General features: G+C 41.9%; 77 protein-coding genes and 3 tRNA genes (1 of these 80 running past the window's edge). 43 read left to right on the top strand and 37 right to left on the bottom strand.

Annotation, left to right across the window (positions count from 1 at the left end):
* Positions 1 to 157: the final stretch of an ABC transporter substrate-binding protein gene (locus tag DBR32_RS13820; protein ID WP_233559748.1), read on the top strand. The gene continues 1,466 nt to the left of window position 1, outside the view; only the last 157 of its 1,623 coding nucleotides appear in the window; its start codon lies off the left edge, out of view; its stop codon occupies positions 155 to 157.
* 54 nt (positions 158 to 211) lie between these two features.
* Here DBR32_RS13820 and DBR32_RS13815 read toward each other — a convergent pair whose 3' ends face one another.
* Together DBR32_RS13815 and DBR32_RS13810 are read right to left on the bottom strand one after the other, a co-directional pair.
* On the bottom strand, positions 212 to 940 hold the full coding sequence (locus DBR32_RS13815; protein ID WP_124636950.1) for a class I SAM-dependent methyltransferase: 729 nt from the start codon (positions 938 to 940) through the stop codon (positions 212 to 214).
* A 195-nt stretch (positions 941 to 1,135) separates the two neighbouring features.
* Complete coding sequence (locus DBR32_RS13810; protein WP_233559747.1) at positions 1,136 to 2,152, bottom strand: dipeptide epimerase; 1,017 nt, start codon at positions 2,150 to 2,152, stop codon at positions 1,136 to 1,138.
* 98 nt (positions 2,153 to 2,250) lie between these two features.
* Here DBR32_RS13810 and DBR32_RS13805 point away from each other — a divergent pair, with 98 nt between their 5' ends.
* The 3 genes from DBR32_RS13805 to DBR32_RS13795 all read left to right on the top strand — a co-directional run bounded on the left by DBR32_RS13805 (position 2,251) and on the right by DBR32_RS13795 (position 4,616).
* Positions 2,251 to 2,964, top strand: coding sequence for an outer membrane beta-barrel protein (locus DBR32_RS13805; RefSeq protein ID WP_124636949.1), 714 nt, complete (start codon positions 2,251 to 2,253; stop codon positions 2,962 to 2,964).
* An 80-nt stretch (positions 2,965 to 3,044) separates the two neighbouring features.
* Positions 3,045 to 4,304, top strand: a complete 1,260-nt coding sequence (gene chrA, locus DBR32_RS13800) for a chromate efflux transporter (protein WP_124636948.1) — start codon at positions 3,045 to 3,047, stop codon at positions 4,302 to 4,304.
* 105 nt (positions 4,305 to 4,409) lie between these two features.
* Positions 4,410 to 4,616: a hypothetical protein gene (locus DBR32_RS13795; protein ID WP_124636947.1), complete on the top strand. Its 207-nt coding sequence runs from the start codon at positions 4,410 to 4,412 to the stop codon at positions 4,614 to 4,616.
* Positions 4,617 to 4,723: 107 nt separating this feature from the next.
* On the opposite strand, the gene DBR32_RS13790 is transcribed toward DBR32_RS13795, so the two are convergent.
* Entirely contained in the window at positions 4,724 to 5,893 is a 1,170-nt protein-coding gene (locus tag DBR32_RS13790; RefSeq protein ID WP_199724510.1) for a GNAT family N-acetyltransferase, read from the bottom strand.
* Between the two features lie 574 nt (positions 5,894 to 6,467).
* Between DBR32_RS13790 and DBR32_RS13785 the strand changes: the two genes are divergently transcribed.
* On the top strand, positions 6,468 to 7,811 hold the full coding sequence (locus DBR32_RS13785; RefSeq protein ID WP_124636946.1) for an MFS transporter: 1,344 nt from the start codon (positions 6,468 to 6,470) through the stop codon (positions 7,809 to 7,811).
* A 118-nt stretch (positions 7,812 to 7,929) separates the two neighbouring features.
* Complete coding sequence (locus DBR32_RS13780) at positions 7,930 to 8,898, top strand: MoxR family ATPase (RefSeq protein ID WP_124636945.1); 969 nt, start codon at positions 7,930 to 7,932, stop codon at positions 8,896 to 8,898.
* A gap of 37 nt (positions 8,899 to 8,935) precedes the next feature.
* Here DBR32_RS13780 and DBR32_RS13775 read toward each other — a convergent pair whose 3' ends face one another.
* Positions 8,936 to 10,597, bottom strand: a complete 1,662-nt coding sequence (locus DBR32_RS13775; RefSeq protein ID WP_124636944.1) for a DNA polymerase/3'-5' exonuclease PolX — start codon at positions 10,595 to 10,597, stop codon at positions 8,936 to 8,938.
* Positions 10,598 to 10,823: 226 nt separating this feature from the next.
* On the opposite strand from DBR32_RS13775, the gene DBR32_RS13770 reads away from it, so the two are divergent.
* The 4 genes from DBR32_RS13770 (at position 10,824) to gltX (ending at position 15,555) form a co-directional block, all read left to right on the top strand.
* The gene (locus DBR32_RS13770) at positions 10,824 to 12,068 is read left to right on the top strand and encodes a PQQ-dependent sugar dehydrogenase (RefSeq protein WP_124636943.1); all 1,245 of its coding nucleotides are present in this window, start codon (positions 10,824 to 10,826) and stop codon (positions 12,066 to 12,068) included.
* A 562-nt stretch (positions 12,069 to 12,630) separates the two neighbouring features.
* Positions 12,631 to 13,164: a GNAT family N-acetyltransferase gene (locus DBR32_RS13765; RefSeq protein ID WP_124636942.1), complete on the top strand. Its 534-nt coding sequence runs from the start codon at positions 12,631 to 12,633 to the stop codon at positions 13,162 to 13,164.
* A 51-nt stretch (positions 13,165 to 13,215) separates the two neighbouring features.
* Positions 13,216 to 13,839 (top strand): bifunctional 2-polyprenyl-6-hydroxyphenol methylase/3-demethylubiquinol 3-O-methyltransferase UbiG, encoded by a 624-nt coding sequence (locus DBR32_RS13760; protein WP_124636941.1) that lies wholly within the window; start codon positions 13,216 to 13,218, stop codon positions 13,837 to 13,839.
* Between the two features lie 192 nt (positions 13,840 to 14,031).
* Positions 14,032 to 15,555 carry a glutamate--tRNA ligase gene (gene gltX, locus DBR32_RS13755; protein ID WP_124636940.1) on the top strand — a complete coding sequence of 508 codons (1,524 nt, stop codon included), beginning with the start codon at positions 14,032 to 14,034 and terminating at the stop codon, positions 15,553 to 15,555.
* Positions 15,556 to 15,607: 52 nt separating this feature from the next.
* Here gltX and DBR32_RS13750 read toward each other — a convergent pair whose 3' ends face one another.
* Positions 15,608 to 16,441, bottom strand: coding sequence for a hypothetical protein (locus DBR32_RS13750; RefSeq protein WP_124636939.1), 834 nt, complete (start codon positions 16,439 to 16,441; stop codon positions 15,608 to 15,610).
* Between the two features lie 100 nt (positions 16,442 to 16,541).
* Positions 16,542 to 18,338: an OmpA family protein gene (locus tag DBR32_RS13745; RefSeq protein ID WP_124636938.1), complete on the bottom strand. Its 1,797-nt coding sequence runs from the start codon at positions 18,336 to 18,338 to the stop codon at positions 16,542 to 16,544.
* A 187-nt stretch (positions 18,339 to 18,525) separates the two neighbouring features.
* Here DBR32_RS13745 and ppk1 point away from each other — a divergent pair, with 187 nt between their 5' ends.
* From ppk1 to DBR32_RS13730, 3 genes are all read left to right on the top strand, one after another.
* On the top strand, positions 18,526 to 20,613 hold the full coding sequence (gene ppk1, locus DBR32_RS13740) for a polyphosphate kinase 1 (protein WP_124636937.1): 2,088 nt from the start codon (positions 18,526 to 18,528) through the stop codon (positions 20,611 to 20,613).
* A 37-nt stretch (positions 20,614 to 20,650) separates the two neighbouring features.
* Complete coding sequence (locus DBR32_RS13735; RefSeq protein WP_124636936.1) at positions 20,651 to 21,538, top strand: exopolyphosphatase; 888 nt, start codon at positions 20,651 to 20,653, stop codon at positions 21,536 to 21,538.
* A 97-nt stretch (positions 21,539 to 21,635) separates the two neighbouring features.
* On the top strand, positions 21,636 to 22,343 hold the full coding sequence (locus DBR32_RS13730) for a cell division ATP-binding protein FtsE (RefSeq protein WP_124636935.1): 708 nt from the start codon (positions 21,636 to 21,638) through the stop codon (positions 22,341 to 22,343).
* Between the two features lie 50 nt (positions 22,344 to 22,393).
* Here DBR32_RS13730 and prmA read toward each other — a convergent pair whose 3' ends face one another.
* The 5 genes from prmA to nadA form a co-directional block, all read right to left on the bottom strand.
* Positions 22,394 to 23,218, bottom strand: coding sequence for a 50S ribosomal protein L11 methyltransferase (gene prmA, locus DBR32_RS13725; RefSeq protein WP_124636934.1), 825 nt, complete (start codon positions 23,216 to 23,218; stop codon positions 22,394 to 22,396).
* An 80-nt stretch (positions 23,219 to 23,298) separates the two neighbouring features.
* Positions 23,299 to 25,506, bottom strand: coding sequence for an OmpA family protein (locus DBR32_RS13720; protein WP_124636933.1), 2,208 nt, complete (start codon positions 25,504 to 25,506; stop codon positions 23,299 to 23,301).
* Between the two features lie 74 nt (positions 25,507 to 25,580).
* Positions 25,581 to 26,636, bottom strand: coding sequence for a PorP/SprF family type IX secretion system membrane protein (locus DBR32_RS13715; RefSeq protein ID WP_124636932.1), 1,056 nt, complete (start codon positions 26,634 to 26,636; stop codon positions 25,581 to 25,583).
* 196 nt (positions 26,637 to 26,832) lie between these two features.
* On the bottom strand, positions 26,833 to 29,313 hold the full coding sequence (locus DBR32_RS13710) for a choice-of-anchor L domain-containing protein (RefSeq protein ID WP_124636931.1): 2,481 nt from the start codon (positions 29,311 to 29,313) through the stop codon (positions 26,833 to 26,835).
* A gap of 157 nt (positions 29,314 to 29,470) precedes the next feature.
* Positions 29,471 to 30,496, bottom strand: coding sequence for a quinolinate synthase NadA (gene nadA / locus DBR32_RS13705; protein WP_233559745.1), 1,026 nt, complete (start codon positions 30,494 to 30,496; stop codon positions 29,471 to 29,473).
* Between the two features lie 277 nt (positions 30,497 to 30,773).
* Here nadA and DBR32_RS13700 point away from each other — a divergent pair, with 277 nt between their 5' ends.
* The 4 genes from DBR32_RS13700 to DBR32_RS13685 all read left to right on the top strand — a co-directional run bounded on the left by DBR32_RS13700 (position 30,774) and on the right by DBR32_RS13685 (position 37,912).
* Positions 30,774 to 32,777 (top strand): S9 family peptidase, encoded by a 2,004-nt coding sequence (locus DBR32_RS13700; protein WP_124636930.1) that lies wholly within the window; start codon positions 30,774 to 30,776, stop codon positions 32,775 to 32,777.
* A gap of 37 nt (positions 32,778 to 32,814) precedes the next feature.
* Positions 32,815 to 33,654 (top strand): MBL fold metallo-hydrolase, encoded by an 840-nt coding sequence (locus DBR32_RS13695; protein ID WP_124636929.1) that lies wholly within the window; start codon positions 32,815 to 32,817, stop codon positions 33,652 to 33,654.
* Positions 33,655 to 33,841: 187 nt separating this feature from the next.
* Complete coding sequence (locus DBR32_RS13690; RefSeq protein ID WP_124636928.1) at positions 33,842 to 37,423, top strand: gliding motility-associated C-terminal domain-containing protein; 3,582 nt, start codon at positions 33,842 to 33,844, stop codon at positions 37,421 to 37,423.
* Positions 37,424 to 37,582: 159 nt separating this feature from the next.
* A complete protein-coding gene (locus tag DBR32_RS13685; RefSeq protein ID WP_124636927.1) occupies positions 37,583 to 37,912 on the top strand; it encodes a multidrug efflux SMR transporter in 330 nt (109 codons plus the stop codon).
* Positions 37,913 to 38,084: 172 nt separating this feature from the next.
* Here the strand turns inward: DBR32_RS13685 and hemA are convergent, their stop codons facing one another.
* Positions 38,085 to 39,320 carry a glutamyl-tRNA reductase gene (gene hemA / locus DBR32_RS13680; RefSeq protein WP_124636926.1) on the bottom strand — a complete coding sequence of 412 codons (1,236 nt, stop codon included), beginning with the start codon at positions 39,318 to 39,320 and terminating at the stop codon, positions 38,085 to 38,087.
* Between the two features lie 171 nt (positions 39,321 to 39,491).
* On the opposite strand from hemA, the gene hemH reads away from it, so the two are divergent.
* From hemH to DBR32_RS13655, 5 genes are all read left to right on the top strand, one after another.
* Entirely contained in the window at positions 39,492 to 40,517 is a 1,026-nt protein-coding gene (gene hemH / locus DBR32_RS13675) for a ferrochelatase (RefSeq protein WP_124636925.1), read from the top strand.
* A gap of 147 nt (positions 40,518 to 40,664) precedes the next feature.
* Positions 40,665 to 43,448 carry a TonB-dependent receptor gene (locus tag DBR32_RS13670; protein ID WP_124636924.1) on the top strand — a complete coding sequence of 928 codons (2,784 nt, stop codon included), beginning with the start codon at positions 40,665 to 40,667 and terminating at the stop codon, positions 43,446 to 43,448.
* 127 nt (positions 43,449 to 43,575) lie between these two features.
* A complete protein-coding gene (gene recG, locus DBR32_RS13665) occupies positions 43,576 to 45,693 on the top strand; it encodes an ATP-dependent DNA helicase RecG (protein WP_370453705.1) in 2,118 nt (705 codons plus the stop codon).
* Between the two features lie 71 nt (positions 45,694 to 45,764).
* Positions 45,765 to 46,430 carry a peptidylprolyl isomerase gene (locus DBR32_RS13660; protein WP_199724508.1) on the top strand — a complete coding sequence of 222 codons (666 nt, stop codon included), beginning with the start codon at positions 45,765 to 45,767 and terminating at the stop codon, positions 46,428 to 46,430.
* A 5-nt stretch (positions 46,431 to 46,435) separates the two neighbouring features.
* The gene (locus DBR32_RS13655; RefSeq protein WP_124636922.1) at positions 46,436 to 47,212 is read left to right on the top strand and encodes a TIGR02757 family protein; all 777 of its coding nucleotides are present in this window, start codon (positions 46,436 to 46,438) and stop codon (positions 47,210 to 47,212) included.
* Here the strand turns inward: DBR32_RS13655 and DBR32_RS13650 are convergent, their stop codons facing one another.
* Both DBR32_RS13650 and DBR32_RS13645 read right to left on the bottom strand, forming a co-directional pair.
* On the bottom strand, positions 47,213 to 48,184 hold the full coding sequence (locus tag DBR32_RS13650; protein ID WP_124636921.1) for a hypothetical protein: 972 nt from the start codon (positions 48,182 to 48,184) through the stop codon (positions 47,213 to 47,215). It lies immediately after the preceding gene.
* A 10-nt stretch (positions 48,185 to 48,194) separates the two neighbouring features.
* A complete protein-coding gene (locus tag DBR32_RS13645; protein WP_124636920.1) occupies positions 48,195 to 49,595 on the bottom strand; it encodes an MBL fold metallo-hydrolase RNA specificity domain-containing protein in 1,401 nt (466 codons plus the stop codon).
* Positions 49,596 to 49,718: 123 nt separating this feature from the next.
* Between DBR32_RS13645 and DBR32_RS13640 the strand changes: the two genes are divergently transcribed.
* Positions 49,719 to 51,848, top strand: a complete 2,130-nt coding sequence (locus tag DBR32_RS13640; protein ID WP_124636919.1) for a prolyl oligopeptidase family protein — start codon at positions 49,719 to 49,721, stop codon at positions 51,846 to 51,848.
* 46 nt (positions 51,849 to 51,894) lie between these two features.
* The gene (nadB, locus tag DBR32_RS13635; protein ID WP_124636918.1) at positions 51,895 to 53,490 is read left to right on the top strand and encodes an L-aspartate oxidase; all 1,596 of its coding nucleotides are present in this window, start codon (positions 51,895 to 51,897) and stop codon (positions 53,488 to 53,490) included.
* 24 nt (positions 53,491 to 53,514) lie between these two features.
* On the opposite strand, the gene DBR32_RS13630 is transcribed toward nadB, so the two are convergent.
* From DBR32_RS13630 to DBR32_RS13620, 3 genes are all read right to left on the bottom strand, one after another.
* Positions 53,515 to 53,718: a hypothetical protein gene (locus tag DBR32_RS13630; protein ID WP_124636917.1), complete on the bottom strand. Its 204-nt coding sequence runs from the start codon at positions 53,716 to 53,718 to the stop codon at positions 53,515 to 53,517.
* An 87-nt stretch (positions 53,719 to 53,805) separates the two neighbouring features.
* Positions 53,806 to 54,072 (bottom strand): DUF3098 domain-containing protein, encoded by a 267-nt coding sequence (locus DBR32_RS13625; protein WP_124636916.1) that lies wholly within the window; start codon positions 54,070 to 54,072, stop codon positions 53,806 to 53,808.
* A gap of 39 nt (positions 54,073 to 54,111) precedes the next feature.
* Complete coding sequence (locus DBR32_RS13620) at positions 54,112 to 54,960, bottom strand: ABC transporter permease (RefSeq protein ID WP_124636915.1); 849 nt, start codon at positions 54,958 to 54,960, stop codon at positions 54,112 to 54,114.
* 164 nt (positions 54,961 to 55,124) lie between these two features.
* On the opposite strand from DBR32_RS13620, the gene DBR32_RS13615 reads away from it, so the two are divergent.
* Entirely contained in the window at positions 55,125 to 56,663 is a 1,539-nt protein-coding gene (locus tag DBR32_RS13615; RefSeq protein WP_124636914.1) for an acyl-CoA carboxylase subunit beta, read from the top strand.
* 66 nt (positions 56,664 to 56,729) lie between these two features.
* Here DBR32_RS13615 and DBR32_RS13610 read toward each other — a convergent pair whose 3' ends face one another.
* Positions 56,730 to 57,443 carry a hypothetical protein gene (locus DBR32_RS13610; protein ID WP_124636913.1) on the bottom strand — a complete coding sequence of 238 codons (714 nt, stop codon included), beginning with the start codon at positions 57,441 to 57,443 and terminating at the stop codon, positions 56,730 to 56,732.
* A gap of 38 nt (positions 57,444 to 57,481) precedes the next feature.
* On the opposite strand from DBR32_RS13610, the gene DBR32_RS13605 reads away from it, so the two are divergent.
* On the top strand, positions 57,482 to 58,330 hold the full coding sequence (locus DBR32_RS13605) for a hypothetical protein (protein ID WP_124636912.1): 849 nt from the start codon (positions 57,482 to 57,484) through the stop codon (positions 58,328 to 58,330).
* Between the two features lie 14 nt (positions 58,331 to 58,344).
* Here DBR32_RS13605 and DBR32_RS13600 read toward each other — a convergent pair whose 3' ends face one another.
* From DBR32_RS13600 to DBR32_RS13590, 3 genes are all read right to left on the bottom strand, one after another.
* Positions 58,345 to 59,430 carry a DUF2891 domain-containing protein gene (locus tag DBR32_RS13600; protein WP_199724506.1) on the bottom strand — a complete coding sequence of 362 codons (1,086 nt, stop codon included), beginning with the start codon at positions 59,428 to 59,430 and terminating at the stop codon, positions 58,345 to 58,347.
* Positions 59,431 to 59,449: 19 nt separating this feature from the next.
* Positions 59,450 to 60,043 (bottom strand): Zn-dependent protease, encoded by a 594-nt coding sequence (locus tag DBR32_RS13595; RefSeq protein ID WP_124636911.1) that lies wholly within the window; start codon positions 60,041 to 60,043, stop codon positions 59,450 to 59,452.
* 127 nt (positions 60,044 to 60,170) lie between these two features.
* Entirely contained in the window at positions 60,171 to 61,526 is a 1,356-nt protein-coding gene (locus DBR32_RS13590) for a hypothetical protein (RefSeq protein WP_124636910.1), read from the bottom strand.
* Between the two features lie 342 nt (positions 61,527 to 61,868).
* Here DBR32_RS13590 and DBR32_RS13585 point away from each other — a divergent pair, with 342 nt between their 5' ends.
* The 5 genes from DBR32_RS13585 to DBR32_RS13565 are packed head-to-tail and all read left to right on the top strand — an operon-like array spanning position 61,869 to position 65,037.
* The gene (locus DBR32_RS13585; RefSeq protein ID WP_124636909.1) at positions 61,869 to 62,405 is read left to right on the top strand and encodes a hypothetical protein; all 537 of its coding nucleotides are present in this window, start codon (positions 61,869 to 61,871) and stop codon (positions 62,403 to 62,405) included.
* 43 nt (positions 62,406 to 62,448) lie between these two features.
* Positions 62,449 to 62,979: a hypothetical protein gene (locus DBR32_RS13580; RefSeq protein ID WP_124636908.1), complete on the top strand. Its 531-nt coding sequence runs from the start codon at positions 62,449 to 62,451 to the stop codon at positions 62,977 to 62,979.
* Between the two features lie 6 nt (positions 62,980 to 62,985).
* Positions 62,986 to 63,627 carry a hypothetical protein gene (locus DBR32_RS13575; protein ID WP_124636907.1) on the top strand — a complete coding sequence of 214 codons (642 nt, stop codon included), beginning with the start codon at positions 62,986 to 62,988 and terminating at the stop codon, positions 63,625 to 63,627.
* Complete coding sequence (locus tag DBR32_RS13570) at positions 63,597 to 64,385, top strand: sensor histidine kinase (protein WP_124636906.1); 789 nt, start codon at positions 63,597 to 63,599, stop codon at positions 64,383 to 64,385. The genes DBR32_RS13575 and DBR32_RS13570 overlap by 31 nt, the downstream gene beginning before the upstream one ends.
* Positions 64,375 to 65,037, top strand: coding sequence for a response regulator transcription factor (locus tag DBR32_RS13565; protein ID WP_124636905.1), 663 nt, complete (start codon positions 64,375 to 64,377; stop codon positions 65,035 to 65,037). The genes DBR32_RS13570 and DBR32_RS13565 overlap by 11 nt, the downstream gene beginning before the upstream one ends.
* 360 nt (positions 65,038 to 65,397) lie before the next feature.
* On the opposite strand, the gene DBR32_RS13560 is transcribed toward DBR32_RS13565, so the two are convergent.
* Entirely contained in the window at positions 65,398 to 67,659 is a 2,262-nt protein-coding gene (locus tag DBR32_RS13560; RefSeq protein WP_158606000.1) for a T9SS type A sorting domain-containing protein, read from the bottom strand.
* Positions 67,660 to 67,900: 241 nt separating this feature from the next.
* On the opposite strand from DBR32_RS13560, the gene DBR32_RS13555 reads away from it, so the two are divergent.
* Together DBR32_RS13555 and DBR32_RS13550 are read left to right on the top strand one after the other, a co-directional pair.
* Entirely contained in the window at positions 67,901 to 70,744 is a 2,844-nt protein-coding gene (locus DBR32_RS13555; protein WP_124636903.1) for a histidine kinase, read from the top strand.
* On the top strand, positions 70,744 to 71,481 hold the full coding sequence (locus DBR32_RS13550; RefSeq protein WP_124636902.1) for a LytTR family DNA-binding domain-containing protein: 738 nt from the start codon (positions 70,744 to 70,746) through the stop codon (positions 71,479 to 71,481). Before DBR32_RS13555 ends, DBR32_RS13550 begins: the two co-directional genes overlap by 1 nt.
* 36 nt (positions 71,482 to 71,517) lie before the next feature.
* On the opposite strand, the gene DBR32_RS13545 is transcribed toward DBR32_RS13550, so the two are convergent.
* Both DBR32_RS13545 and DBR32_RS13540 read right to left on the bottom strand, forming a co-directional pair.
* Positions 71,518 to 73,884 carry a gliding motility-associated C-terminal domain-containing protein gene (locus DBR32_RS13545; protein WP_124636901.1) on the bottom strand — a complete coding sequence of 789 codons (2,367 nt, stop codon included), beginning with the start codon at positions 73,882 to 73,884 and terminating at the stop codon, positions 71,518 to 71,520.
* 154 nt (positions 73,885 to 74,038) lie between these two features.
* On the bottom strand, positions 74,039 to 75,949 hold the full coding sequence (locus DBR32_RS13540) for a gliding motility-associated C-terminal domain-containing protein (protein ID WP_158605999.1): 1,911 nt from the start codon (positions 75,947 to 75,949) through the stop codon (positions 74,039 to 74,041).
* 641 nt (positions 75,950 to 76,590) lie between these two features.
* On the opposite strand from DBR32_RS13540, the gene DBR32_RS13535 reads away from it, so the two are divergent.
* Positions 76,591 to 77,793: a T9SS type A sorting domain-containing protein gene (locus DBR32_RS13535; RefSeq protein WP_124636899.1), complete on the top strand. Its 1,203-nt coding sequence runs from the start codon at positions 76,591 to 76,593 to the stop codon at positions 77,791 to 77,793.
* Between the two features lie 130 nt (positions 77,794 to 77,923).
* On the opposite strand, the gene DBR32_RS13530 is transcribed toward DBR32_RS13535, so the two are convergent.
* Entirely contained in the window at positions 77,924 to 78,292 is a 369-nt protein-coding gene (locus DBR32_RS13530) for a hypothetical protein (RefSeq protein WP_124636898.1), read from the bottom strand.
* 281 nt (positions 78,293 to 78,573) lie between these two features.
* Between DBR32_RS13530 and DBR32_RS13525 the strand changes: the two genes are divergently transcribed.
* Positions 78,574 to 78,957 (top strand): hypothetical protein, encoded by a 384-nt coding sequence (locus DBR32_RS13525; RefSeq protein WP_124636896.1) that lies wholly within the window; start codon positions 78,574 to 78,576, stop codon positions 78,955 to 78,957.
* Positions 78,958 to 79,656: 699 nt separating this feature from the next.
* Here the strand turns inward: DBR32_RS13525 and DBR32_RS13520 are convergent.
* The 9 genes from DBR32_RS13520 to DBR32_RS13480 form a co-directional block, all read right to left on the bottom strand.
* A tRNA-Arg gene (locus DBR32_RS13520) sits at positions 79,657 to 79,730 on the bottom strand.
* 113 nt (positions 79,731 to 79,843) lie between these two features.
* The gene (locus DBR32_RS13515; protein WP_124636894.1) at positions 79,844 to 81,238 is read right to left on the bottom strand and encodes a hypothetical protein; all 1,395 of its coding nucleotides are present in this window, start codon (positions 81,236 to 81,238) and stop codon (positions 79,844 to 79,846) included.
* 162 nt (positions 81,239 to 81,400) lie between these two features.
* On the bottom strand, positions 81,401 to 82,702 hold the full coding sequence (gene gldE, locus DBR32_RS13510; RefSeq protein WP_124636893.1) for a gliding motility-associated protein GldE: 1,302 nt from the start codon (positions 82,700 to 82,702) through the stop codon (positions 81,401 to 81,403).
* A gap of 98 nt (positions 82,703 to 82,800) precedes the next feature.
* Complete coding sequence (locus DBR32_RS13505) at positions 82,801 to 83,235, bottom strand: single-stranded DNA-binding protein (RefSeq protein ID WP_124636891.1); 435 nt, start codon at positions 83,233 to 83,235, stop codon at positions 82,801 to 82,803.
* A 48-nt stretch (positions 83,236 to 83,283) separates the two neighbouring features.
* The gene (gene mutY / locus DBR32_RS13500; protein WP_233559742.1) at positions 83,284 to 84,384 is read right to left on the bottom strand and encodes an A/G-specific adenine glycosylase; all 1,101 of its coding nucleotides are present in this window, start codon (positions 84,382 to 84,384) and stop codon (positions 83,284 to 83,286) included.
* 25 nt (positions 84,385 to 84,409) lie between these two features.
* Positions 84,410 to 87,820 carry a GEVED domain-containing protein gene (locus DBR32_RS13495; RefSeq protein ID WP_124636889.1) on the bottom strand — a complete coding sequence of 1,137 codons (3,411 nt, stop codon included), beginning with the start codon at positions 87,818 to 87,820 and terminating at the stop codon, positions 84,410 to 84,412.
* A 271-nt stretch (positions 87,821 to 88,091) separates the two neighbouring features.
* Positions 88,092 to 92,861 (bottom strand): GEVED domain-containing protein, encoded by a 4,770-nt coding sequence (locus DBR32_RS13490; protein WP_124636888.1) that lies wholly within the window; start codon positions 92,859 to 92,861, stop codon positions 88,092 to 88,094.
* 224 nt (positions 92,862 to 93,085) lie between these two features.
* Positions 93,086 to 97,735: a GEVED domain-containing protein gene (locus DBR32_RS13485; RefSeq protein ID WP_124636887.1), complete on the bottom strand. Its 4,650-nt coding sequence runs from the start codon at positions 97,733 to 97,735 to the stop codon at positions 93,086 to 93,088.
* Positions 97,736 to 97,910: 175 nt separating this feature from the next.
* A complete protein-coding gene (locus DBR32_RS13480) occupies positions 97,911 to 98,219 on the bottom strand; it encodes a hypothetical protein (RefSeq protein ID WP_124636885.1) in 309 nt (102 codons plus the stop codon).
* A gap of 225 nt (positions 98,220 to 98,444) precedes the next feature.
* On the opposite strand from DBR32_RS13480, the gene DBR32_RS13475 reads away from it, so the two are divergent.
* The 3 genes from DBR32_RS13475 to DBR32_RS13465 all read left to right on the top strand — a co-directional run bounded on the left by DBR32_RS13475 (position 98,445) and on the right by DBR32_RS13465 (position 103,687).
* On the top strand, positions 98,445 to 100,871 hold the full coding sequence (locus DBR32_RS13475) for a YfhO family protein (RefSeq protein WP_158605998.1): 2,427 nt from the start codon (positions 98,445 to 98,447) through the stop codon (positions 100,869 to 100,871).
* A 314-nt stretch (positions 100,872 to 101,185) separates the two neighbouring features.
* Complete coding sequence (locus DBR32_RS13470; protein ID WP_158605997.1) at positions 101,186 to 102,883, top strand: gliding motility-associated C-terminal domain-containing protein; 1,698 nt, start codon at positions 101,186 to 101,188, stop codon at positions 102,881 to 102,883.
* 447 nt (positions 102,884 to 103,330) lie between these two features.
* The gene (locus tag DBR32_RS13465) at positions 103,331 to 103,687 is read left to right on the top strand and encodes a hypothetical protein (protein ID WP_124636881.1); all 357 of its coding nucleotides are present in this window, start codon (positions 103,331 to 103,333) and stop codon (positions 103,685 to 103,687) included.
* A 263-nt stretch (positions 103,688 to 103,950) separates the two neighbouring features.
* On the opposite strand, the gene DBR32_RS13460 is transcribed toward DBR32_RS13465, so the two are convergent.
* From DBR32_RS13460 to purB, 3 genes are all read right to left on the bottom strand, one after another.
* Positions 103,951 to 104,036: transfer RNA gene (locus DBR32_RS13460), tRNA-Leu, on the bottom strand.
* A 60-nt stretch (positions 104,037 to 104,096) separates the two neighbouring features.
* A tRNA-Gly gene (locus tag DBR32_RS13455) sits at positions 104,097 to 104,172 on the bottom strand.
* A 122-nt stretch (positions 104,173 to 104,294) separates the two neighbouring features.
* The gene (purB, locus tag DBR32_RS13450; protein ID WP_124636879.1) at positions 104,295 to 105,650 is read right to left on the bottom strand and encodes an adenylosuccinate lyase; all 1,356 of its coding nucleotides are present in this window, start codon (positions 105,648 to 105,650) and stop codon (positions 104,295 to 104,297) included.
* A 182-nt stretch (positions 105,651 to 105,832) separates the two neighbouring features.
* Between purB and DBR32_RS13445 the strand changes: the two genes are divergently transcribed.
* The 5 genes from DBR32_RS13445 to DBR32_RS13425 all read left to right on the top strand — a co-directional run.
* Positions 105,833 to 108,340, top strand: a complete 2,508-nt coding sequence (locus tag DBR32_RS13445) for a DUF5686 and carboxypeptidase regulatory-like domain-containing protein (protein WP_124636877.1) — start codon at positions 105,833 to 105,835, stop codon at positions 108,338 to 108,340.
* Positions 108,341 to 108,430: 90 nt separating this feature from the next.
* Positions 108,431 to 110,581: a peptidylprolyl isomerase gene (locus DBR32_RS13440; RefSeq protein WP_124636876.1), complete on the top strand. Its 2,151-nt coding sequence runs from the start codon at positions 108,431 to 108,433 to the stop codon at positions 110,579 to 110,581.
* 116 nt (positions 110,582 to 110,697) lie between these two features.
* Entirely contained in the window at positions 110,698 to 111,810 is a 1,113-nt protein-coding gene (locus DBR32_RS13435; protein WP_233559741.1) for a glycosyltransferase, read from the top strand.
* Positions 111,807 to 112,565: a glycosyltransferase family A protein gene (locus tag DBR32_RS13430; RefSeq protein WP_124636875.1), complete on the top strand. Its 759-nt coding sequence runs from the start codon at positions 111,807 to 111,809 to the stop codon at positions 112,563 to 112,565. The genes DBR32_RS13435 and DBR32_RS13430 overlap by 4 nt, the downstream gene beginning before the upstream one ends.
* A gap of 517 nt (positions 112,566 to 113,082) precedes the next feature.
* Positions 113,083 to 115,343 (top strand): SdrD B-like domain-containing protein (locus DBR32_RS13425; RefSeq protein ID WP_199724504.1); only part of this gene is annotated, 2,261 nt, incomplete at its 3' end.

Below are 115,343 nucleotides of genomic sequence, written 5' to 3'. Positions count from 1 at the left end.
TATCTATGCACAGATGGATAGCCTGATCAGCAGCCAGGCACCAGTCGTGCCTTTATTCTATGATGAAATGCTGCATTTTACCCAAAATAATATCAGCGGCTTCTCCGAAAACCCACTCAATATTATAGATCTGAGAAGGGTAAAAATCGGGAAATAACCTGGGATTAAATATGCTTATTTGAATTAATATTTAGTCGATGTATCCTGTATTTTACAGGAGTACCTGTCCTTTGGTCTTTACCCCACTGATCCCGGTGGCACAGCCAAATAAATATTGGTCATAATTAACCTCCAGGCCTTGTCGTGTAAAGATTTCCTTAACTTGTTTACTGTTCTCAAACTGCCGGGTATAAATCCATAGCATTTTGTAATCATCTGGATTGCCTAAAAACAGTTTCCCGATTACGGGGATCATCTTCCCCAAATAAAATCGATACCCTGCCTGTAATAGAGACGGAGTGGGTTTAGATACTTCGATGAAACAGAATTTTCCACCTGGTTTCAGCAGCCGGTTTATTTGCCCGGCGAGTATGTGCAACTGTTCGGGGTTAAATGTCTTTAGTCCGAAAGCACAGGAAATGATATCAAAATGAGCATCGGGCAGTTCGTTGTACAATACATCTTCACAGTAATGGTTCAGGTTTCCCTTAAATACTTTTTGTGCTTTTCGCTGTGCACGCGCCATCATTCCTTCAGAAAAATCCAGCGCAAAAAAGTGTGCATTGGGGAAATGTTGCTTCAGATACACCCAGTTTTCACCCAATCCGGAGAGCAGATCGAGCACTTTTAGGGGCTGATCGGACTGCCCCAGTTTTTGAAGCATTTGCTTTCGCCACCTTATAGAATAACCAAAGGAGGTAACATAGTTCATTCGTTCATAGGAGCCCGACATCTGATCGAACAACTTTTTCACATAGTCCGGTTCATATATATTATTCATTATAGAAGGGTTTAACAGGTTGACACCCGCAGTCATTGTTGCTCCTTAAGGTGATTCTTAGAAGCAATGAATACCTCAAACTGCGCTACCATAAGTGGGTCGTAAATCATAGAACAGTGTTCAGATCATCTAAAGATAATTTCTTCTTAAATGAATCCTTTCCATACCACACATCAAAAGCCCGGAGGGTAATACTTATGCCGGCTTTAAGCCAAATCCCGTGCCCTGAGGTTGCAGGATATGGCCATTTTCATAACGAATCCCGGTCATACCCGTTGTATCTTCAGACAGCAAAGGGCCATCAATATCGGCATAATCGGCCAAGGGCAGTAAATGACTTAATGCAGAAGCCCCCACAATCCCTTCATTCATACTGCCCAGCATGATTTTCAATCCGGATGCTTTTGCCTTTTTGATTAGTTCCAAAGCCGGTGTAATCCCCGAACATTTAGACAATTTGATATTGATCCCATCATAAAGGTCGGCACAGATCACCAGGTCTTTTTCGCCCTGACAGGCCTCGTCGGCAATAATAGGGATATGGGTGAGCTCTTTTAAAACCTTCATGCCTTCCAGATCGGCCTTATCCAAGGGCTGTTCGATCAGTTCCACACCAATCTGCTGTAATTCCGGGAGCAATGCTTTAGCATCCTCTACATTCCAGCCTTCATTGGCGTCAATACGAATAACCGCATCTGTCGCTGCCCTTACGGCTCTGATTACTTCCATATCCTGTCGTGAACCCAACTTCAATTTATAAACCGGCCAGGGATGGGCCTTGATCCGATCCGCAGCTTCGGCCGGAGTCGTTATCCCGATTGTATAATCAGTTAGGGGAACATTTTGCCACGCCAATCCTAAAAGTTTATAAACCGGCATCCGGCGCATCTGCCCATACAAATCCCAGGCAGCCATATCCAAAGCCGAGGTTAAGAAGTGTTCGCCGGGGATAAGGTGGTGTAAAAAGTGCCAGAAGCGATCGGGTGTCGTCAGTGTATATTGCGCAATCATCATGCGCTTGGCCTCCAGCAAAGCAACCATGCCTTCAACCGTCACCCCGTGGTAGGTAATCGCAGTCGCTTCTCCATAGCCTTTGAGTGCCGCAATACCCAAGGTGATCGTGAGGCTCTCCTGATGGGTTTTTATTCCTTTTGATATTTGAAACGGATACTGAAAAGGGAAACTATGACGTTGATAGGTTAGTTGCAGCATATATGGGCTTTAAAGTCTAAAAAATTAAATAATAGGCAAAAATAGCAAAGTTAATCACCTATCTTTGTACACTTTTAAAATAAAAATATAAAATAGCTATGAAGAAAATCTTCGGCATTGTAATGTTGGGTATATTGGGCTTGGGAACAGCATCGGCACAGGATAAAGAAGCGGATGGTACCGCTAAGAAGGTTGTCAGCAAACCTTCCAGAGATCATGTTATGATCCAATTATCTCATGACCGCTGGGCAGGCGCTCCGGATTCCGTAAATACCGGAGGTGTAGGCAGAGGGATCAGTGCTTATTTATGCTATGATTTTCCAATCAAAAAATCCAATTTTAGTTTTGGTGCCGGTTTGGGCTTTACTGCTAATAATATTTATTTCCAAAACCAGCGTGCAGTATTAAACGGCCGTACGGGTGGGGTAACCTTTACCAATACCGATAAAACTATCTTTAAGGGGCAAAAATTCAATACCACTTATGTGGAAGCACCTTTAGAGTTGCGTTATTTCGCGAATAAGCACAATAGAAATACCGGTTTTAAATTTGCCATTGGTGCCAAAATAGGCTTTAACGGTATCGGCGGTGCGCACTACAAAGAGCGCGAATCTATCGAAGGAAAGTTTGTAACCGAAAAAACAAATACCAAACGTTATTTGCAAACCTGGCGCCTTACACCGACCGTAAGAATCGGTTATGGTAATTTCAGCTTGTTTGCCCAATATACCGTAACACCTTTATTTAATACAGGTGCCGGTCCCGAAGACATCAGGCCTATGTCATTTGGCTTATGTATTAGCGGACTGTAGAAAACAAATTTCAAAAATTACCCTGCGAAACTTTTTCTAAGTTTCGCTTTTTTTATATTTTGCCCTTCTATATCTCTTTTTTGTCAAAACTTTACCGACATATCGACTTTTTAAAGGCTGTATTGTTATATACGATTGCTGCATTTGGTGGCCCTCAGGGACACTTAGGCATGATGTTGCGCATCTTTGTAGAGCGTAGAAAAGACATTACAGAAGAGGAGCTACTGGAGCTTAATGCCTTCAGTCAAATGCTTCCGGGTCCCTCCTCTACCCAAACCATCATGCTGATCGGCTACAAAAGGGGTGGCCCTACCTTAGCGATCATGACCTTATTGATATGGGTGCTTCCGGCTGCCATCCTGATGGGTGCATTTTCGTTTCTGATTACGTATCTGAATATACAATCGATCAAGACCACCGTATTTCATTATATACATCCCATGACAATTGGCTTTGTGGTGTATGCAGCGCTGAAAATGATGGAGAAATCGGTGACGAATCTGGCAACCTGGATCATCATGATCGTTTGTGCCCTCTTAACGCTTACCTTTCACAATCCCTGGATTATTCCGATCATGTTTGTGCTTTCCGGGCTGATTACTAATTTAAGTAATAAGCGTATTCCGGAAAAAACAGAGCCTCGTAAAAAGCTGAAATGGATCAATATCAGGATTTATATTGCCGTATTTATTTTAGTCGGAGCGCTTAGTGAGGTAGCCCGGCTCAGTAATTGGGAATTCCGCAGAATCTTTAACCTATCGGAAAACTTCTATCGTTTCGGAAGCCTGGTATATGGGGGCGGACAAGCCTTACTACCCATGATGTTCTTCCAGTTTGTAACAAGACCCTTGTCTATCGGAAAAACGCCATTCCTGAGCTCCTCCGAGCTGATTACCGGTTTTGGTATGGTACAGGCCATACCGGGACCAGTATTTGCCGTATGTGCTTATGTAGGTGGGATGTCTATGAATAATTTTGGAGCGGGCTGGCAAATATTAGGCGGACTGATCTCGATAACTGCTGTTTTTCTACCCAGCACTTTGTTATTACTATTCTTCTACCCTATTTACCAGAACTTAAAACAACATGCCATTATCTACCGGGCACTCGAAGGAATCAACGCGATGATCGTAGGTATCGTCTGGGCATCAGGTATTTTATTTTCTATGGATATCTTACATATCAGCAAAAACAATCTTTTCCGTTTTTCCTGGATACATAACATAGATCTGTTGAGTATACTGGTTTTAGCAGGTACTTATTGTGCGCTGCGATATACCAAACTCCCTCCCCCGGTCTTAGTAGCGGCAGCCCTGATCTTAGGGTATTTTTGGGGTTAGTTCAAAAATTTTGTTAAGTGCCTGTGTTTTGCCTTGATTTGTAGCATTGTATATGAAAATAGGTTACATTTGCCTTGAATTAATTAATATAAAAAACAAACCAGTATGGATACTTCAAAATTCATTACAGCTTATTGCTTAAAAACTAAAGAGAAAAACGTACCAATGCACAACGCAGTAGTTTCTAAAACTTCAAGAGGCGGTTATATTGCTAAAGGTGATGATGGTAAAGGAAATAAAATGAGTGCTATCTTAGGTGAAGCGAAAGCTTTACAGGCGATTAAAGATAAAGTAGCCAAACAAGATTTCTAATTTTCCGTAAAAGATATAAAAGAATAGGCTCCNNGGAGCCTATTCTTTTATATCTTCGCGCGAAATCTGGCATATAAACATTTCCAAAAGGCAGACCAGCAGCATTCTTACTGCATCTGTAGCGCTGCTACAGACGCCGCTTCTTTAAACGGATTACGTTCTTTCCAGTCCACCTCCGGCTCGAGATAATCAAAAAAGCAATGCATATTCTTCTGCAACAAGGCATTCCGATGAGTGAGCAACCCATACATCTTTACCGGTTTGGCCCCTACTGAACTTTTTATCTCCAAAGCAGTACGGCCAAAAATCAGTTCCTTAAATTCGTGTTTGATGGCATAAGCAAGCATGTCATACAACATATTAAGGTACAGCATCTGCTCCTTTTGAAATGCCTCATCATAGCCCAGAAAATAGGTGTCTATCGCATCGCCGTTTTGAATCATCGTACTGAATCCGATCAACTGATCCTTAAAAAAATAGCCATAAAGCAAGAATTTGTCCTGCAGCATTTCTTTAAGTACCCGAAAATGATTTTTAGCTAACAAAAAGGTATTAAAAGGAGCATTTTTAGCCACCTGAAAGTATAACGCATAGATTCGCTCCTCAAAATGAATAATCTCAGCCAAAGACAATTCACGGCTTTCCAGTCCGGCCGCCTTTTTACGGGCACGCTTATATTGATCCCTGTATTTTTTAGATAAAGCATCCAGATAATGCTGCTCCTCTTTCCAGGATTCCTCTATGCTAAGTACCATATTGGGTTGCACCGAAAATTGATAGGATTTTCTGAACTCCTGCGCCAAGGGTTTAATTGTCGATTTCGAGAAGTCTTTCAATACCGTAATATGAATTTTCTTCCCCTGCGCTTTAAATTCTTTTTGCAGGTCTTTTAAAACCTCCTTAAGACTTTCGGCAACCTTATCCATATCGGCTTTTTCCGATAGGGCAAATGCATTTTGTCCGGTCAGCATATTATTGCCGATTAGCAAAACACGTGCCGATAATTTTTTAAATAAAAATTTTCTAATTTCAGTTTTAAAACATTGATCACGCTCACCAAAAGAGGTTAATTGATGTGCATCTAGGAATTGAGCCAAAGCAATACCGATCAGTTGCCCCTGGTCGAATAGACCAATAAACCGACAGGCCATATTAAGGGGCGCCGATTGCTCTAAAACCGACAGATAGTTTCGGGATAGAAAAATATTGCCGGCTAAAAGATCCCATTCTTCCGGAAGCTCGGCTACTGTTTTGTAAAGGGTATAAGTGTAACTCAAGGATATAGATATTTTTACGCTTCGGCCGTATTGTAGAAAAAATAAGGCCGGTATCATTTTCTGAAAACCCAAAGGTAGCGGAATTGCAGGGTGCCATACTGAGAAATCTACGTTAAAACAGCCGTTTCAGCGGGAGTCGTACATACCGGAGTGGAAATACTTAGGATGAATATTATTTTTATGAAATCCATATATGAGCAACACTTTTGTTCGTCCTTTTGTTTCCATAAACATACGAGAACCAAAAATGCCTGTTTTCATCCTTACAGAACAGATCGCTTAGGATAGGCCTTATAAATCCGGCGTTAAGGAAATCATTGGCTCGGTCGATAAGTCGTAAACCATTGTCTGAGCGCAGCGAGTTTGGTTTGCGACCGACAGATTGATTTTTAGCCATGGTTTTATTATAGCCTTGATTTTTTGACGGTACCTTTTGCATCAAGGCAAAAGGTAACAATCGCTATAAATTAGAAACTAAAACAATAAAGAAAGTCCTTGTTCCTAAAAGAGGATACTCAATATTATTTTTATCTGTCCTTATGGTTTCTCCATACGGACTTTGTACTTTAGTCGCATGATACACAAATCATTACCCAATAAAAAGAAAATACACCGTGCCTGGGCAATGTATGACTGGGCCAATTCGGCTTATAACCTGGTCATCACTTCCACTATTTTCCCTATCTATTATGTTGCTATTACCCGAAATATACAGACAGAAGACCATGTGTCTTTTTTCGGGATTAACGTACTGAATAGTGCCCTGCTCAACTATGCGCTGGCATTTGCGTATTTGGTCATCGCTTTTTTATCTCCGATTCTGTCTTCTATGGCCGACTCGAAAGGAAATAAGAAACGCTATATGCAATTCTTTACCATACTCGGTGCTATGGCCTGTATAGGGTTATATTTTTTCACCAAAACAAAAATAGAACTGGGCATTTGCCTCTCTATCCTTGCAGCCATTGGTTATTGCGGCAGCTTGGTTTTCTACAATGCTTACCTGCCGGAAATCGCAACGAAAGAGGAGCAGGATAAACTGAGTGCCAAAGGTTTCGCTTATGGCTATATCGGCTGCGTCTTACTACAGCTCATTTGCCTGATTTTCGTTTTCAAATATGAAGATTGGTTTGGCCAGACAGAAGACTGGGGGCCTCGTGTCTCTTTCCTTTTAGTAGGCCTTTGGTGGTTAGGCTGGTCGCTGATTCCATTTAAAGTATTACCCAATAATACCGTAGTGCCTTCTTTAAACAGCAAGGCTAAAAGTGTGGTGAGGGGTAGTTTTAGTGCCCTTAAAAAAGTATGGAAACAAGTGCAGACCATGCCCAAATTAAAAATTTACCTGGCGGCGTTCTTCTTTTACAGTATGGGGGTACAAACGGTGATGCTGGCAGCAGCGCTCTTTGGCAGCAAAGAGGTAAAAAAATTAGTAGATGGCGAATGGGTGAATATGGGTGCACAAGACCTGATACCGGCCATACTCATCATACAGCTCGTCGCCATACTGGGTGCGATGCTGATGGCCAGGCTCTCCGAAAAACTGGGTAATTTTAAAGTATTAATGCTAAATATTTTTATTTGGATTATCATCTGCTGCCTGGCATATTACACCCGTACTAATTATGAGTTTTACGGAATTGCCACCTTGGTGGGCATTGTTATGGGCGGTATACAATCCTTAAGCCGCTCAACCTATGCCAAGCTCATTCCCCAGGAAACCCATGACAATACCTCTTACTTCAGTTTTTATGATGTGATGGAAAAGCTTTCTATTGTTTTGGGTATGTTCAGCTTCGGCTTTATCGAGCAGATCACCGGCAATATGCGCAATGCCATTTTAGCGTTGATTTCCTTTTTTATTATTGGTTTTCTGCTCCTGATTTTCGCATCCAAAGCAAAACTGCAAAGGAGTCGCTAAGCATCCATCAGGGAAAGGCTTTTTTGAGCCATGAATAACAAAGGCCTATAGTATAGATCGCCATAGAAGCCTGCAAATAATATTTGTTTTTGGCCTTTAATCCATTTATTTTTGAAATATGATACAGACATTTTCTTCGGATGTAGAAGCAGTACACTTTTTACAGCAGAAATATGAGACTTTAAAATCGGCAATTGGCAATGTAGTAGTAGGACAAGCTGAAGTAATAGAGCAATTAGTCATCGCTATTTTATGTAACGGACATAGTTTGCTGGTTGGTGTACCGGGATTAGCGAAAACTTTATTGGTTAAAACCCTGGCCGATGCAATGGACTTAAGTTTTAAACGTGTACAGTTCACTCCTGACCTGATGCCCAGCGACATTACCGGTTCTGAAATCCTAGATGAAAATCGTCATTTCAAATTTATCAAAGGACCCATCTTTGCCAATATTATCCTGGCCGATGAGATCAACCGTACCCCGCCCAAAACGCAGGCGGCCTTGCTGGAAGCCATGCAGGAGCGCAATGTAACCATATCGGGTATAGAATATAATTTACCAAAACCCTTCTTTGTACTGGCCACGCAAAACCCGATTGAGCAGGAAGGAACTTATCCCTTACCGGAAGCACAATTGGATCGTTTTATGTTTTTGATTAAGGTAGATTACCCTTCTTTTGAAGAGGAATTACAAATTGTAAAGCAGACAACCGGCAATATCAATGCAGTAGTACCCAAGGTACTTACCGGCGAAGAGATCATTTACTTCCAGTCGCTGATCCGCAAGGTGCCGGTACCGGATAATGTATTGTCTTATGCCGTACAAATGGTGCAGCGCACCCGTCCGACGATTGCCGGCAATGAACTTGCCGCGAAATACCTGGCCTGGGGTGCCGGTCCGCGTGCGTCCCAAAACCTGATCCTGGCCGCAAAATGCCATGCAGTATTACACGGTAAGTTTTCTCCTGATATTGAAGATGTAAAAGCGATTGCGACAGCCGTACTTCGCCACAGAATTGTATTGAATTACAAGGCTGCGACGGAGGACGTGACGATCGAAAGTTTTATCGAAAAGATCAGCGGATAAACAATTGGGGACTCGCAAAAGCCCCCATTCAGATTACTTATTTATAGTTTTTAAGAAATTGTTCCATCATCGGAAGATCGAAAGAACTCAGGTTTTGCCTTGCGGCCAATCCACCTTTCTGCGCTGCCAATACGCCATATTTGACAAGGTCCATACCATCGATACTATGCGCATCCGGATTAATGGAAAGTAAGACATTCTGCGAAAGCGCATATTCAATCCAGGTCCAGTCTAAATCCAAGCGACGGGGATGCGCATTGATCTCGATCACTACTTTATGCGCCGCACAGGCATCAATCAGCGTTTTATGATCGAGGGGATATCCGGCACGTGATAGTAGTAAACGACCTGTAGGATGCCCTAAAATACGGGTAGCGGGATGCTGCACTGCCGTTAAGATCCGTTGCATCGCCTTCTCTTCACTCATTTTCAGATTACTGTGTACCGAAGCAATCACTAAATCGAACGTAGACAGGATTTCATCTGTATAATCCAATTGTCCGTCATTAAGGATATCAGCCTCTATACTTTTAAATATTTTGAAGGGCGCCAATTTCTGATTCAGCAGGTCAATTTCCTCATGCTGTTGTTTAATGCGCTCCGGAGACAAACCATTGGCATAAAAAGCCGCCTGCGAGTGATCACTGATCACCAGATAAGCATAACCTTTATCTTTCGCGGCCTGGGCCATCTGGGCCAGTGTATGCTGTCCATCGCTGTACGTCGAGTGACTGTGAATGATTCCTTTAATATCGCCCGGCATAATGAGTTCCGGTAAGGCATGCTCTTGTGCCACTTGTAATATGGCTTCGCTTTCTCTCAATGCCGGATGTACATAGGCCAGGCCATTTTTAGTAAAAATTTCCTGCTCACTCTTAAGATCTTCCGGTAGTACAAACCGATTTGCAAATCCTTCCAAAAACGCCGCACTGCCACTCGTGTTAAACAAATGTGTGTAAAATTGTGCATCATTGCTCACCAGCGTAAATACCAAAGCCGGCAAACCCGCTACTGTAATTGAAAAATGACGTTCATCTATCACCTCTTGTTCATAGACGGATTCCTGAAATGCCGCACAGATATTTTCTACAGATAAATTGGTGACCAGGTCGATTTGCGACAAGGTACTGTGTTGTTGACGGAATGCCGCTGTCGGACTAATCAAAGCTTCGGGGAAATGAACCCGATAATAATCCATTATTGTAGACAGCAATGCATCTGCTTCCGCATATAAACAAAAGCCCGAATTGGACTTGATAAAAGCGATGCTATCCAATATAGATTGCTGCGTCTTAGCGCCAAAACCCTTAACGGTAACTAAACGGTTTTCCTGACAGGCATATTCCAGCTCACCGATACTTTCTAGTCCCAGCTCCTTCCATAATAAACTGATTTTCTTAGGACCAATGCCCTTAATAGACAACATATCCACTACACCCGGCGGTGTCTTTTGTAGATAATCATCCAACAGTTTAAAATGGCCCGTTGTATTCAGTTCATGGATCTTTGCCGCCAGAGAGGCTCCTATAGCCGGTAGTGCTTTCAATGCCTCCACAGACAATTCCGACAAGGGTTCCGGAACTTTTTCTATACGAAAAGCAGCACTGGCATACGATTTAGCTTTAAAACTATCCTCGTTGTGGATATCCATCAACTTAGCTAATAACTCAAAATGATCGGCAATATCATGGTTTGTCATAGCGCAAATATATTGCTAAATCAGAAATTATCTTTGTGAATCCTTTTGTATCTTATATAAGTTCTTAAGCAATTATTCCCTTACGCTCACAACAAGCATCTTTACAAAACATTGGGAGAATGCTCCCTCAGATAACGGGTCTATTTGGTTATATTTGGGTATGCTTTAACGAAGCGAAAACATTAAGAGATAAAATTTCTTTCACAGGTATAAATGATTTAAGACTATGAAAACAAAATTTTTATTGCTCATGATTGCGATCGCAATATTCAGCACACAATGCAAAAAAGGAAATGGAACCGGCAACAATGGCGGCGGCAACGATAATGATACAATTACCAAACTGGACCCGGTAGAAACCGATGCAGCCAATACCAATTATCCTCCGGCTTTTTCCGGGCAGACCCGAACCTTCGGGATTAAAACCTATACCCCTTTAAAAGTAGACATTCTGAACAGTACGCTCAGCAACCCTTGGGGTATAGCCATTTTACCCGACGGACGCTTGCTGATTACGCAAAAAGCAGGCACTATGGTGATCTTAAGCAGTAGTGGCGTGCCGGAGCATACTATTTCGGGACTTCCGGCGGTGAATGCCGGCGGACAGGGTGGCTTGCTGGATGTAGCCCTCGATCCGGACTTTAGTAATAATCGTATGATCTACTGGACCTTCGCTCAAAATGTAAGCGGCGGCACGCTCACTGCTGTGGCCAAAGGCAGACTGGCCAATAGTGAAACGAGTATAGAATCGGCTACGGTCATTTATCAGGCCATGCCTGCTTACAACGGTACCCTGCATTACGGCGGACGACTACTTTTTGACAACCAGGGATATCTGCTCGTGAGTACGGGAGAACGATCTGATCTCGCAACCAGACCGCTGGCGCAGGCCTTAAACAATGCTTTGGGAAAAATACTACGGATTACTAAAGATGGACAGCCCGCACCCGGAAACCCGTTTCAAAATACAACCGGTGCTTTACCCGAGATCTATTCATACGGACATCGCAATGTGCAAGGTATGGCCTTGGACAAGCTACGTAATGTATTATGGGAAACAGAATTTGGCCCTTTAGGCGGTGATGAGGTCAACATGATTCAACCGAATAAAAATTACGGTTGGCCGGTGATTACCTATGGACTGGAATACAGCGGTGCCACCATCGGTGGGGGCATTACCCAAAAAGCAGGTATGGAACAACCCGTTTACTATTGGGATCCTGTGGTCTCCCCCAGCGGGATGATTTTCTACCATTCCGATTATATTCCGGAATGGAAAGACAATCTGCTTATTGCGGCACTAAGCGGTTCGCATATTGTACGGCTAAGGATTGTCAACAATAAAATAGCTGGCGAAGAACGCCTGTTAACCGGGCAAGGACAACGATTCAGGGCGATCGCTCAAAGCACCAATGGTATGGTTTATATTGTTACCGATCAGGGCAGGCTCTACAGAATAACAAAACAATAATGCTCTGATACAGATTGATGGCCTGTTATGTTTTCAAAAAATATCATAATTATGATTATCCACATATAGGCTCCCATTTTTTCGTCCTTTTGTGGCAAAACAATAAGCGATCCCAACAGAACAGGTCACTTAGAATCGGCCTTATAAATCCGGCGTTAAGAAAATCATTGGCTCGGTCGATAAAGACGTAAACCACTGTCTGAGCGCAGCGAGTTTGGTTTGCGACCGACCGACACATTGATTTTTAGCCAGGGATTTATATAGCCTTGATTTTTTGGCGCTACCTTTTGCATCAAGGCAAAAGGTAGCAGTTGCTGTAAATGGAAACCAAAAGAATAAAGAAAGTCCTTGTTTCCTAAAAGAGGATACTCAATTACTATATAATGCCCCAAATGCTCACCTTGCAAGGGATTTGGGGCATTAGTATTTCCAATAAATATTCATCCCATCCTGTACGGCTATCGTCAACCTATCATACGCGCATAAACCATTAGCACTTTTCTGTAATTTTGACGAATAAATGAGGTCTTCCTTTCTACAAAACTAAAGAAACGCTACCGCTATGCATGATATCATTATCCGTGAGCTAACCGAAGCAGAAATCGACCTAATCAAACAAATTGACCGGGCGGAAGAAATATGGGAATACTATGAATATATTGATGGGAAATTAATCCTGCATGCACTGCGGGAAACAGTGACTAGCTTTGAACCCGATGAGCTGACACATATCCTGAGCAGGCAAAGAACGCTAAAAGAAGAAGGTGGTAAAATAATAGGCGCCTTTCAGGAACATACGCTGGTAGGAGTAGCCTCTGTCGAAAATAAAAGAAGGGGCATAAAATTGAATTATGGCAAGATGGATATTCTTTATGTCAGCAAGGGTGTCCGAGGTCGGGGTGTCGGACAAAGACTGCTTGAGGCATGTAAAGCAGCTGCGCAAGCATTCGGTATGGATAAACTGTACATTTCTGCCACACCAACCAAAAATACGGTCGACTTTTACTTGGGCCATGGCGCTGTACCGGCGACAGAAATAGATACTGCACTGTTTGCCCTTGAACCAAAGGACATTCATTTATCTTTAAATCTTTAACATTACACTTCGGGAATACTCACATTAAGACAACAATAAAACACGAAACAGATGATAGATACCTGGACAAAAAAATGGGATGAACGCTATGCGGATAAGGAATTTGCTTATGGAGAACAGGCAAACAATTTCTTAAAAGAGCAGCTGGAACAATTAATCCCCGGAACGATCCTTTTCCCGGCAGAAGGAGAAGGACGTAATGCCGTATTTGCGGCGCAACAGGGCTGGAGCGTTGCGGCATTTGATATTAGTATAGAGGGACAGAAAAAAGCGCTGCAACTGGCCGATAAAAATAAGGTGCAGATTGATTACCAGGTAGGCTCCTTAGAAACCCTGAATTATACAGAGGGCCAATTCGATGCGATCGCCTTAATCTACGCACATTTTCCGGCAAACATTAAATCGCAGATACATCAAACGCTGGATAAATATTTACGTAAAGGCGGAATCGTAATCTTTGAAGCATTCAGTAAAAACCATATTCATTATTTGGAGCAGGATGAAAAGGTGGGCGGCCCGAAAGACCTTGCATCACTATTTTCTCTTGAGGAAATCAAAACCGATTTCCATAATTATGAGTTTATCACCTTAGCAGAAAAAATTATTTCTCTCAACGAAGGGCTGTACCATAAGGGAGAGGGTTCTGTAATCCGGTTTGTCGGAAAGAAGCGATAAGTGGCAGTCTATAAGCCTCCTCTTATTATAAAAGAATACAGCCATGCACGATGCACCCCGCTGCGGTCGGAATCGTGTATTGAAAAAAATGGAACCACACATAGGGGCATCCTAAAGGCCGAATATCTCTTTTTACATACATTTTATAGGGCATTTATTTTCGGGCTCACACAAAAACAATAACTTCGCAGCATGGAAAATCAAGTAAGGGTTCGTTTCGCACCCAGCCCCACAGGAGGGCTGCATTTGGGTGGTGTACGTACGGTTTTATTCAACTATTTATTTGCAAAAAAACATAAAGGTACTTTTGTGCTTCGCGTAGAAGATACAGACCAGACAAGGTTTGTAGAAGGTGCGGAAGATTATATTTTTGATTGCCTGGACTGGGCCGGGTTACCCGCCGACGAAAGCCCGCGCAAACCGGGTGACTTTGCCCCTTATCGTCAAAGTGAACGTAAACCCATGTATCGTCAGTATGCAGAGCAACTGATTGCACAAGGTAATGCTTATTATGCTTTTGATACTCCGGAGGAATTGGAAAAAATGAGGGAATCCTTAAAAACTACGGAAAACCCATCTCCCCAATATGATCATCGTACCCGCAGCCAAATGCGCAATTCGCTGAACTTATCTACAGAGGAAGTCAAAGCATTGCTTGATGCAGGTGTGCCTTATGTGGTGCGTATTAAAATGCCGGAAAATGAAACAGTACACTTCACCGATTTAATTCGTGGAGATATCAGCCATGAAACGAATGTGGTCGATGATAAAGTTTTACTGAAAAGTGACGGTATGCCTACTTATCACCTGGCAGTGGTGGTTGATGATTACTTAATGAAAATAACCCATGCATTTCGCGGAGAAGAATGGTTGCCCAGCGCGCCTATCCATATCATGTTGTGGAAGTATTTAGGATGGGAAGCCGAAATGCCGAAATGGGCGCACTTACCCCTTATCTTAAAACCGGATGGTAATGGAAAACTCAGTAAACGGGACGGAGAGCGGCTCGGGTTTCCGGTATTCGCTATGGAATGGAAGGATCCTAAATCAGGAGAATTGATCGATGGTTTTAAGGAAAAAGGATTTTTACCGGAGGCCTTTGTGAATCTGCTGGTGATGCTGGGCTGGAACCCGGGTACCGAGCAGGAAATTTTCACTTTGGAAGAACTTTCTGAGTTATTTTCTTTAGAGCGGGTACATAAAGGCGGCGCGAAATTTGACTATGAAAAAGCAAAATGGTATAACCAACAACATATACAACGTGCGGACAATGACCGTTTAGCCGGTTTAGTGAAACCTTATTTTGAAGCGAAAGGCATCAGTATTACAGATGATCAAAAACTGACCGAAGCAGTAGCGATGGTTAAGGAACGTTGTCATTTACTGACTGACTTTACGGAGCAGGCCTCTTTCCTGTTTCAGGCACCGGATCATTTAGACCTGGATGCGGTAAAACCAAAATGGACGACTGAGAAAACGGCCTTTTTTACGGAATGGAGCGAGACTTTACAAGATACGGCAAATGCTGCCGATCTGGAAGCTGCCTTTACGGAATGCGCTGCGAAACATGGTATCAAGAAGGGAGAATTGATGATGCCTTTGCGTATTATGCTTGTCGGTGGCAAATTCGGCCCGGGTGTTTTTGATATTATTACCTTTATTGGTGCGGCAGAAACGAAAAAAAGAGTGGCAAGCGCCCTACTTTTACTGGCCTAATCAAAAAGAATAATAAAATCCCCGGAAGGTCTCTTCCGGGGATTTTATTATTTTAAAACGTATAGTGTATACCTACATTGAAATTTAAAGACTGAATTGGAACAGAAGATTTTGCGGTGCCCTCCGTATCAAAATACAAATCAACATCACTTACATTTTTACTATTAACAGTAATCCCATTCGGCTCAAGGCTTTTTTTCTGCGCATATACAACTTCACCGATTCTGCCCGTTCCTTCTGTAATACTCAAGTATTCTGCACGAAAACCAATACCAATTTTGGGGGTAATCTTATACTGTACATTCAAACCGAAATTACTCATCAGGGAAATTGGCGGCGAATCATAATTGAGGGCCGTATAAGGTATCTTTACTATTACATACTTTTGCGTAGTAGCATTATAGGCATAAAGTGTCTGGTAAAAGTCAGGGTTATGCTGGTTCACAAAGCCTATTTTGGCATAAACACTTGCATTCCAACGAGCGGAGGCATATACTTTGTAAACCGGGCCTAAAAACAATCCAAACTGACGGTACGTCGCCTTCTGATCCTGATAAAAGGTAGAGTAACCATTCGTAAACGTAAAGTTATAGGCACCATTCGTTTTTATACTATCCTTCCCATGTGTTTGATACAGCAATCCAAAACTTAAACCCAATCTGTTATTCAATAAAAAATAATAGTCAAAATTCAGTCCTGCACTAAATCCGCTACGCGCCGAGCCCACAGTCCCCGCATATGCGCCCAAAGGCATACTTAGGCCTCCGTAAAGGTTCAGATCATATGCCCCCTTTTCTCTCAGGGGCCGTATGCCATTCGTTTGTTGTGCGAGGGCATAGTTTACGATAAAGGCAAGGCCAAGGCCTAATAGTATTTTTTTGTACATATATTCATTTTACGCCTTCAAAGATAGTTATTTGCTGGGATACAGAAAAGCCGCTTCGGTGCATAGAATCATGTACCGAAGCGGCTTTCATTTAGCTGATTTAGTATTTCAATATCTTAATCTCGGTGCGCCTGTTTTGCTCGTGTTCTTGTTCGGTACAGGAAACACCATCTTTACAACCGTTGACCAATCTAGCTTCCCCATAACCTTTTGCAACAAGCCTTTTACGGGCAATACCTTTTGAAACCAGGTAATTTACCGCAGATTCGGCTCTTTGCTGAGACAGGGTATTGTTATAGTTTTTGTCCCCGCGGCTATCGGTGTGGGAAGACAATTCTATGGTCATTTTAGGATTATTTTTCATCACCATCACAATATTATTGAGTACCAAAGCCGCATCAGGCCTGATATTGGCCGCATCAAAATCGTAAAAAATATTCTTCACGACAAATGCTTCTCCTTCCTTCAGATCACATACGCCCAGCTTTAAGGTTACAAATACGGTTTTACTCCGATCCAATCCTTTGGTGGTCACCAGTTCTGTTTGAGAAAACTTACCATCCTCATTTGCTACCAGATTATAGTCTGCGCCCGCGTCAAGTTGGAACGCAAATTTCCCATTCTGATCCGAGATCTGGCTTAGGGTACTGCCTTTACCCGTTTGTGTAAGCATGGCATTTATTCCTGATATTTTACGACCGGTTTTACAATCAACCGTTTCGCCTACTAAGGTAAACCGCTCATCATCATGTAGCAGCTCTTTATACACATTGTTATTCTGAAAGTCTGCTTTGGCAATATTATTGGATGTGGTCGCCACACCGTTTTTATCTCCGGTAATGGTATAATCATTGCTCGCAAGTTTAGTATTGATCATACCATTCGCATCGGTAAGGCCGACATAGGTTGTTCCTTTATCTCCTTTAATTTCAACCTTAACACCGCCTAGAGCCATGCCTGTCTTCTTATCCTTCACCACCACAATGGTTTCTTTTCCTTCTTTATTGGATCCGCGATTGCCTTTACGGCCACCCGATTCATTTCCAAATTTCAGCCGCAGCCCCAAACTCAGATTGAGATTGGTAATCAGGGTGGATTTAGTCACGACCTTATCGCTGTAATAATCTCCCAGATTGTTGGTGTAGGTTCCGGGATTTTCCGGATCCTCCCGAAATTTAATAGAACCACCCTCTGCAAGATTATTGATCTTTTCGTGCTCGGAGGTTTTGAATTTGCCATTTTCTCCCAAACTACTTAAGTAATCGGCTTGCAATACAAGGGCAAAGTTGGGACTGATATTATAGACCACGCTTGCCCCGGCCAAGCCCATTAAAGATACCGGCTTGGAAGAAGCATTATCGGTATAGAAAGGATCTATTAAATGAACAGTTTGGTTATTTAAAGGGTTCAGCGCACTGATGCTTTGCCGGTACTCCGGATATTGTTGCATTAAGGCTCCTATCCGTGCAAACACATTAAAGTCAAAAGTGCCGGCACTCGTACGGTAGATTGGCCCCAGGCTAATACCTATATGTGAAAAGGAGGTTCTATCAGACTGAATGAATTGTGAGGTACCGTCTAAAAAGGTAAAATTATAGCTCCCCGCAGCATTCAGATCAGTAATAAACGGTTTCATCTTATGTTGCTGGTACCGGGCATCTATACCCAGACCCCAATGCTTAGTAAAGAAATAATCGCCGCTCAGTCCAAGATTCAAGCCATTTTGCGCTCTTCCGGGCAGATCACGATAGGTACCGGTAGGTATACTGAGCCCTCCAAACAGGGTTACCTGCAAGGGCATCTGCTGCACGGCAGTTTTTACGGGAGCAGCCTCTTGACTCCATGCGGGCGACAAAGAACCTGCAAGCAGGAGACACGATAATACAACTTGCTTCATAAATTCTATTTTTAGTTAAGTCAAAGAGGACACAATTTAAGCAAAGATGCGCAAAAGGCAGCCTGCCTGGCCTTCGTTAACATTAGGTCTGTTAAAGCAAAAGAGGATTCAATTTTTAATCATAAGATAATGTTATCCTAACATTTTTGGGTTTAAATTTGCTAGATATACAGAGTTAAGTACCTATATGAGTCGAAAAAAACCAAGCAGTATAATCAGAGATATAAGTTGGATGTCCTTTAACGCCCGGGTCATGCAAGAAGCAAAAGATCCCAGCGTTTCCCTTTTTGACCGGCTTAAATTCTTAGGCATTTTTTCCAATAATCTAGATGAGTTTTTCAGGGTACGTGTGGCTTCTATACGCAGGATGGCTTTGTTAAGTAAAGTGGCCAAGGCTAATCTGGAAGAAGATCCGGCGAAAACACTGGACAAAATCATGAGCGTGGTTTGGGAACAGAATAAAGACTTTGATAAGGCTTTTGCAGTTATTATTTCGGAACTGGAAAAAAATAATATTTTCCTGAAAACAGAAAAACAACTGACTAAAGATCAATTGCAGTTTGTACGGAATTATTACAATGATCATGTGCGCACACAGATTGTGCCTTTGATGATTGAAAGTATTCCGCAGATGCCGCTCCTGAGAGATAAATCGATTTATCTGGCCTGTATGCTTGGGAGCACCCAAAACCCCATGATGCACCGCTACTCTCTCATTGAGTTGCCGTCCGAATTGCCGCGGTTTGTAGTATTGCCTTCCCGAAAAGAACAAAAAGACATTATTCTGCTGGAAGATATTATTCGGGCCAATCTGCAACAACTCTTCTCTGCATTCGGTTTTGATCAGTTTGTCGGGTATATTGTTAAGGTTACCCGGGATGCAGAATTCGATTTTGATGTAGATGAAAATACGGATCTGATCACCAACCTGGAGAAAGGAATCAAGGGACGTAAAAAAGGAAAAGCAACCCGCTTTGTCTATGACAAATCGATTGATAAAATCTTACTGGAATACCTGGTAAAAAGGCTGCACCTAAAGAAAGATAACCTCGTGCCGGGTGGGCGTATTCATAATTTCAAGGACTTTATGAATTTCCCTTCTTCGGTATTCTCCAATTTACCGCCTAAACAGGAACCGCTATTACATCCGGAATTAATACAGCCCACCAGAATTATGGAGGTCTTGAATAAAAAGGATGTCATGCTGAGCTTTCCATATCATTCTTTTGACCCCTTGATCGACTTATTGCGCGAGGCGGCCATTGATCCGAATGTAGAAAGCATAAAAATGACTTGTTACCGGCTGGCCAAAAAATCGCAAATCGCAAATGCTTTAGTAAATGCGGCCCGAAATGGCAAAAAAGTAACGGCTGTTTTAGAATTAAGAGCCCGCTTTGATGAAGAGGCCAATCTAAAATGGAAAGAGAAGCTGGAGGAAGAAGGCGTTACGGTTATTCTCGGTATTCCGAATATGAAAGTACATGCCAAACTCTGCCTGATCCGAAAAAAAGAGTTTAGCAAAACCAAGCAATATGGCTTTATCAGCACCGGAAATTTCAACGAGGTCACATCCAATTTCTATGGTGATCATTGCCTGCTGACCTCCAACAGAATGATCCTGGCCGATGTAGGGCGGGTCTTCAATTACCTGGAGCAACCACAAAAACTGGCTTTTTTAAAATCCTGTAAAACCTTACCGGTATCTCCGCTCACCATGCGGTCTACCTTTTTGGACCTTATTGATAAAGAGATCAGAAATCATAAAGCGAAGAAGCCTTCGGGCATTACGATTAAGCTCAATAGCCTGGTCGATAAACTATTGATGGAGCACCTTACCCTGGCCGCTCAGGCAGGCGTAAAAGTGCAAATAATCATCAGAGGCATCTGCTGTCTGCTGACCGAAGATAAGAGTTTTAAAACGCCGATTAAAGCCATCAGTATTGTAGATGAGTACCTCGAACATGCAAGGGTCTTTATCTTTGAACATGCCGGCGATCCGAAGGTCTTTATTTCCTCTGCCGACTGGATGGTGCGCAACCTGGATCATCGTGTAGAAGTCGCCTGCCCTATTTTAGACAAGGAGATCAGGCAAGACCTGATCAATGTGATGCACCTGCAACTGGCAGAAAATGACAAGGCCCGCATTTTGGATAATCATCAAAAGAATGAATATGTGCCCCGCAAGGCTACAGAAAAACTCATTCGCTCACAGCATGAAATTTACAACTATTGGAAGGATAAAGCATCGGCACTACTAGAACAGAAAGAAAAATAATGTGTACTTTCGTGATACATTTTAAAATGTCTTTATATTGATATTAGCTGCTATTGATATTGGATCTAACGCCGCGAGGTTATTGATCAGTGATGTAATGCCATACAAAGATGGCACGGTAGATTACACTAAATTAAACTTGCTGAGGATTCCTTTACGCCTCGGATTTGATGTATTCGAAACAGGTATTATTACGGCCGAGAAAACCAAAATGGTGATTGACACTATGAAGGTATACCGGCTGATGATGGATATCTATAAGGTAGAACATTTTAAAGCCTGTGCTACTTCTGCGATGCGGGATGCCCAAAATGGAGCAGAGATTATTCGTATGGTGCAGGAGGAAACGGGCATTGATATCGAGATTATTTCGGGCTCTGAGGAGGCCAATATCATATACGAAACCCATATTGCCGAAAACATTGACAGCCAAGAGGCCTTTTTATACATTGATGTTGGCGGCGGGAGTACAGAACTGACGATGTTTCATAAAGGGAATATTATCTTTAAAGAATCCTTTAATATCGGTACCATCAGGCTATTAAATAATCTGGTAACCGATGCACAGCTGGATCACTTCAAATGGTTTGTAAAGAATCATACGAAAGACATCAATAATATTAAAGCAATCGGAAGCGGCGGTAATATCAATAAAGTATTCTCCCTCTCTAAAACGAAGGAAGACCGGCCGCTGAAACTGGAGTTGCTGAAAGATTATCATAAAGAACTTGCTGCGGCTTCTATAGAAGAGCGGATGCATTTATATAATATTCGCAGGGACCGGGCCGATGTGATTGTACCGGCTTTGCAAATCTATACTTCTGTCATGCGTTGGGCGGGTGCTCAGGAAATATATGTTCCCAAAATCGGCCTGGCCGATGGATTGGTGCGTATGTTATACAGTAAGTACACCAAAGATTCATAACATTTTTACCGATATTTCATCGCATAGCACCTTAATATTTAGAAAGACTTTTACATATTAATGTGCTATTTTTGTCTTCACTAATCTCCATATTTCGATGCCGGAAAGTACGATATTAAATCTTGTAAATGCGGATATATACCAGGGTAAAAGTCAGATTCTGAACAATGTAAACCTGAAAATAGACAAAGGTGAATTTGTATACCTGATCGGTAAAACAGGCTCGGGAAAATCCAGTTTATTAAAGACGCTCTATGGAGAACTTCCTTTAAAAGAAGGTGAGGGTACAGTCGTGGGTTTTGATCTGCGGAAGATGGACTGGAAAAAGATCCCTTTCTTGCGTCGTAAAATGGGTATCGTATTCCAGGATTTTAAACTACTGACCGATAGAAATGTATACGAAAATCTGGAATTTGTACTCAAAGCAACCGGATGGGACGATAGTAAAAAAATAAAAGCAAGAATAGAAGAAGTGCTGGACCTGGTGCACCTGCCGGCCAAGAGTTATAAAAAAACATACGAAATGAGTGGAGGAGAGCAACAGCGTGTAGACATTGCGCGTGCTTTACTTAACAATCCGGAATTGATCCTTGCAGATGAACCTACCGGTAACTTAGATCCGGAAACCACCGATATGATCATGCAATTACTCATCAGTATTTCTAAAGATATGAATACCTCTATCCTTATGGCTACCCATGATTATCGCCTTTTGCAACAATATCCCTCAAGAATTGTGCGTGTAGAAGATAATTCTGTAAGTGACAATGCGGTTATTCCACAGCAGCATACAACAACAATATAGATTTTGACATAAAAGAAGCAAGGCTCACTATATAGTGAGCCTTGCTTCTTTTATTTTGTAAAGGAAATGGCTGCCCATCCCCTGTCATCCATAAACTGAAGCGGTTTTAAGCCGGCCTGCGCCGCGCTTTCCAAAATTATATCAGTATCCTGCTCCTTTAAGATGCCGCTTAAAATAAGCGTTCCATCCTCATTTAAGGCCGTACTCAAGGTGGCCATGGAATCAAGCAAAATATGACGGTTAATATTGGCTAGTATCACATCGTATTGCTTCCCCGCAATCAGGCTGATATCGCCCAACTGCACTTCGATATGGCTACAATTATTATGTGCGCAGTTTTCTTTCGCATTCTCATAAGACCATTCATCAATATCGATGGCATCGATGGAAGTGGAACCCAACATCTCGGCTAAAATAGCGAGAATACCCGTTCCTGTACCATAATCCAAAACCGTCTTGTTAGCGAGCGGCATTTCTTTCATGTGCAGCATCATCAATTTTGTTGTTGCATGATGGCCTGTACCAAAAGACATCTTTGGGGTAATCAAAATTTCATAAGGAATACCTGGAACAGGGTCATGAAAAAAGGCCCTTACACTACAAAAACCGGGCAATAATACGGGTTCAAAATTGGACTCCCATGTCGCGTTCCAATTCTGTTCTTTCTCTTCAGATACTTCATAGCCTACATTGGCTAAAGCGGCTATCTCCTGCAGTACGGTTTCTGACAATGCCGCCTCGGTCGCATAAGCAATCAACTGGCCGTCGTCGGTCTCTTCAAAACCGGTAAAAGCATCGATAGTACTCATGTGGGCAATCAACAATTCCCTTTCGGTTTCACTCGTCGTATTGTAGCGTATTCTGGTATAATTCATTGGATATAATTTGTGTAATAAAGTAAAAAATAGGTTTGCCCTTGGGACAAACCTATTTAAAGTATAATCAGTTTTGTAACTTATCTGTTTACGCGGCTTCCCGGTTTACTTAAACTGGATTTCTCCTCTACTTCTTCCGGAACATTTTCATTGTCTACTTGTAGATTTTTTTCCTGGCTACCAATTGTACCTGGTTTAGCACTATCAAAAATCAAGCGTTTTGCAGGATCTTCATTGATAATTTTAAATTCAGTACGACGATTTAACTGTTGTCCTACCGGATCTGGTTTACCATCTTTTTCATTAGGAGCGGCCGGTGTGCTTTCGCCATAACCTTCTGCTTCTAATCGGGATCTTTCAATACCGCCTTTGTTAACCAAATAATCAACTACAGACTGAGCACGGTTTTGAGATAATACTTTGTTTGATGCATCAGAACCTCTGCTATCTGTATGAGAAGCGATTTTCACGCTTAAAGATGGATTATCTCTCATCAGGCTTACCAGTTTTTCCAAATCGGTAGTAGACTCCGGACGTAAAGTATATTTGTTATCATCATAGAACACGTTATCCATACGGAACCAGCTCAAATCAATCTCATTCATATACACTACGATCTCAACAGTGTTATCTGCATCAATGCGTTTTACACCTTCTGTATTTACATTAGCATGAGAAGAAGTAAATTTAGCTTTATCACCGGTAAAGGTGTAAGAGTGACCTCTTGGCGTATTAAACTCAAAATTACCGTCTGTAGAATTGAAAGTCGTTAAAGTACCATTCTCATCGGTCATTTTAACTACTACCTCATCTACCGGTTTTTGTGTTTTGGCATTAATCACCTTACCGATTGCTTTCAGCTTAGGTTCAAACTGAACTCTGAAGATATCATCACAACAAGTAGGGTTTTTCAATGCTATTGAACCTACACGGTTAGAAACAACATAACCATCAGGCTTACCATAACCGTCCAATATGAAGTATAAATCATCTGCAGAAGTATTTACAGGATAACCCATATTCTTCATAGAAGTATAACGGGAAGGACTGTTTCCGGCCATTGTTGCTTCAAATACATCGTAACCACCCATTGTTTCCCATCCGTTAGAAGAGAAGTATAATTTATTGGTACGGTTATCGAAATATGGTGTGGCTTCATCACCTTTGGTGTTGATTTGCTTACCTACGTTTTGCGGACGACGATATGATTTCAAACGGGCATCATATACAGAATACCAGATATCGAAACCACCACGGCTTTGCAGTTTACGGTCAGAAGTAAAGAACAAGATTTCTTTCTTACCAATCTTCACGATACATGGATGTGTACTGGAAGAACCGTTTTCGTTGATTCCGTTACCTAACTCTTCCGGATTACCCCAACGGTCATTTTTAAATTCAGATACAAAAATACGACACAGTGAACCGGTATCCCCTTTTTGATCTAAACACTTCGTAAAATAAAAACGGTCTCCACCTTCTGCAAGGTAACCATTACCAACATGATATTTAGGATCGTTAAAGCGACCGTCCAAGAAAGGCAGTGCCCAGGTAAACGTATCCTTTACATCAGTAAATTTGTTTTTCTGAGAAACCATAAAGCGCGATACATAATCAGAACGCTTTTCTTTTACTTTATCAATAACAACATTCGAATTCATGGTAGCGAATAACAATGCGCTATCACCCAATGGGAATGGAGATAATTCTGTATTGGCAGAGTTAATGTTTGGGCCTAATTTGGCTACTGTCGCCGCTTCAGGATTAGCGATAGACTTCATCCCTAAATGACAACCCTTTATTTCTGTCTCTGTTTGTTTTATTAAGAGTTTAATCTCTTTTGTCGGTTTTGGATTATCCTTTTTGAATTGTTCAAATGCTACGATCGCTTCAGGATAGCTACCATACATTTTCAACATCATTGCTTGTTTAAATTTAGCTTCAGGATAAATTGCCTTTGCTAAATCATACGCATAACCATAGCTCGCTGCCGCATTGCCATAATCCCTCATTCTCCATTCACTTTCGGCTATTTGATAAGCCAGGTATGGGTTACGGGGTTGCTCCATTTGCAACTGTTTGTAATACTCTTCAGCATTAAAAAAGCTACCATCTTTGAATAAACCATCTGCCCAGCGCAATTTCTTCTCGTATCCTAGCTTCGCAACAGGGTCGTCCGATCGTTTACCATATTTATCTTTTTCTCTTTGTTGTGCTAACAGATCATTGGATTGTACACTAGTAAATGCTAATGCAGCCGCTAATAATAGTATTGGTTTGCGTTTCATATTTTATGCAACGTTGAATGTGAAATTTTTTGAAAATTCAAAAATGACGAATGAAATATTTTGTTCTGTTTAACTTAGAATCGACCACAAGGGTATAATAACTTACGGGCAGATTCTATCGGGCTTGCAGCAATGTAACGTAACATCACTTCAAAACCACCATTACCTCCGGTGCTGGACTTTAAAGCTGAGGTATTGAAGTCATATCCGGCACCGATTCTGAATCCTTTAAACTCAACGCCTAAAGTCATCATAGCGGCATCCTGATAGCGATACCATCCACCTGCATAGATAGCAGGCGCACCCGGGAACATATATTCATCTCCTAATTTGTAATGTACTTCCGCACCGCCAACTAATTCAGTTGCAGCAGCTTGAGACTGATACAAAAATGCCGGTCTGATACTGAAACGCTCGCTGACACCGATCACAGCACCTGCTTGCGCCGTATAACGAATACCTAAGCCTACATCTTTAGTCGCTCTTTGCTTTTGGAAAGATTCTAATGGTTGTGTCAGGTTATTGGCACCAACTCCCAGCGTATAGGAAAATTTATCAGAAGCGGCATGTGACCAGGCAAGGCCCGCATTCACTACCCAACTGCCTACTCTGTTGTTCAGGTTGCCCCAGGTTGGATCAATTCCTTGATTCCAGCCACCCTCATTGAAGTCTCCTGCAAAATATAACTTACTTAAGTCTAAATTCTTGCTGGAATAGCCTCCTTGTAAGCCGACTGTTAAAGCCATTTTACCTTCATTGCCTAAAAATTTATGATAGGCTATGGAAGCCAAACCTGAAAAATTATTCAGATTGCCGTCTCCGGCTCTGTCATTGTAAAGTTGTAAGCCTCCGGCCAAATAATCATCTACAGAGATGTCTCTGATCAGTGGCATATCTACAGATACGGCATAAGTCTTAAACGCTGCAGTACCCAAAGCACTGCGCCATTGATCACGATATACAGCAGATACTCTGTACTCTCCTTGGAACGCACCTGTAAACGCAGGATTAATGGTAAGCGGTGATGCGTTGAATTGGGTAAAGTGCACATCCTGCGCATTTGCATTTCCTACAGATAAGATAGACGTTGCAAACAATAAAGCACCGGCGATAGTATTTCTACACTTCATATTTTATAAATTGTTAGACTGATTAACAAATATTTTTAAATTGAGACGAAAACCAAAAAAGGCTTTAAGGCATTAAAAGTCCAAAAAAAAATTTGATTTTCCTTACTTTTTCTTAATTTTTTTTTAATTATTTATTTTTTTCAGAAAAAACCCTTAAATCAGCACGCCAATTTGCATTGGCTTAGACTTCAGGTTCTTATCTGACCATGGTAACATTACCTGTTTTATTGATCGTTTTTCCACTACGGCTGTCTCTTAAACGGATGTTGTAAATGTACACGCCCATAGGTTGTACGGCACCATTTAAGGTACCATCCCAACCGCTATTGATTGAGGTAGAACTAAAGACTTTTTGTCCCCAGCGATTGTATATTTCAAAAGCTTCCAATTCAAAATTACCTCTGTAATTTGGCTTAAACGTAGTTTTATTCGGGTTAAATGCATTCGGCATATCAGCAACCCCATCCTGTTTTACGATAAAGTCAATAGAGTCGACCACAGTACAACCTTCGTCTGTACTAGCTGTATAGAAGTAACGGGTATTCACCAGAGGGCTGAATATCGGATTGGACAAAGAAGCATTACTAATACCCGATACCGGGAACCATGAAAAATGGGATGCATTGGTCGAAGGTTCCAATTGATAGGTTTCTCCCAACCACATCACTACCGAATCCGGTAAACTTACCGCAGCATTTGGATGTACGGTGATGTTGACAAAAGAAGTATCAATACAACCGTATTTACTCTTAGCCAGTAATCGGAACTGCGTGCTGGTTAAGGGGCTGAATAAAGGCGTTAATGCAGATGGATTGCTCACCCAGGTACTCGGTGTCCAGGTATATACATTATCATTATCAATAGGCTGGTTCTCAATAGTACTATACGCAGTTATCGGAACGGATTTTGTCGGGCATATCGCGGTATCGCCGGGCAAGACATTTAAAAATTCTCCCGGGTAGACCGTCACCCTCATCGTATCGGACCCGATACAACCCGCAGGGGTTGTGGCCACTGCTACAATATCGGTACTCGCATTATTGCTAAATACGGGCGCTACGGAATACGGATTATTAAATAAGTTTTCGGGTAACCACTTATAAGTATAAGTACCGGTATCCTGCGGACTGACCTCGGCAAATAAATGCAGCATATCGTAAGAACAGATCGCTGTATCCCGACCGATATTCACATGTATTTTTTGCACATCGACTGTAAAGCGGGCATTAGATACACGACAATTGGTATCCAGAGAAGGAATATTTACATAGAGGTTATACGTATGTATTCCGGGGCCAGGGAAATTGATACTGGCAAAATTTATGGTAGGTGCGGTAACGCCTATATTAGGATTCCAGGTATAATTTAAAGGCCCGAAAATAGTATCCGTTACAACATTGACATCCAACAACTGTCCAAAACACATTGCCGTATCACCCACATCGATGGTCACGTGAATAGAATCCTGGATCACTACAATTGCAGAATCCAATACAATAGGATTGCCTCCACAACTATAAGGCGATAAGAATTTGATCCATACCGTTTTGTCGGCTCCGGTCGTAGGCACCGGCAAAGCCTTAACAAAAACATGGCCGGTAGTCGCATTAGCCGGTATGGTAACGACCCCATTCAAAAGTTCATAATCCACTCCGTTAACCGCGGTACCGGAAAGGCTATAAGGTACATTCAATGGCGTGGGAGAAGCGGCAGCTCTGGTAATCGTTACATCTGCTTTAGGACATCCTCTTACGATAAAGGCGGTATCACTCACAGTTACATTCATCCCGCTGGCACCGGCATTGAGAGCGATAGAGCTCAGACTACCTGCTTTCAAAAATACACCGGAATTCAGGCTACCATCAATAACATCGGCAACCGCCAATTTCAATCTGTAGGTATCACAAGGAGTTACGCTTTGTATGGCTGTAAGTACGGTAGTCATCCCGTCAAAAACGATATTCGGATTCACGACCGGCGTAAGGTTATTTACATAATAGGCCGTAAAAGGAGAACCCGGTCCTAGCTGGTTACAGGTATTAATATTACCATTGACCCCTGCACCACCATTTACCGTATTAATGGCAATCGGCAGATTCGTTCCGGGTACTAAGGCAATATTTCTTTTACCTGCAATAGGCGTATTCGAAACGATCCCGGGACCGGATATTAAGAAAGCAAATACATCATTATACTGAGAACAGGCATATTCCGGATACTCTTCTGAACCGAAAACATACTGGAATTTAACCGTATCCCCTGCCGGTATAAAGTCAAATTGCAAGATACAGGCATTATTGGTTGTTGCATTACCAACTAATTGAGACAATTCTGCATCTCCCGCCCCACCTGCTCCAAGAGACAGCATGTCCTGTGTGGCCATCGCATCTATCCCGGTCGTAAAAGTAGCGACATTGGTCTTCGCAGCACCGGTTGTCAATACAATTCCGCTATCAATGCCTAAATTACTGGTACCGGAAAAAGAGGCACTCGCCCCGGTACGACAGGAAAGGGATGGATTCAGGGTTGTAACGCCTACGCCCACCAATTTATTAACCAGTTGTGCTGCAGTTACATTGTCTACAATAACCAACTGTGCCTGTGCCTTTTGGCTAACAAACAGATGACTTATACACAATAAAAGAATGCAACTGATTTTGGTAATACTCAATTTCATAATGATTTTTTAATATGGTGAAATCAGGGGATTTTTGTATTAAAAATAACAAAAATTGCTTAAAGATAGTTAAAAGAAAGTAAATTTCAACTAACATACAAAAAAAGTTGACTATGATAATTCATAGCCAACTTTCAAATTTCTCCTTATAAATTATTTATTTTCCCTGTATTAATCCGAATTGAGCGCTGAGTTCCATCATTTTATCCATCGGTTTCTTAGCGGCTAAACGCAAGCTTTCTTCCATCAGAATTTCCGGTGTTTCATACTTAAGACATAAATAAAGTTTTTCTAAAGTATTTAGCTTCATATACGGACAGTCATTACAGGCACAATTATTTTCGGGTGGTGCAGCAATCAGGGTTTTAAGCGGTGCATTTTTCTGCATCTGATGCAAAATGCCCGATTCCGTAGCGACAATAAAGGTACTGGCAGGATCTTTTTCAACAAATGCCAACAGCTGGGAAGTTGAGCCTACAAAATCTGATATTTTCAGTAATGGTTCTTCACATTCCGGATGCGCGATCAGCTTGGCATCAGGGTGCTGCTCCTTCAACCTTGTTATTTTTTCCAAAGAAAAAATCTCATGTACCATACAGGCGCCATCCCATAATAACATATCTCTACCCGTAACCCGGTTAATGTATCCTCCTAAGTTCTTATCCGGGGCAAATATAATTTTCTGGTCTTCGGGCAGGCTATCTACAATCGCCTTGGCGTTGGAAGAGGTACAAATAATATCGCTTAAGGCCTTCATACCCGCGCTACAGTTGATGTAGGTGATCACAATATGGTCAGGGTGCTGCGCTTTGAATGCCGCAAATTTTTCCGGAGGGCAACTATCACTCAGTGAACAGCCGGCATTGAGATCCGGTAAGAGAACCTTTTTATTCGGATTAAGGATTTTTGCCGTTTCTGCCATAAAGTGAACACCGGCAAATACGATGATATCTGCCTCCGTTTTAGCGGCGGCTTCTGCCAAAGCCAGGCTATCTCCGATAAAATCTGCTATATCCTGTATTTCAGATTCCTGATAGTAATGCGCCAGCAGCACCGCATTTTTTTCTTTCTTTAAACGTTTTATTTCCTCAAACAAATCTAATCTCGGATCGATAGGTACATCCAAATAACCTTTGGATGGTACTTGTGCCATAAGTGCGGGGAAATTATCAGTATGTTCCATTTTATTATCCTTCTTTTTGTAATTGTAATTTATGACAATTAGCCGACAAATAACGGCTAAATTTTAATTATCATCTTGTTAATTTCTGAATACGGCCGGCCGGTGAAACAGCAGGCTGCCCAAAGACCCGATTATGTGTTCTGGTTGCCCCCGAATAAGCACCGCATATCTGCTGCAAAAATACAGCTCCTCCGGAAAATAGCCGCTAATAGACAGAATCGTTTTGTTTTTTGTAGATTTGTCAGATATTCTTAATTGAAAAATTATTTTATCTGACATGAAAAAATTGTCTTTACTATTCTTCTCTTTTGCTTCTATAATGGCTCAAGCACAACAACAATTATTAACTCCGGAAACCTTATGGAAACTGGGCCGGGTAAGTGCTCAGGCACCTTTACCGGATGGCAATACCCTCTTATACACTATTTCCAATACGGATCTTGTTACGGAAAAAAGCAATAAAACGCAATATCTGCTCAATGTGTCTACGGGAGAGAGTAAGCCTACGACTATTTTGCAAGGCAAACAATTTGTACAATGGGACAAAAACGGCCTGTATGCCCTGAATGACGGGTCTTTATTTGTCAGCAAAGACAATGGTGTTACCTGGACCAGGATCCATTCGGGTTTGAAGGAAGCCACGAATGTGCGTATTGCAGCCGATGGCAAAACAATTGCCTTCAGCATGCCTGTTGCCCTTGGTAAGGTAAAAGGCAATGCGAAATACAATGATGTACCCAATAGTACTGCCTATATATTTGAAGATTTGGATATCCGCCACTGGGATTACTGGAATGATGGCAGCTACTCACATATCTTTCTGACCTCGGTCAACAGCAGCGAGCAGAAAGACATCATGAAGGACGAACCGTATTATGCACCACAAGTGCCCTTTGGCGGAGCAGAAGATTTTGTTTTCAGCAATGATGGCAAAACCCTGATTTATGTGTGTAAAAAGGCCAAAGGAAAAGCTTATGCGCAAAGCACCAATACCGATTTATATGCCTATGATCTTAATGAGGGAACTACCACCAACTGGAGTAAGGGCATGATGGGTTATGACACCAAACCCTTATTTAGCCCCGATGGCAATTATATTGCGTGGACCAGTATGGCAAGGGATGGCTTCGAAGCCGACAAAACAGATTTGATCATCATGGATCTGGCCACAAAAAAGAAAACAAACCTGACCGCAGCATGGAATGAAACGGTTGATGGTGACTTTATCTGGAGCAATGATGCCAAAACCATTTATTTTAATGCTGCATACAGAGGCACACAACAATTGTTCTCGGTAAATATAACCACCCCGGGCAGGGTTAAGCAGATTACAGATGGTCAATTTGACATTACCGGCGTAGTCGCACAAAATAAAAAAGAAATTATCGTAAGCCGCACAGATATGAATCATAGTGCGGAACTCTATAAAGTAAGCCTTGCCAATGGTAGTATGAAGCAAATGTCTCATGCCAATGATGACGTGTATGCTCAAACAGCGATGTGTAGTTCTGAATTAAAGATGGTAACGACTTCGGATGGCAAACAAATGGGCGTTTGGGTGGTCTATCCTCCAAATTTTGATAAAACAAAGAAATACCCAACCTTATTATACTGTCAGGGAGGGCCACAATCGGCTTTAACCCAATTCTATAGTGTACGCTGGAACTTTGCCCTGATGGCTGCAAATGGCTATATCGTTGTGGCACCCAATCGTCGTGGCATGCCGGGATGGGGTACCCAATGGAATGAAGCCATCAGTAAAGACTGGGGCGGACAGCCCATGCGCGACTACCTGGCCGCAATCGATGCGGTTTCCAAAGAAACTTATGTAGATAAGAACCGTTTAGGTTGTGTCGGTGCGAGCTATGGTGGATACAGTGTATTTATGCTGGCCGGTATTCATCAAAACAGGTTTAAAACCTTTATTGCCCATGATGGCCTATTTGATATGAAGAGCTGGTACGGCACTACAGAAGAGTTATGGTTTGCCAACTTTGACCTTGGTGGCAATTACTGGCAAAAGAACATTCCGGACGCTTATACTAAATTCAATCCAAGTAATTATATCGACCAATGGAATACCCCGATTATGGTCATTCAAGGGGGTATTGACTTCAGGGTGCCCATTGAGCAGGGGCTGCAGGCGTTCCAGGCCGCTCAACTCAAAGGTATCAAAAGCAAACTCTTGTATTTACCTAATGAAAACCACTGGGTATTACACCCGCATAATGGTTTGGTATGGCAGCGCGAGTTCTTTGGCTGGCTGAAAGAAACCTTATAATAAACGTATCAACAACGATTAGCTTAAAATCATAAAAATGCAATTACATACAATAAATACAGGCTTATTTAAACTGGACGGTGGCGCAATGCATGGCGTTGTACCTAAGGCTTTATGGAATAAACTGAACCCTTCAGACGACAATAATATGTGCTCTTGGGCCATGCGCTGCCTTTTGGTAGAAACCGATGGCCGTTTAATCCTGGTGGATACCGGTATCGGGGACAAACAGGATGAAAAATTCTTTGGGCATTATTACCTGCATGGTAATGATCGCTTAATCCAGTCTATACAAAATGCCGGCTACAGCCCCGATGATATAACGGATGTGTTCCTGACCCATTTACATTTCGACCATGTGGGCGGCGCGGTAAAAAGAGCAGGGGAAAAACTGGTACCTACTTTTAAAAATGCCACTTATTGGAGTAATGCAAACCATTGGGACTGGGCCATCAATCCAAACGACCGTGAGAAAGCCTCTTTTTTAAAGGAGAATATCCTGCCGATACAAGAAAGCGGGCAGTTGCAATTTTTTGAGGGTAAGGACGGTGACACTTTTGCTTCCGGTTTTAAAGTAAGGTTAGTAAACGGGCATACAGAGTCTATGATGCTGCCGCAGCTGGAATACAACAACCAGACAATTTTATATTGTGCCGATTTGCTCCCCAGTATGCACCACCTTCCCATGCCTTGGGTAATGGCTTATGATACCCGGCCTTTAGAAACGATGAAGGAGAAGAAACTTTTATTGGAGGAAGCCGTCGCGCAAAACTGGCTTTTATACTTTGAGCATGACGCCGTAAATGAGTTATGTAGCCTCCAGCAAACAGATCGAGGCATCAGATATAAAGATATATTGGCGGTCAGTCAGTTGTAAAAAAATAAGAATAAGGAGCAATATGATACATATTGCTCCTTATTTTATCTAAAAAACCTTATATTGTAGTCAACTTTCATTAAAATATTATTAACAAGTTCACCAACCAATTGTTTAAAGCGCTGGTCTACATAATAATACGATAATAAAGTCTTTTCAATTTCAAGTAAAAAATTACATCTGTACTATGGGTAAACTTTTATTAATCACGAGTATCTTAGGATTAGCCGTAACAACGAGTTGGGCTAACCCTAAAGCACACGACCATTCTGCCAACGACGGCCACAATCATGAGGCTGAGGCAAAGCAATCGATTGCTTTTATTGAAAACAAAGGGCAATGGGTATCGGAAGCTAAATACAAAGTTAATGTAGGAGAGGGCGCTATGTTCCTTACTGACAAAGGCTTTGTTTACAATTTCTTAAGCGGCGAGGATATGCAAAAATATCACAAGGCTGCCGATGAAGGAAAACAAATTGAAGACAAACTCAGAGGCCATGCCTATAAAGTAAACTTTGTAGGAGCCAACAGTACTTCTTCTTATACGACTTCCGGAAAACTACCGACCTACCAAAACTACTTTATCAACAATGATCAGACAAAGTGGGCCAGTAATGTCGGTTTGTACGAAACGGTTACACAACATGATGTGTATAACGGAGTAGACCTAAAAGTATATGCAGGTGCTAACAACAATGTAAAGTATGACTTTATTGTAAAGCAAGGTGCGAATCCTCATGTCATTAAGTTCTCTTTTGACGGGGTAAGTCCCAAATTGCAGCAAGACGGTTCTCTTTTGGTGCCTACAAGCATTAATAAAGTAGTGGAAAAAGCACCGTATACGTATCAGGTTATCGATGGTAAACAAGTTCCGGTTGCTTCCAAATACAAGTTCGAGAAAGGAATGCTTTCTTTTGACTTTCCGAATGGCTATAACAAAAACTATGACCTGGTTATTGACCCGGACTTAATATTTGCAACTTTTAGTGGTGGTGTTGGTAGCTCAAACTACTTCTATGCACACTCTACTACTTTTGACAAATTAGGCTGTACCTATACTGCTGCCATGGCGACCAATACAGGATGGCCTACAACAACAGGTGCTTACCAAACAACCTTCTCGGGTACGAATACTCCTTCTATTAATAAGTACTCTGCCAACGGATCAACTTTAATTTATTCTACTTATTTCGGTGGAATAAGTGGTTCTTTAATGCCTAATACCTTAAGGGTAAATGACAGTAACCAACTGGTAATGGCAGGTAATGTAAGCACACCAAACATGCCGGTTACTGCCGGTGCGTATCAATCAACACTCAATGGTGCGTCTGACATATTTGTTGTAAAATTCGCTACAAATGGTAATGCCATCCTGGCCAGTACTTATTTGGGTGGATCGGGTATGGAATCGTTACAGATCGGATCAACATTTGCCTACACTTCTTTAGGTGGATCGAATGGTAACCCTGCCGACATTGCATTTGATGTACAAGGTAATATATGGGTTGTCTCCAATTCCGGATCTACGGATTTCCCGGTAACAGCAACGGCTGCTCATGCGACCAATACGGGTGGTTATGATGCCGTAATTTCAAAACTGAATCCCAATCTGACCAGCTTGACTTATTCTACCTATTTAGGTGGTAGCGGTTGGGATGGTGCGATAGGCATCGAATACAATAAGACGACCAACGAAGTAGTGGTTGCCGGTTATACAGAATCTGCTAACTTCCCAACCAGCTCGGGTGCTTATCAAACCGCATCTGGTGGTGGTACAGACGGATTTGTAACCAGAATCAGCAACAATACACCAACGATTCTGTCTACTACTTACTTAGGTACAAGTGGAACAGATGTTGCAATGAGGGTTGCATTTGACTGTGGTAATAACATCTTCATTGCCGGAAAAACCAATGGTAACTATCCGGTAACGAATACTGTAGCTCAAGGTCTTGTGGCTAACGGAGGTGTATTTCTTCATAAATTAAACCCAACCTTATCAAGCAGCGTTGCTTCTACAAGAACCGGTGCCGCAAGTACGGGTATTACCCCAACCGCAATGATGGTTGATATTTGTGGAAACATTTTAATCTCAACAGTATTAGGATCGAATCAAACCGGTATGCCTTTAACACCGGATGCATTTGACGTGTCTCCTAAATCCTTCTATTTCGCCGCATTTGAAGCCAATTTCTCTGACTTATTATTCGGTAGTTATTATGGTAGCCCAAGTGGTGATCACTTCCATACCGGTATTTGTAGAATGGATCCAAACGGAGTGGTATATCAATCTGTTTGTGGTACTAACGGTAACTTCCCAACGACTTCAGGATCTTATGCTCCTATAAAATTGAATGGCGGTGCTAATGACAACATCACGTTTAAATTTGACTTTGATGTGATCAGCATTGGTATGGAAACACAATCAGGCCAAGGGGGTAATCAGAATCTGAAACACACGGTTAGAGGTTGTAACTCCGCTAAAATTACGTTTACCAGAGGTGGAGACACTACGGTACCGATGATTTTACATATCAACAAATTAGGTGATGCAACGAATGGCACCGATTACCAATATTTAGCAGATACCGTATATTTCGGTGCGATGACGACCAGCAGAACAATTGAGGTAAAACCTTTATTGGTTCCGAATATGCCTACCGGCCAGAAAATGGTGGTTATTGAAGCCTTAAACCCTTGTGGTTGTGACAATGGTGTACAAAATGTAATTAAAAGAGATACAGTATACATATTAGATTCTCTTTATGTAGGTATTTCTACGCCTTTACCGGCTTATTGTCCGGGCACTCAAATTTCCATTACAGGCGCAACGGATCCTACTTTGAATTTCAATTGGACACCGGTACAATATGACCTGGGTAGTTTAACGATCAACCCTATCTTATTAACCACACGTGATTATACCATTACCGTAAGACAACCTAATGCTCCGGCTACCTGTCCTCCAAACAGCAAAACCTTCCATGCATTGGTAGAGCAATACCCTTTAATCAGTATGGCTTCCGATACGATGGTTTGCGGACAAGACAGTATTCCTATTCCCGTTTTGGTATCTCCGGATTCTGTAAATTACATTTACAACTGGTCTCCAGGTACCGGTTTAAGAGCTACGAATGTTGCCACGAACTTCTTGTACAGACCAACCGGCGTATATAACTACCATTTCATTGCAACCACGCCTTTAGCGAAATGTTCTGCCACACATGACATTATCGTTCGCGTAAGACCAGCATTCCAGTTATCTAATGTTTTACCTCTTAGCGGTACAATGGTTGATTACGGTAAAGAAGTAGATATGTCTGCATCAGGTGCCCTATTCTACTCTTGGTTCCCGACTAATATGTTCTATGATCCAGATTCAAAAAATGCACGTACTTTCCCTGTATTAGAACCAAAAACATACAGTGTAGTCGGTGTGGATGAATACGGTTGTAAAGACACTGCTGACATTAAGCTAGAAGTGAAATATCCTGGAGATCCGATCATGCCAAATGCATTTACACCGAACGGTGACGGCAAAAATGATGTATTCGGATTGACCAATGCGAAATTCCAGAAATTGTTACAATTTGAAATCTATAACCGTTGGGGACAACAAGTGTTTACCACAAGTAACCCTATGACCGGTTGGGATGGAACTTTAAGCGGAGACCAATGTGCTCAAGGCGTTTATAGCTACATCATCAGAGTAGAACTTCCAAACAAAACAATCAAAACATACAAAGGCGATGTAACCTTATACAGATAAGGCAGCCCGCTCTAAAAAGCCCCGGATGAGATTTCATCCGGGGCTTTTTGTTTTTGGCCATGCTATATGTTGCCGTAAGGAGTTTATATATATTTGAGGGTGCTTGTTCCCCTTGCGATGATTAAATTGTTTATTTGTATATACTAAAGGTAATAAAAGATGAAGTATTTGTTTTTGGCGCTAGCCATCATTTTTGAGGTGGTCGGCAGTAGCTTTTTAGCTGCATCTAATGGCTTTACGAAATGGATTCCATCGACGATAACAATCGTGTCCTACTTAGCTTGTTTTGTCTTTTTATCCCAGGCGCTTAAAGGTATCCCTTTAGGTGTGGCATATGCTATTTGGGGAGGCTTAGGGATTGTTTTAACAGCCATAATCTCAGTAGTTGTGTTCAAACAAAGATTAGACCTGCCCGCAATTATCGGAATAATATTAATCGTTACCGGAGTTATTGTCATGAATTTCTTTTCCAAATCCGTTGCTCATTAATCAGGGCCACATATCCTAAAAGGCCGCTACCTTACCATGCCCCAAAAGTCAGGTGCTGTCGCCGCATTTTGTTTAACAGTTGCCTTCTACCCGCTTTACATTGCCAATCGACCACAAAAAAATGCGTTACTCCTTTAAGAATAACGCATCTATTGCTCTTTAATAATTTATATTATTTTGCTTTAGCAGCAGGATCGGCACATTTAATATAATCGTTGATCGCCTCAATATAGCTGCAACCGGGGCGGTTATGCTCACTTTTCAGTTTTACCGCCATGTTATTTAAAACCCTTTGTACGGTATGCGAAAATTCTTTATGTTCAATGGCATCGGCCAATTCTCCATTCAATTCCTTTATTTTTTCTTTGGCTACTTTCAACACCGGAACGTTTTGGCGCATCAGGTACCATTCTGCAAACTCATGTATATAAAAAGAGATCAGTGCCTTTGCTTTGGGCACTTCTTCTTCACGGCGTTGCAGGGTCGCATCATTTATCTTAGACAGATCATCTACATTAGCCAATTTAATGTGTGGATAATCGCGTAGATTGGCTGCTACATTATTAGGAATCGACAGATCAATAATCGTTTTCACATCATTTGCATCAAGATGAGCCGTCGTCACAATAGGTTTGCTTGCATTAGTAGCCACAATAATCACATCAAATTCTTTGATGGCCTGGTTGAGGTCTGCAAAAGCTACTTTTTGAATCCCCAGCTCTGCCGCAAAAACAGCCGCTTTCTCTTCTGTGCGGTTTACCACGGCAATATGCTTTAGCCCGACTTCCTGTATCAAATTTTTACAGGTATTCCGGCCAATATCCCCTACTCCGATAACCAGCACTTTTTGTGCGGCCAGGTCCGTAATGTGTTCTTTTAAAAATTGAACGGCCGCATAAGCAACCGATACCGTACCGCTACTCAAATCCGTTTGGCTTCTGATCGCGCGCGAAGACTGTAACACCGTATTAAACAGACGGTCTATAAACGCATTGGTACTACCTTGCTCCCTAGCAAAATGATAGGCCGTTTTCAACTGGCCTACAATCTCATAATCGCCCAGGATCTGAGAATCAATGCCCGCAGCTACGCTAAACAAATGTTGTATCGCTGCAGTGCGTTCCTTAATATAAGCGTATTGTTTAAATTCTCTTATATCTCCTTCTGTATATTGGCATATCAAAGCCATAAGCAATTCCGCATCTTTGGCAATCCCATAGACTTCGGTGCGATTGCAAGTGGAAATAACAAATAATGCACCAACGCCATAAGTAGCCGCATTGGCCAATATCCCAGCATAGGCTTCATTACTAATAGCAAAACGGCTACGAATCTCTGTATTTGTACCTTGATGACTAATACCAATACACCAAAAGTCTTGTAAATTGTTCTTTTCTGCTAAAATCATTGTCGTCGTCAGGGCAATTTATGTAATATGTCCTAACAAAGGTACGCCTTCCTTTCAAAGTTGGATTTATCAGACTGTCATACAATTGTCATAAAAGCAAAAACACAATGATTTCTACAGAATTCTTACAAATGATTATTTAGCACTACTTTTGCAAAAAGCACATCCATTATGGCAAAAAAGGGGTTGATATTAATGAATTTAGGATCACCGGACAGCACTTCGGTGAAGGATTTAAGAAAGTACCTTAGCGAGTTTTTAATGGATGAGCGTGTAATCGATAAGCCCTATTTATTAAGATACTTATTAGTAAAGGGTATTATTGTTCCCTTTCGGGCACCAAAATCGGCAGAGGCTTATCAGCAAATCTGGTGGAAAGAAGGCTCACCTCTGGTCGTCCTTACCCAACAATTAAAAGAAAAGGTAGCCGCAAAAACAGATATGCCGGTGGCCATCTCTATGCGCTACGGCAATCCCAGCCCACAGGCGGCATATGAGGAATTACTAGCACAATGTCCCGATTTGGAGGAGGTTATACTCTTTCCTTTATATCCACATTATGCCATGAGCAGCTATGAAACGGCCGTAGAACATATGGTGCAAGCCAAAAAAGAACTTAAATATAAGTTTAAACTGAGTGTTGTACCTCCTTTTTACAATCACCCGGCCTATATTGAGGCCTTGGCCAATAGTATGCGCCCTCATGTAGCCGACACCACAACATACGACCAACTCTTATTTAGCTATCATGGTATACCGGAGCGTCATGTAATCAAAACAGACCCGACACAACAACATTGTATGAAGGTCGAAAACTGTTGTACAACGCCAAGCACAAGCCATAAGACCTGCTACCGGCATCAGGTAAGTATAACCAGTGAATTAGTGGCACAAAAGCTGGGCCTTCCTAAAGATAAATGGCAGCAAAGCTACCAAAGCCGATTGGGCCGTGACCCCTGGTTATTGCCAAGTACCCAAACGGTGATCCCGGAAATGCCTGCTCTGGGCATAAAAAAGCTTAAAGTTGTCTGTCCTTCGTTTGTCAGCGACTGCTTAGAAACCCTGGAAGAAATAGAAATGAGGGGTAAAGAAGATTTTGTACATAACGGCGGTGAACAGTATGATTACATTCCCTGTATGAATACTGCTGACGATTGGGTCGCTGCAGTAATTACCTTAGCAGGTACTGCTGTATAATATATATAATGACCTGCATGCTAAAAAGGGGCTTCCGGAACGATCCGGCAGCCCCTTTTTAATAACTTAATAATTTCGTAACAATAATTTCAAACTGTAGTAACACTAAGTTTAAACCTTTGCGCGCAAATTACATAACCTAAAAGCATGCGTACAATTATTACTACAGTTGCCATGGCCACTATTGCCACAACCGCTTTCGCTCAGAATGCCCCTTCAATAAAGGGAAACATTAAAGATGGCGCTTCCAGCGAAGGCCTACCAGGGGTAACCGTTAGTGTTTTCGAAATAGGAAAAACCACAAGTACTTTAACGGCACTGACCGATATTGATGGTAACTTCGACTTTAACCTAAAGCCCGGCAATTACAAGATTGTGATTGAAAGTATGGGCTATCAGAGCAAAGAGATTACCGATATCGCCGTTCTGGAAGGAAAGCCGGCACCGGCAGTGAATGTAGTGATGAGTGAATCTAAATCTACAGAACTAAATGAAGTAGTCGTTAGCAGTTCTCTGAAAAAAGAGACGGTAAATGCTTTGTTTACCATGCAAAAAAATGCCGCTTCGGTTTCCGACGGTATTTCTGCAGAAGCCATTAAACGTTCTCCAGACAGAAATACAGCCGATGTTTTAAAGCGTGTAAGTGGTACCACTATTCAGGATAATAAATTTGTAATCATTCGCGGTTTAAGTGACCGTTATAATACCGCCTTGGTAGATGATGCCGTACTGCCTAGTACCGAACCGAACCGTAAAGCCTTCTCTTTTGACATCATTCCCTCTGCAGTAATTGATAATATTGTGATTACGAAAGCGGGTACGCCCGATTTACCTGCCGATTTTGCCGGTGGGGTAATCAATGTACTGACCAAAGAAGTACCGGAAGAGAACTTTAATAATGTGAGCATCGGTACCGCTTATAATACCGTCTCTACTTTTAAAGATTTTAAAACAGGATATAAAAGCAGCACCGACTTTTTAGGATTTGATAATGGCAGACAACTGCCTAAAACATTCCCTACAGTTGCACAAGCCCAAAAGAACCCAAGCGCCAGTCAAAGCGCCAGCTACCTGGGTATGCTGAATAATGATTACAATGTCACCACACGTTCTGCCCTACCGGCCATCAATCTGCAAGCCGGAATGGGACGGGTTTACCGTTTAGATAAGGGTAGAAAATTTGGTTTCTTCGCGGCCCTGAACTATAGCCACAGCGAAAATATTAAACCTAATATTGTACGCCAGTACGATGACTTTAACTATACGGATAATGTCTATAACTATTCTACCAGCATTGGTGGTGTAGTCAATATGGGTTATTATTATGGTAAGAGTAAAATCGGCCTTAAAACGTTATTTAACCGCAATTTTGATGACAATTTCCTGTATCGTGAAGGTTTGAATATCGGTCGTTCTAATGACATCCGTTATTATGCCTTTGACCTCGTACAGAAATCTCTGTTCAAAACAACTTTAAGTGGAGAACATCAGGTGGGCAGTGGCCAAAGCAAGGTCAACTGGTTGGTTTCTTATAACTACATCAGCAACAACCAACCTGATCAGAAAAAGCTTTCTTACTTCTACAGCGATCAGCAACAAGCTTATTTGGCTGATCTGGGTACTTTAGGAAAATCCAACAACAGAATGTTCAGCAAACTGGGCGAGTCAATTATTAATGCCAATCTGAACTATAGCAAGCCTTTAAGCTGGTTTGATAAAACCACTTTAAAAACCGGTTTATTTGCACAATACCGTTACAGAGATTTCAATAACCGATACATTGGTGCTACCGTCATTCCGGGTAATGATGCGGTATTAAAAAATCCAATACAAGATATCTTCACTCCTGCCAATATCCAGAATCAATTATTTGATTTCAGAGACCAAACAGGTGTAGCCGATGCGTACACTGCCTCTTCTTCTACTTCAGGCGCTTATGCGATGCTGGACAATAAATTTACCAACAAACTAAGATTGGTTTGGGGTGCTCGTTTTGAGGCCTACAAAGTTGACTTGAGCACGGTAGATCAGAAATTCGTAGATGAATTATGGTTGGATGTATTACCTTCTGCCAACCTGACCTATGCGCTGAATGAGAAAACCAATTTACGTGCTTCTTATTTCAGAAGCTTAGCCCGTCCGGAGTTCAGAGAATTGGCTTTGGTGAGTTATTATGACTATGAATTGAGTGCCAACATTAACGGTAACCCCAATTTAAAAAGAACCAGCATCAATAACTTTGACGTAAAATATGAATACTTTATGGCCCCTGGAGAGATCATTTCGGGATCAGTATTCTACAAAAGTTTCAAAAACCCTATTGAGAATCAATTATTCGGTGCCAATAGTGCTTATGATATTACCACACAAAACTTCGCAGATGCCCGTAATATCGGTATCGAAATGGAGATTCGTAAAAAACTGGGCTTCTTGGGTGGTGACTTCATGGATAACTTTACCTTATATGCCAATGTTGCCTATATCAATTCAAAAATGACCCTTGATCCGGTGAGATACATTAATGGCATCTCTTCCAGCTCCCGTCCATTAGCCGGTCAATCTCCTTATATGATCAATACCAGCTTAAGCTACCATACTCCGGATAATAAACTGAACTTAACGGCTATGTACAACGTAATCGGACAAAGAATATATTTGGTGGGTGATCAACGCTTTGGTGATGTATATGAGTCTCCGCGTAACCTCTTAGACTTCCAGATAGCGTATAACCTGTCTAAGAAAAGTGAGTTGAAATTGAATGTAAAAGACATCCTGAGCAGTCCTTATCAATTCTACTTCGATCAGGATACTGACGGTAAGTTTACCGGAACCGCTTTCAAAGATGGTACCATGCAAGCAAAAAAAGACTGGATCTTACAACAATACAGACCAGGTACTACTTTTTCACTGACCTATTCTTACAAATTCTAGGATAGACCGAAAGATAAAATTATCCTTTTTACTCTTTTTATGCAGCAGCGGTTGCCTTCGGGTAACCGCTGCTGTCTTTACGGTAATTATTATTTATTTTTGTGCGTCCTTCTAAAATGATCATCTTATCAATTACAGCGGCGAACCCATATTACACACTTCAATTGAATTCTTAAAAGGCGTCGGTTCTTTTAAGGCAGAGTTGTTGCGTAAAGAACTGAACATCGCGTCCTATTCTGATTTATTGCATCATTTTCCCTATCGCTACATTGATAGCACGCAAGTGCAACATATCAAATCCTTACAACCCGATCAGGAATGGGTACAGTTGCGCGGGATTATCATGAACCTGCAGGAGCATGGTGCAGGTTTCAAAAAGAGGCTGACGGCAACGCTGTATGACCAAACCGGGCAATTAGAACTAGTTTGGTTTCAGGGCATCAGTTTTGTTGCTAAAAATATACAATCCAATACGGCTTACAGTGTATTTGGAAAGCTGAGTTTTTTCAATGGCTTTCCAACCATTACCCATCCCGAACTGGAATTGGTTAAACCGGGAGCGCAAACCACTACCCCTACCATGCTGCCGGCATATAGTGTAACAGAAAAACTAAGGGCCAAGGGTGTCAATAACCGTTCCTTTGCTAAGTTGACGCAGGCTTTACTGGAAAAAATAAATCCTTCGGATATTTATGAAACCTTACCTCCGGAACTGCTGCAACAATATAATCTCTGTGGCCGCTATGAGGCACTGAGCCAAATTCATTTCCCTCAAAATGCCCGGAGCCTTGAACAAGCCAGCCATCGCCTTAAATGGGAAGAACTGTTTATTGCACAGCTAAAAATTACTAAGGCTAACCTGCGGAACCATCAGCAACCGGGCTACGTGTTTGGCGCTGTAGGCAATTATTTTAATGACTTTTATAGCAATCACCTGCCTTTTGAATTGACCAATGCCCAGAAAAGGGTGATTAAGGAAATCAGGATGGATACGCTCCAGGGCAAGCAGATGAATCGTTTGGTACAGGGTGATGTGGGCAGCGGTAAGACCATGGTGGCCCTGCTCAGTATGCTGATCGCGATTGACAATGGTTACCAGAGTTGCATGATGGCCCCTACAGAGATTCTGGCACAACAGCACTTTCAGGGTATCAGCGAGCTGCTGAAAGACATGCCGGTAAAAGTAGCGATACTCACCGGTTCTGTCAAGACAAAGGAACGCAGAAAGATTCTGGAAGACTTAAAAGAAGGCCGTATTGCCATTATTATAGGTACTCATGCTTTAGTGGAAGATACCGTCGTTTTTTACAACCTCGGACTTGCCGTTATTGATGAGCAGCACCGTTTCGGCGTTTCCCAAAGAGCCAAATTATGGCAGAAAAACACTTTGGCACCTCATGTATTGGTGATGACCGCAACCCCGATTCCCCGTACCCTCGCCATGACACTCTACGGAGATCTTGACGTATCGGTGATTGACGAATTGCCTCCGGGCAGGAAACCCATACACACCATCCACCGGTTTGACAGCAACCGTTTTAAAGTGATGGAGTTCATCAAATACGAAATCGGAAAAGGAAGACAGATTTATATTGTCTATCCCCTGATCGATGAAAGCGACAAGCTGGAATATGAAAGCCTGCTTAAAAACTATGAACAGGTAAAAACACATTTTCCTGATCCTAAATACAATGTGGCTATGGTACATGGCAAGCAGGCAGCCGATGAAAAGGAACGCAATATGCAGCGCTTTGTTTCGGGAGAGGCGCATATCCTGGTCTCCACTACTGTTATCGAAGTGGGTGTAAATGTACCCAATGCTTCGGTTATGCTGATCGAAAGCGCAGAGCGTTTTGGCCTCTCTCAACTGCATCAATTGCGTGGTCGTGTAGGTCGGGGCAGCGAGAAGTCTTATTGTATTTTGCTCACCTCGACCGAAATCTCTAAAGAGAGCCGCCAGCGCATGAGCATCATGACCCAAACCAACGACGGCTTTTTGATTGCAGAAGAAGACCTTAAAATGCGGGGACCCGGCGATATATACGGGACGCGGCAAAGCGGCGCACTCGATTTTAAAATTGCCGACATTATCCAGGATGTTGCCCTTGTAGAAGAAACCAAAAATGCGGCGGCAGCAATGCTTCATGCCGATCCGGAACTCTCTCATCCCAATCACAGGATGCTATATAATGCACTACATACCAAAAAGAGCAGCGATGCCCCGCACTGGAATAAGATCAGCTAAACAAAATCAGCTATGTGCTGTCATTTTTTCTCATTAAATTTGTAATTATTTTTTTCAAAAAACATATACAGATGAAACGTATTTTATTGTTAAGCGCCTTTATAGGATTGTCCTCTATAGCCGCTATTGCCCAAAAATATAAAGCGATTATCAAAACGGATGCTGGTACTATAGAAGCCATTCTATATAAAAATACCCCTTTACATACCAAAAATTTCGTAAAACTGGCTAAGTCCGACTTTTTTGAGGGTGTATTGTTTCACCGTGTGATTCCTGATTTCATGATACAAGCCGGTGATCCGAAATCAAAAACGGCCAAACCCGGAGAAATGTTAGGCGATGGCGACGTGGGATATAAGATCCCTGCAGAGTTGCGTTATGAATATTATCACAAAAAAGGTGCTTTAGCCGCAGCTAGAGACAACAATCCGGAGAAAGCCTCTTCAGGTTGTCAGTTTTATATTGTGGACGGAAAGAAATATACTGATGAAGAATTGACGCAGATAGAGAAAAGAAATGACAAAAAGATTCCGGACGTACAAAAAGAGATGTACAAAAAAGTAGGTGGTACGCCATTTCTGGATGGTAACTATACTGTGTTTGGAGAAGTAACGAAGGGCATGGATGTGGTAGAGAAAATAGTGAACCAACCGAGAAACCAGGCTGATCGTCCCAATAAAGACCAGCACATTAAATCGGTAAAAATCCGTAAGAAATTCTTAGGTATCTGGTGGTAAGTAATATGGATAAAAAACATTTTGAAGGGGTAAAAAAACTCCTGGACAATAAGTTTGAGACCTATCACCAGGCATCTTTTATCACCAAAGATCCGGTATCGGTTCCGCACCGTTTTTCCAAACAGCAAGACATTGAAATTGCGGCATTCTTTGCCGCAATTTTAGCTTGGGGCAACCGCACGATGATCATCAATAATTGCAACCGCATCCTGCAGATGATGGATCATGCCCCTCACGATTTTATCCTTCATCATGAAGAACAGGATTTGAAGCCTTTATACGCTTTTGCACACCGTACTTTTAACGGAACGGATTTGCTGCACTGCATTGCTTTTTTCAAACAACATTTTACAACCGCGCAGAGTCTGGAAACTGCGTTTATGCCGCAGGGCAAGCCGCCGGCAGATGTGGCTACTGCACTCATTCATTTTCACCATTCCTTTTTTGACATAGCAGATGCCCCGGAACGTACGCGCAAGCATATTGCAAGCCCCGCCAAAAAATCGGCCTGCAAACGCCTGAATATGTTTTTGAGGTGGATGATCCGAAAGGACAGTCCTGTGGATTTCGGACTTTGGCATTTTCTAAGCCCGGCACAACTGATCTGTCCTCTAGATACACATGTAAGTGATGTTTCCCGCAGGCTGGGCCTGATACATCGCAAACAAAATGACTGGCAGACTGCCTTGGAACTCACGTATGCGCTGCAACAATTTGACCCGCTCGATCCGGTTAAATATGATTATGCCTTATTCGCATTGGGAGTAGAAGAGCGTTTTTAATTAATGGTCCTCGCAAGTAAAATTAAAGATCGGCTGTTGTAATAATTTAATCGCCACCGGTAGCTTTTGTTCTGTCCAGTGCAGCTTTTTATAGGGATAAAGTAATAAGCTGTTATTATAGTCTTCTAAAGCTTCGTCGGACTCCCCTTCTTTATAATTCAGAAAATTGACAAACGCATTCTTGGCTACATCAAATGTATAGTTCAATGTATCGACGAGTTCCATATCATACTGGTTAAAGCGGTTATTAATCAATATGGTATCCGGTAATTCATTAGACGAATGTTTCGTAAGCTCCTTTAGAAAGGATAGATTTTCTTCACTTTCATCTTTTAAGGCATGTTTCACATCAAACTGATTCTGATAGCGCTCAAACATAAGCTTTCCGTCCTTATATTGTCCGGTAAAGGGCCTTTTTTCTGACTTTTTACTGATGTAGAAAACCGCAAAGCTATTATATAATCTTTCGTTATTAAAGGTATACAGCGGCGGGTTAACAAGGCCTTCTTTCCCCACCAGTTGCAAATAGCGTGACACTCCTTTTTGCATCAAAACATTCGGATAAGCTACACAATTATTATCGGTATTAAAGATTAGTTTCAAGTCTGTTTTAGCCGTATCATCACTATAGCCAAAATAATTTTCGCCTTCCTGACATTGACTGAAATAGAAAGAAGTACTGTCTTTGAGTTCGGGATTGTGCCAGGCCCATACGGCAAAAGAATGTGGGTACTGATTAGGCACAAAACGGATTTTCCCATTGGATTCTTCATGCCATTTGCCCACCACTACACCCCCAAAATAGGGGATCGCAAAATGATTGTCGGCCGTAATGTACAATCTTGCATTCCCTTCAGGATTTCCTCTTTGAGAAGAAGAATAAGCTCCTTCAATTTTTTTCCCTATCTGGCCATAACTATTACCCACGCTAAGCCCTAAGCCAAGCGCAAGCCATAAGCATAATTGCTTCATAAAAGATTGCTTATATATCAAATGATTGATGTCGTTCCGGAATATTTACGCTTTTAAATCCTTTATCAAGGAGTCTTTCCCGGAATTCCTGTTGTACCTCATATTCGCCATGTACCAAAAACAGCTGCGCCACCTTATCCGGATTCTGGCAGGAAAGCCATTGCGTAAGGTCATTATAATCGCCATGAGCACTCATGCTTTCGATCACTTTAACCGTAGCATTCACCTCATGTACTTTACTGAAGATGGATACCTCTTTCTGCCCGGCCTTTAATCGGCCGCCCAAAGAATGCGGTTCGCAATAACCCACAATCATAATGGTATTGCGGGAATTTTCAATATTGTTGGCAATATGATGTTTGATACGTCCTGCTTCCGCCATACCCGAAGAAGAAATAATCACACAAGGGTCATTGTGCAGGTTTAATGCCTTTGAAGCATTCACATCTTTAATCATGTTGAGTCCAGGAAAGCCAAATGGGTCGTCATCTCTTTTCAGGACTTCCTGAACCGATGTATTAAACAATTCAGGGAAACGTTTGGTCATTTCTGTCGCTTCCACCGACAAAGGGCTATCTACATAATAAGCCACAGGAGGAAGCCTTTTTTGCAAAGACAAGGTATTTAAAGCATAGAGTAATTCCTGTGTGCGGCCTACACTAAAAGAAGGAATGATCAGTTTGCCTTTTTTGACCAGGCAGGTGGCCACAATCATCTCCAGGAAATGCTCCAGATAAGGTTGCGTCTTGTTATGGATCTTATTACCATAAGTACTTTCCATCAGGATGACATCGGCCTGAGGAAATACAGACGGCGCATCCAGGATCGCATCGTCATACCGGCCTACATCTCCGCTAAAAGTAATATTTTTCGTGATGCCCTCTTCCGTAATCTGCAGGTTGATGCAGGTACTGCCGATGATATGTCCCGCTTCCGTATGCATTACTTTAATATGCTCATCGATTTGGTACCAATCTTCTAAAGGCATCCGCTGCATCAGCACAATTGCTTTATCTACATCATCTTCGGTATATAAGGGCACAACCAAAGGCCTTCCCTGACGTTTACGTCGCTTATTAATATAACCCGCCTCGTTTTCCTGTATACGGGCAGAATCGGCTAAGAGTAATTCGGCTAAGGCTGCGGTGGCTTTTGTACAAAATATCTTACCGCGAAATCCTTCGATAACCAGTTTGGGTAGCAAGCCTACATGATCGATATGGGCATGAGAAAGGATAACATAGTCTACTTCGGCAGGGTTAAATCCAAAATGGCTGTTCAACTCCAGGGTCTCTGAACCCATGCCCTGAAACATCCCACAGTCCAGCAGGATTTTGGTACCGTTATTTAATGTGATGAGGTGTTTGGAGCCGGTTACGGTGCGTGCCGCACCATGAAAAGTAATCTGCATATAAGCGCGTCTAAAGGAGTAAAAGGATCAATGCAAAGCATTGTTAAATACAATTTGAAGATACAGATTAAAGTGTTACAATGGTTCTAAATTCCTTATTTTTGAACAGCACAAATAAAAAATATGATCAAATTTATTTTTCCGCTTGCCTCTTTATTCATGATGGCGGCCGATTCCAATGCGCAAAAAATGACTTATCCTCAAACAAAAAAAGGGACACAAACCGACAATTATTTTGGCACGGCTATCGCCGATCCTTACCGCTGGTTAGAAAACGATACGGCTAAAGATACCGAAGCATGGGTGAAGGAACAGAATGAGACGACCAATGCTTATCTTTCCAAAATTCCTTATCGTGGTACGATTCAAAAGCGCTTAACTGAATTATGGAATTATGAAAAATATTCTGCTCCATTTAAAAATGGCAAATACTATACATTTTATAAAAATGACGGGCTGCAAAACCAGGCGGTCTTGTATATCCAGGAAGGCATTAAAGGAACACCGCAGGTATTGATCGACCCCAATACCCTTTCTAAAGATGGGACGGTCGCTTTACAGGCCACAGCCTTTTCTAAAAAGGAACAATATTTTGCTTATGCCGTATCTGCTTCGGGTAGCGACTGGCAGGAGATTTATGTACTGGATGTAAAAACAAAAAAACGCTTAAGCGAGAAGATTGAATACGTGAAATTTACCGGCATTTCCTGGAAAGGAGAAGAAGGTTTTTACTATAGCGGCTATTCCAAACCAAAAGATGAAGCTACCAAGTTCTCTGCAAAAACAGAGTATCAAAAAGTATTCTTTCATAAAATAGGTACGCCACAAAGCCAGGACCAGCTGATATATGAGGATAAAGAAAACCCTTTACGCTATGTAGGAGCAGACCTTACCGAAGATGAGCGTTTCCTGATTCTGGGTATTTCTGAAGGTACCGATGGCAGTGAAATAAAAATAAAAGACCTGAAAGACAAAAATGCAACCGGATTTACCACGATCGTTAAAGGCTTTACGACTAATGCCGGTGTGGTGGATAATGTAGGTGATAAAATATTATTGAATACCAATTTAAATGCGCCTAATTATAAAGTGGTCTTATTAGATCCGAAAAATCCGGAAGCAAGCCAATGGAAAACCATTATCCCGGAACAAAAAGAAAAGCTGGAAAGTGCGGGTACTGCCGGAGGCAAAATATTTGCCAATTACCTGAGAAATGCAGTAACGGCTGTAGACCAATATGACTACAACGGAAAAAAGGAACGCAGCATTGACCTGCCGGGAATAGGCACTGCAAGCGGTTTCGGTGCGCATAAAGAAGATAAGGATTTTTATTACTCCTTTACTTCGTTTATCAATCCGCCGACCATTTTCCATTATGATATTGCTTCAGGAAAATCAACTTTATTCCGTAAATCTGAGGCACACTTTAACCCGGATGCTTATGAAACCAAACAAGTGTTCTATCCTTCAAAAGACGGCACGCAGGTACCCATGTTTATCACTTATAAAAAAGGACTAAAACTGGATGGCACCAATCCCACGATGTTGTATGCCTATGGCGGATTTAATATCAGCCTGACCCCTTCCTTCTCGATGGCCCTAATTCCTTTCCTGGAAAGCGGCGGGGTGTATTGCCTGGCCAATCTGCGCGGTGGTGGCGAGTTTGGTGAAGACTGGCATAAAGGCGGCATGCTGGCCAACAAGCAGAATGTATTTAATGATTTTATTTCCGGAGCTGAATTTTTGATTAAGGAAAAATATACCTCCTCTGAAAAACTGGCGATTCGCGGTGGTTCCAACGGTGGGCTTCTCGTGGGTGCCTGTTTAACACAACGCCCCGACTTATTTGCAGTAGCCATTCCGCAGGTAGGCGTTTTAGACATGTTGCGTTATCATAAATTTACTGTTGGCTGGGGCTGGGCAGTAGAGTATGGCAGCAGCGATCAAAAAGAACAGTTTGAATACCTGATTAAGTATTCTCCTTTACATAATGTACACAAGGACGCCTGCTACCCGGCAACGATGGTTACGACCGCCGATCATGATGACCGCGTAGTGCCGGCACACTCGTTTAAGTTTGCGGCAACCTTACAGGAATACCAAAGCTGTGAGAAACCGACCCTGATCCGGATTGATTCTAAAGCGGGTCATGGCGCAGGCAAACCTACTTCTAAAGTGATTGAAGAAGCCGCAGACATCTGGGCCTTTACTTTATGGAATATGGGCATCAAACAACTGGACTTTAAAAAATAAATATAACAGGGCTGTATAATGCAGCCCTTATTTTATTACAAAAATTATGCAAACGGATTTTTTAATTATTGGTTCCGGCATCGCAGGATTAACTTTTGCCATCAAAACCGCACAACGCTTTCCGGAAGCGACCATTACCCTGTTGACCAAAGCGAATGAGGACAATGAAACGAATACCAAATATGCACAAGGCGGTATTGCGGTAGTGGATACAGAAGGCGACAGCTTTGACAAACATATACAGGACACGCTGATCGCAGGTGATGGCTTATGCAATGCAGAAGTGGTAGAACTTGTCGTGAAAGAAGGCCCGATGATGGTGCAGGAAATGATCGATTGGGGTACCCGCTTTGATAAGGATGAGCAGGGAGAATACCTGAGGGGAAAAGAAGGCGGACACTCTGACTTCCGTATTTTACATTATAAGGATATTACGGGTTGGGAAATAGAACGTGCTTTATTGGAAGAAGTGAAGCGCTTTCCAAACATCAGCATTCATAAAAATTATTTTGTCGTAGATATCATCACCCAACATCATTTGGGTCACTTGGTTACCAAATCTACGCCGGATATCACCTGTTATGGGGTATATGCGATTAATAAAGAAACACAGCATATCGAGAAGATCGTGGCTAAAGTAAGCCTGATGGCCACCGGTGGTGCCGGCCAGGTCTACCGCAGTACCACCAATCCCAAAATTGCGACGGGCGACGGGATTGCTATGGTGTATCGTGCTAAAGGCAGGATTGAGAATATGGAATTTATACAGTTTCACCCTACTGCTTTATATGAAGTGGGCGTCAGCCCTTCTTTTTTAATAACGGAAGCCGTGCGCGGCGATGGGGGTATCTTAAGAAATGTGCATGGTGAGGCTTTTATGCCAAAATATGATGAAAGAAAAGACCTCGCTCCCCGTGACATCGTGGCCCGCGCCATTGATAATGAAATGAAGATTACCGGTGCTTCTCATGTCTACCTTGACTGCCGTCATATGGATCATGAAAAATTCTTGCACCATTTCCCTAATATTTATGAGAAATGTAAAAGTATCGGCATTGATATCTTTACCCAAATGATCCCGGTAGCACCTGCAGCGCATTATTGTTGCGGGGGCATCAAAACGGATACAAAAGGACAGACATCTATCCTGCATTTACTGGCCTGCGGCGAATGCAGCAGTACGGGTTTGCATGGCGCCAACCGTTTGGCCAGCAATTCTCTGCTGGAGGCTTTGGTCTTTGGTAACCGCTGTGCCGAGCAGGCCGCCCTACTCTACGAAACGGCCACTTTCCAGGAGCATATCCCGGACTGGAATACAGAGGGCACAATGGATCCGAAAGAGATGATCCTGATTACTCAGACCCGCAAAGAACTGGAATTTACCATGAGTGATTATGTGGGTATTGTACGCAACGATGTGCGTCTGGAAAGGGCGATGCGTCGCCTGGACTTGCTGCATGATGAAACGGAGGCATTGTATGAGGCCAGTACGCTATCACCGCAATTGGTTGAATTACGAAACCTGATCACGATCGGTTACCTGATCGTCAAAGGAGCGCAATTCAGGAAAGAGAGCCGGGGCTTGCATTATACGACCGACTACCCGGGTAAAAGTGCGATACTGCAGAATATTGTATTATAAAACAAAAAAGGATGAGTTGTGTGCTCATCCTTTTTTATTATGGTACTTTTTTGCCCTGCGCACAAAGTACACCGCCAGAAGAACCACCCCGGCGACCTCAGTCAATAAGCCCATCATAAGCAGCATTGCCGCACCAGGTAAATGTTCCAGCTTAAAAAGTGCTCCTATAAGGTTAGTAATAATTCCCACAGCGGTTAGGATAATAGCAGTAATGATTAGTGTCTTCATAAAAGATAAAAAGCGTTTGTATTAACTGTAAAGAAAAACGCCTCAAACCAGAAAGTCTGAAGCGTTTTACTAAATATCAATATAGGATTAGTCCTTTATATTTGTTTTCGGTTTGCGCATAATCGCCACAATCTCCACGATAAAACCTAATATAACAACAATAGGCGCTAAAGTGATTCTTCTGAAGCTGAAGATATCTTTTGAATATACATTAGGATCTTCACTTCTCCCTCCGGCCATCAACATAAAGCCAATGATGATGAGTACCAGCCCGGCGAACATTAAATAATAGTTTTCTTTACCAAACATAAAAATCTTTGGTGTACCCTTTTTATTAGAACTTGGTGTTGCCATTTTTTGAAAATTAGAATGTCAAAAATAGTAAATTAATTATTAATACAAATCTTCTACCTTAAGTTTTAAATATTTCAGTACAGAACGATGGGTACTGATGAGCGAAATCAAAACGCCTAAGATTAAAACCAGGATCAAAAGCCCGATGAACAATGTATTGTCGTTAAAGGCATTCAGCTCCGGGAAACGGCTTAATACAAAGTATTTCAGTCCCAGGATAGCCAGAATGGCTACTGCCGCGCTGATCAATCCGCTATAAATGGCCGAACGATCAAAAGGACGGGCAATAAAGTGATGGGTAGCACCCACCATTTGCATGGTCTTAATCGTATGGCGACTACTAAACATGGATAAACGTACCGTATTATCGATCAGGAAAATAACACTAAATAATAAAATGGCCGAAATGATGGCCAGGATGATACTAACCCGGTTAAGCGTACTGTCCAGCGTATTGACAATCGGTTTTGGATAGACAACTTCCCGTACAATATTACTTTGCAATAAAAAGGCTTTGATCTTCTCCATACTGTCTGCATTCACATAGGCTGGGTACAGGTTCAGGTTCAGGGAAGTATACAAAGGATTAAAGTCCAGCAATTCGGTAAAGTCTTCATCATATTCTTTCGCAAACTGTGCCGCAGCTTCTTCCTTGGTAATCATTTTGGTTTGTGCGATGAATTTTTGCTTTTCCAGGATGTTCAGTAAGGCTGTGGCTTTTTCGGTGCGGGTATTATCATGCATGATTACCTGCATCTGTATATTTCCTTTCAGAAATTTGTTCATTCCCCTTCCATTCAGCATCAGCCAACCTAAAGAACCCAGCAAAAATAAAACCAGGGCCACGCCGATAATCGAATAAATATATGATGGTGTTACTTTTTTCATTTGATTGTATTAATGGAAATGCAGCCGGCTGTATTTCCGAATTTGCTCAAAAATAGTAAAAAACTAGCTAAACTACGGACATTAACATTGGATAAATAGCCACATTTGTCTAAATTTGCTAGATTCAAAAAATTAAAAAACACTAAATTCTCAATTGGTTCCAAATGGATAAATTAGCAAGCTTGCAGCAACATACCGAAAAAGCCTTATTGGGTGGCGGCTCTGTAAGAATAGAAAGTCAACACAAAAAAGGAAAGCTTACGGCAAGAGAGCGCGTGCAATTATTATTAGACGAAGGTTCTTTTGAAGAAATTGGAATGTTTGTAAAACACCGTTGTACCGATTTCGGGATGGAAAACGAGCAATACCTCGGAGATGGTGTGGTGACGGGTTACGGTACGGTAAACGGTCGTTTGGTATATGTATTCTCTCAGGATTTCACGGTATTCGGTGGTAGTCTTTCTGAAACACAAGCGGAAAAAATATGTAAGATCATGGATCTGGCCATGCAAAACGGCGCTCCGGTTATCGGTTTAAACGATAGTGGTGGTGCCCGTATCCAGGAAGGCGTCGTGTCTCTGGGAGGTTATGCCGATATTTTCTATCGTAATGTACAGGCTTCGGGTGTAATCCCGCAGTTATCGGCAATTATGGGGCCTTGTGCCGGAGGTGCCGTATACTCTCCCGCTATTACCGACTTTATCCTGATGGTCGAAAATACCTCATACATGTTCGTAACCGGGCCCAATGTGGTCAAAACGGTAACGCACGAAACGGTAACCAGTGAAGAGCTGGGTGGTGCTATGACACATGCTGAGAAATCGGGTGTAACGCATTTTGCCTGCGCCAATGAGATCGAGTGTATCGATTATCTGAAGAAATTATTGAGCTATATGCCTCAGAACTGTGAGGAAGATGCTCCGATCTACCCTTATGAGGCGGGCAATGAGTTACGGGAAAAATTAAAAACGATTATTCCGGAAAATGCAAATCAGCCTTATGATATGAAGGAAGTGATCGAAGAGTTGGCGGATGCAGATTCTTTTGTTGAAGTACATAAACACTATGCCGAGAATATTGTGGTGGGGTTTGCCCGTATTGCCGGCCGCAGCATTGGTATTGTAGCCAATCAACCGGCGAGCATGGCGGGTGTACTGGATATTAATTCTTCTAAAAAAGGCGCTCGTTTTGTGCGTTTTTGTGATGCCTTTAATATTCCTTTACTCGTATTGGTCGATGTACCGGGCTTCTTACCGGGTACCGATCAGGAATGGAATGGCATTATTTCTAACGGCGCTAAATTATTGTTTGCTTTAAGTGAGGCTACGGTACCGAAATTGACCGTAATTACGCGTAAGGCTTATGGTGGCGCTTATGATGTAATGAACTCCAAGCATATCGGTGCAGACATGAACTACGCCTGGCCAACAGCGGAAATTGCAGTAATGGGTGCAAAAGGTGCGGCTGAGATCATCTTTAAGAAAGAGATCGCGGCAGCAGAAGATAAGGACGCGAAATGGAAAGAAAAAGAACTGGAATATACCGAGAAGTTTGCGAACCCTTACGGCGCAGCAGCACGTGGATTTATTGATGAGGTGATCTTACCAGAAACAACCCGTGAAAAACTGATTAAAGCCTTTAAGATGCTGGAAAATAAAGTGGTTAAAATGCCGAAGAAAAAGCATGATAATATTCCTTTGTAATCCTGATATGATTTATATAAAAAAAGACGACCGATGGTCGTCTTTTTTTATGCTATTGGGTTTGGTTTATTTACCACAGCTATTGTATTCCTTCATAATTCTTAAGAACACTTCATTGTTCTCAGCTCCATTAAACATATTGTATTTATAGCCGTCTTTTTTATCCTTAATTTTTTCAGATACTTCGGGACAATCTTTCAGATACTCACTCATTTTTTTCGCAAAAGGCGTAAAGGTCACATCTACGATCTCATGGGCATTTTTGAATTCAGGTAACATTACATAATAGCCTGTGGCAACGGTGTAAGCCTGACCGGCAGAAAATTCCTTTGCATTTTTCTCCAGTTTTCTAAAGAAATACATTTTGAATTTATCGTTTTCACTTTCATTCAGCATTTCCATAAAGACGCGGGAATTACCAATGGACAAATCATCTTCTTTTGTTCTGATCGGATAAAATACTTTATTCTTTACGATAAAGCTTTTTACATCACCGCTCTTTAATTTCTTAGGTTTCATCTCATTGGCAGCTGTGAACATGATGAATTTCATATCACTTAAATCTGTAGTAACCACATATTTAATTGTGCCTTCCTGCGTGGTCCCATCTTCTAAAGTCACACTACCCGAACCATCAATCACATAAGTATCCTTTTCCAAACGACCCAAATCATCTGCCTTACCGGCAAACTTGTTCATTTTATCTAAAAACTTTCCCTGCGCCTTGACCTGGCTCAGCGGCAATAAAAATATTATTGCTCCAAATAAGATTTTTTTCATGTTTGATTGTTTATATTTAGGGACAAAAATATAGAAAAATGTACAATAAGTTACTATCCTTATTTCTCTTTCCCCTATTTCTGTGCAGTAACAGCTATGCACAGGAAATTTCCTTTGATAAGAAATCGGGGAATTTTCAATCTGAAGGTAAAAGTATCGCCTTATTGAAATCGGAAAAGGTGAAAAGTATCGGTAAAAGCTATTTTGTGATGGACCCCACCGGTGTGAAACCCCTGCTTTCTTATCAATTGCAAAGTTTCGAAGACACTTTTGGTAGTCAAACAGTGTATTATTATACAATTGAAGCACCGGAGCAAGGTTACAAGGCCTACCGGCCTAACTTTACGGAGACGATGAATACCTTTAAAGAGGTAGGCGATCATGTGACTAAGGAAAACCTGCTGACGGCTACAGGTGCCCTTAACGAGACGGTTTTAAAGGCTTATTTTGAAAAGAATGTTGCGGCAAATATTGACTATCCTTCCCGTCATGCGGCGATTAATGATTCGCTGATGAAACTGGTGAATGTACCGGCCGATCCCGTAGATCGCGATAAGCGTAAAGCCATCACAGCAAATGAATACGGTAAGATCGGGCAAGGTAATGTCGTGATCGGTTATTGGGAACTGGTCGTGGGACAAAACACGGGATTCAATGCCGGTAAAAATTATGAATTTTTGATCCGTAATATCAATGGGGGTATTATTTGTGTGTCCTGGGTAGAACTATCGGGTGCGCATACCTATGCCTTTAAAAACGGCATGCGCAGCCAGGAAAAATGGCAGGTCCTGGACTTGGTCAATAAGAATCCGTTGGATACCCCGCTGGGGCAACAAAATTACGCCATATACCTGGCGAGCAATTTAATCAGAATGGGACTCTTGTAGTCCCATTCCGGTTTTTATTTACTTTCGAGCAAGGCATAGATTGCAAAAGATGCCAACCAGTGTTCTCCACCATATCCCCCGTCGAAGATCTGTGGCAAGGTAGCATTCAGGAATTGATCTGCGGTGGCTTTAAATAATTTCTGATTAGGATTGGTATCATAAAGCTGTGCCGCAATTGCTTTCATACACCATGCGCGGCTAAAAGACAAGCCATCAAGATGTACGGTCTGATAATCGCTGCGATCACTGACGACCGGCGGTTCGCAGATGCGTTTAATACTTCTCGTACTATAATATTTTGAAAACCAGGTATTGAATTCTTTTTGATTCAGCACCCTTCTCATCAGGTCGGCCGCCATTAGGCTGGGAGAGAAGAAGTCACTGCCATCCGGCTCCAGATAAGCGGGAATATCCGCATTATTCAGGTAAAAATCTTTTGCTTTCCCTATGATCAGTTTCAGGAATACTTCGTCTTTCTGGCTCTTCGCCCAGTCATAAGCAAAGGCAAGCCCAAAGGCCGTATTCGGGTGTACACCCGTGCGATTCGGATAAGTTTGTTTGGGCAGATAGGCTTTCCAAAGCGCTACAATTTTTTGGGTAAGTGGCTGCATGGCCTCATGCCATTTGTGAAACTGCGGGTCTTTTCCCTGAGCCAGGGCTTCGTCCAGTTTGAGCAACCAAGCCCAGCCATAGGTACGTTCGTAGGTATTGGAAGCCGTATATTTTCCAAAGTAGCTTGCCTCCTGTTCCATTTTTTCCCGCTGAAAACTATTGTTTAATATTTTGATAATGATATCCCTGTCGGGTAAATCGGGATATTCCTGCAAAAGTCTTACCAGCATCCAGTGCCCGTGCACACTACTGTGCCAGTCGAGACAACCATAGAAGACAGGGTGCAATTCGCTAGGCAGCAATTTGGCATCCCCGACCCCATCGGATAAATGTGAGGTTTTATTAGGAAATTCAACCGGGATGCAACGCAGCGGCAGCTGGCTCAGCTTAAATGCGATTGGGGGTGTGAGCCGGGTTTGTGCGTTCAGGTGCCCGGCTGCACAGACAATGCTGCACAGACTTAAAAGGGTGTATACCATTTTTTTCATAGCTACTAAAATAATTAATTTATAGCAGTCGCCATCCTTTCTTTTTCAGAATGGTTTTGCAGGAAGGACAAAAGCCCGTTTCCTCATCGGTAGGATTCCCTCCCTCTGCATCGCGCATGTAACAAGTTTGCTGTGGGCAATGATCCAGGCCTTGGGAATGTCCGAGTTCATGTATGGCCACTTTATAAAACTGTTCCGGTATTTTTTGTTTGTCCAAACGGAAAGTAGACACTACGCAAGCCCGGCCCGGCCGATAGGCCAGGCCCATAATACCCCAATCGGCAATACCATCCTTAGTAGTGCTGATGTCCTTTTCGGTTAGGGTAATCCAAACGGTATCTTTCCCGGCTTTTCGATGAAATATACTGATGATCGAATCGGCGCGATACCGGTTTCGGACAGGATAATAAGCCTGCTCCGGGAGGGGTATATTTTCTTGAAGAAGTGTATTGGGATTAACGATTTTAATTTGGTTCCATACCGTCCGGGAAAGCGATTTGGGGAAAGCGCCTAAAGGCTGAATGATAATTATTTTCGGAGCTTTCGGAGCAACGGTATTGCACCCCATTGCCATCAATAGCGACAATAAGAGGAGCGATACATAATTTTTCATAGGCTGATTGTGTATGCCCGGCAATATAACCTTTTGCCGATTTCATACATTATTCAAATATATCAAAAGAAACAGAAAGCGACAATACAAGGTTGTATTGTCGCTTTCTGTTATCCGGTAGGCATTATTATAGTTTGATCTTCTTGGTCTTTGTACCTAAACCAAGATTATACGAAATACCCAGGAAGGGAGATATTTTCAGGCGCTCTACCAAAGGTACCGCACTCTGCACTGTCAGTTGCGATTGTGAGATATCTGTATCTACCGTGTAATGGGACGCTAATATTTTCGATTTACCCATCATCCCGCCAAACGTCACAATGAATCTTTGGTCTTGTCCAAAAAGTAGTGAGCCTCCTAAAAGATAGTTTAAGTTCTGGACATTAAGATTATAGGAGATCCCGGTTGTCACTCCTAAGTTAACAAATCGGCCCGTTCTGCAGTACCCATGTGCCATTAAAGCCAGACCTGTATTAAAGCGTAATTCTTTATTTTTATCCTTGATCTGCACATTACCGTTAGCTGCATCTACGATCACGTATTCCTTATCATAAATCGCATTAAATACAAACCCGGAACTAAAATCTAATTTAAATCCCCCTTTATTAGCAAAAGGAATAATCAAATCCTGGCTTGCCAAGTTTTCCTTATTCAAAAATTTAATATTGATGCTGGCATTATCAAAGTTTTGTACTTTAAAAGGGAGGAAATAATAATCTCCATTACCTTTTTCACGAACGGTATCTGCTTTTACAGCATAAGAAACAATAATGCTGTCCTTTTGGCGATTCCCTTCCTGCATATTTAGTTGGTGTAAATTGATAAGATTTTTTTGCCAATCAACATCTTCTTGGGCAGCTTCAGCTAGTTTGGCAAACTCTTTGTGTTTAGATTTAATGTATTGTTTAATAAAATTTCTCGCAACACCAATCTCAAGGTCTTTAGTAATCGTCGTTGTATTGAGTTTTTTGGCATTATTCATCTTGTTCAAATCTTTTCTCAAATCTTCACCCTTCAAGTAAGTTTTTCTTAAAACTTCAGATTCGGGAAGATTCAGTTTATTAATCATTTCTCTAGCAGAGTCCGTCTCTTTATCAACTTTTTCAATCGCAGCTTTAGCCGCAGCTTTAGCTGCAGCTTGGCTCTCAGTAGTTCCGACTTCTCCATCATTCTCCTTGCCTCCATTAAAATTCATAAAACTTCCAAATTGAGTTCCCATTTCTAGGTGACCATTTGCAAATTCAACCTCTGCCTGGAAGACGACAGAGTCTTTTGTACCCGGGATATTGGTCATCACAAACTGCACCCAATCGTTAATGTTCAATTTATCGATAATACCATCTTCAAATTTTTTGGTCATATAATTAAACCTGATTTCCCTGACCTGTACCTTAGCCGTGTCTTTGGCGCAGCCGTTTCCTTTTTCTGCATAACTACCGATACACAGAAAAAGTGCTATTAGTGTACATAAATATCTATTCATAATTGAAATGTTTTAATCCTGCCTACTCTAAACGCCGTTTTCAGCTTCCCGGTTATGTAAGAATTACGCTTCAAATGTAGCGCTGAGCCGTAGCCGGTACAAGCGTACATACACGGAGATTGCTACCGTAAAAACCTACAGAAAGAACATGTAGTTTTTACGGTATTTTACAGAAAAGAGAAATAAATAATCGCCATTAAAATCAGCTAAAATACTTACCTGTAAAGTCTTTAAGCAAAAATTCCGTTCGGATTAAATAATGCATCGGCAGGGCGGCTATTGTTTTACGGCATTTACGATTGTACTTTAGAAGAAGCATTTTCACCTTTAAATCTAAAATTTATGAATTTAAAAATCCCATTAGCTGTAATTGCAGGTATTGCTATCGGCCTTACACCTACGTTCTTTCAAAACAAGAAAGATTTTCCAGGAGACCCAAAACATAGGCGCGTTCCATATGCATATGCAGATACCGTAAAGCTAAATATTGAACAATATCAGAAGTTGACACTTTTGGATACTACAGATCATACAAATTACCAACTACCTCATGGTGAACTCCACTCTATAGAATCTCTAGGTAGTATGTATGAAGCAATGGATTCTGTCAGAACCGCAATTAAAAAAGAAAAGGAATTTCAAGATAAAGAAGTATATATTGGTGTATTTCCAAGTATAAAAGAAGATAGTCTTGGCAAAAGACTATCTTTTTATTGTATCGCAACTATAGGCGAAAAAGGATTAGTAGATATACCTGGAAAACCAGTAAAAGAATCGTCTATTATTCTTTACAACAAACTGGATCAAAGCAATGTAAATGATGATATACAGAAAAGCATTAAAAGTAACATTTATAATATCGGGAATCATTACCCTTAATCAATCATCTTAATAACAAACATTACACTTTAAAACAAAAATTATGAAAGGAAAAACTTTACTCATTTTATTTATCGGGATAATTATTGGCTTTTTCATATCAAAGATATGGGCATACTATAAGCACTACAGCAACCTCGATCCCGCGTTTTTACCACTTACATACAAAGAATCGGATACTGCAACTGACCATATTAAAGAATACAGGGGATTAAAATTGACGAATATAAACGGAACGGATGTATACTCTCTACCTCATGGTGAACTGCATTCCATTAATTCGCTATTAAATATGTATGATTCTATGCGTAGTGTACAGAAAGTGGTAGACAATTATTTCCCTGGTAAAGAAACCTATATCGGTATTTATCCTTACATTAATAAGGACAAAAGGTTATCCGTATATCTTATTCCTACGATCGGAGATCGAAATCTAATAGATTCTTTGGGTTCTCCAATAGATACTGCCAAGATTATCGATTATATTGATCTAGTAAATAGGTATGCAAAATATCCTGAAGTAATCACAAAAGTTAAAAGCAATGTTTTTAACATCGGCAACCATTTTCCATAAGACATTATGATTGTATACCTGAATATCCTTTTTGAACTCATCTGTTTCCTTCTTGCCTTAATCACGCTGACTAAAGCGGGGAAAAAGTGGCTCATGTTTATTCCTTATCTCTTTATCGTTTTAGGCATAGAGCTTTGGGGTATGTATGCTTATGCACAGAAGATCAACAGTAATGTGGTATACAATTTTTATGTCCTGCTCAACTTTGTATTTATACAATTCGTATTGCATAAGATTTGCACCATAACGACAAACAGGGATAGAACTAATGTTCTATTCCTGTTTATTTTTACCCTTTTCTTTGTTTCGGAGGTATACTATTTCGGTTATAAAAACTTCGCCGTCAAAAGTATTATCTTCTCTTATTTCCTGATCTCTGTCCAGTGCCTCTATTACTTTTATACGCTACTGAAACAAGATTCCTTTGTCAACCTTCCTCAACATGCCCCTTTCTGGCTGGCCGCGGGTATACTCTTTCATGCTATTGGCAGTACCGTTTCCTACCTGTTTTATGACTATCTGGTAACTATCTATTTAGAATTAGGCATTCCCGTTCGTCAAATCATTTTTGTTTTCCTTAACTTTATACTATATGGCTCCTGGAGCTATGCTTTTATATGCAAGTATCGGCAACGAATATCATCCTGATCGTCTCCCTGATCACTACTATGACCCTGATCGTAGTTGGATTTCTACTGGCCTATGTCGCTATATACAACAAACGAAAAAAGAAACATATCGAGGAAAAGGATAAAATGCAGTTGGCTTTTTCAGCACAATTGCTACAGTCGCAACTCGAAATACAGGAACAGACTTTTCAAAATATCAGCGAAGAAATCCATGACCATGTAGGGCAATTGCTCAGCCTCGCCAGTATTCAATTACAGATGGTTTTACACAATCAGGAGCAATCGGAAGTGACCCTAAATGAAATCAAAGAAAATGTAGACACTTCTCTGGCCGACCTGCGTAGCCTGGCCAAAAACCTGAATGGCGGATACCTGCAACAGCTCAGTCTCACGGCGTTTTTGCAGCATATGCAAAAACAGTTGGGCCGGAATAATTATATGCAATGTCAGGTTGAAATACAAGCGGAAGAGCAGGCACTGCCGGTACAACATAAGATTATTCTTTTCCGCATCTTGCAGGAGTGCTTTCAGAATGTAATGAAGCATGCGCAAGCTACTCTAATTGAGATCCGGGTAACTTATGATGAAGTAAAAGCATTGACCATTAACTTCAAAGATAACGGCAAAGGATTTATAACAGCACCCGATACGATCAAAGGCTTAGGCCTGCAGAATATGCAGCATCGTATAGCCTTACTTCAAGGTACCCTGCACATAGAAAGCGAACCCTCAAAAGGCACCCTTATTCACCTTAATATTCCTCATCATGAATGCTAAATATACCAACGTTGCTATTGTAGATGACCATGCTTTATTTCGTAAAGGACTAAAGATGTTGATTAATAATATTGCTCATCACGAAGTCACTATGGAGGCGGCCAACGGACAGCTTTTTATTGAGGCACTCCAACCTGATAAACTTCCGGACATCGTACTGCTCGATATCAGGATGCCCGAGCTGGACGGCTATGATACGGCCGGCTGGCTGAGTGAGCATTATCCGCAGGTTGCCATCCTTGCTTTGAGCACCATGGATGATGAGGCGGCGATTATTAAGATGATCCAAAAAGGCGCTAAAGGTTATGTACTAAAAAATGCAGAAACAGATGAACTGCATAAGGCTATAAAATCAGTACTGGAACAGGGGTATTTTTATAATAACCATATTACCCATAAAGTGATCAGTACGATTGGTGGGGTGATGAATGGCAGTTCTACCATCGCGACAATCATTAATCTTACCGAAAGGGAAAAAGAATTTTTAAAACTCGTCTGTACCGAATTAAGTTATGCAGAAATCGCCAAATGTATGTTCCTGAGTCCAAGAACGATTGATGGCTACAGGGAAGCGCTCTTTGAGAAATTCCAGGTTAAATCGAGAGTAGGACTAGTACTCTACGCGATTAAAAGAGGGATTGTCATATTATAATAATTGAGTTCCCGCTTTTAGGAAACACAGGCCTACTTTAATTCTTTTGATTTGGATTTATAGGAACTGCTACCTTTTGCCTTGATGCAAAAGGTAGCGCCAAAAAATCAAGGCTGTATAAATCCTTGGCTAAAAATCAAGGTGTCGGTCGGTCGCAAACTAAACTAGCTGCGCTCAGACAATGGTTTGCGCCTTTATCGACCGAGCCAATGATTTTCTTAACGCCGGATTTATAAGGCCGGTCTTAAGCGATCTGTTCTGTACCGATCGCTTATTGTTTTCATCACAGCGATAGCAATACAAATAGAAAAGGGGCAGCTTATATAAGCTGCCCCTTTTCTATCATTAAAACACTAAACATTAGCGTTTTTCTATCACTATTTTATCTTTAAACAAAATATGTTTATTGCTTCTGATTTCGTAGGTATATACGCCATCAGCAAAGGCATGAATATCTAAGCGCAACTGGTCTTCTATACTCATCTCCTTACGAATTACTTCCTTTCCGCTGATATCGTATAGAGATATATTCAGCCTGTTGGAACGATTTTGTTGGTCCCTGTCATGCACGGTAAACTGTATATACTCAGATGCGGGGTTGGGTACTGCTGTTACAGACATCTTATGATCCAGAACGGCATTAGCATTAATGGGCCTCCCTTCTCCGGGTCTGGATGGGGAACAAGAACACTTACTAACCGAAAATTCCGTTCTTGAACTATCCGGCATTACTGCCTGTACTTTCCAGGAAAAACAAGAGGCCAGGGATAAGGGTACAAAGAGATTAGGACTATTGGTATGCCTTACAGTCGACAAACCAAAGTTGGATCCAGGACAACATGCCGGATCATATGTAGTAATAGATACTTTATAGTAAAGTGCTCCGGTAACAGGTGCCCAGGAGAGATTACTTCCACCCGGATCGGGAATACAGTCTAAACCAACCGGTGGTGGTATCGGCGGTGTACAGGAGCATTTACTATCTGAAAATAAAGAACGGGCACTATCTAACATCACCGCCTGCACTTTCCAGGAAAAACAACGGGCTAATGTAGCCGGAACACTTAGACTGGCCGTATTGGTATTTCGCACGGTAGACAGGCCTATAGGACTGGGGCCTGAGCAACAAACAGGATCGTAGGTGGTTATAGACACTTTATAGTAGGCGGCTCCCGGGATAGGTGTCCAGGAAAGATTACTGACATCTTTACCAGGCGCACAATCCAGCCCAACCGGTGGTGGCGGTGGTAATGTACAGGAACATTGACGATCCGAAAATTCTGTTCTGCAACTATCTGGCATTACGGCTTGTACTTTCCAGGAAAAACAGTGCGCCAGCGTACTGGGAACAGAAAGACTCGGTGTACTTGTATTTCGTACAGTAGATAACCCGATAGGATTAGGGCCGAGACAACAAGCGGGATCATACGTTGTGATAGATACTTTATAATATACAGCACCCGGCACCGGATTCCAGGAAAGGTTACTGCTATTATTACCCGGAACACATTTAGGATTGGCAGGGGGAGGAGGCAAGTTGGGACAACAAGAAATATTGGCACAGATATCATCTACATAAGCATAGGCATAGTGAACATTCCATTTGCAGGCCGCCACGAAAAATTCTATTGTATATGTTTTTCCCGCCTGTGCATCAAATTCTATATAATTACAGTCCCAGTCTCTCCATAAAGTAGACACCTTCCAATTAGGGCTACGCCTGCAGTCTGGAATATCTGTTGTTTTAAAATTGCTTCCTGCAGACCCGCTGGAAACACATACGCGGGAACCCACTTCATTCCCACCATTATCCAGTACACGGGCTACAAAAAATGCATTGCCATATGCCTCTGCCCCGCTATGAGGCGCCTGTACAACCAAAGCATAAGAAAAATTGATCCGGCCTTTCCCTGTAGTGGAGGAAGAGAAGGACTTCTGAAGCATATTGATCCCAAACTTATCACAATTCTCATAACCATTTATTCTTATCGCATGCTTAGAACCATTATGGGTCTGATTAATCGCCGGGATATTAGGATCCGGGATGTTATTGGTCACCAGAAAATTGTTAGGATCCGAGAACCCAACATTAAGATAGCTGACACTTGTAGTCGGAATAAAACTACATAAGCCCCCGGAATAATAATAATAAGTAGCACCCGCATATCCATTGTACCCTTGGGAGACTAGGTTCGCAGATGTTGCCGTTTCAAAGTCTCCATAATTACACAGCATATTATCGGCACTGGCACCGGTAGGCTTAGCGTTTGGTACCGGCTCCAACTGTACCCGGCCGGGGTTGTATATGGCCACGGCCTCCGGATGCTGTTTAAAATACGCCTGGCGATAATGGTCTTTTAAATAATCTTCTGTCATCCGGGGTACTTCAGATGCCGGTACCTCATCATGCCCTTCCGTTGCCAAAAATTCCCGTCTCAGCTTTTCATTCACCGCGCTCTGCTTCATTTGCGCTGCAATAAACGAAGTGATCTTCTGCTCCTGCTCTGCCATCTGCCGATGCCATTCTGATCGCTCCGTATTTTCGACCTGCGCATAAAGTCGAGGAGGCAAGGCCATTAGACATAATGCCCCTACAGCAATAAAATGTTTCCATTTTTTCATAAATATTATTTTAAATAGTTTTGGAATAATGCCACAACTAATTTCCACCATTGTAGTTGTTTGAAAAACAAGAAGTTTACACATTGTCCTTTGCAGTTCACCATTGTGTATTTTAAGGTATGTTTATCCCAATAATGATAGAAAATACCCTAAATTCACAACCCGGATTACCTGTCTATACGGCAACAGTATTACGGTGCCTTACTTTACTCAATGCGATTACTGTAACTTGCTATTCCCAATGTGTAAAAACATAATATTGCTGCTCTTCTGTTTCTATACGATCGCAGCACATGCCCAAGACTATAATTATATTCACTACACGGCAAAAGATGGCCTTGCCGGAGAAACTGTATATACAATTACCCAAAGCCATGACGGCTTTTTATGGTTTGGCACAGAATCGGGATTAAGCCGCTTTGACGGCACTAAGTTTACCAGCTTCACGGTTAATGATAAGCTGCCTTCTAACGAAGTATTCGGATCTTTAGAAGATAAGGAGCGGCGCTTATGGATATTTTCTTTTTCAAAAGAAATCGCTTTTTATAAAGATGGACAGATCTACAACAGATCCAACAGCAGATTGCTTCAGGGTATCCGGCCAAATTTAGAATTACTCAGTATTTCTCTTGATCAGCAGGGCAAATTGATTTTCTATGACGACAGTTTACGGGTCACAACTATTGACAAGGAGGAAGCCATCAGCTATACCTACAATCAATTTAAAATTGATTACCGATCCTTGGCAGAAGGAAGAAATCTACAAATGAGTTTGTTGCGATTTCCGGATACCATAAGCTCCTTTGTCCTCCGGTATTTCCATACAAATGATACCAATAAAATTGGCGTATTCAAACCCGGGCATCATATATTAGCGTTTCAGAAATTTGGAAATGCCCGTCTGATATGGGATATGAAAGCAAACAGGTTTTTTACCATAAAAGATCCTTCCACTTTTTTTCAATATATGTCAGACGGCGATCTGGTAGGCAGGTATGCCAAGGGTGGCGCGTGTATATATGATTTCCGCAGGGATAAACTAAAAAAAATATTTTTGCCGCAATATATTATCAATGGCATTTTTCAGGACAGGGAGCTGAATACCTGGTTTTGTACCAATGGAAATGGAATATTTAAATTACCTGCGCTCCGGGTGGCCACTTATACACTACACCCCACACAACCGACTCCGATCCATACCATTTATGCAAAGGGTGATCATGTTTTTATCGGGGGTGAAAAGGATGTTTTCTGGAAAATGAAAAAACTAAGCAGATCCGGAAATTATGTCGCTGATCAAAAATATGCACCCATCCCGATAGATTGGCTGGCATTCATCCGGAATGCACCGGAACAATTGCTGAATATCAGGAGCAATACCTTAAAACTTAAAGAGTACAATTATGCCTATGTAAAAAGCATCTATTTTTTTAAAGACACCCTGCTCATTTCCAGCTTCCGGGATGTAAGGCTATACAGAGATGACCATATCTCTCTGAATAAAATAATTTATAACAAAAGAGCAACGACCGCCATCAAGCATAATGATCATTATTACATCGGAACCCTGGAGGGCTTAATTATTCTCGACAAGCAGTACCGTATTATCGATACGCCTATAAAGCAACGCATCAGTTCATTTGCAAAAGATACCAACGGCATACTTTGGGTATCGACTTATGACCAGGGTATTTTCAAAATGAAGGAAGGACGCGTGCTTGCTAATTACCATAAAGGGAATAGTGCATTGAACAGTAATTTGTGCCGTTGTTTGTACTTAGACCAACATTTTTTATGGGTTGGAACAGATCAGGGGGCACAAAAATTCGATATTAACCCATCACACACCACACCGGAACTAAAGGATATTTATACCGCCAACGAGGGCTTAAACAGCAATGTGATCAATGCAATACTGGTAAAGGATTCTGTGGTCTATATCGGAACACCAAAGGGCCTTAACGTTTTTGCCGAGCCGGCAAACCGGGCAAATCGCCTGTTCAACCTGGCATTGACCGGAATATCTATCGGGGGTAAGGCTATTGCACTCAATCAAGAACCGATACTCCCCAATAAGCATAACCAAATAAAATTTGACTTCTCTGCGATTTCCTTTTCCCTGAATAATATAAGCTACAGATACCGGATATTAGGATTGAATGCAGCATGGCAAACAGCCGCAGAACCATTTCTAAACTTCATTTCCCTGCCTTCCGGCGATTACACCTTACAGGTGCAGGCAGTGCATTCTTTAGGTTATAAAAGCCCGATTATCGAAAAAAAATTCCGTGTAGCCAAAGGAATATTTGACTATTGGTGGTTTTGGGTATTGAGCGCATTGGCTCTTTTCTTTATCTTTTTATTTATACTGCACAACCGGGTTCGGAAAGTACGCCGAAAAGAAGAAGAGAAGCATAATATCAACAGAAAGATGGTCGAGATGGAGCAGATGGCCTTAAGAGCACAGATGAATCCTCATTTTATTTTTAATTGCCTCAACTCTATTCAAAATTATATCCTGAAGCAAGATGCAGCCGGCGCCAACTTGTATTTATCAAAATTTGCCGGCCTCGTCCGAAAGACCTTGGAGCATTCTCCTAAAATCTATATCTCTCTTCAGGAGGAGATGGAGTACCTTACGAACTATATTGAGCTGGAGCGTTTACAGGCCAACCATCCTTTTAATTATACCATTAGGATAGTTCCAAGCATACACCCTGCACAAATACAATTCCCCAATATGATCTTACAACCTTTGGTGGAAAATGCAATCAAACATGGCCTTAGCGATGTACCTGAAAACGGAATGCTGGACATTAGCCTGCTCCGCTCGGAAGAGGGTATGCTTATCTGTACGATTGCCGACAATGGAGCCGGAATCGAGCGTACGCGCGAAAACAAAAAACGAACCGGCCATCAGTCTAAAGGTTTGTCCCTGATCCGGAAAAGAATTGAAACCCTTAACCTAATTAGTAGTCAGCCCGAGCAGATCAGCTTAACTATTGAAGATCTTAAATCGCAAGGGACAAGCGGTACCAAAATTGTGGTCATCTTACCTATTAAAGTATACAAATCTGAATTATAATGAATAAGATTAAGGCTATTATTATTGATGATAAGAATATGAATATCGAGATGCTGCAACAGCTCCTCGAGCAATTTTGTCCTTCGATACAGGTTGTTGCTACCGCTACAGATATTGCAACAGGTTATGCCACCATCAACGAACACCAGCCGGATCTGGTATTCTTAGATATTGAGCTGAATAAGGGTACGGGATTCGATCTGTTACATATGTTTCACCCCGTCTTTTTCAAAACAGTCTTTACTACCGCCTATGATCAATATGCACTTGAGGCATTCAGAGAACATGCCGTTGACTATTTACTTAAACCGATAAACTTACGCCACTTGCAGGAGGCCATAGCTAAGGTACAAGCCTCCCTGCCACAACAAGCTATAAAAATGCCGGTATATGAGGTGCCCCTACCCAAAACCAAAATAAGCCTGCCTACTTTAGAAGGTTTTCTGTTTATAGACTATAATGATATTTTGCGTTGCGAGGCATCGGGAAGCTACAGTAATTTCCATCTTTCCGATGGCCGGAAAATCATGGTCAGTATGCGTTTGAAAGAATGTGAAACACTCTTACCTGAACAGGTTTTCTATCGGGTGCACCATTCTCATATCATTAATGTAAATCATGTGGTCAAATATATAAGAGGCCGTGTGGGACAGGTGGTCTTAACGGGCAATGTCGTCGTAGAAGTTGCCTCTTCTAAAAAAGAGCAGTTCCTGCAGTCGCTAAAAAAAATGTGGTAGTGGCTCAGGGCTACCAACAGATTTCTTTTTATAGATTTACCGAACTAAAGTTACCGTGCCTTGTTTTTTGAAGACTTTCCCTTCCTGGGTTATGGCATCAATCATGTATATATAAACACCTGTGGCCTGGGCAGCACCTTTAAAATTACCATCCCAGCCTTGTTCAATATTTGTCGTGCTAAACACTTCTTCTCCCCAACGATTGAAGATTTTAAATGAATGTAATGTAGCAATCCCTCTCTTCGAAGCTTTAAAGCTACTGTTATTCGGTGTAAAGGCATTTGGCATATCAATTACCGTACCTTTTACATACACATCGGTAGAATCAAATATGCTACATCCATTTTCGGTCGTTGCCCTAACAAAATAACGCGTGTTCACCTCAGGACTCATCAAAGGATTACTGATGCCGGTGCTGTTCAGGCCCGAATTAGGAAACCAGGAAAAATGTACTGCATTCGTTAGCGGCTCCATCTGGTACGTTTCCCCCCCATAAATATTAATCGAACGCGGAATATTTAAAACAGCTGCAGGATGCACCGTAATCTGTACCTGCTGTGTATCGCGACAACCTTTGTTATTGGTGCCTATCACAGTATAGTTCATGCTTGTCTCTGCACTGGATACCGGATTGCTGCTTGTAACCGTATCCAGATATAAGGCAGGCGACCAGGCGTAACTTTGTGCACCGGTAGCTAAAAGCGATACTTTATTGCCCGGGCAAATACCGGTATCTGTAAGATTCACTTTTAAGAAATCGCCGGGATTTACAATCACATGAATCGTATGATCTATAGAACAAGGAAGATTATTTTCAGTACGCGTTACCCTTAAGGTATAATCCCTTGTTGTCGTCGCGCGCAGCCAAACGTTTGGATGCTGGCTATTATCCAGGCCTGTGGCAGGACTCCACTGGTAGGTATAATTATTATTTAAAGGCAGCGCCATTGTCTCTAGCCTTACCGTATCATACTGACAGGCAATAATCGAATCCATAGCCACAATTTGTTGTGCAGTTGCAATCACCGTAAGGTTTAAGGTAATGATGCTGTCACATCCCCCAGGATTGATAATGGTATCGGTAACGCCATAGATACTGGACGTATAATGTGTTCCGTTAAAATCAAATACCTGACCCTGACACATCGTGATGTCTTTTATCGCGGTGGGATAAGGGTCGACAATCAGGTTAAGGGTTACAATGCTGTCGCAACCCACCGGGTTGGGAAACGTATCGGTAACACCTGTTACACCGGAAGTATAGGTGATGCCGTTAAAGGTATAAGATTTACCCTGACAGATATGCACATTTCGCGTACCGGCCGCATAAGGATCAAGAATAAGGTTTAAGGTAACAATACTATCGCAACTCCCCACATTAGAAAAGGTATCGCGGATCCCTGAAACAGCCGTCGTATAGGTTATTCCTTTAAAGGTGTATCCCTGGCCCGGGCAAATACGGGCATTACGCGTTGCCGTGAGGTAAGGACTAACCGTAATGGTACCCTGGAGCGAATCTACACCACAACCACCTATCGTTTTTACTTTATATAGATAGCTTCCTACTGTAGTTGGCGTACCGCTTATCGTAAATATTTTGCTCGTTGTATTATATACCCCCGATACACCGGCAGGCAGGCCTGTCGTAAGTACCCCGGTTGCATTCGACACCAAAAAAGTGATGGGCGCTGCCATGGCCCGCTCGGTGCAGGTACTGATGTTTGCGCTGGCACTCGTTAAGGTAATCGTGGCTGCAGCTGCATTGTTGGAAGGCACAACACATCCATTGCTAAAATAGGAAGCCACACCCGTCGCGGAGAAATTGACAGAAGCGCCCGGCACAGACGCTAATTGGCTTCTGTCATAAGTTACGGTTTGGCTACAATTGACCGGTGCAGAAACACTTAAGGTAAGGCTACGGGTACCCGTTCCGCTGTTGGCAAAATGCCCGGTTCCATTACTTGCATTATTATTAAACAAGACATAGATATCTTCCCCAAGCACACCAAATGAAACAGAGGTCACATCTACATTCTGGCTGGTAAAGACAATTACTTTTGCATTGGCGGGTATGATATTAGCCACGGGCTCTATGAGCCGCCCACAGCCGCCGGCAGCAATAATAGCATTATTAAAAGTGCTTACTTTCGTAGCAGTAGCGGCATTTTGAATAAAGGCAGAAAAATTGATCGTGGTCGTTGCCCAAACAATATCAATATTATTTGTGTTGATGGCATTAACGCCATTATTAAAAACAAAAAATTCATTAAGCCCTTCTGGGGTTGCGCAGGCCTGGACAAAAATACTTAAGACACGAGGGCATTGTGCGGGAGCATTAATAATGCAAAAAAACGAGAGCAATAACCCTGATAGTTTACGTATGATACTACTTTTTGTTTTCATGATTCCGTGTTCTGACGCGGCAAAAGTAGCCTTCTAAGGTTAAGCAGATATTAAATGCTGATATACTGTACATTAAGTTTAGGAAAGACAAAAAACCCCGGCACTGCCTTGAAGGCGGTGCCGGGGTTGCACGAACATATGATTACATAGGCTATTATCGGATTAAGGTAACGGTACCTTGTTTTTTGAATACTTTTCCTTCTTGGGTCAAAGCATCTACTACATACACGTAAACACCTGCAGCCTGAGCGGAGCCTTTAAAACGGCCATCCCAGCCTTGCTCAATATTTGTCGTACTAAATACTTCTTCTCCCCAACGATTAAAGACTTTGAATGAATTTAAAGTAGCAATCCCTCTCTTGGAGGCTTTGAAGTTGCTGTTATTCGGCGTAAAGGCATTTGGCATATCAATTACCGTACCTTTTACATATACATCCGTAGAATCAAATATGCTACATCCATTTTCTGTTGTTGCGCTAACAAAATAACGCGTGTTCACCTCAGGACTCATCAAAGGATTACTGATGCCGGTGCTGTTCAGGCCCGAATTAGGAAACCAGTAAAAATGTACTGCATTCGTTAGCGGTTCCATCTGGTATGTTTCCCCACCATAAATATTAATCGAACGCGGAATATTTAAAACAGCTTCCGGATGCACTGTAATGTGTACCTGCTGGGTATCGCGGCAACCTTTATTACTGGTACCGACCAAAGTATAATTCATACTTGTTTCTGCACTGGATACAGGATGGTCGCTTGTAACGGTGTCCAGGTATAAGGCAGGCGACCAGGCGTAACTTTGTGCACCGGTAGCCAAAAGCGACACTTTATTGCCCGGACAAATAGCCGTATCTGTAAGATTGACTTTTAAGAAATTGCCCGGATTCACGATCACATGAACGGTATGATCTATAGAACAAGGAAGGTTGGGATCATTGCCCGTCACGGTCAACTTATAGTCTATAGACTTATCCGCAATCAGCCACACATTCGGTTGGTTATTTGTATTGATGCCTATATTTGGCCGCCATTCGTATGTAAAATTAGTATTGATTGGCACAGTTGTCGTTTCAAGCCTAACGGTATCATATTGACAAACGATCAGTGAATCGGCACCTAAAATGCTGCCCGGCTTGGGTACGACATGCAGGGTGACGGTCGATAAACTGTCACAACCATTTACATTCTGGAAGGTACTGTCATAACTCCCGGATACATGCCTAAAGATTCCGAAAATACTCATAGAATCCCCTTGGCAGATATAGGCAACATCATTAGTGGCCGTCGTGGTCAATCCGATTGTATATTCACCTGTAACCTGTAAACAACCATTTAAAGTCATCGTACAGGTATAAACACCGTTCAGATTGGTTTGCGCATTGGTAAAATTTATGGACTGTGCCGTACTGGTAAAGCCATTGGGCCCGGTCCAGCTATAATTGGTATATAGCGTATTGGGGGCTACACTTCCCGGAGCGGTTAAACCAAAATCGCCACCCACGCAAGCATGACCATTAAAGGTAATAACTTGCTTTACGGGTGTAATGGTAATATCATCAATAATACAACCCAGGGTACTTGGATTATTTACATTCTCAAGATCAAGCGTGACCGTAGCAGTAGTCGGTGTAAACTGGAAGCTGGCGCATTGCCAGTTCCAGGTAGTATTGGAAGAGGCAATATCCTGCGTCAGAAACAAGTTGGCCCCATTATAGACTTTTGCTCTTATAATGGATGGAATCGGCGGCAAGGCAAAACCAGTGCCCCCAATAACCCTTCTGCTGCGTCTTAAAGACAAATGATAGGTCTCTCCCGGAGTAACGGGTATGTTGACTTGTCTGAAATTAGATTCGTTATCGATCTCCCCCGTAATGTTGGTAGCAAGGGCACCTCCATAAAGGTTCTCCGGATTTGTTTCTGAGGTCGTACCCGGCGCATAGAATGTCCAGCTGGCAGTACCGGCAGTAAATGTCCCGTTGGCCACCAGGTTTTGGGCATGTGTACCTGTTCCGAATGCCAGTAAACATAGAGCGGCAAATGAAGCAACGTAATTTTTGAATTTCATGATGATTTGTATATAAGTATTAAGGTGGCGGTAGCAGCACTCAACGATACATTTCACAAATAGCTTAAGTAAACCTGTGAATATTTTATTATGCATTTGTGCTACCTTAAAGAAGACAGTAAGCCTTGGTAATACGTTTGTTTTTTGAAGAAAATAAGGCAGTGTAGCCCCGGGGGCAAAGCCGCAAAAAGCTGTTTCGAAAGTTTAGAAGAGCATTAAAGGATTCGTTTTATCACTGCGTTCCATGAGTAGCAGCATATCCAAAATAACCAGACTAATCGATGCATTAATAAAGTCTAGCTCCTTCCCTCTTTTCCGGATACACCAGGTATGCGCATATAACGTTTCACAAGGGTGTTACTCGCTTTGCCCATTCCACAAGTACATATAAACCAATCTGTTAATACATAGTTATTCGCTAAACGTTGACATAGCTACCCTTCCATTCTTAATACTTTTACGTCAGAAATCTACCTTATACCGAATTGCCCCTTTTCAATTCCTTGTTATTTTAAGATAACGAAAATAGACTTCCAAGCCCTACCTGTTGGGCATGGTGGTGTTAAGTTATGTATGCTTGTTCAGAAGCATACTATTAAATTTTGTTCCCTAAAAATGTAAATATTATAAACACAACCAAAATGAGACAGATTTCTTTTACCCCCCTGGCATTTCTGGCACAAATGAATAGTCTATTAAGAAAAGGCTTATTATCCATAACAGCTATATTGATTATGGGTCTTAATGCACAAGCACAATCCTGGACAACCGTCAATCTTATCGACTTCAACAACCTGACCTATGAGTCGGATTATGCCACTAACGGCATTGCCTATTATGATAATGCAGTATCACCCCCAACCGGACCCAGAAATGGTCTGATCAATGGTAGTTGGGAAGTAAGCAACACCAATCTCGGTGCAACGCAAGCTCCCTTAAATGCAGCCGGCGGCCGTTTTTTGATGTACTGGACAGACAATCAGTATGCGGCTACTGCTCCGGCAGGTAATGTCTTTAGCAAAACCTATACCGGTTTAACCATTGGCAAAACATACCGATATTCGTTCCGCTATGGCTTTTTATTGCAATCCGGAAATTCCGGAACCAATGCGCCTACTTTAAGTATTCACCTTAATGGCAGCTCTGTGGCAAGTGTACCCACCCTCAGCACAAGTTGGGCCAAAATGACCTATACTTTTGTAGCGACCGCAACAAGCCATACCCTATCCATCTATAATAGCAATACTACTACAGATGGTAATGATCTGGGATTAGATGATATTTTGTTGGAGGTACAGCAAAGTGCTCTGCCCGTCTCTCTGCTCCATTTTGAGGTAAGTCAAGAGGCCGGCAAGGCGATCCTGACATGGTCAACCGCATCGGAACAGCATAATAAAGGTTTCGAAATCGAACGCAGTACCAATGCGAAAGACTGGTATCCTGTTGACTTTGTTGCATCACAAGCCGATAATGGGAACAGCAGTACCCTATTGGATTATCGTTTTACAGATGGCCATCCTTTGTCTGGTATAAACTATTATCGCTTTAAACAAACAGATATTGAAGGCACGTATACTTATAGCCCCATCAAAAGCCTGTCCTTTACCAATTCCGCTACCATATCTTTATACCCCAATCCGGCAGCAGATAAGCTCTCGGTTGCGGGTCTTTCCGGCACAGCTCATATCGATATTTTCGACCTGTCCGGCAAACGGGTATTAAGTGCCGAGATGAGCAACCAGTTGCCTGTACTGAACATACAAGCTATTACTCCGGGTCTTTATGTGGCGGCACTTTCAACCGCTGAAGGCCAGGTTAGTTTACTTAAATTTATCAAGAATTAAGATAGCCATACAGGCACGCACGAAGACAATTGACCTTAAAGAATTATTCTTCTTCCAGTGCTTATGCCTCGAAATAAAATTCAAAAGCCCCGTAGTGATACGGGGCTTTTGAATTGCTAATTTATGGATATTAAAATATAACCAATGTTGCATTGGCACTTGCAGAAGCCTGTGCCCAACTGGCGGTAAAATAAGTAGATGAGGTCAGGCATGGTGGCGTAGGCTGACCCATTGTATTGCCATAAGGAAAGCCGAGGCCAACAGCCGTTTCGGCAATAATTGTTGCGCCCGGCCAGTAGGCTACTTTTGCTATGGTAATGTTTGCATTAGGATTGGAATTAAATATTGTAACGCCAGGTCCGGCTGTCACTAATCCTCCTCCATCTAAGCCTAAAGTGTACGTACAACCGGTCAAATTATTTACGGTTAAGATATTCGCCGCTTCGGTAATGCCATAAGTTCCCATAAGAGCGACAACGGCTAATAATACTTTTTTCATAATGACTATTTTAAAGATTAATAATACCCAAATATATGAAAAAATAATCCCAATTCAGTCACGACTTGAAAGAGATTTTAGTTCGAAATGCTCAAATAATAATGTCATATACCCATCATAAGCATTTAAAAAAATCAATTTTAAAATAACAAAATGATTCCTTCTTTTTACAAAATAAACAGATTAAGGACGCAAAACAGGAACGATTGCAAAGTGCATTGTACATAACTTTAAATAATATCTCATATTAGTGTATTAATTATCTTCTAAAATATTATTTAATGAAAAAATTCATTTTGATTGCAAGTGCGATAGTCCTATCCGCTACCCTGGTAAAGGCCAATTCGATAACCATTATTAATCCGCATGCCTGCAGCTATATTATTTATGTAAATGCGGTGGGATGGGTAACGGTTAGCGGCAACACCTCGCCCAGTTTCAGTTCAATGCCGGGAGAAATAATTAATAGCGCCCGTATAACTTATCAAACGATGGCTAGCGGCGGCGCAGCTCATGACGGGCTGTTATTGACCAATATATGGACGCCATATACCAATAGTACTATGACCGGAGCTCCGGTGCCGTATTGCGGTTACAATAGTATGATCAGTGCATGGTGGGATCAGCCTACCAATACCAGCGATATCACCTTGATTATAAACTAAGATTATTCTTTCTTAAAAAGAGCCGCAAATTTTGCGGCTCTTTACTTTGGTATAACAATTTAATCTTGATGCACTACAAGTAGGGATCGACCGGTTTGACCAACAGCCATTGCAGTAATGCCGGAATAGGCTTATGCTTTAAAAGGATAAATATAAATTGACTATCTGCTTTTAGTCACCTTTTTGTTGCGTTTCGTACATTGATTTTTGAGCTTTAGGGGAACATGCAGGGCTCAAAATCGCAAGGCCAATACAGAATTGCTCTCGCTGTGACGAAAACAATAAGCGATCTGTTCTGTACAGATCGCTTAAGACCGGCCTTATAAATCCGGCGTTAAGAAAATCATTGGCTCGGTCGATAAAGGCGCAAACCATTGTCTGAGCGCAGCGAGTTTGGTTGGCGACCGACCGACACATTGATTTTTAGCCAAGGATTTATATAGCCTTGATTTTTTGGCGGTACCTTTTGCATCAAGGCAAAAGGTAGCAATCGAAATAAATAGAAACCCAAACAATAAAGAAAGTCTTTGTTTCCTAAAAGCGGATGCTCAATAAATATAATTTGAACATTGAATATTTCCCAAATTTCCTCCGAATATTATCCCAAATATAAGGGGCTTCTCAGGGCTTACTAGGGCAAGGCAATCGGCGAAAAGGTGCAAAAATAAAGAGAGACAGCATAATTGCTATCTCTCTTCGTGACCTTGTTAGGATTCAAACCTAAAACCTTCTGAGCCGTAATCAGATGCGCTATTCAGTTGCGCCACAAGGCCATTCCCTTAATTGGAATGCAAAAATAGGTATTTTATTTTTGCTGACAAAATATTTTTTAAAAAAATTTGACCGGCTTTTTGAGCCGGCCAAATTTTTATTGATATGATATAGATTAGTATTGTGTTGTTTCTGCTGCCCAGTTAGTCCAACCTGTAGTCCAATCGTTTGTACCATCAAATGCGCCTTTATAAGCCACTTGCTGGAATCCGGTAAGACCTGAGAAGCTAGCACCTGTTGCCGCCATAGATCCGCTTTTCAATAAGAAGCTAGGTACACCTACTGTAGCTGATACTGCTGCAGAATATTTGTACGCATCTGTCAACATAACGGTATCACCATTAGGATAAGTTACATTGTTGTTGTTATCAAACCATGTGTTGATATCAAATGATGCAGTAGAAGCTTTCTTAGGAGTAGTACAACCTGCGATAATGTTGTTTTTGAACATTAAAGTACCTGCTGTAGCATTAAGAGAAGTTGCTGTACCTTTTGTATCGTCGATATAAACACCTACCGGGAAACCTAAGATAATAGAGTTTACCAAAGACATAGAAGAGTTACGACGGATTTGCGCACCATTCTGGAAGTTGGCATTGATACCGCTTAAAGAAGTTCCTTTACCAGGTCCTACGATTGTCATGTTAGAGAAGATCGCTTTGGTTTGTGGTGTTTGTGTAGAACCATTACCATCGTTATCAGACTCAAAACCATTTGAACCGCTTACATCTGCGATATTTTTTGCACGGTGTGCCAAGCCAAATTGTACTTGTCCCGAAAAACCGAAATCCGTATCAAAATCATCATCCCAAGAATAAGTAGCTACTAAGTGATCACAGTTAACCGTACCACCAAACCATTCGAAGGCATCATCACCGGAACGGTATACTTGTACATAACTGATCGTTGTACCATTACCAACACCACCTAAGGTTAAACCATTAATTTCATTATCGGGAGAGAATGCAATACCGGCAAACTCAATTCTTACATATTTCAGTATACCAGAATTATCGTTTACTACAGTACCACCATATTCGTTATATTTTGCATCCTGACCGGCAACGGTAGGGGTAATACCACCTTCAATACGGGCAGTTCCACCACTTGGATTGATCGGCGCTTTACCTAAAATCACTAAACCACCCCAATCACCTTCACGGCGAGATCCAGGAGCTTCTTCTGAAGTAAATACGATAGGTTTTTCTTTAGTACCCTGAGCCATGATCTTTGCACCGCGGGCAATGATCAAAGTACCTTTAGTTTGTTTATCACCAACAATAATCGCACCCGGCTCGATCGTCAAGGTAACACCATCCATTACGTATACAAAACCTTCCAGGGTATATTTTGTTCCTGATTTTAAGGTCATGTTAGCAGTGATGTCTTTTTTCAATACATTGTTTTCTGTAGGTGTAGTACCTCCAGTGTTCTTATCCTTACAAGAAGTCAATGAAGTTGTAGCGAATAATGAACCGGCAAGTGTAGCGAGTAATAAACCCTTTTTCATAATAATTTTGAATTTGATTTTTTTGAACTTTGAGGCAAAAGTACCCCGCCCATATAATCAAATTGTTATACAAGGATTACCATTGTATTACCACACTATTACGGAATTATTACGCGATTTGAGGGCATAAAAAAAGGTTCGTGATACGAACCTTTTTTTATATTAATCTATATTGTATTCTACCTTTACCTTTTCGATCCGGAGCTTATCGACGGCCAAAATGGTAAAGTCATAGTTGTTATAACTGATTTGCTCATTAATCGTCGGGAACTTACCGGCTATTTCCAATACCAAACCGGCAATAGAATCACTCTCGCCCCTGATATCGGTAAACGTACTTAAAGGTATGCCCATGATACGACACATATCATTGATGAGCATGCGCCCCTCAAAGATGTAAGCGGTGTCATTTATCTTCTTGAAATTATGCTCTTCTTCATCAAATTCATCTTTAATATCACCAACGATTTCTTCCATAATATCTTCCAGAGTGATGATACCTGCGGTACCACCAAACTCATCTACCACAATCGCGAAATGTACCCTGTGCTCTCTGAAATTGTTCAGCAAATCATCAATCAGCTTATGCTGATGTACATAATACGCCGGTCGTATCAGAGTATGCCAGTCAAAATTGTCCAGACCGATATAGGGGAGAAAATCTTTGGTAAATACCATGCCCACAACTTCATCTATATTATTGCGGTACACCGGCAAGCGTGAATAGCCCGCATCAAGTAACTTTTCCCGCACTTTGCTAATGTTCCAGCTTTCTCTAATGGCTACCACATCGAGTCTTGGCTGCATGATTTGTTTTACGCTGATATTCCCGAACTTTAATACGCCTTTAAAAATATCAACCTCCTCTTTTGAAGCGGCATGTCCTAAACTAGCCTCTATAGCATCTTCCAGCTCTTTCAGGTTATCGATCTCCTCCAGTTTACGATTACGTTTCTGATCTTTATATTCATTAGAATCGACCAATACCTGCCCTATTCCCTTAAAGGTCAGAAACAGGATATTGACAATGGGCGCAGAAAACCCGGCCATCCGCATATTATGTTGCCTGGAATACACTTTGGGCAGCACTTCGACAAAGAGCAACAACAACAGCATAGACACAAATAATACAATACCGATCAGGACGAGAGAATGCACCTCCTTCGGTAAACATAAATGGGCAATATAATTGGTCAATAAAATAATAAGAATGGCAAGGCTGATTTTGGAAATTCTTAATGTAGACAGCAAAAGTTCCGGATCTTCTAAAAGGGTGATGATCATTCTTGAATTCTGATCTTCTTTCGTTTTCAGGTAGTTGATATCTTTTAATTTAAGGCTAAAAAATCCCACCTCTGCTCCCGCAGCGATAGAAGCCAGAAACAAAATAGCCAGTACTAAGATACACAGCGTCGTAATTACAGTAGGTGATGCTGCCAATGCAGCTTGTAAAAGTATAAGCATATAATATTCTAAAAAGAAACGCCCTATTGCAAAAATAACCAAAACAATACTGTTTTGATTATTTCCGTACTATTATTAAAATTCAACGAAATTACCGGTTAAAAGGGTAAGATATCATCTAATTCTGGATCATTATTGGTATTGAGGTAGCTATTATCTATCGGATCGCTCTTGCTCACAGAGGGCGATGCATCGCTATCTTTTCGTTTATCAAGCATGACCAGGTTCTCCGCAATAATCTCCGTTTGAAATCTTTTGTTTTTGTCTTTATCTTCCCAACTTCTTGTTCTCAATCTACCCTCTATATATACAAGACTACCTTTGTGTAAATACTTGCCTGCCAATTCTGCTAAACCACGCCATAAAACAATTGTATGCCATTCTGTTTCTGAAACAACATTTCCATTCTTCTCTTTTCTCATCTCTGTAGTGGCCAAAGGAAATTTTGCAACGGGAATATCACCCTCAATGTATTGTAAATCCGGATCCTTACCTAAATTCCCTATGAGTACTACCTTATTTACGCCTCTCATACAATATAAATTTTACTGTTAAAAATATGGCTTTTTCTAATTTAATAATTAAAAATAAGGTATTTCTTCCAAAAACGAAACTATTGTTTTGGGAAAGGAGTAATCATGTATTTCGCTTTTATTGATCCAGATTCCGGGCCCTTTAAGCAAGGCTGGGATGCGTTTCAAGCGGACGAGCGAAAAATCGCTGCGGATGAGTTGGTGTGTTAGTCTTTGTTTATAGTGAAAGATATTTTGCCGGTATTCCAAAACAAATTGCTCATCTGCCAGGAGGCTACTAAGGGCAGCCGGAGCAGGGCCTTCGCTTAACCAGAATTCATAAAGATCCTGCCAGACATCCTTATGTGTTCGCTGTTGGATATATACCTGGTCTTTATGCAGGAATACATAATAGGAAAAGAATCTTTCTTTCACCTTTATTTTTTGCAACTTCAGTGGGTATTGGTCTACCTGATCGGTATTAAATGCTTTGCAATGGTCTGATAAATAGCAAAGATTACATAAGGCTTGCTTGGGTTTACAAACAACAGCGCCTAAATCCATAATGGCCTGATTGTATGCTGCCGGATGTTGCGCATCAAAAACTTTATTGGCCAATGCCGTAAAAACCTTCTTTCCTTCCGGCGTATTGATTGGCGTGGGTTCTGCAAAATAGCGGGATAATACCCGGTACACATTACCATCAATTACAGGATGCGGTAAATCATAAGCAAAAGAGGCAATGGCCGCAGCGGTATATTCCCCTACCCCTTTTAACGTTAATAGTTCGGTATAGGTTTGTGGGAAAACTCCTTGCCATTGCGCAACAATCGCTCTTGCAGTAAATAATAGATTACGACACCTGGCATAATAGCCCAGCCCTTGCCATAGCTTGAATACTTCTCCTTCGGGAGCTGCAGCCAGATCAAAAACAGTAGGATATTTTGAGATGAATTTTACATAATAAGGTAAGCCCTGCTCTGCCCTTGTCTGTTGCAATATGATTTCAGAAAGCCAAATTTTATAAGGATCTTTTTCTTCTTTCCAAGGCAATATTCTGCTATTACTTTCGGAATGCCACTGTAATAATGATTGTGCAAAAACGGATACCGCCATATATAATATGCCTTTCTTTTGGGCAAAAATAATGGCTACCGCTGAGGTAGCCATTATCTATTTTTTATTTAACTAAAGTCTATTTTACGATTTCCAGTTTTCTGGTGGTTAATCCTTTGCTGGTATTGATGCGGAGGCTATACACACCCGAAGCAAGATAATCCGGCAAAGTCACTTTATGTTTGTGTGCACTGTCAAATTTACGGATGGTCAATACTTCCTGACCCAGTGCATTATAGACTACCATATCCTTGATCTTAACATCGCCGACAGCTTCAACATACAGAATGCTTCCATTATTAGGGTTAGGATATACCTGTACTAATGTAGCATCCTTATCGACGTCTTTAGCACCTAAACCAACAATAGAGATCATTGTACTGTCGAGCACATCGCCACAAATACTGTATATTCTCAGTTTCACCTCATAGTTACCACCTGCGGGGAACACATGTGAGATCTGGCCAAGAGCAGAAGTTAAAGGCGCTATCGTTACCGGTGCAGAGCCATCTCCGAAATCCCATACAAAACTGGTTACATTTTGCGGATTTATCGTGCTGAAGTTAAAACTACTGGCCGTTATCGGTTGTGTCGCAATACCATCAATCTCAGGCATTGCCCCCTGGGCTATGATGGATATGGTATCGCTGGTCATACAACCTTCATCGCTGGTCACATAAGTAATATAGGTACCGGGGTTATGGATCGTAATTCTACGGTTTGTAGCACCGGTATTCCAGTAATAACTACCGCCATTTTCGCCGCCGGAACCGGCATCCAGTACTTTTGTACCACCCAAACAGATTGTCAGCCCGCTGGCAGACAGGTCTACTTCAGGATTCCATCTCATCTCTATGTTAATGGTATCTTTTCCTTCACAACCAAAAGTATCTCTTGCCGCTACATAATAGGTACCCGGCATCGTAACGCCTCTGGTGTTGTTGCTGGAAGCATCATCCCATTGATACGTCGGATTATGCGGTATGGCTCCCGGATTGAGTATTACTGCATTTCCCTGATGGATACAGGTATCTAAGTCTGCACCTAAATAAGGGGCAGGATTATCGTGTACGGTGGCCACTACAGGAATCCTTCCGCTTTCGCAGGAACCGGCGTAATTAAATATAAACTTCGGTCTTCTGCTCATCGGACTATCAAAATAGTTGGAAAATCCTTGTGCACATATATCTGAAGGGGTCGAATTATCTTTTGGCGCTACTGTCGTAGCATTGTAAGAAGTATTATCATAGGCCAGTAAAGAAGGGTCCGTACCGAAGCCCCCATTACTCCAACAGGTTTGGATCACAAAACTTCCGCCCGGATAAGCATAGGGGCTATTGAAATTGATGGTATTTACCCCGACAACCGTTGTATAGTTTGCGGAAGGATATACCGTAGCGAGCCCACTATTGATAAAGGTATTGGTGGTTACAGTAGCTGTTGTCGTACCTACTTTCACTTCAAACCCGTCATAAGTATTAGTTCCGGCCATATTCTGTACCGCAATAGAATTGATAATACTTCCCGGTGGGATACCTGCAGCGGTCATTTCAGCTTCAGTAATTAAGAATTGGTGTTTATATCCACCGTATCCACCGGCAAAAATCGTGACATAATCATAAGAAGCTGCGGTCAGCGCACCTAGTCCCACGCTTGTGGTCGCGGGTAATGGTGGTGTTCCGGAGCTGGCATAAAAAGTTGTGGTACTGGTAATAGACGGCGTGCTAAAATTTTGTCCCATACCAAGAGCGACACCACCAGCAGCATTTTCATACCACCTGATTGTACCTCCGGCTGTAGCCGGAGTTGCTGATAAGGACACAGGTCCCGGTCCGCAACGGGCACCACCGGTACCGGTAAGTGTTCCCGGATTATTAACAGTAACGGTATCGATACTCGTCGTTACGACAGGAGTACCACTACAGAGGATTTGCAAGCGGTAATAAGTTGTAGCTGATAAACCGGTAATCATATTACCCGATGTGGCGCTGGCCGTACCTACGTTCGTCCATGGCGCTGCACCTGTAGGGGAACTTTGCCATTGATAGGTAATACCTGCTGCCTGTGGCATCAGGGAACTTATGGACAAATCAACATTGCCGGAAACACACAGGTTTCTGGGATTTGCATTAGCTAATACTGTCGTTGGAAAAGTAACCGTTGCACAAGATGGTGGAGTGATAACATTAACTGAATAGTCTTCTGCTTCTCCATAATACAAAGTACTGCAGGGATCAAAAAACGTAGAGCCCTCTTCTACCCTGATTCTTAAACGGGTATTGCCCAATAGGGCTGTAGCAGGTGTCATAATCGTTCCGGTAAAAGTTCCTCCGGCCGGAATCGTATTGACCGATTCGGCGCATAATTCTGTAACGGGGTCAAAAATACCATCATGATTCCAGTCTGCCCAAATCTTCACTCCGGCATCATAGTTTTCTACAGCCACCGTAAAGTTGAAAGGGAAAGACTGTGCAGTTGTCAATGTCATGGAGGTATAATCTGCATAACTTGGCGCCGGTGTACAACCAGTACCAATATTAGCGATGTCAACTGTCGCCCCACTTGTAGAAAAGGCATCTATATAACTATCAAAGTCACAACCATAAACATAAGAAGGCGTACAATAACAGTTTATAAAGCTCTTGATCGTTACTTGCTTAGTATTGCTATACACGGGTGTACCACCACTACAAACAGACTTTAATCTATAATAAGCTGCTGTAGTAATGCCTCCGGTAAGGGTATAATTGATAGAAGCCGCGCCGGGTACATTGGTCCAGGAACCGGCAGCACCTGTTGCGGATTGCTCCCATTGGTAGGACAGGCCTATACCGTATGAGTTCCCTGTTGTTCCTAAGGTAAAAGCAACATTTGGACAAATAGAATCAGGAACAACGGCTGCAATTGTGCCCGGGCTTGGCGGATTAACACATGGTGTCGAAGAAGCCACCATTAGGGTATAATCTTCCGCCTCTCCAAAGCCTTGTAAATCACAGGCATCGAAGAATGTTTCATCATATACACAACGAAGCCGCATCCGCTTATCTCCCGGTAATGTACCCAGGGGAATTGTGAAGGTGCCGGAAATACTCGCTCCGCCCGCGAGCGTGGATGTGGGATCGTACACAATCTCTCCCGGATCAAGGAAATCACCATCCGCATTCCAGTCGACAAAGATTTTATAGCCTTCATCATAACCGGGATTATTCTCAATTGTAAAGTTAACGATACCACCTGCAAAATCAGTGTGTACCATACTTGTTTGATTACTCAGACAAGCTGAACTAGCTGATGAGCCGGAATTCAGGTTAGTAATATTTGTGGTTCCTCCGGTTGTAGAGAATGATTGAATATAATCATCATCACAACCATAATCATAAGTAGGGGTACAATAGGTCTGCGCCTGTACCTTTTGTGATATACCACAGAGTAGTAAAAAGGAAAGACACATATAATATATGCTCCTTTTCAGAAAGGCTATTTGTCTCATGATTTTCAGGGATTTAATTTGGTTTTTTTCAGATTATTGGGTTTCTTTCAGATAACGAATTTAACAAAATTTCACACAATTGTATAAGAATTAACATTTATGAAATACATTTAACATCTATGTATTGTATTAATATATAAATGGCTATATAATAATTATTTAAAAAGAGAATGGCCACCCGTTTTACGGGCGGCCATTCTCTTTTTAAATAATGAGTGCATTTTATTGATTACCCGGATACAAATCAATCCGGAGCCGGGTAGTCAAAATGCTATTTTACGATTTCCAGTTTCCTGGTCGTCAAACCTTTACTCGTATTGATGCGCAGGTTATATACACCTGAAGCAAGGTATTCCGGTAAAGTCACTTTATGTTTATTTGCGCTGTCAAATTTCTTGATGGTTAACACTTCCTGTCCAAGTGCATTGTAAACCACCATATCCTTGATTTTAACATCGCCCACGGCTTCTACATACAGAATATTACCGTTATTAGGGTTAGGATATACTTGTACTAATTTAGCATCTTTATCGATGTCTTTAGCACCTAAACCTATGATTGAGATTGTAGTACTATCTACAATGTCGCCACAAGTACTGAACGTTTTCAGTTTCACGTGGTAGTTACCTCCTGCAGGGAATACATGTGAGGTTAGACCCACAGTAGAAGCTGTAGCCTGTACCGTAACGGGTGCTGAACCATCTCCGAAATCCCATACAAAACTAGTTACGTTTTGTGGATTCAAAGTAGAGAATTTAAAGCTGGTCGCAGACAGCGGCTGCGTTACAATTGCATCTACCGTTGGCATATATCCGCTTGAAGTGATGGTAACAGTATCAATAGTTAAACAACCTTGGCTGCTGGTTACGTAAGCGATGAACGTACCTGGATTTGAGATAGAAATAGTTCTGCTGGTCGCACCCGTATTCCAGTAGTAGTTACCACCGTTTAAGCCGCCATTACCTGCATCTAGTACTTTAGTACCACCCAGACAGAAGTTGATACCACCAGAGGCAAGGTCAACAACAGGGGTCCATTTCATATTTACATTGATTGTATCTCTACCCACACAACCAAAGCTATTGGTTACCGCTACATTATAAGTACCTGTTTGGGTAATGCCTCTTGTAGCACTTGTACTTGCATCATCCCACACAAACGTAGGCGTATTTGGAATTGTACCCGGGTTCAAAGTCATCACGCTACCCTGAGCAATACAGGTATCAACATCTGCACCTAAATGCGGAGCCGGTAACGGATTGATTGTTGCAATCACCATTTGACGTGGTGAAGATTCACATGGTTTTAAGATACCAAATCTGATGTTTGGTCTTTGAGAAATCGTAGCACCGGTAGCAGTATAGCTACAAATATCTGCAGGCGTATAATAGTCTGCATAATTATAGTGTGTCGACACATAAGAAGTTGTGTTGTATCTAACGGTACTTACGGTATTTGAACCATTATTGTTGCTCCAACAGGTTTGTACTACAATATTAGAAGTACCATCCCATACAAACGGAGCATCAAAGTTATACGTATTATAACCGGTAGTAGTAGTCCAGTTTGCAGGTGCTTTCACCTGAGTTACCGGTACCCAGCTACTCGTTACTAATGCGGCGGCGGCTGTTTGTCCCATGCTTACGGCAAAACCGTTATAGGTAGCACCACCACTTACAACATCGAAAGCCAATGAAGTGATAGAAGATCCGCCTGCTGCACCTGCTGCAGTAAGCTCCGCTGCAGTAATCAGGAATTGGTGTTTATAACCACCCCAGCTACCATAGTATGGCGTTACGGCACCAGAACTCGTAGTTGTACCAGTACCTACATTGATATTGGCAGGTGTTAATCCACCACTACCCACTACATAGAATGTATCTGTTTGTGTTAAGAATGGCGTCTGCCATACTGAACCACCACCAATCGGGCTACCACCGGTAGGATTTTCATACCATCTTGGGGTACTGTTACCACCTGTTGTTGCTTTTAAGGTTACCTGACCTGGTCCACAATTGGAGCTATCTCTTTTAGAAATAAAGGTAGGATTGGCCACTACTACTAATTTTGTCGCTTGTGTACAAGTCGCACCATTAGCAGTAACATTTGCACGGTATGTTCTGTTTGCAGTTAAGCTTACCGTTGTATAAGTAACATTTGTTGCGCCGGTTAGATTGCTGTACGTAACACCGCCATCTAAAGATTCCTGCCATTGAATGCTACCCGTATAGTAATCAGCACTAACACTAGGATTTAAAGTCAATACAGTAGAACCACTGGCACAGATTGTATCAGGGAAACCTGTAATGAATTGGTTACCTGGTTGTACCCACACTTTAAAGGTATCTGCTCTAGAACAAGAAGTTGAAGTTGCTGTCGTATCGCCGCCAATAGCATAATAAGTATGCAGACCCGCTGTTGTCGATTTCATATATACTGTATTTGCAGTACCACCTGTATAAGGGATGGTTGCAGTGGCATTGGTATACAGATCAGTAGTAGGATACCATACATAAGGAACATAAGGGTTGGCGGTTGCCGGTGGTGTCATAGACAATGTGGCTATGGCATTATTACATACTACCGGTGGTGCTGCTTTTGTTACTGCAGGACCAGCGTTGATTGTAGCCAAAACCGCTACACGAGGAGATTGACAAGACCCGTCAAAATTAAAGGTAAACTTAGGTCTTTTGTTCATCGGGCTAGAGAAGTAGGTAGAGGTTGTGAGCGCACATAGAGTAGCTGGCGTAGAGTTATCCATTGGTGCTACCGTAGTAGACGCATAACTCGTATTATCATAAGCCAGATTAGAATAAGTTGTGCTGTAACCACCATTACTCCAACAAGTCTGGATTACTAAAGAACCTCCCGAATAAGTGTATGGTGTATTAAAGTTGAAGGTATTCACACCAACAACAGTAGTATAGTTAGCAGAAGGGAAAACAGTTGTCATACCTGTAGCGACAAATGTATTGGTTGAGGTAGTTGCTGTGGTTGTACCCACTTTCATCTCAAAGCCATTATAGGTAAATGCACCGTTTAAATTATCTACAGAAATCGAACTGATTGAGTTGCCCGGCATAATACCAGCAGCAATCATTTCTGCCTGAGTGATGATAAACTGATGCTTGTACCCGCCATAACCACCGGCAAATATCGTTACATAATCATAGGAAGGGGTTAAGGCTCCCGCACCTACACTGGATAAAGTCGGCACACCAGCAGATCCTGCAGAAGCATAGAAAGTAGTAGTAGCCGGAATATATGGTGTATTGAAGTTTTGTCCTGTTCCGATAGGCGCGCCACCTGTTGCCGCAGTATACCATCTTATCAGAGAGGCACTGTTGGACGGTGTTGCAGCAAGTGCCACTTGGCCCGGACCACAACGGCTACCCGGAACACCTGTAACTGTTCCCGGATTGGTTACGGTTACCGTATCTGTAGAAGAAGTTACCGCAGGGTTACCATTACATAATACTTGCATTCTGTAATAAGTCGTAGTCGCTAATCCTGTAATCGTTGTAGGAGAAGTTGTTGTTGCTGTACCTACATTCGTCCATGGACCGGTTCCGGTCGGAGCACTTTGCCATTGATAGGTAATACCTGTTGCTTGTGGCATGGTAGAATCTATGGCTAAAGAAACGTTACCTGATACACATAGTTTACGTGGGGTTGCCAAAGCATGCACATTGGACGGGAAAGTAACCGTACTACATGCAGGCGGGATAATGATATTCAGTAAATAATCTTCTGTCTCTCCGTAGCTGTAGATAGAACATGGATCAAAAGTAGTAGATCCTTCAACAGCTCTTACCCGAAGTCTAGTGTTACCATTTAATGCCGTAGCAGGTGGAATAATTGTTCCGGTAAAGAAAGCGCCTGTAGCGATGGTACTTGTTGACGCCGCACATAATTCTGTTACGGGATCAAAAACACCATCATGATTCCAGTCTGCCCAAATTTTTACACCCGAACTATATGCCGAAATACCGACACTAAAATTGAATGCAAATGTTTGTGCAGCCGTAATGGCCATAGAAGTATAGTTGGAATAACCGGCTGCACCACTCGCACAACCTGTATTTAAATTACTCACATTCGTAATAGCTCCTGTTGTTGAAAAGCTGTTAATCGTACCACCATTACTACAACCATAGGTATAAGTAGGGGTACAGAAACAGTTAAGCCAGTTTTTTACCGCAACCATTTTTGCATTACTGTATACAGGTGTACCACCACTACAAACAGATTTCAATCTGTAATAAGTATTAACGGTAATCCCTGTTGCAACAGTGTAATTCACGGTAGTGGCTCCTGTAAGATTAACCCATGAACCGGCAACACCTGTAGGTGATGTCTCCCATTGATACGTCATCCCGGTTACCCCAAAAGTGGTACCCGTAGTCGCTAAAGGAAAAGAAAGGTTTGGACAAATAGAATCCGGCACACTGGTTGCTACTGTTCCCGGGTTTGGCGGATTCACACAAGCAACAGGTGCAGTAACGTTGATTGTATAATCTTCTGTTTCTCCATAATAATTGCTGGCACAGGCATCAAAAGTAGTAGAACCTTCTACCGCTCTTACTCTGAAGCGGGTATTGCCCGTCAACGCAGTTGCCGGCACCGTTACCGATGCAGTGTAAGTACCTCCTGAAGCGATAGTTGCCGCAGATTCAGCGCACAATTCACTTGCTTCAAATGTACCGTTTTGGTTCCAGTCACCCCAGATCTTTACTCCGGAACCGTAAGCAGTGATATTTACATTCACCGTAAAAGGAAATCCTTGAGTCGCAGAAATAGTCTGCGTTGTATAATTGCTATAGCCGGCAGCACCGCTGGCACAACCGGTAGCAAGGTTAGAGACATTCGTCGTCGCCCCTGTAGTATAGAAGCTCCCAATTGTACCTCCATTACTACAACCGTAGGTGTAGGCAGGCGTACAATAGGTCTGCGCCATCGCCCTGGGCGAGAGCCCCGCAAAGAGCATAAGTATGAGACCAGACAGATAGCCTCGCCTCCAAAATGTAAATTTTTGACTCATGGTTTTAAATTTAAGATTTATATGTTGTTTATTTCTATCATACGAATGTAAAAAAAATAATTCTCAAATCCCTCATAATCGACAGAAATTTCTTTAAAATTAATTCTATATCAATTAAATATGAATTAAAATGCTATACATAAAGGCTTTAACCACCTTGCTGACACAAAAAGTGGTGGCTATCTTATTGATAGCCACCACTTTTTATTCAATTTAAAAATAAATTATTTCACAATTTCCAGCTTTCTGGTCGTTAAGCCTTTACTCGTATTGATGCGCAGGTTATAAACACCTGAAGCAAGGTATTCCGGTAAAGTCACTTTATGTTTGCTTGTGTTGTCAAATTTATTGATAGTCAGCACTTCCTGTCCAAGTGCATTGTAAACCACCATATCCTTGATCTTAACATCGCCTACGGCTTCTACATACAGAATGTTACCGTTATTAGGGTTAGGATATACCTGAACCAGCTTAGCATCTTTATCGATGTCTTTAGCACCCAAACCGATGATCGAGATCATGGTACTATCTACGATGTCGCCGCAAATACTGAATGTTTTCAGTTTCACTTTGTAATTGCCTCCTGCAGGGAATACATGTGTCGTCAAGCCTATTGAAGAGGCAGAAGACAGTATGGTAACCGGTGCTGAGCCATCTCCGAAATCCCAAATAAAGCTAGTTACGTTTTGCGGATTCAGTGTAGAGAATTTAAAGCTGCTTGCTGATAAAGGTTGGGTAATAATCGCATCTATGGTGGGAACACTACCATTTGAAGTAATCGTAACCGTATCTGTGGTTAAACAACCTTGGTTACTGGTCACATAAGCGATATAAGTACCTACATTACTAATCGTAATCGTTCTGCTCGTGGCACCTGTATTCCAGTAGTAGTTGCCGCCACTTAAACCGCCATTACCTGCATCTAACACTTTTGTACCACCCAGGCATAAATTAACACCACCTGAGGCCAGGTCTACAACAGGGTTCCATTTCATGTTTACATTAATTGTATCTCTACCCACACAACCAAAGATGTTTGTTACCGCTACATTATACGTACCTGTTTGGGTAATGCCTCTTGTGGCATTTGTACTCGCATCGTCCCACACATAAGTAGGTGTGTTTGGAATCGTACCCGGATTTAATGTGATGGTATTACCTTGATTAATACAAGTGTCGATATCTGCACCCAAATTTGGAGCCGGTAACGGATTGATTGTCGCAATCACCATTTGACGTGGTGAAGATTCGCATGGTTTTATACCCAATCTCATATTAGGTCTTTGAGAGATTGTAGAACCGGCAGTAGTGTTGCTACATTTTACTGCAGGGGTCACGTTATCCTGGTTATTGTAGTGTGCCGATACGAATGGTGTGGTATGGTATCTAACTGTACTCACGGTATTAGAAGTGTTATTGTTACTCCAACAGGTTTGTACCACGATATTGGAAGTACCATCCCATGTGAACGGAACATCAAAATTATACGTATTGTATCCGGCAGTAGTTGTCCAGTTTAGTGGTGCTTTTACCTGAGTTACCGGCAACCAGGTAGCTGTTGTTAAGGCTGTGGCTGTTGTCTGGCCCATGCTTACCGCAAAACCATTATAAGTAGTACCATTGCTCACGACATCGAAAGCCAATGAGTTAATGGTAGCTCCAATGGTTGCTCCGGCAGCAGTAAGCTCTGCAGCGGTAATCAAGTATTGGTGTCTGTAACCACCCCATGCACTATAATAAGGCGTTACGGCACCCGTACTTACTGTTGTACCTGAACCGATATTTACGGAAGATACGGTAGAACCTGTTCCGGCGACTACATAGAAGGTATCTGTTTGTGTTAAGAATGGTGTCTGCCATACCGAACCACCGCCAATCGGACTACCACCGGTAGGATTTTCGTACCATCTTGGGTTACTGTTACCACCTGTAGTTGCTTGCAGGGTTACCTGACCCGGTCCGCAATTGAAGCTATCTCTTTTAGAAATAAAGGTAGGGTTAGCCACAACAATCAATTTCGTTGGTTGTGAACAAGTAGCACCATTAGCCGTAATGTTGGCACGGTACGTTCTGTTTGCAGTGAGCGTCGCGGTTGTATAGGTAACGTTTGTGGCACCTGCCAGGTTACTGTATGTAACGCCACCATCTAAAGATTCCTGCCATTGAATGCTACCGGTATAATAATCTGTAGCCGGCATCAGCGACAAGATAGATTGCCCGCTGATACAGATGGTATCAGGCACCGCTTTAATGGTAACATTACCGGGTTGTACCCATACATTAAAGGTATCTGCTCTGGAACAAGAAGTTGAGGTTGCTGTCGTATCGCCGCCAATAGCATAATAAGTATGCTGACCGGCTACGCTTGATTTCATATATACCGTATTTGCAGTACCACCTGTATAAGGGATAGTTGCAGCGGCATTCGTATACAAATCAGTAGTAGGATACCATACATAAGGAACATAAGGGTTAGCCGTTGCCGGTGGTGTCATAGACAAAGTGGCTATGGCATTATTACACACTACCGGTGGTGCCGCTTTTGTTACCGCAGGACCAGCATTGACCGTAGCCACAACCGGTACACGAGGAGATTCACAACCTACCTTAATCACCCATTTGTAAAAATAGTAATAGAAAGTAGTCGAAGAACCACCTGTATAAGCAGAGGTAATAGAACTCACACCCGGAACGGTATAGGGGAAGGTAAAGCCTGTTACGGATTCTCTCAGTAAATTAGACATACCCGTAGCGGCAGTTACCACCAGTCGGTATCCCGTACCGGTTGGTACTGTAAAGTTTAAGGGTACCGTATTTAAAGCACCGGCTACACTTACCGTAACATTAGCTGTCGTAGACTGTAAAGTAACGCCAGCAGCATTTTTCAAAGCAATGGTTATGGTACCGGTAGTGGAAGTCGCACTCATCGGATAAACATCTACACTTTGTAAGGTAAAGGACGTAAGTGCATTAAACATTAAACCTACATCACTGAAACCGCTATTACCGGTCGTAGAAGTTGGCGTCAGTTTTCCGGTATTATAGGTTGTCGCTCCTGCTCCCGCAGTAGCATAGAAAGTAGTTGTATTGGTAATATAAGGCGTGTTGAACGGTGTACCCGTACCAATTGCAGTGCCGCCGGTTGCAGCGGTATACCATGATACCTGGCTTGATCCGACAGAGGGCGTTGCACCAAGGGTTACCTGGCCCGGTCCGCATCTTTGTCCGTTAACGGCAGTAACCGTACCCGGATTTGTAACCGTAACGGTATCGGTAGAAGAGGTCACAACCACATTACCGCTACATAATACCTGCATCCTGTAATAAGTGGTCGTCGTTAATCCTGTAATCGTTGTAGGAGAAGTTGTTGTTGCGGTACCTACATTGGTCCATGGACCCGCCCCGCCCGGAGCACTTTGCCATTGATAAGTAATACCTGTTGCTTGTGGCATCAGGGAGTCAATAGTTAAAGCAACATTGCCGGATACACATAGCGCTCTCGGATTCGCGATCGCGTGTACATTAGAAGGGAAGGTAACCGTAGTACATGCCGGTGGCACTACTAAATTAATAGTATAATCTTCGGTCTCCCCAAAAGACTGGCTGGAACAAGGCGTAAACGTCGTTGTACCTTCTACCGCTCTCACACGGATACGTGTATTACCCGTCAATGCAGTAGCTGGTGGTGTAATTGTTCCGGTAAAGGAAGTTCCAACAGGTATGGTAGTTGCCGACTGCGCGCATAATTCTGTCACGGGATCAAATACACCATCGTGATTCCAGTCTGCCCAAATCTTGACGCCGGAAGCAAAAGAAGAAATCGCCACATTAAAATTAAATGCAAAGGTCTGTGCTGCAGTGATTACCATTGAACTATAGTTAGAATAGCCCAAAGCTCCTGTGGCACAACCTGTGTTCAGGTTACTCACATTCGCAATAGCACCCGAAGTAGAGAAGCTGTTAATGGTACCACCATTGGTACAACCACTGGTATATGTAGGATTACAATAACAGTTTATAAAACTCTTAACCGCCACCATTTTTTCATTACTGAATACCGGCGTTCCGCCACTACAAATAGATTTCAATCTGTAATAAGTATTGGTTGTAATACCCGCAGCAACGGCGTAGTTAATGGTAGTCGCACCGGCAATATTTACCCATGAACCGGCAACACCGGTAGGTGATTGCTCCCATTGATAAACCAAACCGGAACCAAAAGAGTTTCCTGTTGTAGCAAGAGAAAAAGTGATGTTAGGACATATTGAATCCGGAACACTTGTCGCAATAGTACCCGGACTAGGCGGATTGGTACAAGGCGTCAATGGAATAACCGTAATGGTATAATCTTCTGCCTCTCCGAAGCTCTGAGAATTACAGGCATCAAAATTGACAGAACTAAATACACATCTTACCCTCATGCGCTTATTACCCGCTGTAGTACCTACAGGAACCACAAAGGAACCTGCCGCGGTACCACCGCCGGCTAAGGTAGCGGTAGGATTGTAAACCAACTCTCCCGGATCCACGAAATCGCCGTCTTCATTCCAATCCACAAAAATTTTGTATCCTTCACTCCAACCGGGGCAATTAAGGATAGAAAAGTTAATCGTATTCCCCACAGAGGTTGTGTGTACCATCGCAGTCTGGTTGCTCACACAACCGGTACCCGTCGATGCCCCCGAGTTTAAGTTAGAAATGTTGGTACTGCCACCCGTTGTAGAAAATGATTGAATAAAATCGGCCGCACAACCCAATGTGTACGGTGGGGTACAATAAGTTTGTGCCCACGTTTTCTGCGCGATGCCATTAAAGAGCATCAGTAAGAAGCTTATGAGATAAGCCTGCCTACTAATTGTAAATCTACGATTCATACTTTAAATTTTAATTGTATAACTATTTGTTGTTTACTTTTCTTCACGAAATAGCCATATTTCGATAAGCGGAAGGCAGCTAAAAAGGCACTCATTCACACACCTTACCTGTACGTTTACAAAACACAGCGTAATATATAGACATACGAGAAAAGTTAAAAGTTGGACTTATTTGCTACAATAAATTATCTAAAGCGGCTCTCAATTCCCCAAATGAATGATTATCATTGATTTGTTTAGAAAAAATAATTCCCAATTCATAAATTTTGATGGCGGCTGCTTCTTTTCCCGCATTTTCATACAATTTTCCTAAATGATAATAGGTAGCAACATATTCCGGATTTTTTTCCAGGTTTAAAGTAAAACATTCTTCGGCGGCCACCAGATCAGAAATTTTTACATATTCTAATGCCAAAGCATGTATTAAAAAGGAATCTTGTGGAGATGTCTTCAAGAATTCTTTAAGTTTTGAGATCCTATCCATATAATTGTTACACTTCTTAAGATGATTAAAACACGAATTAATACAAAAATTAAATAAACTTTCTATTTTTGTTGCTTATCCTAAATTTTATTTTCATCCATGCAAACAGCTAACGGAATAAAAAGGTTCCTACCGAATATTTTTGCCATATTAGTTTTTCTAGTCATAAGTGCGCTTTTTTGCGCTCCCGTACTAAAGGGTAACCGTATCGCACCTCATGATACGATGAGTTGGAACTATATGTCAAAAGAAGCCATGACCTATTACGATAGTACAGGAAGGGCTGCTAACTGGTCCAACAGTATGTTCAGTGGCTTACCAACCATCATGTATTACCAACCCTCCAATTCAAATTGGTTCGGTAGCCTATCCGGAAAACTACAGATGCAACCCGCTAACGGAAGTATAAACCCCATGGTTTATTTTTTCATTGCCATGCTTAGTTTTTTCGTTCTTTTAAAAACACTGAAAGTAAATACGCTCATTAGTACTATTGGTGCTATTGCCTTTGCCTTCACCTCTTATAATGCCATCATCATCGCTGCCGGTCATATGACCAAACTCATCGACCTGATCTTTGTTCCGGGCGTTATTGCAGGCATACTCCAGGTATACAGAAGGCGCTATGCACTCGGTGCATTGATGACTGCAGTGTTCCTGTCTTTTATGATTGCGGCATGGCATGTTCAAATCATATATTATTCTGCAATACTCTTTGCCGCCATATGTATTGCTTTTTTAGTTATTGCGATTAAAAAAGGAACCATAAACCAATATGTAAAAGGTACTGTGATTATCCTTATCACTTCTATCATTGCCGCGCTACCCAGCTTTTCCGGTTTAAGAGGAACGGTAGGCTACAGTAAAAACTCCACCAGGGGCGGTACCAGCGAATTGACAATCAACAAAACGCAACATGCAGAACAAACAAATGGCGGGCTTTCCAAAGAATACGCTTTCCAATGGAGTAATGGTATTGGGGAGACCTTCTGTATGCTTATTCCCAACCTGTATGGGGGCCAGTCTGGCGAGAATATAGGACCGGATTCTAAATTTGGAGAGGCCTTAACCAGCATTGGCGTACCGGAATACCAGGTAGAGCAAATGACGGCTCGTGCCCCGACTTATTGGGGGCCGCAACCCTTCTTATCAGGCCCGATTTATTTTGGTGCTATTGTCTGTTTCTTATTTGTACTTTCTCTATTGGTGATCAAAAGCCCTTTAAAATGGTGGCTTACGGGCGCCGGACTCCTATTTGCCATGCTGTCTTGGGGTAAGAACTTTGAATTATTGAACTATTTCTTGTTTGACCACCTTCCATTCTATAATAAATTCAGGACGCCAACTATGGCATTGGCGCTGACCAGTATTATATTTCCAATGCTTGGCTTCTGGGGTTTGTACTACTTTATGAGTGGACAATATACTAAAGAAGTCCTTTTGGCAAAACTGAAGAAAGCAGTTTTTATTACAGGAGGTATTACCCTAGCCGTTATACTATACAGCCAATTTTTAATGGACTTTAAGGGGGCGGGAGATGCACAAATGGCACAAAGCTATGGAGAGCATGCCAATACCTTATTAAAAGCCTTACGCGACGACAGGCAATCTATGGCCTTAAAAGACGGCTTGAGAAGCCTGGCATTCATCCTTGTAGCGGCGGCGGCTTTATGGGCTTTTGCAAAAGAGATGGTCAAAAAAGAAATTGCTATCGTGGCATTAGGTTTAGCCTGTATTATAGATTTGTGGAGTGTAAGTCATCGTTATTTAACAGATGATACCTACATCGATGCCACCACTCTGGAGCAGGAATACTTTACACCTCGCCCTGTAGACCTTGAAATATTGAAGGATAAAGATCCAAATTATCGGGTATTGGACCTTTCTGTGAATACCTTTAACGATGCCAAACCTTCTTATTTCCATAAAACAATTGGTGGATACCATCCCGCAAAATTGCAGATTTATCAGGACCTGATAGAGACGCAAATCAGCAAATTAAATGGTGCGGTACTGGATATGCTCAACACAAAGTATATTATTACAGCTGGTCAAAAACAGGGTGAAGCACAAGCAATCCCTAATCCGAAAGCCTTAGGAAATGCTTGGTTTATTTCCAATATCAAGTATACAAAAACGGCAGATGAAACCGTGCTGAGCATGAATGCCCCGGCCATTAACGACCCTAAGCAGGATAGCGCCCAGCAAGCATTTAAACCCGCCGAAACGGCGATTATCAGGGATAATAACCGTACCGCTATTGGCAAGGATGCTTTTGTAAAAGACAGCACATCGCGTATTGTTATGACCCAATATGACTTGCCGGAACTACACTATGAATCCAATAATAATAATGATGGATTCGCTGTTTTTTCAGAGATTTATTATCCTGAAAACTGGAAAGCATATATAGATGGAAAAGAAACACCTATTTACTGTGTCAACTATGTATTAAGGGGTATAAAAGTACCTGCCGGAAAGCATAAAATAGATTTCAAATACAATGACCCTGTGATCAAGGCAGGAGAGCAGATAAATACTATCGGCAGTATATTGCTGACGCTATTAATCGTGGGGACTTTAGTTATCCTTTTTATACAAAATAAAAAAGGAGAAGTGAAGCAGGCCGAAGAGGCTGATGAGTTGCGCTAAAAAATAAGCAACAACGATATAAAAATAGGGCTACANNTGTAGCCCTATTTTTATATCGTCAACTGAGCCTGTTTTGAATGATTATCGATCGCCTAACAATATAATTCAACTATTTCTATATTTCAATTTTCTTTATTTATGTAGATAATAATAATTAAATTTATTTTACAAGTTAATTATTTAAATATTTTATATTAAATTTGATCAAATTTTTATATTATATATACAATTTATAAAAATTTTCGACTAACTACTAACAACCTCACACAACCTATTTGGTAAACCTGTTTTATCAATAAAGAAAACCTATGAATATGAAAAAAATCATCTTCCTTTTGTTGCTTGCAACAAACTCTTTTGTACAAACATTTGCTCAGAACCTGGTCAATAATGGTAGTTTCTCGACAACAGGTGGTGTAGGCTGGGGCTTTTTTGCACCGGGCACCTCCGTAGAAGCATACATTACGGAAGCTGGTTATGGCGGCATCTCCGCTACCAATATAACAGCCGAAATTGATGTTGAGGCCAATTTAAGGCAAGCTAATATTCCGGTTACACCGGGTCAGGCCTACGCTATATCATTTAAACATTGTAGGAGAACCACTGCAGGACCAGGATACCCCCTTCCCCCCATTCCATCAACGATAAACGTAAAGGTCTATAATGGTACCAATGTATTCCTAACCCAAAATATTTCCTCTTCTAACACCACCTGGATTTGGCAATGTGCTGCGTTTGTATTTACGCCTACTACGGCCACAATAACCCTAGATTTTGAAAACATCAATAATCCCTCTACCCTGGGCATGATTTTAGATGATATTACAATCTCCCCGGTCACACAAGCCATTACTTTTAGCGGAACGCCCTGCCAGGGAGGTGATATTACCTTAACCGCGCCCGTAAGTAATCCTCCGGACGCGGTCTACACTAACTATAACTGGACAGGACCTAATGGCTATACTGCTACAGGAAATTCAATAACGCTCTCCAATGTACAACCCACACAAAGCGGTGTATATACTTGTACCATGTTACTAAATGATTGCGCTACGCTGAGCAGTACTTATACGGTGACCATCAATCCAAATACCTTTAACCGTAGTGCCAGTATATGCCAGGGAGAGGTCTATAACTTTTATGATCGTATCCTCCAGAGCGGGGGTATTTACGATACCCTGATCCATCCTGTCTCGGGCTGCGACAGCAATATTATCCTCAACCTAACCATGAACACCTTACCCAACGTAAGTCTTAACAAGGAAGGTAAAATCAGTATGTGCGAGGGGGGACAGGACGTTTTAAAGGTAGTTGCCGAAAGCGGCAATACGTATCAATGGCTGCAAAATAATAATCCGATACCCGGCGCAACAACCGATAGCCTAAAAGTAAGTACCACAGGAAATTATAGTGTGCGCGTTACCAACAATAAAGGCTGCATTGCAACCTCAAATGTAATCATGCTGCATATTATTCCTAAGCCTACCATTACCTTAGCCGTTATAGGCAATCGCAATTTTTGTACTATGGACACCGTAAGGCTCAAAGCCACTGCTACAGGTGAGAACTTAGAATATTCCTGGACACCGGATCGCTATTTCCACGCAACAAGCACCAATCAATACAATGAGGTCTGGGCCGTAGTACCACAATCAGGCTATGTGACCGTTACGGTTTACAGTGGAAATATCTGTTCTGCAAAAGACTCTGTTTATATAAACGTACACCCTTGTTGCGACATCGGGATGCCCAATGCCTTCACCCCTAATGGTGATGGAAAAAATGATTATTTCAAGCCCGTATTACAGGTAGGACAGACCATCGTTTCTTTCAGAATATTTAACCGGCTGGGGCAGATTGTCTACGACAATAAGAATAATCAAAACAAAGGATGGGACGGCACATTTAAAGGCGTAAAACAATCCAATGATGTGTATATGTACCAACTGAATTATAATTGCAGCGACGGGAAGAATTACCAAAAGAAAGGGGATATTACCATAATACGCTAAGCAGTATTATTACTTTACCAAACAAAAATTCCAGCGCTGATTTTGCATATTCTCCGGGCACAATCAAAGGTTTCTGTAAATAAAAAAGAAGGAGTTGCAGACCCGCGTGAATTTGCAACTCCTTCTTTTTGGGTATCTAGTTCTGCATCACTTTTCAAGCCATACATTTATTTATCAATAAACTTAAGGGCTATATTATAGAATTGTCTACCGCCCATTTTCCGGCAATAAAAAGACCAAAAATGCATCTATTCCTCAAGACCGTTATTGTAATAAAGACGACCAAGAGCAGAGCCTATGAAACATTTGTCACCTGTAAGTAAACAGGCTGTAAATTTAAAATATTCATTAGAACTGCTTCGGGTAAGATCTATGAAGAATAACGTATAATAATTTCATTAGCAATCAAATAAATACTATTTTTCATTTTTAATACAAATTTTAAAAATGAAAAAAATACTCTTAGCATTCGGAGCTATAATCGTAATGAGCAGCAACCTAGCTGTAGCACAATCTAAACCCGTTGAAACGAAAGCGTCCATTCTAAAAACACTACGCACTAAAGTAGTTAAAGGGATGATAAGTGATGGTACGCCTAAGGAAAAGGCAGAAAAATTCGGTGATTGCTTTACTAAAGACTTAGAAGCAAAATTAAGCCTGGAAGAACTTAAACTATTTAACAAATTAAATAAGGTTAAAGAAGGACAAGCGCCACCAAAAGAACTCCTGAAGCAAGCAGAGAAAATGGGTCTGCAAGAAAAAATGAGCGACATGGGAAAGGATTGTGGATACATCTTTCAATAATCCCGGAATAAAAATAATACAGCCCTCTGTTAAGCCAAATTCCCTGTCTTTATAACAGGCATTTTGATGCTTTAGCAACAATACCCCTTTACGCCCTTATTGGTCGTATTTGCACCGCACGCGACCATTACATAATAAAACCAGCCATCATTACTGATGGCTGGTTTTAATTTATAAATACCCTTTTAGCTAAGCTCTAAAATGTGTAGTTGATATACTATAGCCATAAAAAAAGCCGATCCTTTCGGATCGGCTGTAACTCGTGCCCCAGGCCGGACTTGAACCGGCACTTGCATTGCTGCAAACAGGATTTTAAGTCCTGCGTGTCTACCAATTTCACCACCAGGGCTTAGGCGCACATAAAAATGTGTGTCTAAAAAAAATTCCAAACATTGCTGCCTGGAATCTTTGGAGCAGAAGACGAGACTCGAACTCGCGACCCCAACCTTGGCAAGGTTGTGCTCTACCAACTGAGCTACTTCTGCATTTAGTGTGTAAAAGAACTTTTCTTTTTCCCCGTTTGGGATTGCAAAGATAAAACACTTTTTTAATCCTACAAACTTTTTTTAGAGAAAATTTAAAAAAAATTCTGTTCCGCACTAAATTATTAATAGTCAAACTCAACCCCAGTATAGTTTTGAGGGCTTATTGCTTTTAATTCATTTTTAATTTTATCGGCCACATCCAGGCCATCAATGAACTTATGTAAGCTCTTTTGTGTAATGCCTTCCTGCCCTCTGGTCAAGTCTTTCAACGCTTCATAAGGCTGAGGAAATTTCACTCTTCTTAAGATTGTCTGAATCGCCTCTGCGACGACAGCCCAATTGTTTTCCAGATCCGCATTAATCTTGGTTTCATTCAGTAATAATTTACCTAAACCTTTTTCTATAGATTTTAACGCAATAAAGCTATGCGCCATAGGCACGCCGATATTCCTAAGTACCGTAGAATCTGTAAGGTCGCGCTGCAAACGGCTGATGGGCAACTTTGCACTCAGGTGCTCATACAAAGCATTGGCGACGCCCAGGTTTCCTTCCGCATTTTCAAAATCAATAGGATTCACTTTATGAGGCATGGCAGAAGAACCAACCTCTCCCTTTTTTGTTTTTTGTTTAAAGTATTCCATAGACACATAAGTCCAGATATCCCGGCAAAAATCGATCAGTATTGTGTTGATACGTTTCAAGGTATCGAAATGTGCCGCAAGGTTATCATAATGCTCTATCTGCGTTGTAAACTGCATTCTTTGCAAGCCTAATCTTTCATTCACAAATTCATTACCGAAAGCGACCCAGTCGTGTTTGGGAAAGGTTACCTGATGTGCATTAAAATTACCGGTAGCACCGCCGAATTTGGCCGCATAAGGCACATAGCCAAACAGGTCAATCTGATTTTGCAGGCGCTCTACAAAAACCATAATCTCTTTTCCTAAGGTGGTTGGAGAAGCAGGCTGTCCATGCGTTTTAGCCAGCATTGGTATTTTCTTCCATGTCCTGGCCATCTCTTTAACAGTGGCAATCAGGTTCAACAAATAAGGCATAAAAGATTCTTCTACCGCCTCTTTCCATAAAAGCGGGATAGCCGTATTATTTACATCCTGTGAGGTAAGGCCAAAATGCACCCATTCAGCCACTTCATCACCACCCAATTGATGTAACTGATCTTTAATAAAATACTCAACTGCTTTTACATCGTGATTGGTCGTCTTCTCTGTTTCTTTGATCTGCTGAGCATCCGCTTCACTCATCTCTTCATAGATTGCCCGAAGCTGTGCCGGCTTAATCTTAGCGGGCATTTTAAAAATGCCTTTCTCCGCCAACAGAATAAAATATTCGATCTCTACCCTTACCCGGTACCGGATCAGTCCGAATTCAGAAAAATAGCCGGAGAGTTCATTCACTTGTTTTTGATAACGGCCATCGATAGGACTTATGGCAACTAGGGGAGAAAATGATGATTGCATAAAATATGATATGAAATAATTTTTTATAGAACAGCGCAAAAATACAATTCTATTTTAGAATATACACGCATATGGACTTTAATAAGGCGAACTGATACACAATAAGCTTTGGCATACTGCGTTTGCTATTCTAAACGTTCCTGTCTATATTACAGCGCTATTTAAAACCCAATAATCAATCCATGAAAACTTTAAGTGCCACCCTACTCCTTTTTGTCTTAAGCCTGCAGGTATGGGCTGCAACCATCAAAGGAAAAATAACGGATGAAAAAGGCATGATCGTCCCTTTTGCCACTTTGCTGGTATCCGGTACTAATGACGGCACAGCAGCAAATGAAGACGGGTTATATTCCTTGTCTATCAATTCCGGAAAAGCAACTTTGATCGTGCGTATGATTGGCTATACCACAGCAACAAAAACCATAACCGTATCGGAAGACGCACAAACGGTAAACATTGTGTTGCAATCGGAACAAAACGAACTCAGGGAGGTGTTGGTGAACTCTGGCGGGGAAGATCCGGCTTATGCCATCATGCGTAAGGTGATCGCCCAAAAGTCGAAACATGCGAAAGCGGTTAAAACACTGGAAACGGATATTTACCTAAAAGGCAAACTGAATATGCGGGATATTCCCAAAGCATTTTTGGGCAGGGAAATAAAAAAGGAAAACCAAAAAGAATTACAACAAATGCTCGGATTAGACAGTAATAATCAAGGCATTCTTTACCTTCTGGAGCAAATGACGCACTACACGTATAAGGCGCCCAATAAAGCTTATAATGAGATTAAAGCGGTAAAAACCAGCGGAGACCCCAATGGCCTGGGCTTCGCCTCGATGCCTCCCATTATAAATATTTATGAAAATAATATCGAAATTCTTTCCGGTATCGGAGGCCGTGGATTTATATCTCCGGCACACAGTAATGCTTTTCAATATTATCGCTATCGGTTTATCAACTCTTACATGGACAATGGGCTACTGATCAATAAAATTGAGGTAATACCCAAACGTACTTATGAGCCCTTGTTTCGCGGTATCGTTTATGTCGTGGAGGATGAATGGGTCTTTCAGCAAGTGAACCTCTCGCTCGATAAGCGTGCCCAGATGGAAATGCTCGACACACTTGTATTGCAGCAGCAGTACCGTAAAGAGACCAAAGACAATTGGGTGATACAACAACAGATTATCTATCCGGTGTTTTCTATTTTCGGGTTTAGCTTTGTAGGTGATTTTGTGACCAACTACCGCAATTTAAAATTGAACCAGCCCATAGACGCCTCTGTATTCTCTTCTAAAATAATCAGCACATACGATAAGCAGGCGCTTAAGCAGGATACGAGCTATTGGGAGCAAGAACGTCCCGTTGCCTTATCGGCAGAAGAAACGAGAGGCTATAAAGTCAAGGATAGTGTTTATGTAAGTATGCAATCCAAAAGAGATTCTCTGGCCAAAAAGGCGCAACAGCATCTTAGTCCGTCAGCGTTCCTGCTTGAAAACGCCTATGTGAGAAAAAACAGGCATGAATGGGGGATCAACGGCTTGCTATCAAGGGTAAATTTCAATACCGTTGAAGGTTTGAATATAAGCATGGAACCTTATTGGAAGTACCACTCACGCAGGGGCGACACCCTAAGAGTAGCCCTGGACAACCGCTATGGCTTTTCTAATCAGACTTACCAATACCTGCTTAAAGCACAGTACGAACGCAGGGACACCGCATTTATCAACAAGATCTGGCGTCTTAGTGGCACGATAGGCCAGTATGTATTCCAGATCAATCCCAATAACCCGATCAGCCCCCTGTTAAATACCAGCACTAGTTTGGTATGGGGTAGAAATCACATGAAGCTTTATCAGGCCAAGCTGCTACACCTCAACTTCAATCAGCAATTCGGCAATGGGCTAAACCTCGACCTGGGCCTACGTTATGAAGACAGGACACCCTTATTCAACACAACGGATTATGCTTTTTACAAAAACAGAAGGCAGAACTACAGCCCCAACAATCCGGCGGAATTACCTGCTTTTGAAGCGCATAAAGCAGCTATCGTCCAAGTCGGGCTGAGCTATCAGCCGGGTTGGAAATACATACAATATCCCGCATATAAAAGTGCCGTAAAAAGTGAGGCTCCGATCTTTAGCATTCAGTATACAAAGGGCATTGCAGGGATCGCCGGCAGCAAAAGTGATTTTGACCGCTGGCAAGCCAGCATCAAAGATGAAGTATCCCTGAAATTATTGGGGGCTATACGCTACAACCTTATCGGTGGTGGTTTTATCAACAAAAAATATGTGGGCAATCCGGATATGTATCACCTTCAGGGCAATCAAACGGTTTTGGCCGCTTCCTACCTGAGCAGCTTTCAACTGGCGCCCTATTACAAGTACAGCAGTACTCCGGGTCTATACGGTGAAGGACATGGGGAATGGCATATGAACGGCTTTCTGACCAATAAAATACCCTTATTCAAACGCCTGAACTGGCATTTGGTTGTTTCGGGTAATTTAATGTTTATCAATACCAACCAGTATTATGGCGAATATTCCATCGGTTTGGAAAATATTGGGTTTAAGTTTTTCAAGATGGGAAGAATCGATTTCGTAACGGGTTATGAAAGCGGTCGTAGCAGCCCTAATTATGGTATCCGTATAGGACTTGGCGGTATCTTTTCACAATTGCAACTGTAAAGGTTAATAGCTTCATTACAATACATTTTTGAAATAATATTAATTTTTATTAGATTTGCGCACTTTCATTTTTAAAATCTTAACAAGAAAATGGCAATAATTCAAAAAATCCGTGATAAATATGCCAAAGTAGCTGGTGCTATCATCGTTTTAGCCTTAGTGGGCTTTGTTCTAATGGATGCTACTAGCGGGGGGCGTAACGGAGGATTATTCGGAAAATCTACAAAAGTGGCGGAAGTAGACGGCACAAAAATAGATTACAAAGAATACGAAGAACGTATCGCTGCTTATGAAAACCAAATGAAGCAGCAAAACCAACCTTTGGATGATAATGCGCGTGCGCAGGCCAGAGACCAGGTATTCAATCAAATGGTACTGGAAAGACTTACCGGCGAGATCAATCAGAAGCTGGGTGTTACGGTTTCCGATGCGGAACTAAAAGATATGTTCTCTGCCAATAACCTGGATCCTATGGTGGCTCAGGCATTGAGCGGTGGCCAACAAGTAGATCCGGCACAAATAGCTGCCCGTGTATTACAGTTGGAGAAGTCAAAAAATCCTGAAGAAAAAGCACAGTGGGAGCTGTTCAAACAACAACTGAAAGAAGCGAAGATTCAAGGTAAATTCTCTGCTTTGGTATCCGGTAGCGTGTACACACCAAAATTCATTTTGGACGATCAGCATGAAGGCAGAGCCAATAATGCAACGATCAGTTATGTAAACCTTCCGTTTACCTTAATTGCCGATGATAAAGTAAAAGTTACTGACGACGATATCAACAAATATATCAACGCGCATAAGAAGCAATTTGAATCTAAAGAAGAAACCAGAGCAATCGAATATGTAAGCTTCAACATTCTTCCATCAAAAGATGATTCTGCCCGTGTAATGAATACCATCAATACCTTAAAAGCAGAATTTGAAACCACAGGCGATGCAGAGGCTTTTGTAAAAAGAAACTCTGACAATCCAATACCGGTGAGTTATCAAACAAATGCTTCTTTACAACAAATCCCGAATGCAGCAGAAATATTAGTCGCAGCGCCGGGTACTATTGTAGGGCCCTTCTATATGGGAGATAATGTAACGATCGCAAAAGTAGTAGAGAAAGCCAATTTCGCGGATTCTGTAAAAGTGCGCCACATCTTGGTTATGACGAAACAAGGTCCTAATGAAGTACGCACAGAAGCACAGGCACAAGCCCGTATGGATAGTGTGTTGGCTATGGAAAAATCTGGTGCTAATTATGATTCTCTAGTGGTTAAGTTTTCTGATGACTATAATCCTCAAAAACCTGATGCTTCTAAAGGAGAATATGATTTTACGTTAGCACAAAAAAGTGATTTAGCAAAAGAGTTCGGCGACTTCGCTTTTAGTGATGCAGGTGTAGGTGGTACAAAAGTGGTAAAAGTAGGCAACGATAAATATTCCGGTTTACACTATATCCAAATCCTGAAAAAGGGAAAACCTGTTTCCAGCAGCAAAATTGCTTTTGTAAGCAAAGGATTAAGTGCGGATAATACAACCTATAATACTTTATACGGACAAGCCTCTCAATTTGCACAGAAGGTTTCTGCAAATGCAAAGTCATTTGATAAAGAAGCATTAGCTAGTGGTGTGGCAAAACAATCAGCGGGCGGCATCAGTAAAAATAGCTTTACAGTACCAACTTTAGGTTCTTCTAACGATATGGTAAGATGGGCTTACGGTGCTAAATTGGGCGATGTTTCTCCTATTTTCACCCTTGGTGGCAATAAATTTGTAGTGGCTAAACTTTCTGAGATTAATGCAGAAGGTATTTTAAAACCAACCGGTGCTACAAAAACTGCTTTAGAAAATTATTTAAAACAACAGAAAAAAGCACAGATGCTGATCGATGCCAACAAAGGCAAAGACTTGGCTGCTATCGCACAAAACAACCAATTACAGGTTGCTGCTGCTGATTCTGTTACGTTTGTAATGAATGCTATTCCTAATGTAGGTAACGAACCTAAATTATTAGGTTATATCTTCAATAAAAACTTTAAAGAAAGTACGGTATCTCCGGGAATCGCTGGTATGAATGGTGTGTACTTTGTAACGGTAACGAAACGTTTCGTTAACCCTGCAATTGGCCGCAACCTGGATACAGAAAGAAACATGAATGACATGATGATGAAGTCTAATGCGACACAAATGATCATGCAATCGGTTCGTGAATCGGCTCAGGTAAAAGATTTAAGAGGTAAGTTGTATAACTAATCTCCCTTTCCTTATACAAAGGCGCGTTTCGATAAGAAACGCGCCTTTTTTAGTATGCCCATTGCCTGCCATGCGCTTTTTCAGTAATATTGCATACCCAAATAGTACATCTTAACATGCCTGCAGCGAAGCGACTTCTTTTTACGGTAACCAATGACCTTAATTACGATCAGAGAATGATCCGTATTTGCACGACCCTTGCCGAAGCCGGATATCATGTAACACTGATTGGTGTAAAGAAGAAAAACAGCAAGCCCCTGATCAATCGTCCGTTTCATCAAAAACGGCTCCCTGTTTTAGCCGAAAGCGGAAAACTGTTTTATGGCGGATACTGGATCATACTGTTTTTCTACCTGCTGTTTAAAAAAGCAGCAGTGATCTGCGCGATTGACCTGGATACAATTATGTCGGTACTTTGGGCGAGTAAACTCAAAGGCTGTAAAAGGGTATATGATGCGCATGAGATTTTTACGGAAATGAAAGAAGTGGTCACCAAATCCCGTGAGGCCAAAATATGGAATTGGATCGCAGACTATGCCGTACCGCAATTTCCCGTCGGATATACCGTCGGTAATTATTGTGGCCTGTATTTACACAAACGACATGGGGTAACTTATCCGACCATTACCAATGCAACAGTACTGCGTCCTTTGGCTGCATTGCCCGACCGGGATACAGCACCCTTTATTTTGTATCAGGGTGCCGTTAATAAAGGACGTTGTTTTGAGCAACTTATACCCGCCATGCAATGGGTTGAAACGCCGCTACTGATTTGTGGAGAGGGGAACTTTTTTGAGCAGGCACAGGAACTTGCACGCACGTATAAGGTCACGCATAAAATAACGTTTAAAGGCTATGTGCCTCCCGATGAATTATACCATATCACCCGAAAAGCCAAGATAGGATTGATTTTGCTTGATAGCGTATCGCAAAACAATGTATATTCTTTGGCCAATCGCCTGTTTGATTATATGCACAATGCGGTACCACAACTTTCTATGGATTATCCCGAGTATCGTGCGGTGAACGAGCAATATGAAATCGCCCTGCTGTTACCGGCCGACCCTAGCCCTGAGCTAATAGCCAAGCAGATCAACTATATGCTTGAAGACCGTGTGTATTATGACCGGCTTGTGGCCAACAGCTTAAAGGCAAGACAGGTGTATAACTGGCAGGAAAATGAAAAAACATTATTATATATTTATCAAAACCTGCTGACCGGAAAATGACCTGCTCTGTAGTCATCCCCATGTATAACGCCCATCGTACCATTATCGCTACGATACAATCCTGCTTGCAGCAAACTGTTGCCCCCCATGAAATTATTGTGGTAGATGATTGTAGCACGGATGATGCTGCGGCACAGATACTACAGCATTTTGGTACGCAAATAACCCTTATACAACAAAACCACAATGCAGGGCCTGCCGCTGCACGCAATGCAGGTTGGAACAAGGCTTCCGGAAACTATGTCGCTTTTCTGGATAGTGATGACCAATGGCATCCGCGAAAGCTGGAATGGTGTTTGCACGCCTTAGAACAGCAGAGTACCATTGACCTTTTATGGCATTATTACCAGACGGAGCCCCTACCCGTTTATGCAAACGCCCCTGTAGTGCCCCGGAAAACGCGTTTTTTCGACCTTTTATGGTTCAACCCTATATCGACCAGCTGTGTGGTATTCAGACGCGATTTGCCCCTGCGCTTTAATGAAGCCATGCGTTATTGCGAAGACTATGAGCTTGCCTTAAGACATAGTTACCGGCACAGTACCTACCTGTTGCCTTTATACCTTACACAATTGGATCGCCCGGTACTCAGTGCCGGCGGATTAAGTGCTGATAAATGGAAAATGCGGCAGGGTGAATTAAAAGCCTATGCCGCTTTGCCTAAACTCCATCCCGGTTTTTATCTGCTTATTCCTTTCTTATATTTTTGGAGTTTTGCCAAACACCTCTCCATGAAATGGGGATTGCGAAAATAAAAGATAACTACCTATCCGGGACGTCCCTTCTTCATCAATAAATAATCCTTAAAATGCGGCCATGCTAATGGCTTAGTACAATTATTGCTGGGCCATTATGCATGGTCAAACAATAGTAATAATTGAAGCAGCAGACGAGATCGCTCCCTAACAAGCCCCGCAGAATCATTGCTGCGTCTGTATATACCCTCATTATATGTTTAAAAGCAACATAACATATACTATCAATAATTGAAGCCGGTATACTATAGTAAACTAAGAATCCAAAGATATAATATAATTATTTAATGTTATTTATGTTGAATTTATTATTAGCTGAACAGCAACATATATAAAACAATAACAATACGTTAGGATTCTAAATTATTAACCAAAGTTAATATTCATATACCTTCGCCCGCAACTTGTAAATAGATTTTTACATATTTCTTTTTTCAGTTGTATAAATTTTAGAAAGCAATATTCAGGAAAATAATAAATATTTTTTAACCAATTATACTTTAATAAGCCCCCCCTTATGAAAAGAAGATTGACTTTGACTGCATTCGTAGTCACGAGCATATTATGCTTATCGCAACAGCAAGCAAGTGCACAGATCATAACCATAGGTGACAGAGTATGGTACGATGTAAACCGCAATGGCCGGCAAGATAGTGGAGAGCCCGGAATCGCGGGTGTTGTGGTGAAGTTATTTGCGGATAATAATGCCGATAACATTGCCGACAATACAAGCCCAAAAGCGACAGCCACTACAGATGCCAATGGCATGTACACCTTCAATAATATTACGGCAGGCCTGTACTTTGTACAATTTCCCATTCCTGTTCCCACCGGATATACGGGCTACACAACTCAAAGTGCCACCGGTGTACCGCAAGATCAATGGTCGGCTTGTAATGTCAACACCGGCAAAACCGGTACCCATAACTTTACGGCTACCTATCTATTTAAAGATGCCGGTTTGCTCAAGAATATTGGCATTTCCGGTAAAGCATTTAATGATGTCAACGGACTTACAGATAATACAGTAAACGGATCTGCCGTTTCATTGGGCAGTACCGTCTTATATGCCAATCTATATAAAGGAACGACTTTTGTCGCCTCTACGGTAATCACAAATGGTGACTATAGCTTTGCGAATCTGCCAGGGAATACAAACTATACAATTAGCATTAGTACCAGTGCGGGCAATGCTTCGACGACACCTTCATCGGTACTCCCCTCCGGTTGGGTAAATACCGGGGAGTTTACAGGAACTACTGCAGGGAATGACGGCACACCAAATGGTTTGTTATCGGTGAGTTTAGGGACCGCCTCCATCAGCAATGCAAACTTTGGTATAGAACAGCTCCCAACACCTACGAGTATTACGGCAGCTGCACAACCTAACCCCGGTGGTACCAATAGCGCAACGGTACCGGCTGCCACCTTCGGTGGTACCGATCCTGATGGCGGTACGATTAGCGCGTTACGCATTACGGCCTTCCCCGGTGGTGCTACAAGTATCACGGTGAACAATGTAACGTACACCGCTGCAAACTTCCCGACAAGTACTGGTATTACGGTTCCCACCAATGCCTCAGGACAACCCACACAAACAATAACAGTAGATCCGGCTTCAGAAGGCCCTTCGTCTGTAACCATTCCTTTTAAAGTAACCGATAATGCAGGCAAAGAATCGACAACTACCGGTACCGCCACTATTCCCTTTTTAGGTATTATCAGTGGTAATGTGTTTAATGATGTTGATGGTATGACCGACAATATGGTAGACGGTACTGGTATCAATAAGCCATCCGGTCAACAGCTGTATGCCTACTTACTCAATAGTGCAGGGCTTGTCATCGATGCTGCTACGGTGACGACTACCGGCAGCTTTACCTTTAACAAGGCGGCAGCAAACACTACTTATACCGCAGTTATCAGCACCACCAATGCCGCTATAGGCAGTAGTAATCCATCGGTTGCCTTGCCTTCAAACTGGGTAAATACAGGCGAATTTATGGGATCCACTGCAGGTAGTGATGGTACACCAAATGGTTTGTTATCGGTGAGTTTAGGGACCGCCTCCATCAGCAATGCAAACTTTGGTATAGAACAACTCCCAACACCTACGGGTAGTACTGCCGCTGCGCAACCTAACCCCGGTGGTACCAATAGCGCAACAGTACCGGCCGCCACTTTCAGTGGTACCGATCCTGATGCCGGCACAATTAGCGCATTACGCATTACGGCCTTCCCCGGTGGTGCTACAAGTATTACAGTGAACAATGTAACGTACACCGCTGCAAACTTCCCTACCAGCACCGGTATTACGGTTCCCACCAATACCTCAGGACAACCCACACAAACAATTAAGATCGATCCTGCTTCGGAAGGCCCTTCTTCTGTAACCATTCCTTTTAAAGTAACCGATAATGCAGGCAAAGAATCGACAACTACCGGTACAGCCACTATTCCTTTTTTAGGTATTATCAGTGGTAATGTGTTTAATGATGTCGATGGCATGACCGACAATATGGTAGACGGTACTGGTATCAATAAGCCCTCCGGTCAACAATTGTATGCTTACCTGCTCAATAGTGCCGGGCTTATCATCGATACCGCTACGGTGACGGCTACCGGCAGCTTTATCTTTAACAAGGCCGCTGAAAACACTACTTATACAGCCGTTATCAGCACCACCAATGCCGCTATAGGCAGCAGTAATGCATCGGTTGCCTTGCCTTCAAACTGGGTAAATACAGGAGAACAGATTGGTGGAGTGACGGGTAATGA

The sequence above is a fragment of the Taibaiella sp. KBW10 genome, assembly GCF_003852495.1.
Lineage (GTDB): Bacteria > Bacteroidota > Bacteroidia > Chitinophagales > Chitinophagaceae > Edaphocola.
Note: the sequence above shows the minus strand (reverse complement) of the source record. Positions and strands in the feature narration are given on the sequence as shown.

Excerpts from the sequence above, each read along its gene's own strand:
- DBR32_RS13575 (WP_124636907.1), top strand. The coding sequence starts at position 62,986 with ATGATTGTATACCTGAATATCCTTTTTGAACTCATCTGTTTCCTTCTT.
- DBR32_RS13560 (WP_158606000.1), bottom strand. The coding sequence starts at position 67,659 with ATGAAAAAATGGAAACATTTTATTGCTGTAGGGGCATTATGTCTAATG.
- DBR32_RS13645 (WP_124636920.1), bottom strand. The coding sequence starts at position 49,595 with ATGCAGATTACTTTTCATGGTGCGGCACGCACCGTAACCGGCTCCAAA.
- DBR32_RS13760 (WP_124636941.1), top strand. The coding sequence starts at position 13,216 with ATGATAGATACCTGGACAAAAAAATGGGATGAACGCTATGCGGATAAG.
- DBR32_RS13785 (WP_124636946.1), top strand. The coding sequence starts at position 6,468 with ATGATACACAAATCATTACCCAATAAAAAGAAAATACACCGTGCCTGG.
- DBR32_RS13610 (WP_124636913.1), bottom strand. The coding sequence starts at position 57,443 with ATGAAAAAAATCTTATTTGGAGCAATAATATTTTTATTGCCGCTGAGC.
- DBR32_RS13710 (WP_124636931.1), bottom strand. The coding sequence starts at position 29,313 with ATGAAATTGAGTATTACCAAAATCAGTTGCATTCTTTTATTGTGTATA.
- DBR32_RS13650 (WP_124636921.1), bottom strand. The coding sequence starts at position 48,184 with ATGAAGCAATTATGCTTATGGCTTGCGCTTGGCTTAGGGCTTAGCGTG.
- DBR32_RS13625 (WP_124636916.1), bottom strand. The coding sequence starts at position 54,072 with ATGGCAACACCAAGTTCTAATAAAAAGGGTACACCAAAGATTTTTATG.
- DBR32_RS13810 (WP_233559747.1), bottom strand. The coding sequence starts at position 2,152 with ATGCTGCAACTAACCTATCAACGTCATAGTTTCCCTTTTCAGTATCCG.
- DBR32_RS13545 (WP_124636901.1), bottom strand. The coding sequence starts at position 73,884 with ATGAAAACAAAAAGTAGTATCATACGTAAACTATCAGGGTTATTGCTC.
- mutY (WP_233559742.1), bottom strand. The coding sequence starts at position 84,384 with ATGGCTACCTCAGCGGTAGCCATTATTTTTGCCCAAAAGAAAGGCATA.
- DBR32_RS13585 (WP_124636909.1), top strand. The coding sequence starts at position 61,869 with ATGAATTTAAAAATCCCATTAGCTGTAATTGCAGGTATTGCTATCGGC.
- DBR32_RS13685 (WP_124636927.1), top strand. The coding sequence starts at position 37,583 with ATGAAGTATTTGTTTTTGGCGCTAGCCATCATTTTTGAGGTGGTCGGC.
- DBR32_RS13495 (WP_124636889.1), bottom strand. The coding sequence starts at position 87,820 with ATGAGACAAATAGCCTTTCTGAAAAGGAGCATATATTATATGTGTCTT.
- DBR32_RS13480 (WP_124636885.1), bottom strand. The coding sequence starts at position 98,219 with ATGGATAGGATCTCAAAACTTAAAGAATTCTTGAAGACATCTCCACAA.
- DBR32_RS13780 (WP_124636945.1), top strand. The coding sequence starts at position 7,930 with ATGATACAGACATTTTCTTCGGATGTAGAAGCAGTACACTTTTTACAG.
- DBR32_RS13720 (WP_124636933.1), bottom strand. The coding sequence starts at position 25,506 with ATGAAACGCAAACCAATACTATTATTAGCGGCTGCATTAGCATTTACT.
- DBR32_RS13745 (WP_124636938.1), bottom strand. The coding sequence starts at position 18,338 with ATGAAGCAAGTTGTATTATCGTGTCTCCTGCTTGCAGGTTCTTTGTCG.
- gldE (WP_124636893.1), bottom strand. The coding sequence starts at position 82,702 with ATGCTTATACTTTTACAAGCTGCATTGGCAGCATCACCTACTGTAATT.
- DBR32_RS13470 (WP_158605997.1), top strand. The coding sequence starts at position 101,186 with ATGAAAAAAATCATCTTCCTTTTGTTGCTTGCAACAAACTCTTTTGTA.
- DBR32_RS13430 (WP_124636875.1), top strand. The coding sequence starts at position 111,807 with ATGACCTGCTCTGTAGTCATCCCCATGTATAACGCCCATCGTACCATT.
- DBR32_RS13730 (WP_124636935.1), top strand. The coding sequence starts at position 21,636 with ATGCCGGAAAGTACGATATTAAATCTTGTAAATGCGGATATATACCAG.
- DBR32_RS13655 (WP_124636922.1), top strand. The coding sequence starts at position 46,436 with ATGGATAAAAAACATTTTGAAGGGGTAAAAAAACTCCTGGACAATAAG.
- DBR32_RS13795 (WP_124636947.1), top strand. The coding sequence starts at position 4,410 with ATGGATACTTCAAAATTCATTACAGCTTATTGCTTAAAAACTAAAGAG.
- ppk1 (WP_124636937.1), top strand. The coding sequence starts at position 18,526 with ATGAGTCGAAAAAAACCAAGCAGTATAATCAGAGATATAAGTTGGATG.
- DBR32_RS13700 (WP_124636930.1), top strand. The coding sequence starts at position 30,774 with ATGAAAAAATTGTCTTTACTATTCTTCTCTTTTGCTTCTATAATGGCT.
- DBR32_RS13445 (WP_124636877.1), top strand. The coding sequence starts at position 105,833 with ATGAAAACTTTAAGTGCCACCCTACTCCTTTTTGTCTTAAGCCTGCAG.
- DBR32_RS13595 (WP_124636911.1), bottom strand. The coding sequence starts at position 60,043 with ATGAAAAATTATGTATCGCTCCTCTTATTGTCGCTATTGATGGCAATG.
- DBR32_RS13605 (WP_124636912.1), top strand. The coding sequence starts at position 57,482 with ATGTACAATAAGTTACTATCCTTATTTCTCTTTCCCCTATTTCTGTGC.
- DBR32_RS13440 (WP_124636876.1), top strand. The coding sequence starts at position 108,431 with ATGGCAATAATTCAAAAAATCCGTGATAAATATGCCAAAGTAGCTGGT.
- DBR32_RS13670 (WP_124636924.1), top strand. The coding sequence starts at position 40,665 with ATGCGTACAATTATTACTACAGTTGCCATGGCCACTATTGCCACAACC.
- DBR32_RS13750 (WP_124636939.1), bottom strand. The coding sequence starts at position 16,441 with ATGTACAAAAAAATACTATTAGGCCTTGGCCTTGCCTTTATCGTAAAC.
- DBR32_RS13435 (WP_233559741.1), top strand. The coding sequence starts at position 110,698 with ATGCCTGCAGCGAAGCGACTTCTTTTTACGGTAACCAATGACCTTAAT.
- DBR32_RS13690 (WP_124636928.1), top strand. The coding sequence starts at position 33,842 with ATGGGTAAACTTTTATTAATCACGAGTATCTTAGGATTAGCCGTAACA.
- purB (WP_124636879.1), bottom strand. The coding sequence starts at position 105,650 with ATGCAATCATCATTTTCTCCCCTAGTTGCCATAAGTCCTATCGATGGC.
- DBR32_RS13600 (WP_199724506.1), bottom strand. The coding sequence starts at position 59,430 with ATGAAAAAAATGGTATACACCCTTTTAAGTCTGTGCAGCATTGTCTGT.
- DBR32_RS13540 (WP_158605999.1), bottom strand. The coding sequence starts at position 75,949 with ATGAAATTCAAAAATTACGTTGCTTCATTTGCCGCTCTATGTTTACTG.
- DBR32_RS13475 (WP_158605998.1), top strand. The coding sequence starts at position 98,445 with ATGAGTTGGAACTATATGTCAAAAGAAGCCATGACCTATTACGATAGT.
- DBR32_RS13485 (WP_124636887.1), bottom strand. The coding sequence starts at position 97,735 with ATGAATCGTAGATTTACAATTAGTAGGCAGGCTTATCTCATAAGCTTC.
- DBR32_RS13630 (WP_124636917.1), bottom strand. The coding sequence starts at position 53,718 with ATGAAGACACTAATCATTACTGCTATTATCCTAACCGCTGTGGGAATT.
- DBR32_RS13530 (WP_124636898.1), bottom strand. The coding sequence starts at position 78,292 with ATGAAAAAAGTATTATTAGCCGTTGTCGCTCTTATGGGAACTTATGGC.
- DBR32_RS13715 (WP_124636932.1), bottom strand. The coding sequence starts at position 26,636 with ATGAAGTGTAGAAATACTATCGCCGGTGCTTTATTGTTTGCAACGTCT.
- DBR32_RS13570 (WP_124636906.1), top strand. The coding sequence starts at position 63,597 with ATGCAAGTATCGGCAACGAATATCATCCTGATCGTCTCCCTGATCACT.
- DBR32_RS13615 (WP_124636914.1), top strand. The coding sequence starts at position 55,125 with ATGGATAAATTAGCAAGCTTGCAGCAACATACCGAAAAAGCCTTATTG.
- DBR32_RS13550 (WP_124636902.1), top strand. The coding sequence starts at position 70,744 with ATGAATAAGATTAAGGCTATTATTATTGATGATAAGAATATGAATATC.
- DBR32_RS13620 (WP_124636915.1), bottom strand. The coding sequence starts at position 54,960 with ATGAAAAAAGTAACACCATCATATATTTATTCGATTATCGGCGTGGCC.
- DBR32_RS13660 (WP_199724508.1), top strand. The coding sequence starts at position 45,765 with ATGAAACGTATTTTATTGTTAAGCGCCTTTATAGGATTGTCCTCTATA.
- DBR32_RS13590 (WP_124636910.1), bottom strand. The coding sequence starts at position 61,526 with ATGAATAGATATTTATGTACACTAATAGCACTTTTTCTGTGTATCGGT.
- DBR32_RS13805 (WP_124636949.1), top strand. The coding sequence starts at position 2,251 with ATGAAGAAAATCTTCGGCATTGTAATGTTGGGTATATTGGGCTTGGGA.
- hemH (WP_124636925.1), top strand. The coding sequence starts at position 39,492 with ATGGCAAAAAAGGGGTTGATATTAATGAATTTAGGATCACCGGACAGC.
- DBR32_RS13525 (WP_124636896.1), top strand. The coding sequence starts at position 78,574 with ATGAAAAAATTCATTTTGATTGCAAGTGCGATAGTCCTATCCGCTACC.
- DBR32_RS13815 (WP_124636950.1), bottom strand. The coding sequence starts at position 940 with ATGAATAATATATATGAACCGGACTATGTGAAAAAGTTGTTCGATCAG.
- DBR32_RS13555 (WP_124636903.1), top strand. The coding sequence starts at position 67,901 with ATGTGTAAAAACATAATATTGCTGCTCTTCTGTTTCTATACGATCGCA.
- DBR32_RS13535 (WP_124636899.1), top strand. The coding sequence starts at position 76,591 with ATGAGACAGATTTCTTTTACCCCCCTGGCATTTCTGGCACAAATGAAT.
- DBR32_RS13565 (WP_124636905.1), top strand. The coding sequence starts at position 64,375 with ATGAATGCTAAATATACCAACGTTGCTATTGTAGATGACCATGCTTTA.
- DBR32_RS13505 (WP_124636891.1), bottom strand. The coding sequence starts at position 83,235 with ATGAGAGGCGTAAATAAGGTAGTACTCATAGGGAATTTAGGTAAGGAT.
- DBR32_RS13490 (WP_124636888.1), bottom strand. The coding sequence starts at position 92,861 with ATGAGTCAAAAATTTACATTTTGGAGGCGAGGCTATCTGTCTGGTCTC.
- DBR32_RS13765 (WP_124636942.1), top strand. The coding sequence starts at position 12,631 with ATGCATGATATCATTATCCGTGAGCTAACCGAAGCAGAAATCGACCTA.
- prmA (WP_124636934.1), bottom strand. The coding sequence starts at position 23,218 with ATGAATTATACCAGAATACGCTACAATACGACGAGTGAAACCGAAAGG.
- gltX (WP_124636940.1), top strand. The coding sequence starts at position 14,032 with ATGGAAAATCAAGTAAGGGTTCGTTTCGCACCCAGCCCCACAGGAGGG.
- DBR32_RS13580 (WP_124636908.1), top strand. The coding sequence starts at position 62,449 with ATGAAAGGAAAAACTTTACTCATTTTATTTATCGGGATAATTATTGGC.
- DBR32_RS13640 (WP_124636919.1), top strand. The coding sequence starts at position 49,719 with ATGATCAAATTTATTTTTCCGCTTGCCTCTTTATTCATGATGGCGGCC.
- DBR32_RS13770 (WP_124636943.1), top strand. The coding sequence starts at position 10,824 with ATGAAAACAAAATTTTTATTGCTCATGATTGCGATCGCAATATTCAGC.
- nadA (WP_233559745.1), bottom strand. The coding sequence starts at position 30,496 with ATGGAACATACTGATAATTTCCCCGCACTTATGGCACAAGTACCATCC.
- nadB (WP_124636918.1), top strand. The coding sequence starts at position 51,895 with ATGCAAACGGATTTTTTAATTATTGGTTCCGGCATCGCAGGATTAACT.
- DBR32_RS13465 (WP_124636881.1), top strand. The coding sequence starts at position 103,331 with ATGAAAAAAATACTCTTAGCATTCGGAGCTATAATCGTAATGAGCAGC.
- DBR32_RS13515 (WP_124636894.1), bottom strand. The coding sequence starts at position 81,238 with ATGAAAAAGGGTTTATTACTCGCTACACTTGCCGGTTCATTATTCGCT.
- DBR32_RS13775 (WP_124636944.1), bottom strand. The coding sequence starts at position 10,597 with ATGACAAACCATGATATTGCCGATCATTTTGAGTTATTAGCTAAGTTG.
- DBR32_RS13695 (WP_124636929.1), top strand. The coding sequence starts at position 32,815 with ATGCAATTACATACAATAAATACAGGCTTATTTAAACTGGACGGTGGC.
- hemA (WP_124636926.1), bottom strand. The coding sequence starts at position 39,320 with ATGATTTTAGCAGAAAAGAACAATTTACAAGACTTTTGGTGTATTGGT.